This is a genomic window from Mesorhizobium sp. L-8-10 (assembly GCF_016756635.1).
Lineage (GTDB): Bacteria > Pseudomonadota > Alphaproteobacteria > Rhizobiales > Rhizobiaceae.
Genome location: NZ_AP023263.1, coordinates 4,666,834 through 4,778,626, shown reverse-complemented (window position 1 = coordinate 4,778,626; position 111,793 = coordinate 4,666,834). Strand labels below are relative to the sequence as shown.

At 64.8% G+C, this 111,793-nt stretch carries 107 protein-coding genes and 1 tRNA gene (2 of these 108 running past the window's edge); 48 read left to right on the top strand and 60 right to left on the bottom strand.

The features are described from left to right. A protein-coding gene (locus JN280_RS22025; RefSeq protein WP_202305219.1) for a pyridoxal phosphate-dependent aminotransferase crosses the window boundary here: on the bottom strand, window positions 1-782 show its 5' portion. It extends 370 nt beyond the left edge of the window; the window shows 782 of its 1,152 coding nt (coding positions 1-782); its start codon is at window positions 780-782; its stop codon lies beyond the left edge, outside the window. 132 nt (window positions 783-914) lie between these two features. Here JN280_RS22025 and JN280_RS22020 point away from each other — a divergent pair, with 132 nt between their 5' ends. From JN280_RS22020 to aat, 6 genes are all read left to right on the top strand, one after another. Next, entirely contained in the window at window positions 915-2,318 is a 1,404-nt protein-coding gene (locus JN280_RS22020; protein WP_202305217.1) for a M48 family metalloprotease, read from the top strand. Between the two features lie 49 nt (window positions 2,319-2,367). Then, the gene (locus tag JN280_RS22015; protein WP_202305215.1) at window positions 2,368-3,174 is read left to right on the top strand and encodes a DsbA family protein; all 807 of its coding nucleotides are present in this window, start codon (window positions 2,368-2,370) and stop codon (window positions 3,172-3,174) included. Between the two features lie 121 nt (window positions 3,175-3,295). After that, window positions 3,296-3,730: a type II 3-dehydroquinate dehydratase gene (aroQ, locus tag JN280_RS22010; protein WP_202305207.1), complete on the top strand. Its 435-nt coding sequence runs from the start codon at window positions 3,296-3,298 to the stop codon at window positions 3,728-3,730. A 34-nt stretch (window positions 3,731-3,764) separates the two neighbouring features. After that, window positions 3,765-4,235, top strand: a complete 471-nt coding sequence (gene accB / locus JN280_RS22005) for an acetyl-CoA carboxylase biotin carboxyl carrier protein (protein ID WP_202305206.1) — start codon at window positions 3,765-3,767, stop codon at window positions 4,233-4,235. Between the two features lie 19 nt (window positions 4,236-4,254). Continuing rightward, complete coding sequence (accC, locus tag JN280_RS22000) at window positions 4,255-5,607, top strand: acetyl-CoA carboxylase biotin carboxylase subunit (RefSeq protein ID WP_244741885.1); 1,353 nt, start codon at window positions 4,255-4,257, stop codon at window positions 5,605-5,607. A 281-nt stretch (window positions 5,608-5,888) separates the two neighbouring features. Continuing rightward, window positions 5,889-6,500: a leucyl/phenylalanyl-tRNA--protein transferase gene (gene aat, locus JN280_RS21995; protein WP_202305204.1), complete on the top strand. Its 612-nt coding sequence runs from the start codon at window positions 5,889-5,891 to the stop codon at window positions 6,498-6,500. Here the strand turns inward: aat and JN280_RS21990 are convergent. From JN280_RS21990 to JN280_RS21965, 6 genes are all read right to left on the bottom strand, one after another. Next, on the bottom strand, window positions 6,497-6,865 hold the full coding sequence (locus JN280_RS21990) for a hypothetical protein (RefSeq protein ID WP_244741882.1): 369 nt from the start codon (window positions 6,863-6,865) through the stop codon (window positions 6,497-6,499). The genes aat and JN280_RS21990 overlap by 4 nt on opposite strands. 188 nt (window positions 6,866-7,053) lie before the next feature. Beyond that, window positions 7,054-7,506 (bottom strand): DUF2155 domain-containing protein, encoded by a 453-nt coding sequence (locus tag JN280_RS21985; protein WP_202305203.1) that lies wholly within the window; start codon window positions 7,504-7,506, stop codon window positions 7,054-7,056. A gap of 164 nt (window positions 7,507-7,670) precedes the next feature. Then, window positions 7,671-8,069 carry an NADH:ubiquinone oxidoreductase subunit NDUFA12 gene (locus JN280_RS21980; RefSeq protein ID WP_202305202.1) on the bottom strand — a complete coding sequence of 133 codons (399 nt, stop codon included), beginning with the start codon at window positions 8,067-8,069 and terminating at the stop codon, window positions 7,671-7,673. 108 nt (window positions 8,070-8,177) lie between these two features. After that, entirely contained in the window at window positions 8,178-8,654 is a 477-nt protein-coding gene (locus JN280_RS21975) for a GNAT family N-acetyltransferase (RefSeq protein WP_202305200.1), read from the bottom strand. A gap of 127 nt (window positions 8,655-8,781) precedes the next feature. Further along, window positions 8,782-9,402 carry an urease accessory protein UreG gene (ureG, locus tag JN280_RS21970; protein WP_202305198.1) on the bottom strand — a complete coding sequence of 207 codons (621 nt, stop codon included), beginning with the start codon at window positions 9,400-9,402 and terminating at the stop codon, window positions 8,782-8,784. Window positions 9,403-9,415: 13 nt separating this feature from the next. After that, window positions 9,416-9,949, bottom strand: a complete 534-nt coding sequence (locus JN280_RS21965) for an urease accessory protein UreE (RefSeq protein WP_202305196.1) — start codon at window positions 9,947-9,949, stop codon at window positions 9,416-9,418. Window positions 9,950-10,196: 247 nt separating this feature from the next. On the opposite strand from JN280_RS21965, the gene JN280_RS21960 reads away from it, so the two are divergent. The 5 genes from JN280_RS21960 to ureC all read left to right on the top strand — a co-directional run bounded on the left by JN280_RS21960 (window position 10,197) and on the right by ureC (window position 14,303). Next, window positions 10,197-10,883 (top strand): urease accessory protein UreF, encoded by a 687-nt coding sequence (locus JN280_RS21960; protein WP_244741878.1) that lies wholly within the window; start codon window positions 10,197-10,199, stop codon window positions 10,881-10,883. 160 nt (window positions 10,884-11,043) lie between these two features. Next, window positions 11,044-11,949, top strand: a complete 906-nt coding sequence (locus JN280_RS21955; protein WP_202305192.1) for an urease accessory protein UreD — start codon at window positions 11,044-11,046, stop codon at window positions 11,947-11,949. Window positions 11,950-11,971: 22 nt separating this feature from the next. Next, window positions 11,972-12,274: an urease subunit gamma gene (ureA, locus tag JN280_RS21950; protein ID WP_202305189.1), complete on the top strand. Its 303-nt coding sequence runs from the start codon at window positions 11,972-11,974 to the stop codon at window positions 12,272-12,274. A 10-nt stretch (window positions 12,275-12,284) separates the two neighbouring features. Further along, window positions 12,285-12,596, top strand: coding sequence for an urease subunit beta (locus JN280_RS21945; protein WP_202305188.1), 312 nt, complete (start codon window positions 12,285-12,287; stop codon window positions 12,594-12,596). Between the two features lie 3 nt (window positions 12,597-12,599). Then, on the top strand, window positions 12,600-14,303 hold the full coding sequence (ureC, locus tag JN280_RS21940; protein ID WP_202305185.1) for an urease subunit alpha: 1,704 nt from the start codon (window positions 12,600-12,602) through the stop codon (window positions 14,301-14,303). 122 nt (window positions 14,304-14,425) lie between these two features. On the opposite strand, the gene JN280_RS21935 is transcribed toward ureC, so the two are convergent. Further along, complete coding sequence (locus tag JN280_RS21935) at window positions 14,426-15,031, bottom strand: HupE/UreJ family protein (RefSeq protein WP_202305184.1); 606 nt, start codon at window positions 15,029-15,031, stop codon at window positions 14,426-14,428. Window positions 15,032-15,480: 449 nt separating this feature from the next. Here JN280_RS21935 and JN280_RS21930 point away from each other — a divergent pair, with 449 nt between their 5' ends. Continuing rightward, a complete protein-coding gene (locus tag JN280_RS21930; RefSeq protein WP_202305182.1) occupies window positions 15,481-15,699 on the top strand; it encodes a dodecin in 219 nt (72 codons plus the stop codon). Window positions 15,700-15,835: 136 nt separating this feature from the next. On the opposite strand, the gene JN280_RS21925 is transcribed toward JN280_RS21930, so the two are convergent. Beyond that, a complete protein-coding gene (locus tag JN280_RS21925; RefSeq protein ID WP_202305180.1) occupies window positions 15,836-16,318 on the bottom strand; it encodes a GNAT family N-acetyltransferase in 483 nt (160 codons plus the stop codon). Between the two features lie 28 nt (window positions 16,319-16,346). Next, the gene (gene gatB, locus JN280_RS21920) at window positions 16,347-17,849 is read right to left on the bottom strand and encodes an Asp-tRNA(Asn)/Glu-tRNA(Gln) amidotransferase subunit GatB (RefSeq protein WP_202305178.1); all 1,503 of its coding nucleotides are present in this window, start codon (window positions 17,847-17,849) and stop codon (window positions 16,347-16,349) included. Between the two features lie 381 nt (window positions 17,850-18,230). Here gatB and JN280_RS21915 point away from each other — a divergent pair, with 381 nt between their 5' ends. Next, complete coding sequence (locus tag JN280_RS21915) at window positions 18,231-18,488, top strand: YjhX family toxin (RefSeq protein ID WP_202305176.1); 258 nt, start codon at window positions 18,231-18,233, stop codon at window positions 18,486-18,488. Between the two features lie 161 nt (window positions 18,489-18,649). Here the strand turns inward: JN280_RS21915 and JN280_RS21910 are convergent, their stop codons facing one another. Both JN280_RS21910 and JN280_RS21905 read right to left on the bottom strand, forming a co-directional pair. Continuing rightward, window positions 18,650-19,081, bottom strand: coding sequence for a CBS domain-containing protein (locus tag JN280_RS21910; RefSeq protein WP_202305174.1), 432 nt, complete (start codon window positions 19,079-19,081; stop codon window positions 18,650-18,652). A 149-nt stretch (window positions 19,082-19,230) separates the two neighbouring features. Next, complete coding sequence (locus JN280_RS21905; protein ID WP_202305172.1) at window positions 19,231-19,950, bottom strand: rhomboid family intramembrane serine protease; 720 nt, start codon at window positions 19,948-19,950, stop codon at window positions 19,231-19,233. A 585-nt stretch (window positions 19,951-20,535) separates the two neighbouring features. Between JN280_RS21905 and JN280_RS21900 the strand changes: the two genes are divergently transcribed. The 3 genes from JN280_RS21900 (at window position 20,536) to JN280_RS21890 (ending at window position 23,464) form a co-directional block, all read left to right on the top strand. Continuing rightward, window positions 20,536-21,174, top strand: a complete 639-nt coding sequence (locus tag JN280_RS21900; protein WP_202305171.1) for a PAS domain-containing protein — start codon at window positions 20,536-20,538, stop codon at window positions 21,172-21,174. A 115-nt stretch (window positions 21,175-21,289) separates the two neighbouring features. Further along, window positions 21,290-21,907: a PilZ domain-containing protein gene (locus tag JN280_RS21895; protein ID WP_202314970.1), complete on the top strand. Its 618-nt coding sequence runs from the start codon at window positions 21,290-21,292 to the stop codon at window positions 21,905-21,907. A gap of 957 nt (window positions 21,908-22,864) precedes the next feature. Next, on the top strand, window positions 22,865-23,464 hold the full coding sequence (locus tag JN280_RS21890; protein WP_202314968.1) for a transglutaminase-like cysteine peptidase: 600 nt from the start codon (window positions 22,865-22,867) through the stop codon (window positions 23,462-23,464). Between the two features lie 428 nt (window positions 23,465-23,892). Here the strand turns inward: JN280_RS21890 and JN280_RS21885 are convergent, their stop codons facing one another. After that, window positions 23,893-24,420, bottom strand: a complete 528-nt coding sequence (locus JN280_RS21885; RefSeq protein WP_202305170.1) for a gamma carbonic anhydrase family protein — start codon at window positions 24,418-24,420, stop codon at window positions 23,893-23,895. A 342-nt stretch (window positions 24,421-24,762) separates the two neighbouring features. On the opposite strand from JN280_RS21885, the gene JN280_RS21880 reads away from it, so the two are divergent. Further along, complete coding sequence (locus JN280_RS21880; protein WP_202305169.1) at window positions 24,763-25,494, top strand: hypothetical protein; 732 nt, start codon at window positions 24,763-24,765, stop codon at window positions 25,492-25,494. A 199-nt stretch (window positions 25,495-25,693) separates the two neighbouring features. Here JN280_RS21880 and JN280_RS21875 read toward each other — a convergent pair whose 3' ends face one another. Together JN280_RS21875 and cysE are read right to left on the bottom strand one after the other, a co-directional pair. Beyond that, window positions 25,694-25,897: a DUF3126 family protein gene (locus JN280_RS21875; protein WP_202305168.1), complete on the bottom strand. Its 204-nt coding sequence runs from the start codon at window positions 25,895-25,897 to the stop codon at window positions 25,694-25,696. Window positions 25,898-26,064: 167 nt separating this feature from the next. Next, a complete protein-coding gene (gene cysE / locus JN280_RS21870) occupies window positions 26,065-26,913 on the bottom strand; it encodes a serine O-acetyltransferase (protein WP_202305167.1) in 849 nt (282 codons plus the stop codon). A gap of 129 nt (window positions 26,914-27,042) precedes the next feature. Here cysE and JN280_RS21865 point away from each other — a divergent pair, with 129 nt between their 5' ends. The 3 genes from JN280_RS21865 to JN280_RS40130 are packed head-to-tail and all read left to right on the top strand — an operon-like array spanning window position 27,043 to window position 28,878. Further along, window positions 27,043-27,825 carry an enoyl-CoA hydratase-related protein gene (locus JN280_RS21865; protein WP_202305166.1) on the top strand — a complete coding sequence of 261 codons (783 nt, stop codon included), beginning with the start codon at window positions 27,043-27,045 and terminating at the stop codon, window positions 27,823-27,825. After that, window positions 27,822-28,430, top strand: coding sequence for an HD domain-containing protein (locus JN280_RS21860; protein WP_202305165.1), 609 nt, complete (start codon window positions 27,822-27,824; stop codon window positions 28,428-28,430). The genes JN280_RS21865 and JN280_RS21860 overlap by 4 nt, the downstream gene beginning before the upstream one ends. Further along, window positions 28,420-28,878, top strand: a complete 459-nt coding sequence (locus JN280_RS40130; protein WP_342216113.1) for a GNAT family N-acetyltransferase — start codon at window positions 28,420-28,422, stop codon at window positions 28,876-28,878. The genes JN280_RS21860 and JN280_RS40130 overlap by 11 nt, the downstream gene beginning before the upstream one ends. A 125-nt stretch (window positions 28,879-29,003) precedes the next feature. On the opposite strand, the gene JN280_RS21850 is transcribed toward JN280_RS40130, so the two are convergent. Further along, window positions 29,004-29,888, bottom strand: coding sequence for a DMT family transporter (locus JN280_RS21850; protein ID WP_202305162.1), 885 nt, complete (start codon window positions 29,886-29,888; stop codon window positions 29,004-29,006). Between the two features lie 99 nt (window positions 29,889-29,987). Here JN280_RS21850 and JN280_RS21845 point away from each other — a divergent pair, with 99 nt between their 5' ends. Next, window positions 29,988-30,863 carry a LysR family transcriptional regulator gene (locus JN280_RS21845; protein WP_202305161.1) on the top strand — a complete coding sequence of 292 codons (876 nt, stop codon included), beginning with the start codon at window positions 29,988-29,990 and terminating at the stop codon, window positions 30,861-30,863. 166 nt (window positions 30,864-31,029) lie between these two features. Further along, the gene (locus JN280_RS21840; protein WP_202305159.1) at window positions 31,030-31,419 is read left to right on the top strand and encodes an SPW repeat domain-containing protein; all 390 of its coding nucleotides are present in this window, start codon (window positions 31,030-31,032) and stop codon (window positions 31,417-31,419) included. A 153-nt stretch (window positions 31,420-31,572) separates the two neighbouring features. Here JN280_RS21840 and JN280_RS21835 read toward each other — a convergent pair whose 3' ends face one another. The 3 genes from JN280_RS21835 to JN280_RS21825 all read right to left on the bottom strand — a co-directional run bounded on the left by JN280_RS21835 (window position 31,573) and on the right by JN280_RS21825 (window position 33,702). After that, window positions 31,573-32,442 (bottom strand): alpha/beta fold hydrolase, encoded by an 870-nt coding sequence (locus JN280_RS21835; RefSeq protein WP_202305158.1) that lies wholly within the window; start codon window positions 32,440-32,442, stop codon window positions 31,573-31,575. 68 nt (window positions 32,443-32,510) lie between these two features. Further along, window positions 32,511-33,266 (bottom strand): alpha/beta fold hydrolase, encoded by a 756-nt coding sequence (locus JN280_RS21830; protein ID WP_202305156.1) that lies wholly within the window; start codon window positions 33,264-33,266, stop codon window positions 32,511-32,513. A gap of 22 nt (window positions 33,267-33,288) precedes the next feature. Next, window positions 33,289-33,702 (bottom strand): DUF192 domain-containing protein, encoded by a 414-nt coding sequence (locus JN280_RS21825; protein ID WP_446720785.1) that lies wholly within the window; start codon window positions 33,700-33,702, stop codon window positions 33,289-33,291. A 37-nt stretch (window positions 33,703-33,739) separates the two neighbouring features. Between JN280_RS21825 and JN280_RS21820 the strand changes: the two genes are divergently transcribed. Continuing rightward, window positions 33,740-34,036: a hypothetical protein gene (locus tag JN280_RS21820; RefSeq protein ID WP_202315342.1), complete on the top strand. Its 297-nt coding sequence runs from the start codon at window positions 33,740-33,742 to the stop codon at window positions 34,034-34,036. Window positions 34,037-34,081: 45 nt separating this feature from the next. On the opposite strand, the gene JN280_RS21815 is transcribed toward JN280_RS21820, so the two are convergent. Further along, window positions 34,082-34,675 (bottom strand): cold-shock protein, encoded by a 594-nt coding sequence (locus JN280_RS21815; RefSeq protein ID WP_202305152.1) that lies wholly within the window; start codon window positions 34,673-34,675, stop codon window positions 34,082-34,084. Window positions 34,676-34,915: 240 nt separating this feature from the next. Here JN280_RS21815 and JN280_RS21810 point away from each other — a divergent pair, with 240 nt between their 5' ends. The 3 genes from JN280_RS21810 (at window position 34,916) to JN280_RS21800 (ending at window position 37,666) form a co-directional block, all read left to right on the top strand. Further along, entirely contained in the window at window positions 34,916-35,356 is a 441-nt protein-coding gene (locus tag JN280_RS21810) for a VOC family protein (RefSeq protein WP_202305150.1), read from the top strand. A gap of 117 nt (window positions 35,357-35,473) precedes the next feature. Next, window positions 35,474-37,006, top strand: a complete 1,533-nt coding sequence (locus JN280_RS21805; RefSeq protein WP_202305148.1) for an acyl-CoA carboxylase subunit beta — start codon at window positions 35,474-35,476, stop codon at window positions 37,004-37,006. 222 nt (window positions 37,007-37,228) lie between these two features. Beyond that, on the top strand, window positions 37,229-37,666 hold the full coding sequence (locus tag JN280_RS21800) for a hypothetical protein (RefSeq protein ID WP_202305146.1): 438 nt from the start codon (window positions 37,229-37,231) through the stop codon (window positions 37,664-37,666). Between the two features lie 79 nt (window positions 37,667-37,745). Here JN280_RS21800 and JN280_RS21795 read toward each other — a convergent pair whose 3' ends face one another. From JN280_RS21795 to cckA, 8 genes are all read right to left on the bottom strand, one after another. Further along, a complete protein-coding gene (locus JN280_RS21795; RefSeq protein WP_202305144.1) occupies window positions 37,746-37,922 on the bottom strand; it encodes a hypothetical protein in 177 nt (58 codons plus the stop codon). Between the two features lie 245 nt (window positions 37,923-38,167). Continuing rightward, window positions 38,168-38,863: an urea ABC transporter ATP-binding subunit UrtE gene (gene urtE, locus JN280_RS21790; protein ID WP_202305142.1), complete on the bottom strand. Its 696-nt coding sequence runs from the start codon at window positions 38,861-38,863 to the stop codon at window positions 38,168-38,170. A 173-nt stretch (window positions 38,864-39,036) separates the two neighbouring features. Further along, entirely contained in the window at window positions 39,037-39,801 is a 765-nt protein-coding gene (urtD, locus tag JN280_RS21785; protein ID WP_202305140.1) for an urea ABC transporter ATP-binding protein UrtD, read from the bottom strand. A gap of 3 nt (window positions 39,802-39,804) precedes the next feature. Continuing rightward, a complete protein-coding gene (urtC, locus tag JN280_RS21780) occupies window positions 39,805-40,956 on the bottom strand; it encodes an urea ABC transporter permease subunit UrtC (protein WP_202305138.1) in 1,152 nt (383 codons plus the stop codon). Continuing rightward, a complete protein-coding gene (gene urtB, locus JN280_RS21775; protein ID WP_202305135.1) occupies window positions 40,953-42,566 on the bottom strand; it encodes an urea ABC transporter permease subunit UrtB in 1,614 nt (537 codons plus the stop codon). Before urtB ends, urtC begins: the two co-directional genes overlap by 4 nt. Before the next feature lie 79 nt (window positions 42,567-42,645). Then, complete coding sequence (gene urtA / locus JN280_RS21770) at window positions 42,646-43,950, bottom strand: urea ABC transporter substrate-binding protein (RefSeq protein ID WP_202305133.1); 1,305 nt, start codon at window positions 43,948-43,950, stop codon at window positions 42,646-42,648. A 333-nt stretch (window positions 43,951-44,283) separates the two neighbouring features. Continuing rightward, window positions 44,284-45,009 carry a purine-nucleoside phosphorylase gene (gene deoD / locus JN280_RS21765; RefSeq protein ID WP_202305131.1) on the bottom strand — a complete coding sequence of 242 codons (726 nt, stop codon included), beginning with the start codon at window positions 45,007-45,009 and terminating at the stop codon, window positions 44,284-44,286. Between the two features lie 111 nt (window positions 45,010-45,120). Continuing rightward, on the bottom strand, window positions 45,121-47,736 hold the full coding sequence (gene cckA / locus JN280_RS21760; RefSeq protein WP_202305129.1) for a cell cycle histidine kinase CckA: 2,616 nt from the start codon (window positions 47,734-47,736) through the stop codon (window positions 45,121-45,123). A gap of 322 nt (window positions 47,737-48,058) precedes the next feature. Between cckA and JN280_RS21755 the strand changes: the two genes are divergently transcribed. Next, on the top strand, window positions 48,059-48,856 hold the full coding sequence (locus tag JN280_RS21755) for a flagellar biosynthetic protein FliO (protein WP_202305128.1): 798 nt from the start codon (window positions 48,059-48,061) through the stop codon (window positions 48,854-48,856). Between the two features lie 2 nt (window positions 48,857-48,858). On the opposite strand, the gene JN280_RS21750 is transcribed toward JN280_RS21755, so the two are convergent. Beyond that, window positions 48,859-50,010, bottom strand: a complete 1,152-nt coding sequence (locus JN280_RS21750; RefSeq protein WP_202305127.1) for a citrate synthase — start codon at window positions 50,008-50,010, stop codon at window positions 48,859-48,861. A 75-nt stretch (window positions 50,011-50,085) separates the two neighbouring features. Between JN280_RS21750 and JN280_RS21745 the strand changes: the two genes are divergently transcribed. After that, window positions 50,086-51,171, top strand: a complete 1,086-nt coding sequence (locus tag JN280_RS21745; protein ID WP_202305126.1) for a citrate synthase/methylcitrate synthase — start codon at window positions 50,086-50,088, stop codon at window positions 51,169-51,171. A gap of 97 nt (window positions 51,172-51,268) precedes the next feature. Here JN280_RS21745 and dksA read toward each other — a convergent pair whose 3' ends face one another. Next, window positions 51,269-51,685, bottom strand: coding sequence for an RNA polymerase-binding protein DksA (dksA, locus tag JN280_RS21740; protein WP_202305125.1), 417 nt, complete (start codon window positions 51,683-51,685; stop codon window positions 51,269-51,271). Between the two features lie 292 nt (window positions 51,686-51,977). Here dksA and JN280_RS21735 point away from each other — a divergent pair, with 292 nt between their 5' ends. From JN280_RS21735 to JN280_RS21720, 4 genes are all read left to right on the top strand, one after another. Continuing rightward, on the top strand, window positions 51,978-52,481 hold the full coding sequence (locus tag JN280_RS21735; protein ID WP_202305119.1) for a SixA phosphatase family protein: 504 nt from the start codon (window positions 51,978-51,980) through the stop codon (window positions 52,479-52,481). A gap of 73 nt (window positions 52,482-52,554) precedes the next feature. Further along, window positions 52,555-54,033, top strand: coding sequence for a YcjX family protein (locus JN280_RS21730; protein ID WP_202305117.1), 1,479 nt, complete (start codon window positions 52,555-52,557; stop codon window positions 54,031-54,033). Next, window positions 54,030-55,109, top strand: coding sequence for a YcjF family protein (locus JN280_RS21725; RefSeq protein WP_202305105.1), 1,080 nt, complete (start codon window positions 54,030-54,032; stop codon window positions 55,107-55,109). The genes JN280_RS21730 and JN280_RS21725 overlap by 4 nt, the downstream gene beginning before the upstream one ends. A 144-nt stretch (window positions 55,110-55,253) precedes the next feature. Then, on the top strand, window positions 55,254-55,799 hold the full coding sequence (locus JN280_RS21720; RefSeq protein WP_202305103.1) for a hypothetical protein: 546 nt from the start codon (window positions 55,254-55,256) through the stop codon (window positions 55,797-55,799). 26 nt (window positions 55,800-55,825) lie between these two features. On the opposite strand, the gene JN280_RS21715 is transcribed toward JN280_RS21720, so the two are convergent. From JN280_RS21715 to JN280_RS21705, 3 genes are all read right to left on the bottom strand, one after another. Further along, entirely contained in the window at window positions 55,826-56,503 is a 678-nt protein-coding gene (locus JN280_RS21715) for a thioesterase domain-containing protein (RefSeq protein ID WP_244741872.1), read from the bottom strand. A gap of 93 nt (window positions 56,504-56,596) precedes the next feature. Next, window positions 56,597-57,181: a protein-S-isoprenylcysteine O-methyltransferase gene (locus JN280_RS21710; protein WP_202305100.1), complete on the bottom strand. Its 585-nt coding sequence runs from the start codon at window positions 57,179-57,181 to the stop codon at window positions 56,597-56,599. Continuing rightward, window positions 57,178-58,374 (bottom strand): alpha/beta hydrolase, encoded by a 1,197-nt coding sequence (locus tag JN280_RS21705; protein WP_202305099.1) that lies wholly within the window; start codon window positions 58,372-58,374, stop codon window positions 57,178-57,180. Before JN280_RS21705 ends, JN280_RS21710 begins: the two co-directional genes overlap by 4 nt. A gap of 231 nt (window positions 58,375-58,605) precedes the next feature. Between JN280_RS21705 and JN280_RS21700 the strand changes: the two genes are divergently transcribed. Next, complete coding sequence (locus JN280_RS21700) at window positions 58,606-60,459, top strand: monovalent cation:proton antiporter-2 (CPA2) family protein (protein WP_202305098.1); 1,854 nt, start codon at window positions 58,606-58,608, stop codon at window positions 60,457-60,459. Window positions 60,460-60,601: 142 nt separating this feature from the next. Here the strand turns inward: JN280_RS21700 and folK are convergent, their stop codons facing one another. The 3 genes from folK to folP are packed head-to-tail and all read right to left on the bottom strand — an operon-like array spanning window position 60,602 to window position 62,319. Further along, the gene (gene folK / locus JN280_RS21695) at window positions 60,602-61,117 is read right to left on the bottom strand and encodes a 2-amino-4-hydroxy-6-hydroxymethyldihydropteridine diphosphokinase (RefSeq protein ID WP_202305095.1); all 516 of its coding nucleotides are present in this window, start codon (window positions 61,115-61,117) and stop codon (window positions 60,602-60,604) included. Next, window positions 61,101-61,460 carry a dihydroneopterin aldolase gene (folB, locus tag JN280_RS21690; protein WP_202305094.1) on the bottom strand — a complete coding sequence of 120 codons (360 nt, stop codon included), beginning with the start codon at window positions 61,458-61,460 and terminating at the stop codon, window positions 61,101-61,103. The genes folK and folB overlap by 17 nt, the downstream gene beginning before the upstream one ends. A gap of 4 nt (window positions 61,461-61,464) precedes the next feature. After that, window positions 61,465-62,319 (bottom strand): dihydropteroate synthase, encoded by an 855-nt coding sequence (folP, locus tag JN280_RS21685; protein WP_202305093.1) that lies wholly within the window; start codon window positions 62,317-62,319, stop codon window positions 61,465-61,467. A 154-nt stretch (window positions 62,320-62,473) separates the two neighbouring features. Between folP and JN280_RS21680 the strand changes: the two genes are divergently transcribed. Next, window positions 62,474-63,091: a DUF922 domain-containing Zn-dependent protease gene (locus tag JN280_RS21680; protein WP_202305092.1), complete on the top strand. Its 618-nt coding sequence runs from the start codon at window positions 62,474-62,476 to the stop codon at window positions 63,089-63,091. Between the two features lie 47 nt (window positions 63,092-63,138). On the opposite strand, the gene JN280_RS21675 is transcribed toward JN280_RS21680, so the two are convergent. From JN280_RS21675 to JN280_RS21665, 3 genes are all read right to left on the bottom strand, one after another. Then, window positions 63,139-64,164: an NAD(P)/FAD-dependent oxidoreductase gene (locus tag JN280_RS21675; protein ID WP_202305091.1), complete on the bottom strand. Its 1,026-nt coding sequence runs from the start codon at window positions 64,162-64,164 to the stop codon at window positions 63,139-63,141. A 65-nt stretch (window positions 64,165-64,229) separates the two neighbouring features. Next, window positions 64,230-64,550, bottom strand: coding sequence for a 2Fe-2S iron-sulfur cluster-binding protein (locus tag JN280_RS21670; protein ID WP_202305090.1), 321 nt, complete (start codon window positions 64,548-64,550; stop codon window positions 64,230-64,232). Between the two features lie 162 nt (window positions 64,551-64,712). Next, on the bottom strand, window positions 64,713-65,087 hold the full coding sequence (locus JN280_RS21665) for an Hpt domain-containing protein (RefSeq protein ID WP_202305088.1): 375 nt from the start codon (window positions 65,085-65,087) through the stop codon (window positions 64,713-64,715). Window positions 65,088-65,376: 289 nt separating this feature from the next. Here JN280_RS21665 and JN280_RS21660 point away from each other — a divergent pair, with 289 nt between their 5' ends. Continuing rightward, the gene (locus tag JN280_RS21660) at window positions 65,377-72,963 is read left to right on the top strand and encodes a kinesin (RefSeq protein WP_202305086.1); all 7,587 of its coding nucleotides are present in this window, start codon (window positions 65,377-65,379) and stop codon (window positions 72,961-72,963) included. A 345-nt stretch (window positions 72,964-73,308) separates the two neighbouring features. On the opposite strand, the gene JN280_RS21655 is transcribed toward JN280_RS21660, so the two are convergent. The 4 genes from JN280_RS21655 to JN280_RS21640 all read right to left on the bottom strand — a co-directional run bounded on the left by JN280_RS21655 (window position 73,309) and on the right by JN280_RS21640 (window position 77,384). Beyond that, window positions 73,309-73,866 carry an ABC-type transport auxiliary lipoprotein family protein gene (locus JN280_RS21655; protein ID WP_244743591.1) on the bottom strand — a complete coding sequence of 186 codons (558 nt, stop codon included), beginning with the start codon at window positions 73,864-73,866 and terminating at the stop codon, window positions 73,309-73,311. 127 nt (window positions 73,867-73,993) lie between these two features. Further along, entirely contained in the window at window positions 73,994-75,367 is a 1,374-nt protein-coding gene (locus tag JN280_RS21650) for an MlaD family protein (RefSeq protein WP_202305084.1), read from the bottom strand. Then, window positions 75,368-76,183, bottom strand: coding sequence for an ABC transporter ATP-binding protein (locus tag JN280_RS21645; protein ID WP_202305083.1), 816 nt, complete (start codon window positions 76,181-76,183; stop codon window positions 75,368-75,370). It abuts the gene before it with no gap. A gap of 13 nt (window positions 76,184-76,196) precedes the next feature. Continuing rightward, the gene (locus JN280_RS21640) at window positions 76,197-77,384 is read right to left on the bottom strand and encodes an ABC transporter permease (RefSeq protein ID WP_202305081.1); all 1,188 of its coding nucleotides are present in this window, start codon (window positions 77,382-77,384) and stop codon (window positions 76,197-76,199) included. Window positions 77,385-77,552: 168 nt separating this feature from the next. On the opposite strand from JN280_RS21640, the gene dgcA reads away from it, so the two are divergent. Further along, window positions 77,553-78,536, top strand: coding sequence for an N-acetyl-D-Glu racemase DgcA (dgcA, locus tag JN280_RS21635; RefSeq protein WP_202305078.1), 984 nt, complete (start codon window positions 77,553-77,555; stop codon window positions 78,534-78,536). On the opposite strand, the gene JN280_RS21630 is transcribed toward dgcA, so the two are convergent. After that, a complete protein-coding gene (locus JN280_RS21630) occupies window positions 78,488-79,738 on the bottom strand; it encodes an MFS transporter (RefSeq protein ID WP_342215851.1) in 1,251 nt (416 codons plus the stop codon). The genes dgcA and JN280_RS21630 overlap by 49 nt on opposite strands. A 163-nt stretch (window positions 79,739-79,901) precedes the next feature. Next, the gene (locus tag JN280_RS21625; RefSeq protein ID WP_202305075.1) at window positions 79,902-80,714 is read right to left on the bottom strand and encodes a UDP-2,3-diacylglucosamine diphosphatase; all 813 of its coding nucleotides are present in this window, start codon (window positions 80,712-80,714) and stop codon (window positions 79,902-79,904) included. A gap of 119 nt (window positions 80,715-80,833) precedes the next feature. On the opposite strand from JN280_RS21625, the gene JN280_RS21620 reads away from it, so the two are divergent. The 3 genes from JN280_RS21620 to JN280_RS21610 all read left to right on the top strand — a co-directional run bounded on the left by JN280_RS21620 (window position 80,834) and on the right by JN280_RS21610 (window position 85,194). Next, on the top strand, window positions 80,834-81,598 hold the full coding sequence (locus tag JN280_RS21620) for an SDR family oxidoreductase (RefSeq protein WP_202305073.1): 765 nt from the start codon (window positions 80,834-80,836) through the stop codon (window positions 81,596-81,598). Between the two features lie 156 nt (window positions 81,599-81,754). Then, window positions 81,755-84,079, top strand: a complete 2,325-nt coding sequence (locus JN280_RS21615; RefSeq protein WP_202305072.1) for an NADP-dependent malic enzyme — start codon at window positions 81,755-81,757, stop codon at window positions 84,077-84,079. Window positions 84,080-84,141: 62 nt separating this feature from the next. Further along, window positions 84,142-85,194 (top strand): DUF2865 domain-containing protein, encoded by a 1,053-nt coding sequence (locus JN280_RS21610; protein WP_202305071.1) that lies wholly within the window; start codon window positions 84,142-84,144, stop codon window positions 85,192-85,194. Here the strand turns inward: JN280_RS21610 and gltX are convergent. Together gltX and JN280_RS21600 are read right to left on the bottom strand one after the other, a co-directional pair. Further along, window positions 85,112-86,485, bottom strand: a complete 1,374-nt coding sequence (gltX, locus tag JN280_RS21605; RefSeq protein ID WP_202314964.1) for a glutamate--tRNA ligase — start codon at window positions 86,483-86,485, stop codon at window positions 85,112-85,114. The two genes, JN280_RS21610 and gltX, sit on opposite strands and share 83 nt — an antisense overlap. A gap of 129 nt (window positions 86,486-86,614) precedes the next feature. Further along, entirely contained in the window at window positions 86,615-88,417 is a 1,803-nt protein-coding gene (locus JN280_RS21600) for an ABC transporter ATP-binding protein (RefSeq protein ID WP_202305070.1), read from the bottom strand. A gap of 463 nt (window positions 88,418-88,880) precedes the next feature. Between JN280_RS21600 and JN280_RS21595 the strand changes: the two genes are divergently transcribed. Beyond that, on the top strand, window positions 88,881-89,144 hold the full coding sequence (locus tag JN280_RS21595; protein WP_202305069.1) for a hypothetical protein: 264 nt from the start codon (window positions 88,881-88,883) through the stop codon (window positions 89,142-89,144). Window positions 89,145-89,423: 279 nt separating this feature from the next. Here JN280_RS21595 and JN280_RS21590 read toward each other — a convergent pair whose 3' ends face one another. After that, the gene (locus JN280_RS21590) at window positions 89,424-91,127 is read right to left on the bottom strand and encodes an NAD+ synthase (RefSeq protein ID WP_202305068.1); all 1,704 of its coding nucleotides are present in this window, start codon (window positions 91,125-91,127) and stop codon (window positions 89,424-89,426) included. 51 nt (window positions 91,128-91,178) lie between these two features. Continuing rightward, on the bottom strand, window positions 91,179-91,892 hold the full coding sequence (locus JN280_RS21585) for a DNA-3-methyladenine glycosylase I (protein WP_202305067.1): 714 nt from the start codon (window positions 91,890-91,892) through the stop codon (window positions 91,179-91,181). Between the two features lie 110 nt (window positions 91,893-92,002). Between JN280_RS21585 and JN280_RS21580 the strand changes: the two genes are divergently transcribed. Continuing rightward, window positions 92,003-92,566: a DUF1003 domain-containing protein gene (locus JN280_RS21580; RefSeq protein ID WP_202314962.1), complete on the top strand. Its 564-nt coding sequence runs from the start codon at window positions 92,003-92,005 to the stop codon at window positions 92,564-92,566. Then, window positions 92,563-93,141, top strand: a complete 579-nt coding sequence (locus JN280_RS21575) for a DedA family protein (protein WP_202305066.1) — start codon at window positions 92,563-92,565, stop codon at window positions 93,139-93,141. Before JN280_RS21580 ends, JN280_RS21575 begins: the two co-directional genes overlap by 4 nt. Window positions 93,142-93,356: 215 nt before the next feature. On the opposite strand, the gene JN280_RS21570 is transcribed toward JN280_RS21575, so the two are convergent. The 3 genes from JN280_RS21570 to JN280_RS21560 all read right to left on the bottom strand — a co-directional run bounded on the left by JN280_RS21570 (window position 93,357) and on the right by JN280_RS21560 (window position 95,121). Beyond that, window positions 93,357-93,716, bottom strand: coding sequence for a diacylglycerol kinase (locus JN280_RS21570; protein WP_202305065.1), 360 nt, complete (start codon window positions 93,714-93,716; stop codon window positions 93,357-93,359). Window positions 93,717-93,796: 80 nt separating this feature from the next. Then, window positions 93,797-94,597, bottom strand: coding sequence for a DODA-type extradiol aromatic ring-opening family dioxygenase (locus JN280_RS21565; protein WP_202305063.1), 801 nt, complete (start codon window positions 94,595-94,597; stop codon window positions 93,797-93,799). Window positions 94,598-94,701: 104 nt separating this feature from the next. After that, window positions 94,702-95,121, bottom strand: a complete 420-nt coding sequence (locus tag JN280_RS21560) for a GFA family protein (protein WP_202305061.1) — start codon at window positions 95,119-95,121, stop codon at window positions 94,702-94,704. Window positions 95,122-95,640: 519 nt separating this feature from the next. Here JN280_RS21560 and JN280_RS21555 point away from each other — a divergent pair. Beyond that, on the top strand, window positions 95,641-96,720 hold the full coding sequence (locus JN280_RS21555) for a GGDEF domain-containing protein (RefSeq protein WP_202305059.1): 1,080 nt from the start codon (window positions 95,641-95,643) through the stop codon (window positions 96,718-96,720). A 180-nt stretch (window positions 96,721-96,900) separates the two neighbouring features. On the opposite strand, the gene JN280_RS21550 is transcribed toward JN280_RS21555, so the two are convergent. Next, the gene (locus JN280_RS21550) at window positions 96,901-98,277 is read right to left on the bottom strand and encodes a class II 3-deoxy-7-phosphoheptulonate synthase (RefSeq protein ID WP_202305057.1); all 1,377 of its coding nucleotides are present in this window, start codon (window positions 98,275-98,277) and stop codon (window positions 96,901-96,903) included. Window positions 98,278-98,654: 377 nt separating this feature from the next. Here JN280_RS21550 and JN280_RS21545 point away from each other — a divergent pair, with 377 nt between their 5' ends. After that, window positions 98,655-99,536 (top strand): alpha/beta hydrolase family protein, encoded by an 882-nt coding sequence (locus JN280_RS21545; RefSeq protein WP_202314960.1) that lies wholly within the window; start codon window positions 98,655-98,657, stop codon window positions 99,534-99,536. Window positions 99,537-99,773: 237 nt separating this feature from the next. Here JN280_RS21545 and gor read toward each other — a convergent pair whose 3' ends face one another. The 3 genes from gor to rpiA form a co-directional block, all read right to left on the bottom strand. Next, on the bottom strand, window positions 99,774-101,165 hold the full coding sequence (gene gor / locus JN280_RS21540) for a glutathione-disulfide reductase (protein ID WP_202305055.1): 1,392 nt from the start codon (window positions 101,163-101,165) through the stop codon (window positions 99,774-99,776). A 216-nt stretch (window positions 101,166-101,381) separates the two neighbouring features. Continuing rightward, the gene (locus tag JN280_RS21535) at window positions 101,382-101,951 is read right to left on the bottom strand and encodes a DUF2059 domain-containing protein (protein WP_202305053.1); all 570 of its coding nucleotides are present in this window, start codon (window positions 101,949-101,951) and stop codon (window positions 101,382-101,384) included. A gap of 15 nt (window positions 101,952-101,966) precedes the next feature. After that, the gene (rpiA, locus tag JN280_RS21530) at window positions 101,967-102,668 is read right to left on the bottom strand and encodes a ribose-5-phosphate isomerase RpiA (protein ID WP_202305052.1); all 702 of its coding nucleotides are present in this window, start codon (window positions 102,666-102,668) and stop codon (window positions 101,967-101,969) included. Window positions 102,669-102,814: 146 nt separating this feature from the next. Here rpiA and JN280_RS21525 point away from each other — a divergent pair, with 146 nt between their 5' ends. The 3 genes from JN280_RS21525 (at window position 102,815) to JN280_RS21515 (ending at window position 106,919) form a co-directional block, all read left to right on the top strand. Further along, window positions 102,815-103,498: a phosphoglycolate phosphatase gene (locus JN280_RS21525; protein ID WP_202305051.1), complete on the top strand. Its 684-nt coding sequence runs from the start codon at window positions 102,815-102,817 to the stop codon at window positions 103,496-103,498. A 99-nt stretch (window positions 103,499-103,597) separates the two neighbouring features. After that, a tRNA-Val gene (locus JN280_RS21520) sits at window positions 103,598-103,672 on the top strand. A 706-nt stretch (window positions 103,673-104,378) separates the two neighbouring features. Beyond that, on the top strand, window positions 104,379-106,919 hold the full coding sequence (locus JN280_RS21515) for a M10 family metallopeptidase C-terminal domain-containing protein (RefSeq protein WP_202305050.1): 2,541 nt from the start codon (window positions 104,379-104,381) through the stop codon (window positions 106,917-106,919). Window positions 106,920-106,946: 27 nt separating this feature from the next. On the opposite strand, the gene JN280_RS21510 is transcribed toward JN280_RS21515, so the two are convergent. Then, the gene (locus JN280_RS21510) at window positions 106,947-108,809 is read right to left on the bottom strand and encodes a L,D-transpeptidase family protein (RefSeq protein ID WP_202305049.1); all 1,863 of its coding nucleotides are present in this window, start codon (window positions 108,807-108,809) and stop codon (window positions 106,947-106,949) included. 198 nt (window positions 108,810-109,007) lie between these two features. Then, entirely contained in the window at window positions 109,008-109,919 is a 912-nt protein-coding gene (locus JN280_RS21505; RefSeq protein WP_202305048.1) for an alpha/beta hydrolase, read from the bottom strand. A 47-nt stretch (window positions 109,920-109,966) separates the two neighbouring features. On the opposite strand from JN280_RS21505, the gene JN280_RS21500 reads away from it, so the two are divergent. Further along, window positions 109,967-110,422, top strand: a complete 456-nt coding sequence (locus JN280_RS21500) for a MarR family winged helix-turn-helix transcriptional regulator (RefSeq protein ID WP_202305047.1) — start codon at window positions 109,967-109,969, stop codon at window positions 110,420-110,422. A gap of 19 nt (window positions 110,423-110,441) precedes the next feature. On the opposite strand, the gene JN280_RS21495 is transcribed toward JN280_RS21500, so the two are convergent. Together JN280_RS21495 and JN280_RS21490 are read right to left on the bottom strand one after the other, a co-directional pair. Beyond that, a complete protein-coding gene (locus JN280_RS21495; RefSeq protein ID WP_202305046.1) occupies window positions 110,442-111,305 on the bottom strand; it encodes a sulfite oxidase heme-binding subunit YedZ in 864 nt (287 codons plus the stop codon). A gap of 111 nt (window positions 111,306-111,416) precedes the next feature. After that, window positions 111,417-111,793, bottom strand: the 3' portion of a protein-coding gene (locus JN280_RS21490) for a pyridoxamine 5'-phosphate oxidase family protein (protein WP_202305045.1). It continues 235 nt past the right edge of the window; the window shows 377 of its 612 coding nt (coding positions 236-612); its start codon lies beyond the right edge, outside the window — the gene reads right to left on this strand; the stop codon is at window positions 111,417-111,419.

The following is a 111,793-nucleotide window of genomic DNA, read 5'->3' as shown; positions in this document are numbered from 1 at the left end:
AGGCTCTGCTGGATGCGCTCGACCGGACGCACCAGGGCGTCCGGCAACACCATCCAGCCGACGCGCCACCCGGTCATGCAGTAATATTTCGAGAAGGAGTTGATCACGACGGCATCGGTCGAGAGTTCCAGCGCCGTGACGTCGGGCGCCGAATAGGCCAGCCGGTGATAGATCTCGTCCGAGATCACCGAAATACCGAGCCGCTCGGCCGTCTCGATCAGTTCGGCCAGGGCATCGTGCGGAATGATCGCGCCCGTCGGATTGGCGGGGCTTGCGAACAACACGCCCTTGACGGGCTTCTGCCGGTGCGCGGCCGCCAGATGGTCGGCCGTCAGATAGCCGGCGCCGCCGAGCTCGATCTCGACGATCTCCACGCCGAGGGCGGCCAGTATATTGCGATAGGCAGGGTAGCCCGGCGCAGCGACCGCCACCCGGTCGCCGACGTCGAACATGGCGAGGAAGGCCAGGTTGAAGGCTGCCGAAGAGCCCGTCGTCACGACCACGCGCTCGGGCGCGACGGTAACGCCATAGTGATCCAGATAATGCGCGGCGATCGCCTCGCGCAGGCCGGCGAGCCCGAGCGCATCCGTGTAGCCGATGCGGCCGTCCACCAGCGCCCGCCGCGCCGCCTCGCGCACCGGCTCCGGCACGGGGTCGGAGGGCTGGCCGACAGCCATGGAGATCACCGGATGTCCCAGGCTTTTCAGCCGGTTGGCCTCGGCCAGGACGTCCATGGCGTGAAACGGCTCGACGTCGCCGCGCCTCGATATCGATACAGCCATGGATGTAAAGCCTTCCCGCGCGAACCGGTCTCAACTGTGGCCGCACAAATGCCCGATTGCTGTGCGGATCACAAGTTCATGTTGCCTCCGCCTTTTCATTGCATCCATGGTGGGCTACCAGTGCGGCCAGCCATGCAGACACGATCGCCTCTTTCGGCAAAGCTCGCCCGCTGCGGACGCGGCCTGACGGCCGGCCTCGTGGCGTTGTGCCTCGCCGTCTCCACCGCCGGCCAGGCGCTCGCACAGAGCCTGCCCGTGGTGCGCGACGCGGAGATCGAGGCGCTGGTCCGCGACTATGCGCGCCCGATCCTGAAGGCGGCAGGGCTCGGCAGCTCCAACATCAACATCGTCCTGGTCAATGATCAGAGCTTCAACGCCTTCGTCGCCGGTCGCCGCATGTTCATCAACACCGGGGCGTTGGTGACCTCCGAGACGCCGAACGAGATCATCGGCGTCATCGCCCACGAAGCGGGCCACATCGCCGGCGGACATCAGGAGCGGCTGCGCCAGCAGCTCGCCCGCGCCCAGACCATGGCAATCGTCGCCACGCTGCTCGGCATGGGTGCAGCCGTGGCCGGCGCGGCCGGCGGCGTCGGCGGCGTCGCTCAGGCCGGCGGCGGCCTCGCCATGGGCGGCGCAGAAATGGCGCGGCGCGGGCTGCTGGGCTATCAGCGCACCGAGGAGGTCACGGCCGACCGTTCCGCGCTCGATTATCTCGAGGCGACCGGGCAGTCGGCCAGGGGCATGCTGATCACCTTCAAGCGTTTCGCCAGCGCGCTGTCCCTTTCGGGCGCGCGTGTCGATCCCTATCAGGTCAGCCATCCGATGCCGCGCGAGCGCATCGCCAACCTGCAGACACTGGCCGAGGCCAGCCCCTATTTCAACAAGACGGATCCCGAGGCGCTGCAGCTTCGCCACGACATGATGCGTGTGAAGATAGCCGTCTATACGCAGGGCCAGGGGGCGGCCGCGCGCATTTTCCGCAAGGGCAGCGGCGGGCTCGCCGCGCAATATGGCGACGCCATCGCGACCTATCTCTACGGAAATCCCAGGAGCGCGCTCCAGAAGGCGGACGCGCTGGTCAAGGCGAACCCGAAGAACCCCTATTTCCACGAGCTGCGCGGCGACATACTGGTCAAGGCGAACCGTCCGGCCGAAGCGGCGCAGGCCTATGCAAGCGCCGTCAAGCTCGACCCGGCGAAATCCGGCATCCTGCGGGTCGCCTATGGCCAGGCCCTGCTCGCCACCGGCAAGCAGGATTCCATCGAAAAGGCGGTCGACGAGATCAACAGGGGCCTCGAGCGCGACCGTGAGAACATCAGCGCCTATCGTTACCTCGCCCAGGCCTACGGCCAGCTCGGCCAGGTCGCGGAGGCGGAACTCGCCACGGCCGAAGGCTATTTCTACAGCGGCGTCTACAAGGAGGCGAAGGTTTTCGCCGCCCGCGCCCAGATGAAGATGAAGCGCGGATCGCCGGCCTGGGTGCGCGCGCAGGACATCATCAATTACAAGCAGCCCGGCAAGAAGAAAGGCTGACCGCGCGGACGCGGTCGCCATTCTCCGGCAGGAACAAGGACGAACTGACATGACAAGGGCGATAGTGTTGGGAGCGAGCGGCATCGCGCTCGCTTTCGCCATGCTGGCATCGGGCTACGTCGCCGGCCGGCCGCAACCTGCCTATGCCGAGGACAAGCCGCAGGCCACCGCCGGCGCGCTCGACCGCAAAGAGGTCGAGCTGATCGTGCGCAACTATCTGCTCGAGAACCCCGAGATCCTGCTCGAGGTGCAGCAGGCGCTCGAGACCAAGCAGCAGGAAGAGCAGCGCATCGCACAGCTCGGCATCATCAAGCAGTCGAAGGACGAGATCTTCAACTCCCCGCATGACGGCGTGGTCGGCAACCCGAACGGCAAGGTCACGATCGTCGAGTTCTACGACTACAATTGCGGCTTCTGCAAACGCGCCATCGAGGACATGCATGCGCTCACCGCGCAGGATCCCGAACTGCGCTTCGTGCTGAAGGAGTTCCCGATCCTCGGCCCGGATTCGCAGAAGGCGCATATGGTCTCGCAGGCCTTCCTGAAGCTGATGCCGGAGAAATACGGCGAGTTCCACGACAAGCTCCTTGGCAGCCCCGGCCGCGCCGACGAGGCGAGCGCCGTCAAGCTCGCCGTCTCGCTCGGCGCGGACGAGGCCAAGCTGCGCGACATGATGCAGGATCCGGCCATCGGGCAGGCCTTCGCCGGCACATACGAGCTGGCCAACAAGCTGGCGATTACGGGAACGCCGTCTTACGTCGTCGGCAACGAGGTGGTTTTCGGCGCGCTGGGCCAGGCTGTCCTCGCCGAGAAGATCGCCGCCGCCAAGGCCTGCCTGGGCGACGCAAGCTGCTGAAACCAGCCGAATCGAGACTTGTGGACGGTGGAAGAAGGCGCTTGCGCTCTTTGCGCGGTCGCCTATGCCCATTATAGAGGATTGCGCACGCCGGCCGGGCCGGCGTGGAAAGGCCTGCATCTTGAAGACAGTCTACGTTCTCAACGGTCCGAACCTCAACATGCTCGGCAAACGCGAGCCCGGCATCTATGGCGGCAAGGATCTCGCGGCGATCGAGGAAGACTGCAGGAAGGCCGGCGCATCACTCGGGCTGGAGGTCGTCTGCCGTCAGTCCAATCATGAAGGCGACCTGGTCGACTGGATCCAGGAGGCCGGCGAGAAAGCCGTCGGCATCGTGATCAACCCCGGCGCCTACAGCCACACCTCCATCGCCATTCACGACGCGATCCGCGCCGTTTCGCCGCTGCCCGTGGCGGAAGTCCATCTCTCCAACATCCACGCCCGCGAGGCGTTCCGGCACAAATCCATGATCTCCCCCGTCGCTGCGGGGATGATCTGCGGCTTCGGGCCGCTCGGATACACGCTGGCGCTGCAGGCGCTCGCAGCCCGGCTCTGAGCCGCGGCCCGAACCAACAAGGAACCTAGGCACGATGTCGCTCAAGAAATCCGGCGTTGACCAGCAGCTCATCCGCGATCTGGCAGGCATACTGAACGACACCAACCTGACCGAGATCGAGGTCGAGCTGGGCGATCTCAAGGTGAGGGTATCGCGCCAGGCGCAGGCCGTGAACGCGGTCGCCACCCCCGCGCCGGTCGTCGCCGCCGTGGCGCCGCAGGCCGCGCTGGCGGCTGGTGCCGCGCCGACGGTAGCTGCCGCCGACGCGGCCAAGAACGCCGTCACCTCGCCCATGGTCGGCACCGCCTACGCCGCGCCTTCGCCCGATGCCAAGCCCTTCATCGAGCTTGGCCAGAAGGTCAGGGAAGGACAGACGCTGCTGATCATCGAAGCGATGAAGACAATGAACCAGATCCCCTCGCCCCGTTCCGGCACCGTGACGGCCATCCTGTTCGAGGACGCGCAGCCGGTCGAATATGGCGAGCCGCTGGTCGTCATCGAATAAGCTTCGAGGTCCACGCCCCGTGTTCCAGAAAATCCTCATCGCCAATCGCGGCGAAATCGCCCTCAGGGTGCTGCGCGCCGCCAAGGAGCTCGGCATCCGGACGGTCGTGGTCCATTCCACGGCCGACGCCGACGCCATGCATGTGAGGCTGGCCGACGAAAGCGTCTGCATCGGCCCGCCGCCCTCGCGCGATTCGTATCTCAACATCCACCAGATCGTGGCCGCCTGCGAAATCACGGGGGCGGACGCCGTGCATCCCGGCTACGGCTTCCTGTCGGAAAATGCCAAATTCGCCGACATACTGGCCGCCCACAAGATCACCTTCATTGGACCTTCGGGTGACCATATCCGCATCATGGGCGACAAGATCGAGGCCAAGCGCACGGCCAAGCGCCTCGGCATCCCCGTGGTTCCGGGCTCGGACGGCGCGGTCAGTGACGACCGCGAGGCTTTCCGCATTGCCTCGGAGATCGGCTTTCCCGTCATCATCAAGGCCTCGGCCGGCGGCGGCGGGCGTGGCATGAAGGTCGCCCGTTCGGCCGAAGACCTGCCGGTCGCGTTGGCCACGGCACGTTCGGAGGCGGGTGCGGCCTTCGGCGACGACGCCGTCTACATCGAGAAGTATCTCGAGAAGCCGCGCCATATCGAGGTGCAGATCGTCGGCGACGGCGCGGGCAAGGCGATCCACCTCGGGGAGCGCGACTGCTCGCTGCAGCGTCGGCACCAGAAGGTCTGGGAAGAGGCGAACTCTCCGGCCCTCAATGCCGAGGAGCGTTCGCGCATCGGCGACATCTGCTCGAAGGCGATCGCCGATCTTGGCTACTCCGGCGCCGGCACGATCGAGTTCCTCTATGAGAACGGCGAGTTCTACTTCATCGAGATGAACACCCGCCTGCAGGTCGAACATCCGGTGACGGAAGCGATCACAGGCATCGATCTCGTCCACGAGCAGATCCGCGTCGCCTCGGGCGGCGGCCTTTCGACGCGGCAGGAGGACATCAAATTCGCCGGCCATGCCATCGAATGCCGCATCAACGCCGAGGATGCGCGCACCTTCACCCCCTCGCCCGGCACGATCACGCATTTCCACACCCCCGGCGGGCTCGGCATCCGCGTCGATTCCGGCGCCTATTCCGGCTATCGCATCCCGCCCTACTATGACAGCCTGATCGGCAAGCTGATCGTGCATGGCCGAAATCGCGTCGAATGCATGATGCGGCTGCGCCGAGCGCTCGACGAATTCGTGGTCGACGGCGTGAAGACCACGCTGCCGCTGTTCCGCGATCTCGTCGGCAATATCGACATCGCCAATGGCGACTACGACATTCATTGGCTTGAGAAGCATCTCGCGGAGACGGCCGCCGCAGCCTGAAGCATGTCTCCCGAAAGCGGGAACCGGTTTCGGGACAAAGAAATGCGTCGGTTCAAGAACCTGCCGCGTGTCGCGCGGATCCTTTTTCGCACGACAAGCGGCAGCAAAACGAGATTGACATTCGCTCCCGGGCAACCGTGGCGCGAATGTCCGGATTTGAAGCGCGAAATCATATAGTTTCCGGCGGTCCCTTGATTCCGACATTCGCTCGAACCGGCTGTATCGATGGGGTGCAAATGCTAGAATTGTTCCACTAGCTTGCTCTCCAAGGGTCGAGAGCCATGACACGCCCCTACGCGCCCGGATATCGCATCCCGCCGGACCTTCTCTTGAAGGCCTACGCGTCCGGCGTCTTCCCGATGGCGGAAAGCGCGGCTGATCCGGAAGTGTTCTGGGTCCGTCCCGAAACGCGTGGCATCATCCCGTTCGACGGCTTCCACGTGCCGAAGAGCCTCGCCAAAACCATGCGCAAGACGCCGTTCGAAGTCACGTTCGACTACGATTTCGAAGCCACGATAGACGGTTGCGCCGAACGGCGCGCGGAACGGCGCAGCACCTGGATCAACGCGCCGATCCGTGAAGCCTATGTGGAACTCCACCGGCGCGGACACTGCCATTCCGTGGAGGCCTGGCGAGACGGACATCTCGTCGGCGGTCTCTATGGCGTCAGGCTCGGGCGGGCCTTCTTCGGCGAAAGCATGTTCTCACGGGAGCGCGACGCCTCCAAAGTGTGCCTCGTGCGTCTTGTCGAGCATTTGCGTGCGCGAGGCTTCGCTTTGCTCGACACGCAATTCACCACCGAACATCTCAAGCGTTTCGGCGCCGTCGACGTGCCGCGCGCCAGATACGAGAAGATGCTGGCCGAAGCCCTCAAGGGCGAGGCTTTCTTCTAGCCGGACGGCGTTCCGAGCGGCGTCTGCTGGTGGAACATCATCCTCCAATTGCCGCCGCGACGGACATAGCCCGTGCTGACCAGCGCGGCATAGTCCTCACCATCTGCGCGCGTCGCCCTCGCCTGGTAGGTCAGCATGGCGACATCGTTGCACGGCTGAAGCATTCCCTTCAGGTCGATTTCCAGGACCTTCCAGCGATTGCCGTCCTTGGCGGTGTCGGCGAGAACCTTGTTGCCCATCACCCCTGCCATCTCGGGCGAGAAGGCAACGAGACATTCCGAATCGGTGTTCTCTTCGAAGAAAGCAGCGTCTCCGGTCCAGAAGGCTCTTTCGAGGACAAGCAGTTCGTCTATGTCGGCCGTCACCACGATCTCCTGCCGCAGGGAAAGGATGTCGGGGGACCGATGTGGCTCGAGAAATGTTCCGAGCGGCTCAGGCCAATGGTTGAAGGACCGGATGTTGCATACGATCGCGCGCCGCGCCTGCCGGCGCGAAAGCCAGGCGTTCCAAGGGTCGCGCGGCCTGGAGTGTCGACATCCAGGCCGACCGGCGATCAGTTCGTCTTCGCGGCTTCCGGCGGCGGAACGTCGGACTTCCGCTTGCAGGCCTTCAGCCACACGTCGTAGACGGCATGCTCCACCGCGTTGAGGCCAGGGCTCTCGGCGAACATCCAGCCCGTGAAGATGCGCCGGATCTTACGGTCGAGGGTGATCTCGTCGACTTCGACGAAGGAATCGGTCTTGGGTTCTTCGGCCTCGGGCCGCGAATAGCACACACGCGGCGTCACTTGAAGCGCGCCGAACTGAACCGTCTCGTCGATATAGACGTCGAAGGTGATGATACGGCCGGTGATCTTGTCGATGCCGGCGAACTCGGCCACGGGGTTCTTGACACGCTCCTCGGTCCGGGTTGCCGGGGCCGTGGGCTCGGCTGCGGGCTCCTCGGCCCGACCACCAGATACTGCCGCGAGCGTCGTTGCAAGCAACGCGATCGCAGCGGTTTTCATTCGGGAGCTCTTCGCTGTCGGTCTGGAGATCGTCATTCGGGAAACCGCTGCGCATCGGGAGCGCACGCGCCGGGAACCGGCACGGCACTGATCGTGAATCGGGTTACGCGGCAAATGTGGCGACAAAAGTCCATTGCCGCCGATGGTCCCGAAAGGCGCGCCACTCAGCTGCCGGGCGTCCAGGCATCGTAGTCGCCGGTCACCTGCGGCCTGTGCTGGTTGCCCAGCACCGACCCCTTGGGCCGGTAAGCCGCGGCGGTTCCGGTGAGGTTCGGCCGATGCGCCTTCTGCCACTCGCGCGGCTTGTAGTTTTCCTTCCACGGCGCCGTGTCGACACGATGATGGATCCAGCCGTGCCAGCCTGGCGGGATCGCGGAGGCTTCCGAATAGCCGTTATAGATGACCCAGCGCCGGGTCCGGCCTTCCGAATCCGTGCCGCCCTCGTAATAGACGTTACCGAACTCGTCTTCGCCCACGCGCTTGCCGTGGCGCCAGGTATGGAAACGCGTATTGAGCGTTTCGCCATTCCACCATGTGAACAACTGAAGCAGGAATTTCTTCATCGGGATCCTCGTCGCCGGTCGTCACCGGCTATGCGCCTTATGGCGTCAGCCGCGCCCGCTGGCAAGGGTGGAGGCCGAGATTGGCGCGGCCTCGTCACGATTATCGCGCTACGACAGCGTCATCTTGAAGCCGGCGTGGCTCTGGTCGAAACCGAGCCGCCTGTAGAAGCGATGAGCGGCCTCGCGCTTGTTGCTCGAGGTGAGTTGGACAAACCTGACGCCCGCTTCCCGGCCCCGCTCGATGGCGAAGGCGATCATTGCCGCGCCGATGCCCCGACCGCGCGAGTCGGCGCGCGTCTGGACCGCCTCGACGGTCAGATTGGTCGCGCCCCGCGCCGTCATGGTGGTGATCAGGGTCGTCTGGAAGGTGCCCACCACCTCGCCTTCGAGTTCCGCCACGTAAAGCGCATCGTTGGGGCTCTGCGAAATCTTGCGGAAAGCCGCTTCATAATCGGGCAACACTGCGGGGTCCGTGGTGTCGCCGTGCCCGCCAATGGCATCGCCGGCGAAAAGCGCCGCCAGCGCGGCAATGTCGCGCGCTTCCGCGTGCCGGATGACAAGACCTCCCACAAACTCTTCTGGCATGGCCTCCGCAGTCCTTGGCTGGAGTCTGTCTGTCACCGCCGGAACCGGCGACCAGCGGGCGCCGGAAATGCTGATCCGCGATCTCCCGGCTCCGGTGCTCGCTTTCGCCTCCCCGGCGCGCGTTCGCCTACGCGGCCGTCAAGCCCCCGGCGCGCTCGATGAAGGCGACGACGTCGTCCACCCCCTGCCGGCGCAGCATGTCGGTAAACACATAGGGCTTGTCGTTGCGCTGGATCCTGGTGTCGCGGTCCATCACGTCGAGATCGGCGCCGACATAGGGCGCAAGGTCCTTCTTGTTGATGATGAGAAGGTCGGAACGGGTTATGCCCGGCCCGCCTTTGCGCGGAATTTTTTCTCCCTGGCAGACCGAGATCACATAGATCGTCAGGTCGGCGAGATCGGGCGAGAATGTCGCCGCCAGATTATCGCCGCCGGATTCGATGAAGACGATGTCGAGGTCGGGATGGCGCCTCGTCATTTCGCTGATGGCCTGCAGATTGATCGTGGCATCCTCGCGGATGGCCGTATGCGGGCAACCGCCGGTTTCGACACCCATGATGCGGTCTTCCGACAAGGCCTGAAGCCGGTTGAGAATGAGCGCGTCTTCCTTGGTGTAGATGTCGTTGGTGACGACCGCGACCGAATAGCGGTCCCGCATCGCCTTGCACAGCATTTCGGTGACCGTCGTCTTGCCGGAGCCGACCGGTCCGCCGATGCCGACGCGAAGCGGCCCGTTGGGTGATGTCATGGACGAACTCCTGTCAGCCGTGGTGATGATGATCGGGCGCATTCGAATGGGAATGATCGTCATGGTGGCGATGGCCGCGGCCATGATCGTGCCCTTCGTTGCCGTGAGCGTGCGAATGGCCGTGATAGGCGCCCCGCACTGGCTGGAACGGCTCGACGATTTCCGTTACCCGGGCGCCCAGCCCCTCCAGCATCGCCTTGATGACATGGTCGCGCAGGATGACGACACGATATTCCTCGATCTGCGTCGGCAGGTGCCGGTTGCCGAGATGCCAGGCGAGTTCCATCAGATGCAACCGGCTGTCGCTCCTGATCTCGTAGAGCTGTTCTTCCGCCGCGAGGATCTCCACCATGCGCCCGTCGTCGAGCACAAGCACGTCGCCGTGGTGAAACGCAATCGCCTCGGGCAGATCGACCAGAATCTCCTGCCCGTCGCGGAGCGTCAACACCTTGCGACGCAGATGCCGCTCGTCATGCGCCAGTGTGACGGCATCGAAGGGCTCACCACCATGGCGGCCGGCATGATGATGGGAAACAACGCGAAGCATTATCAACTCCTGTGGAATCGACCGGCGGGCAAGTGCGCGCGTCGAAGGGGCCGACTATAGCCGGCCGGCTGCATCTTCCAAGGGACCCGTCGTTGCATCATACGGAATCTGCCTCCGCCTCGCGCTCGGCGTCGACGTCGTCCGCCCGCCTTCATGTCGCTGACTGCGTCGTCGCCAGGCAATGGCTTGACTGGCATGCGACGAGCGGACAATGCAGATGAGACACGCAATCGGGGCTGGAGACGCAATGGACACACAGGGCCCGGGCGACACGACGTTCCCGCTCCACCTGCTCCGCCTGGCGAGCCCAGGCCTCCCTGTGGGCGGTTTCTCCTATTCGCGCGGCCTGGAGGCCGCCGTGCGGCATGGCTGGGTGAATTCGGAAGCGAGCGCGCGGGAGTGGATTCACGGCACGCTCGAACACGCCTTTGCCGTGCTCGATGCGCCGCTGTTCCTTCGCATGATGGCGGCCCTGGCTGCGGACGATCGGGACGCCTTCCTGCGCAGCAACGCCTGGCTCGCGGCGAGTCGCGAAAGCCGCGAGATTCAGGCCGAGGACCGGCTGATGGGCGATGCCTTGCTCCGCCTGCTGAGCAGTCTGGAGATCGGAGCGGCGAACCGGTTCGGTGACTGCACGCTCTCTTATCCTGCCGCCTTCGCGATAGCGGCGCACCATTGGCGCATTGTCCCCCGGCAGGCGCTGAGGGGCCTTATGTGGGCCATGACCGAAGGCCAGGTTTCGGCTGCCATTCGGCTGGTTCCGCTCGGCCAGACGTCGGGTCAGCGGATCCTGATCGATGCCGTCGACCTGATCGAGCGTAGCGCCCGGCAGGCCGAACGGCTGGGAGACGACGAGATCGGCAACACGGCGATCGGCCTCGCCATGGCCAGCGCCTGGCATGAGGAGCAATACAGCAGGCTATTCCGATCCTGAGGGACATCCCTCCGGTCGCCCGCAATGCATCCCGAGATCATGCAAGGCACAACCGGCACGACAACCGAACTTGTCCCACACGACGGGCGCCTGTACAGTGAAAGCCTTCCAAATGCGTGGTTACTCAGCCTCGTTTCTACCGAACGGAGACCAAGTCGGCATGCAGGCGCCGTCGTTGACAAGACACCTGCAGCGCGAATTGGACGAGGACGCAGCGCAGCCCCTTTCCCTCGACGGCGGCTCGGAACGCCGCTGGCGGGCCGAACTCGAGCTGTGGTTCGCGCCGGCGGGCGGACAGACGCGGCTGCTTCGCCGGCGTCACTCCGGGCCGCTGATGGTGCAGCGGCCGTTCCATCCGGAAAGCGACGGGACCTGCCACGTCTATCTGCTGCATCCTCCTGGCGGCGTGGCGGGCGGAGACAGCCTGGAACTGACGTTCCATCTGGCCGAAGGCGCGCGCGTCGTGCTGACCACGCCGGGCGCGACCAAGTTCTACAGGAGCGTTGCCGGCAAGGGCTCCCAACGCAGCTTCATCGATGTCGAAGCCGGAGCCGTCTGCGAATATCTGCCGCAGGAAGCCATCATGTTCGACGGCGCAAGCGCCGACGTCGGCACTTGCGTCACGATCGCCGAGACGGGGACCTATGTCGGCTGGGACTTTACCTGCCTCGGCCGCCCCGCGGCCAGGGAGCGCTTCCGTTCGGGAGGAATCACGCAGCGTGTCGAGATCCGCCGGAACGGCAAGCCGATATGGATCGAGCGGTTCTGCCTGCCGGGCGACTCGCCTCTCCAGGGAGCGGCCTTTGCGCTTGCCGGGCATCCGGTGTTCGGCACCATGGTCTATGCCGGCCCGCTGAGGGACGGGCTGGCGGAACTGGCGCGGCGGGCCGCGGGAGATATGGCCGGTTGCCTCTTTTCCGCGAGCCAGCTCGACGATGTCGTCGTCTGCCGTTACCTCGGCCCGCATGCCGAGCAAGGCAAGATACTCTTCGCCCGCGTCTGGGATGCGCTGAGGACCGCGCTTCAGTCGAAACCTGCCTCGGCGCCCCGCATATGGGCGACATGACATTCTTTGAAGGGAACCTGCAATGGAACTTTTGCCACGCGAGAAGGACAAGCTTCTGCTTTTCACCGCGGCTTTGCTGGCCGAGCGCCGCAAGGCACGCGGCGTGAGGCTGAACTATCCCGAAGCGGTCGCCTACATTTCCGCGGCCATATTGGAGGGCGCGCGCGACGGAAAAAATGTCGCCGAACTCATGTCCTACGGGTCGACGCTGCTGACGCGCGAGGACGTGATGGATGGCGTCCCTGAAATGATCCACGACATTCAGGTGGAAGCGACCTTTCCCGACGGCACCAAGCTGGTGACTGTCCACAATCCGATACCGTAAGGAGGCTGACATGATTCCGGGTGAATTCTTCATAGAGGAAGGCACTATCGAGTTGAATGCCGGCCGCGACGTCCGCAAGATCGCCGTGTCGAATTCCGGCGACCGGCCCATCCAGGTCGGTTCCCACTATCATTTCTTCGAGACCAACGAAGCGCTGGTCTTCGACCGCGCGCAGGCGAAGGGCTATCGGCTGAATGTCCCGGCGGGCACCGCCGTCCGCTTCGAACCAGGCCAGCAGCGCACCGTCGAACTCGTCGCCTTGGCCGGCGAGCGCGCCGTCTACGGCTTCGCCGCGAAGGTCATGGGCAAACTGGAGGGCTGAGCGATGGCAACGATCACACGCAGGGCATACGCAGATCTCTACGGCCCGACCAAGGGCGACAGGATTCGGCTGGCCGACACCGAATTGCTGATCGAGATCGAGGACGATCGCACGACCTATGGCGACGAAGTCACCTTCGGCGGCGGCAAGGTCATCCGCGACGGCATGGGGCAGAGCCAGCGGCCGGCGTCCGAGGTCGTCGACCTGGTGATAACCAACGCCGTCATCCTCGACCATTGGGGCATCGTGAAGGCCGATGTCGGCATCAAGAACGGCCGCATCGCCGGCATCGGCAAATCAGGCAATCCCGACATCCAGCCGAATGTCGATATCGCCATCGGCCCGGCGACGGACGTGATTGCAGGCGAAGGCAAGATACTCACAGCCGGCGCCATCGACACCCACATCCATTTGATCTGCCCCCAGCAGGCAGAGGAGGCGCTGGCGAACGGGATAACGACACTGGTCGGCGGAGGAACCGGGCCGTCGGTCGGAACGCTGGCGACTACCGTCACGCCGGGGCCCTGGAACATCCATCGCATGCTCGAAGCGCTGGAGGACCTGCCCGTCAATGTCGGACTTCTGGGCAAGGGCAACGCCAGTCTGCCCGAGCCGCTGCACGAGCAGGTTCGCGCCGGCGTCATGGGCCTGAAGCTGCATGAGGACTGGGGCACGACGCCGGCGGCAATCGACAACTGCCTGACCGTCGCCGATATCGAGGACATCCAGGTCGCCATCCACACCGACACTCTCAACGAGAGCGGTTTCGTCAAGGACACGTTCGCGGCGATGAAAGGCCGGGCGATCCACAGCTTCCATACCGAGGGCGCCGGCGGCGGCCACGCTCCCGACATCATCACCGCCTGCGGCCAGGAGAACATCCTGCCGGCTTCGACCAATCCGACACGGCCCTATACTGTCAACACGATCGACGAGCATCTCGATATGCTCATGGTGTGCCATCACCTCAGCCCGCAGATTCCGGAGGACGTCGCCTTCGCCGAATCCCGCATCCGCCGGGAGACCATCGCCGCGGAGGACATCCTGCATGATCTCGGCGCCTTCAGCATCATGTCGTCGGATTCGCAGGCGATGGGCCGTATCGGCGAGACCACGCTGCGTTGCTGGCAAACCGCGCACAAGATGAAAGTGCAGCGCGGGCCGCTCGCCGAAGACAGCGAACGCAACGATAATTTCCGCGCCAAGCGCTACGTCGCGAAATACACGATCAACCCGGCGCTCGCCCATGGCTTCGCCCACGAGATCGGCTCGATCGCGGTGGGCAAGCGGGCCGACCTTGTCTTGTGGAAGCCGGCCTTCTTCGGCGTGAAGCCGTCCCTGGCCCTGCTCGGCGGCATGATCGCAATGGCCCCGATGGGCGATCCCAACGCCTCCATCTCGACGCCGCAGCCGGTTCACTACCGGCCGATGTTCGGAGTGCTCGGCAGGGCGCGGAAGTCCACCGGCGTGACCTTCGTCTCGCAGGCCGCGATCGACGACGGGATCGGCGAAAAGCTGCGGCTCGAAAAGGCGCTGGTGGCTGTCCGCGGCACCCGGTCGGTGCGCAAGAAAGACATGATCCACAACCATCTGACGCCGAAGATCGAAGTCGATCCCCAGAACTACCAGGTTAGGGTCGACGGACAGATCATAACCTGCGAGCCGGCAAAGGTCCTGCCGATGGCGCAGCGCTATTTCCTGTTCTGAGGGCTCGGTGGCACAGGAGCTTCCGGCTGCACCGCCGACGTGATCCGCGTCCGGGCCGGCTCATCGCCGGCACGGACGGCCGTTCACCAGGAAAAGATGCCCATCGGCCCGTCGAGCCTTCCTCAGGCAGCCATGGCCAGCCATAGCCCGCTGAGGGCGGCGACGCCACCGAGGGCGCGGGCGATCGCGCGGCCCTTCTCTCCGCCGAACAGACGTCCGAACTGCAGGCCGAACCCGATACCGATGGCATGAAGCAAGGCGGTCGACAGCGCAAAGCCCATGCCGAACGAAATCGCGCCGGCCGCACCCAGTTCACCGCCATGGGCGTGGCCATGAAAGAATGCGAAGAACCCTACCAGCACCATGCCGGCCAAGATCGGCACCTGCAGAGCAACGGCAGCGAGCAGGCCGATGACCACCACGGAGGCCAGGATCACAGGCTCGACGAAGGGCAGCGGCATTCCGGCGAGGGCTGCAGCGAAACCGACGATCATCGTGCCGACGAAGGCAGAGGGGATCGGCCACAGCGCCGGCTTCCGGCCTGTCTTTGAACCAAGCAGCGCCGCCCACAGGCCCACCGCAATCATGGCCAGTATATGATCAGGGCCGAAGAGCGGATGCGAGACGCCGGCCAGCAGCGAACCGTGCTCGTCCGGATTGAGATGGGCAAACGCGGGGGCAACCGATACGGTCAGCGTCAGCGCTGCAATTAGAAGTTTGTTCAGCATGTCAGTTGTCCCTCTACCAGAATTGTCGATACGCTCTCGGACGCCTCGCCGCCCAATCGAATGTACTGGAAGGCATGAACAATCGTCGCCGTCGGTCGGCGCGATGGCGCACTTCCGACGTTGCCCCGCGTGATGTCCGCCAGAAAGTATCGACCATGCATCTGGGCCGAACCTGGTCACAGCACGCTTGGCTGATCGAGCCAAAGCCTGTGGTTGCAATCGGGCTGTACCGTAACAAGCTTCGATTCGGCTGGGAAGGGCTGCTCCCCATAAAGCCCTGATTCGGCTTCATATAAATCGGCGGCGCCGAAGGCAGGGGCCGCCGATCGCCAATCGCCTGGGGCGCGACCCTCATCTATCTGGCTATGCTGCGCTGGATTTTCTCGCGGAAAGTTCGACACAGTGAAATACTGGACGATGCAACTACCCGTTTCTCGAGGAGCAGCGTCATGCAGGACCATGTTTACAAGTTGGTCGATCTCGTCGGCACATCGCCTGTCAGCATAGAGGAGGCCATCCAGAACGCGATTTCCAGGGCAAATGAGACGATCCGTGGCCTGCGATGGTTCGAGGTGGTCCAGACTCGCGGCCACGTCGAAGACGGAAAGATCGCCCACTATCAGGTTGTGCTAAGGGTCGCCTTCACCTTGGAAGCCGCCGACGCATAAGATGTGCCTTCCAATTCTGTCGGGGCCATAGTCTCAGGAGATCGGCCACGAAGGTAAGGGCCAGGAAGCGTTCGCCATTGACGGTGGCTTTCTGGATCAGCGCAGCCGCCGACCCGCCGGCAGCGGTCGGTCTCGGTCAGCCGAGCGGTCGTTCCATGACCACCGACGTTTCGCCTCCGCCGGGGCTTGGCGCGCTTCCCTTCTCGACAAAGCCGCAGGCCTTGTAAAATGCGACGGCGCGGTCGTTTTCCTGCTCCACCTCGAGGCGGATCAGGCGGGCTTCGGGAAAGCTGTCGATCACCTCATCGAGCAACAGGCCGCCGATGCCACGCCCCTGATGGCGCGGCAGGACATAGAGTTGCAGCAGCGTCACGATTGCGCCCTCGCCGTCGGCGGAGGCAAAGGCCATGCCGCCGATCTCGGTTCCGTCGTCGGCAACCAGGAATTCCGAGCGCGGCTTTGTCAACCGCACCTTCAGTGCGTCGATCGAATGCCAGCGATCGGTGATCTCGGCGACGCGCTCGGCCCCGTAGATCCGGTCATAGGTCGCATGCCATGTTTCGACCAGCAGGGCGCGGATCGATGCCAGATCACGCTCGCTTGCTGTACGGATGAACATCGGCATCCACGCGCGAAAAGCCGCGCCCCTATTCCTCTATGCCGAGCTTGGCCTTCACCAGCGCGTTGACTGCCTGCGGATTGGCCTTGCCGCCCGTCGCCTTCATCACCTGCCCTACGAACCAGCCGGCAAGCGTCGGCTTGGCGCGCGCCTGCTCGGCCTTGTCGGGGTTGGCGGCGATCGTCTCGTCCACCGCCTTTTCGATCGCCCCGGTATCGGTCACCTGCTTCATGCCACGGTGTTCGACGATCTGCCGGGGGTCGCCGCCCTCGTTCCAGACGATCTCGAACAGGTCCTTGGCGATCTTGCCCGAAATCGTTCCTTCCTTGATCAGATCGATCACCGCACCGATCTGATCTGGAGAAACTGGTGCGTTTTCAATATCCTTGCCGGCTTTGTTCAAGGCGCCGAGCAGATCGTTGATCACCCAGTTGGCCGCAGCCTTGCCGTCGCGGCCGGCAGCGACCTTTTCGAAATAGTCGGCAATCGCCTTCTCCGAAACGAGCACCGAGGCGTCGTAGGCCGACAGGCCGAGCGCGTTGCAGAACCGCGCCTTCTTGTCATCAGGCAGTTCGGGCAGATGTCCGGCGAGCGCGTCGACATAGGCCTGGTCGAATTCAAGCGGCAAGAGATCCGGATCCGGGAAATAGCGATAGTCATGCGCTTCCTCCTTCGAGCGCATGGACCGGGTTTCGCCCTTGTTAGGGTCGAACAGCCGCGTCTCCTGGTCGATTTTGCCGCCGTCCTCGAGCACGGCGATCTGGCGGCGCGCCTCGTATTCGATGGCCTGGCCGACGAAGCGTATCGAATTGACGTTCTTGATCTCGCAGCGCGTGCCGAAGGGCTCGCCCGGCCGGCGGACGGACACGTTGACGTCCGCGCGCATGGAGCCTTCGTCCATGTTTCCGTCGCAGGTCCCGAGATAGCGCACGATGGTCCGCAGCTTGGTGAGATAGGCCTTCGCCTCCTCCGAGGAGCGCATGTCGGGCTTCGACACGATCTCCATCAGGGCAACGCCCGAGCGGTTGAGGTCGACATAGGACAATGTCGGATGCTGGTCGTGCATCGACTTGCCGGCGTCCTGCTCCAGGTGAAGCCTTTCGATGCCGACCTCGATGTCCTCGAAATTGCCCTTGGAGTCGGGGCCGACGGAAACGGTGACCGTACCTTCGCCGACGATCGGCTGCTTGTACTGCGAGATCTGATAGCCCTGGGGCAGGTCCGGATAGAAATAGTTCTTCCGGTCGAAGACGGACTTCAGGTTGATCTGGGCCTTCAGTCCGAGGCCTGTGCGGATCGCCTGACGCACGCATTCCTCGTTGATGACGGGCAGCATGCCGGGCATGGCCGCGTCGACAAGGCTGACATTGGCATTGGGCGCTGCGCCGAACGAGGTCGAGGCGCCGGAGAACAGCTTGGCCTCCGAGGTCACCTGGGCATGGACCTCCATGCCGATGATGACCTCCCAGTCGCCGGTGGCGCCTGGGACCAGACGCTTGGGGTCGGGCATGCGGGTGTCGATGATGGTCATGAAAGCCCTGTCGTCGTTCGCTGGCGCCCGAGGGACGCCATGGGCGTCGGGAGCAGCCGGGATAGATTGGCCTTCGCTAGTGCAATCCGGCTGGTGAGGCAAGGGAGAAGGCCGCTTCCCGACGCAGGCACTTGCCGGTCCGGTGCGCGCCGATCGCAATCGCCCGCGTGCGATAGTGTCTGCCGTCTGGTCATTACCGTCCGGTTCGGATATGTGCTGCCGCGTCGCCGATGGAGTGTGAATGTCCAACTCGTCTGAGTCCCGCTGAGGCCCTGGCCCATTTCAGGCGCCAGGGCATGAAAACCGAAGCCGCCGCGCCGGACCGCCGGTCGCGGTCCTTTGCATTGGCCCCCGGGGCCAGGTTTTCACGGACTCCACGACATGGATATTTCGCGCAGCGAACAGCGCATCCTCCACCTGCTCGCGCAGGGTGGGCGCATCGAAATCGAAAAGACCGAAGACAAGGGTATCGCGGCCCTCAGATGCCTGACACGCGACGGCTGGGCCTTTGCCGGCCTTGACCTGGAATTGTTCAGGAAACTGAAGCGCAAGAAGGCCGTCGCCTCGTCGAATGGCGGACCCTACCGCATCACGCGACGCGGGCTCGAGCTCGTCCGCTCCGAACAGAGCAACCGCTGAAGCAGGTTCCGGAAAGGTGTTCCGCGATTTGCCGACAGAAATCTGCGGCGAAGAAGAAGCCAAGCAGGCCAAGAGTGGGCGGAGCCACGCAAGCCTGCTTGGTCATTGTCGCGCCTCGTCGGGCCTTACGCCCGGCGAGGCTCTCGCGGCGCTCCAACCGCTCATGCCGTCGCGATATAGGTTCGAATCTCCTCTGCCTCGCGCTCGACATCCTCGATACGCCGCTTCACCACGTCGCCGATCGATATGATGCCGTCGAGGCGCCCATCCTTTTCCACGGGCAGGTGTCTGAAGCGGCCACGCGTCATGATCTCCATGACCTCGTTCACCGTGTGATTCTCGTTGCAGATCTTCACCTTGGCCGTCATGCCGGAACGCACCGGGTGGTCTAGAGCCTCCGCGCCATCCTTGGCGATGACCCGCACGATATCGCGCTCGGAGAGGATGCCGACGATCTTTCCGTCGACATTGGTGATGACGAGAGCGCCGATACGGCGATCGGCCAGGATGCCGATGGCCTCCGAGAGTTTCGCATTGGGACCGATCGTGAGAACATCGTGGCCCTTCTGCTCCAGAATTGCCTTCACCGTCATGACTTCCTCCAAGCGTTCCTGCCGCGCGACACCCTTGCGGGATTTCCGATCCAAGCCCGATCCTATGGTGCGCTTGACCTTGCGGCATTTCAAGACCGCCGTTCCGCGCACTGCGTCGCGAGCTTTGCAATGTAGGCGCACGCGAGGCGTCAGAAGCGTCGGCCTGCGCCGACGAAGAAGCCGATCCCGAAGAAGCCGGCCGCGAAACCGCCTATATGCGCTTCCCAGGCGATGCGATCGTCCACGCCGGGTGCGAAGCCGATGAGCCCGGTCGCCAGGTTCATGACCATCCACACCGCAAGGAAGGTCACGACGGTGCGCGAGCGAAACACGTCGGCGATCGGCAGCAGGGGCCCGTCGAAAGACGATCTGCCCGTCGCCCTGCTGGCCCGGAAGCCGAACCGCGCGGCCGCGCCCATCATGCCCGAGATCGCGCCCGAAGCTCCGACCAAAGGCGCCTGGTCGAGCGGGTGCAGCACATAATGCAGCCCCACCGCCGCGAACCCGGTCACGATCCAGAACAGGAGGAAGCTCGGATTGCCGAGCCGATTCGCCAGCGGCGTGCCGAAAGCTGCGAGCCAGATCATGTTGACGGCCAGATGGGCGAACGAACCGTGCAGGAACGCATAGGTGACTGGCGAGGTGAAAGCATAGACCTCGAGTGCGTACCTGCCCGAATAGCGGATCGGAATGAAGGCGCCGCGCACCAGCAGCTCGAAATATTGCCTGTCCGTCAGAACGTAGGTCTGTACGAGAAAGACGGCAGTGCACGTGGCGATCAACAGCACGATGATCCCAGGCATGTTGAACACCGGCTCGCGCGGCGCGTTGCCAGTGAAGCCGCTAGGGTGTTCCGTCTCTTGGTTCATCAACCCCCGCTCGGTCGCATCGCAGCTTTAGAGCATGTCTTGTCCCGAAAGGGAGAACGGGCTTCGGGACAAGACATGCGAAAGACCAAAGACCTAAAGCGCGCAAAGCGAATCTGAAAGATCGCGACGCGCTTTAGACCATTTCACGTCGCTGTAGAACCGTTCGGTGCAGCGGCGAATCGCGCAGGATGGAAAGGCCGCCCGAGATCTCCCTCGAGCGGCCTGGCCGAGCCCCCATGCTCACCCCTGAGCAGCCTGGTCACCTGATCGGCCCGAACCTTGCGTAGCGCGCAAGTAGGCGCCGGCAACCTTTTTGTATCCGAGCCGCTTTTCCACCTTTGCGCAATCTTGCGAGGCACCTCGGTTGCGGCTCGGAACGACCGTCCCTTGTGGCGATCGGACCATCTCACGGCCCAGCCACATCGGCAACGGAAACCAATTGTTAACCCTAACGACCCCGCCCCGTGAATAAAGGTTAACGGGCAGTGGCATGCAACCTGCTGTGCAACGCATGAAGGTTGTCGGAGGGCGCGAATCTGTTCGCCGATGGCACAACAAGACGGCAGGACACGGGGAGCACCAGGCATGAGGCAGGACGGATCCATCGAGTTGTTCCATTACTGGAACGCGTTGCGCAGCGGCCGCCCGGCGCCGAAGCGCACCGAGATCGAGCCGTCCGACATCCGGTCGCTGCTCGCCGACACGTTCATCCTCGAGAAGGACACTCGCGGCGAGGCGATCTTCCGCCTCGCCGGCACCAGGCTCTGCGCCATCTATGGGCGCGAGCTCAAGGGGTTCGCCTTCTCCTCGCTGTGGAAGGAGAAAGACCAGCGGCTGATCGCCCGCCTCGCCTTCAGTGCGTTCAACATGAAGTCGGTGGTCGTCATCACCTTTTCGGGCGTAAGCCGCGGCCGGCGGACCAATCCGTTCGAGCTTCTGCTTCTGCCTCTCGACGGCGGCTCCGAAAGCCCACGCTGCATGGGCATCATCTCGGCTGCGGCCCGGCCCTTCTGGCTGGGCGCCGACCCGGTGCGGGAGGCACAGATCGAGGCGGTACGCGTCGTCGACCCCGACCGCGAGCCGGTCTTCCTGCGCAACCGGTCGCCGATCTCGGTTCCGGGCCTCGTCCCCAGCGTTTCGTCCCTTCGGCAGAGCGGCATCGCGCCCGGCTCCGGGCGGAGGATCCGCCATCTCGTGGTGCTCGACGGCGGGCGCGAAGGCTGAAGATATCCTTGCCCGAGGCGTCTCGGGCTTACGGCTTGTTAACTCGTTTTCACGTAGTTTTTTCCTGCACTTGCGCGTCTTCGCGCGAGGCGGAATGAACAGGTCGAGGCATGTGATGAGGGCAGCGGCGGTGGATCAGACGCCGTCCAGGATGGAACGACGCAATTTTCAGCGCGTGCGCGTGAAGATCTACGGACGTTTCATGCTGGAGGACCGCAGCGAACATCCATGCCAGGTGATCGACATGTCGCCCGGCAATGCCGCTTTGCGCGCCGATCGGCGGGGCGAACCCGGCGAGAAGGTGATCGCCTATCTAGACCATATCGGCCGCATCGAAGGCGTGGTCACCCGTGTCCTAGACGACGGCTTCGCCATGACCGTCATCGCCTCAGACCGCAAGAGGGACAAGCTCGCGGCGCAACTCACCTGGCTTGCCAACAAGCATGAGCTCGACCTGCCCGAGGACCGCCGCCACGAGCGCGTGGCGCCACGCAACCCGCTGAGCACGCTTCAGCTTTCCGATGGACGCCGGTATCCGTGCCGCATCATCGACCTGTCGCTATCCGGCGCTGCGGTGGAAATCGAGGTCAAGCCGGCGCTCGGGGTGCAGGTCACGCTCGGAACGATGCGCGGCCGCGTGGTACGCCATTTCGAGGACGGTGTCGCGATCGAGTTCGCAATCATACAGCGCCCGGAAACGCTCGATTCGGAATTCAACGGACGCGGCGGCTGACGGCTCGAACTTCCGGAGGTCGGCCCGTCGCGCCTTCGGCGATCGGCCGCGCTCCATCGAAACCAGAGCTCGATACGGTCGGCCCACATCGCGTGGATTGCCGACACGCAGGCTCCTCACCTCAACCGTCATTCTCGGGCCTGGGCGCGGAGCGAAGCGACGTGCCAAATGACCCCAAATCCGTGCCGTTACTGCGATGCAGGCGCTCGCCATTCTTAGGCCTGAGCACGGCGCAGCGCCGTGCGAGGAGACCCGAGAATGACGATTGGAGGGCGCGCGCTCCGGCTAGGCGTAAGCGTCGGAGATACGGAGCTCGCTGGACGCCGGCCTCCCCACCATCGTCATTCTCGGGCCAGCAGGCGAGCGGAGCGAGCCGAAGGTGACCCGAGAATCCATGCCGTGAGATCACGGCCGGGCGCTGCGGTGCAGGACAAAGGCCCTTCAAACATGCCTTGTCCGAATCGTTGGCGGCCTCATCGCCGTTACGGCATGGATTCTCGGGGCGCCTCGCACGTCGCTGCGCGCCGTGCTCAGGCCCGAGAATGACGATGGAGGGTGCGCGCTCCGGCTAGCCGTAAGCGTCGGAGATACGCTGAACGGCGACCTCCCCACCATCGTCATTCTCGGGTCCGCAGGCGAGCGCAGCGAAGCCGGAGGTGACCCGAGAATCCATGCCGTGACGGCGATGCAGGCTGCAACGGCACAAGGTCGACATTGCACCGGGCCCGGGAAACCTCGAGAGCTGCCAACCGTCGCCAACCCCGAGCTATGGTTAACGGTTCCCTGGAAATCTAGTAACGATTTTATACTTGAATAACACAAACAATTCGCAAGTTCGTTTCAAAATAGTTTCGAGCTAAAGGCTCAATTTATTCAATATCTGCTTCCGCATTTTGCGTCAAATAAATCCGCTCCTGTCATTGTGCTCTCAAACGGGGAGACGCCGAAATGACAGGGATTGCGAAGAAGATGTGGCTGCTTGCTGTCGCCCTGCCTCTGGCGGGATGGTCGGCGACGGCCTCGGCAGGCAACTCCATGCCCACAGGCGGGCGCGCGACGCAGCCCGTCGGCCACTACGAATTCTGCCAGCGCGAACCGCAGCAATGCCGGCAGGTCACTGCCAGGCATGCGCCGGTCGAGTTGAGCAGGAAGCTCTGGGCGGCCATGGTCGAGGTCAACGACCAGGTCAATGCGCAGGTTTCCCCACGCACCGATATGGAAATGTGGGGGCGCGAGGAGTTCTGGTCCTATCCGGACGGTTTCGGCGACTGCGAGGACTATGTGCTGGAGAAGCGGCGCGAGTTGATGAAGCTCGGCATCCCCGCCGGGGACCTCCTGATCACAGTGGTGCGCCAGCCCAATGGCGACGGCCACGCGGTGCTCACGGTCCGCACCGGCCAGGGCGATTATGTGCTCGACAATCTCGAGCCTCGGGTACTCGCCTGGAGCGACACGGAATACACCTATCTGAAGCGCCAGTCGGATCGAAACTCGGGTGCCTGGGTCACGATCAATGACGGCCGCGCCATCGCGGTCGGCAGCGTGGCGTCGCGATAAAGCATGTCTCCCGAAAGTGGGTACCGGTTTCGGGATAAAGACATGCGTCAAATCAGAGACCTAGAGCGTGTTGCGTAGATCCGTTTTCACGCAACGCGCTTTAGGAAGAGACAACCCGGTCGAGTCCCCACCCTCCCCGTCCCCAAAGACCGGGTTCAGGAGCCGGCCCAAGTCCCTGGGCCGGCTCCGCCTATACAGGGCCGTGGCGGCACGCTCGGCTGAATCAAATCTTGCTGACCCACCGGGTCGACAATTGACTCCCGCGTGGAGATCGCTGATTTCTTGACAACTATCTTCACTTTGCCGGGACTATGCCTGCCGACGATGGCGACACGTCGGGCCGAACGGTGGATTCGGTCCCCTCGGATTCGGCCTCGTCCTGCAAAATTCCTGCTTTTAACAGGACGAAGCGGAATGCGACCTCGGTTTCAGAGCACCTTCAAACCTTTGCGGAAGCGTCGGGCGTTGGCGACATAGCCCTCGGCCGAGGCGCGCAGCCCGGCCATCGCCCCATCGTCGAGCGTGCGCGCCACCTTGGCCGGCACGCCCATGATCAACGAATTGTCAGGAAACACCTTGCCCTCGGTGACCAGCGCGCCGGCGCCCACCAGCGAGTTCTTTCCGATCCTGGCGCCGTTGAGCACGATCGCGCCCATGCCGATCAGGCTGTTGTCGCCGATGGTGCAGCCATGCAGCATCGCACGATGGCCGATCGTGCAGCCGCTGCCGATCGTCAGCGGGTAGCCGAGATCCGTATGCATGACGGTATGTTCCTGGACGTTGCTGCCCGAGCCGATGGCGATGCGTTCGTTGTCGCCGCGGATCACGACGCCGAACCAGATGCCCACGTCCCGTCCGATCTCAACGTTTCCGATGACCGTGGCGTCTGGGGCGATCCAGTTGCTGGCCTCGTCGTCGAAAACGGGGCGCACCCCGTCCAGTTCATAAAGAGGCATGTCTTCTCCCTGGCGCCGCGGCGCCCGCTGTTTCCCATTCCGATGAAGGCCGGCCTGTCGGCTCGCGATCCCGACCCGCCTTACCTTAAGCATGTCTCCCGAAACTGTGCAGCGGTTTCGGGAAAAAGACTGCGTCTACCAGGAACCTGAGGCGTGTCGCGTGAGAGGACGAGCGTTTGCGATCCCGTTCCCGCTTCCGAGACGCGGTCCCCGAATGACAAGACCTTTGGCCGCAGACCATGGAAGCCGATCTTTACCGGCCATTTACCATACCGGCCCAATGTCACTGGACGGGAAATGATGGGCAGCCTGCCTCGTCCCTGCGTGACTGGAAACTATCGGATGAGACCAACCGCAACCCTCGACCAAGCGGAAGTGAAACTGCTCGATTCGGCCTTCATGTTGCGCATCTTCTACGGCTTCGCCGTGCTGGCCTTGCTGTCGCTCGCCATAAGTGTCGGCGGCAAATGGTTCGGCCAGTCGATCGCCATGGCCGGTCACACAGACGACGTGACGGTCCATGAGATCGTGATCGGCAACGACGTGATCGCGGCGCCGGCCAATGCCATCCGCTTCGAGCGCGCCCGCCGCGACGGTGTGACAGAGCGTCTCGACCTCTATCTCCACTGGCCCGACATGCGCGGCTATTCTCCGAAGCTGCGCGACGATTTCAACCATGCCGGCGGAGCCCGGCGCATCCTGTTTCTCACCTTCGAACAGCGGATGATGTCGCGGGACATGAGCGGCCGCTTCGAGCCGATCTACCGATCGCTCATCGAGCCGACCGGCGAAGCCGCGCAGGGCGGCGTCATGCTCTATGAGTTCAAGCAGGATTCCGGCTATCTGAACGAAGTCCTGGCGGTGGCGCCCTCGTCGGGTGCCGCTCCCTTCGTCGCCCGCTGCCTCGTTGGCCCAAGCGCCGAAGAATCGCTGGCGCCCTGCGAACGCGACATCCATATCGGCGGCAATCTTAGCCTTACCTACCGTTTTCCGCGGGAACTCCTGCAAGGCTGGCGGGCGCTGGATGCCGCCGTGCTTGCCACGGCCAGGAACTTAATCAGGACCAGCCGTTAGAGCATGTCTCCCGAAAGCGGGAATCCGTTTCGGGACAAAGACATGCGTACGAACAATCACCTAACGCGCGTAAAGCGAGTCTGAAGATCGCGACGCGCTTTAACGCCGCCGCCGCGGCAGCCTCGCGCATCGGCCCGACGATCGTGTCCGATCCTCGGAAAGCACGATGCGCGGATCGGGCGCATTTGCGCCGGCAGGATCATCCGAGGTCGATGTCGAGGATCGCCATCGAGAAATTGTAGTCGCCGTCGTCCTCGTCCTTGAAGACGATGCCCAGGAACTCGTCGCCGATATAGACCTCCGCCGAATCGTCCTTGCGGGGGCGCGCCTTAACCTGGAGCTTGGGGTTGTGGAAAGTGCTCTTGAAATAGGCGTCGAGCTTCTTGATTTCTTCCGGCTTCACGATGGTTCTCCGGTCACGGATACGGGTTCGCTTGGAAGCCGCTTCTGGCATGGCATGCGTGGCGATGTAAAGGCAATGATCGCGGCAGCGATATGCCGCAAAGCGCCCTCTCCCGCCGGAATGCGCCCGGATCCACCCGGAGCGTGGCGGGACAAGGCCGACCGCAGTCAGATGTCGAAGCTGACGACGTGGTCCATGGTCTGCGCCGGCAGGAGTTGGTCCATCTGGCGCGACGGCTGGTCGCAGCCGGTTTCGCCGACGACCCTGGCCGGCACACCGGCCACCGTCTTGTTGTGCGGTACCGGCGAGAGCACCACGGAGCCAGCCGCGATCTTGGCGCAATGGCCGACCTCGATATTGCCGAGGATCTTGGCGCCCGCGCCGATCAGCACCCCGTAGCGGATCTTCGGATGGCGGTCGCCGCCGGACTTGCCCGTGCCGCCGAGCGTCACGCCGTGGAGGATCGAAACGTTGTCCTCGATGACCGCGGTCTCGCCGACGACCAGTCCGGTCGCATGGTCGATGAAGATGCCCTTTCCCATCCTGGAGGCAGGGTTGATGTCGGTCTGGAAGACTGCCGATGAGCGGCTCTGCAGATAGAGCGCGAAATCCCTGCGGCCCTGGTTCCAGAGCCAATGCGCCAGCCGGTGGGTCTGGATCGCATGGAAGCCCTTGAAGTAGAGCACCGGCATCAGGAACCGGTCGCAGGCGGGGTCGCGGTCGTAGTAGGCCTGGATGTCGACGCGCACGATCGAGCTCCAGTCCGGATTGTCCTTGAGCATCGACTTGAAGGTGTGCTGGATCAGATCGGCGCTGATGTCCTGGTGATCGAGCCGCTGCGCGATGCGATGGATGACGGCGTCCTCGAGCGTATCGTGATTGAGAATGGTCGCGTAGAGGAAGGCCGCCAGGAGCGGGTCCCGTTCGACCGCTTCCTGCGCCTCGTCGCGAATCGAGCGCCAGATGGGGTCGACCGGCTGCACATGTCCGCCGCGTGCGATGCTGATCGAATTCATGATGCGCTCTCCATAGAGGCGGTTCCTGTCAGCTTTCCCGCCGATCATAGGCCAGGACGCGAGGCTATTGAATTCTATTTTCCTTGATGCTGTGTCAAATGGTTTTGGTTCGTCAGAATTCAAGCCAGCATGGAAGCCGAAGCCTTGATCACCGAATTCGCCTCAGGCGTCGCCACCCTCACCTTCGATCGCCCCGAAAAGAAGAACGCCATCACCTATGCGATGTGGCAGGACCTGGCGCGCCACGTGAGCGCGATCGGCGCGGACCACGCAACGCGGGCCATCGTGCTTCGCGGCCAGGGAAGCGATTTCTCGGCCGGCGCCGATATCGGCGAGTTCGCGACGTTGCGGGCCGGCGGCGCGGGCGCCCGCGCCTATGAGGCGGCGAATTCTGCCGCCTTCGCCGCCATACGCGAGGCGCGGGTGCCCGTCATCGCGGCGATCCGCGGCATCTGCTTCGGTGGCGGCTTCGGCATTGCGGCCGCTTGCGACATCAGGCTCGCCGCTCCCGACGCGCAATTCTCAGTCCCCGCCGGGCGACTGGGCCTTGCCTATCCGCATGACGCCATGGCCGATATCGTTAACGCGGTCGGCCCGCAGATGGCGAAATATCTGACATTCTCCGCCGCACGCATCGATGCCGAGGCGGCCCTGGCGACCGGCTTCCTGCTGGAGATCGTCAGCGCCGGCCGTCTCGATGCTCGCGTCGCCGAACTCGCGGAGGCCATCGCCGCAAACGCGCCGCTTTCGGTGCGGGCCTCCAAGGCGGCCATCGCCGCCGCGCTTTCCGGCAGGCCGGAGGACACCGAACTGGCGCGACGCATGGGTGACGCCACGTTCGAAAGCAGCGACTATGCCGAAGGTCGCGCGGCCTTCGCCGAGCGGCGGCGCCCCGTGTTCAGGGGAGAATGATGGCCGTGCCGCTGATGGACGAGGCACTGAAGGCGGAACTTCGCGCGCTCTACCGCCGCGCCGATCGTCACTACCATGGGCTTGGCCATATAGATGAGCTGCTGCGATTGGCCGGCGACCATCGCGCCGCGCTCGCCGATCCCGAGGCCGTGGAAGCCGCCATATGGTTCCACGACGCGATCTATGACAGCCGCCGCAACGACAATGAAGAGAAGAGCGCCGCGCTGGCCGCCGACCGCCTGGCCGACAGGACCGATGCGCAACGGCTGCGGCGCATCACCGACATGATCGAGGCCACGGCCAGGCACGTGGTCCCGGATATCGCCGACGAGGCAGCGCGCGGGGACGCTGCTCTTTTCCTCGATATGGACCTGGCGATCCTCGGTGCTCAAGCCGAAATCTTCGATGCTTATGAGCGCGCGATCCGGCTCGAATATGCCTGGGTCGACGACACAGCCTGGCGGGCAGGACGCGGCGCCGTGCTGAGGTCCTTCCTGTCGCGGCCCCGCATCTTCCACACCGAGCTGTTCCGCCAAAGCCACGAGGCGCGGGCGCGCGATAACCTGTCGCGCTCGTTGGCAGCACTGGCGATCCGTGAAGCGTGACCCAGATGCTGGTCGAGGTCCATCAGGATCCAAACCCGTCCGGAGCCGACGACGTCACCGCGGGGCTGTTGGCGCATCCGATCGAGAACGCCGGAGACTGGCCGCGCGGGCCCCTGACTCTCTTGTTGAGGGATGGCCCCTGACTCTCTTGTTGAGGGATGATGCAGGAGTGGTCCGCGGCGGCATCAGGGCCATGATCGCTTTGTGCTGGCTTCAGGTGGACCATTTCTGGATCGAAGAAGCCCTCCGCGGCCAGGGACATGGCAGCAGGCTCCTGGCGCGCGCCGAGATCGAGGCGCGAGCCCATGGCGCCATCGGCTCCCATCTCACGACGTCGACGTTCCAGGCGATCGGCTTCTATGAAAAGCACGGCTACCGGGAGATCGGGCGTCTTCGCGATCGTCCGCCGGGGCAGGATCGGGTGTGGATAGCGAAACGGTGGGGTTGACGGCGTGAGCGTCGTCCAGGACGGGAAACGTCGCGCCGAGGCAGGTTTCGGAAAATGTCCCACAGTCTTCCGGCAAAACCTGCGGCAGGAAAAGTGCCCAAGTGGGCGAAGCAGCGCGAGCCTGCTTAGGCAGCCTTTGCCGACTTCAGCAGCGCCAGCACCACGCCACCGGCGGCAATGACCGCCGAGCCGATCACGCTGCCCATTGTCGGCACCTCCTGGAAGAAGGCGAAGCCGATCAGCCCGGCGAAGATCAGCCACGTATAGTCGACCGGACCGAGCACCGACACATCCGCCATGCGATAGCCGCGGATGATGAAATATTGCGCCGTGATGCCGACCGGGCCGAGCAGCAGCAAGGGCAGGTTGTCCGCGAAATCAGTTGATCGCCAACTGAGCACCGCGGGAACGGCCAGAAGCAGAATGCCGAAGAAGTTGACGTGCAGCAGCACGGTCAAGGGCTGGTCGGAGCGGCTGAGCGTCTTGATCAATATGCCTTCGAGCGCCAGCAGGATCGCGCCTGCGAATGCGATGGCGGCCGGCCACAGATAGGCGACATCGAAGGTGCGGAAAGCGCCGCGCGAGCCCATCACGACCGCCGCACCCGCCGTGCACAGCACGATGCCGGCCCAGTGCTGCGCAGTGATGCGCTCGCCGAGGAACCACACGCCGAGCCCGACCATGAAGATCACGTAAAGCAGCCCGATCGCCGTGGCGTCGACGATCGGCATGTTGGCGGAAGCGTGGATGAGCGCCACGCCGCCATAGGCCCCGACCAGGGCGCGCAGGAAATGCGAAGCGGGCCGCGCGCTCCGGAACTGTGAGAGCCCACCACCGGTCGCCGCCATCGCGGCGAGCAGTGTCGCAGAGCCGCCGATGTAGCGCAGGAACAGGATTTGCAGCGTCGACGCTGCATCGCCCGCGAATTTTCCCGAGGCGAAGATCAGCGAAAAAACCGCCGTGCCGGCCGTCACCCAGAGGATTGCCTCAAGATTTTGCGAGCGGGACATGGAGGCCACCAGACTTTCCAAGTGAGAGCAGCGATATCCATTCTCCGTTTCACCCCTTATGATCAAACCAGAAATATTAGTCGTGCATGAGGAATATTGATGCAGGAACGGCGACCCTCCCTTAATGCCGTGCGCGTGTTCGCTGTCGCGGCGCGGCGCCGGAGCATCGCTGCCGCCGCGGCCGATCTCGGCGTCACACCGGGCGCCGTCAGCCATCAGATAAAGGCGCTCGAGGCGGATCTGGGCGTTGCTCTCTTCGAGCGTCGGAATAACGCGATTGTTCCGACCGAGGCCGGAAGGCGCTTCTTCGACGAGGTCGAGCCGGCGCTCGCCATCATCGCCCGCGCCGCGCAATCCCTCACCCGGGACGCTGACGAAGTGGTGGTCAGGGCATCGGTCTCGCTGGCGGTGCGCTGGTTGATCCCGGCGCTCGAAGCCTTCAAGCAGCGCAACCCAATGGCCCGCATCCACGTCGAGACCAGCCATGAAGGGCGGTTGCGCGCCGGTGCCGGCGCCGACATCACGATCACCTATTGTCGGTCGGGCGACGGCGAAACCCCGGGCGAATTCCTGATGGCCGACTTGAGCCGGCCCCTTCTTTCTCCGGCGCTGCTGGCCACCTGCGGCTATGAAAGCCTTGCCGATATTGCCAGGGTGCCGGCCCTCAAGGCCACCACCGACAATTGGGACTGGAGTTTGTGGGCTCTCGCTTTCGGCATCCAACGCGGCGCGATCCGTATCGCGCATGCCTTCGACACGGACGACGCGGCGATCCACGCGGCGACCGCCGGCCTCGGCATGACGCTTGCGCCACCATTGCTGACCGCCAAGGAGCTTGCTGCGGGCTCGCTGGTCGAACTGCCGGGTGCGCAGCAACTTCAGTTCGGCGAGTTCAGGCTGCTCCGCTCCGGCCAGGGTCGGGCGCTCGCCGAACGCCTGGCGAACTGGCTTGTCGAGGAAGCCGCGGCGGCGTGAGGAACGCCTGCATGAGGCGATTTCGGAACGTCATTGATACGGAGCGCATTTCTTGAGATAATATTCCCAGTGCGTCCGGAATCCCGGTGAGGAGTTCGGCGCGAACGCACCAGTCCTCACGGGATATTCGAGTTACGCTCGAATGTAGCCTGAGAGGAGTTTCGTCATGGCAACAACACCCCCCAACAGAATGAGCCCCGGTGCGCTCATGGAACATCGGCGATGGGAAGACATAGTGTCGATGGTCCTCGGCCTAGTCATCATGGTGTCCCCCCTGTTCAGCTTTTTCGGCGACACGGGAGGCAACGCGACGGTGACCGGCATGACGGCTTTGGTGGGCGCGGCGATCATCGTGCTCAGCGGCCTCGAGCAGTTGTGGCTGCGCCGCTGGGAGGAAATCCTGCTGTTCATCGCCGGTATATGGATGGTGATCCAGCCCTTCGTGCTGAATTACGGCGGAACGCTTCGCACCTGGCATATCGTGCTGGGCGGCGTTGTCGCGCTGCTGGCGCTGCTGGAGATATGGCAGGACCGCAACCGCGCACTTGAAGCGTGATCACGGACGGGGGCACGCATTGCGGCGTGTCGCGTGAAGGGTTTCATGCGACACGCTGTAGGCCTTGATCCGGCACATGTCCCTTTCCCGAAACCGCTGCATGCTTTCGGGAGACGCGTTTGGGAACACCGCCATGAGGCGGCGTTCCGTCGCTCAAGCAGCTTCGCGGTCTGTCAGGAACTCCAGGACCGCGTGCGAAAAGATGTCGTTCTTGTCGCCCGCCACCATATGCCCGGCCCCGCCGACATCGACATAGGATGCAGTGGGAGCAAGACTGACGAACTCCTGCGCATGGGCCTCCTGTACCAGTTCGGACTGCACGCCGCGCACTAGAAGAACCGGCAAGGTGAGCTTCGGCAGGGCGGCGGTCAACTCCGCCATCAACTCGCGTGAATTGCGGTTGATGTTCTGCTCGCTGGTCATGAAACCCGGATCCCAGTGCCAGAAGTAGCGGCCGTCCGCGGTTCGGCGAAGGTTCTTCTTCAACCCGTCGAGGGATGTCGGCTTCTCACGGTGCGGCAGGTAACGCGCGATCGCGTCGGCAGCCTCCTCGAGCGAGGCGAACCCCTCGTCGCGGCGCTCGCCCATGAAGCCCTGGATCTTTGCGACGCCGTCGGGGTCCATCCGTGGGATCACGTCGACCAGCACGAGCGAGTCGAGCATCGGCCCCTGCCTCACCTCTGCCGCGAGCGCCGAAAGACCCCCGAGCGACGCGCCTACCACCGAGGGTGCGGCATGGAACCGTTTGGCCATCTGGCGAACCACGGCTGCCGCATCCTCGGCAAAATGCTGGAAGGTGTAGTTGCCGCTCCCTACCCAGTCACTTTCACCGTGGCCGCGCTGGTCGACCGTGACCGCCCGCATGCCGGCGGCGGCGACCCGCTTGGCCGTCTTGTCCCAGGCCCGGCGCGTCTGGCCGCCGCCGTGGAAGAAAAGCACCGGATGGCCGCGCCCGTCCCAGAAATCGCCTCTCAGCCTGTTGCCTTCGGCACCAATGAAGTCGATCGCGTGCGGTCCGGTCAAGGCGGCCTCCGGAAGTTGGTTTGCTATATTTATTTATGGATCGTCGCCGCTGGCAAGGCGAAGCCTTCCTACAGCGGATGTTCCTGCAGGAACTCCAGGACGCGTTTCTTGAAGACGCGGTCGCCGACCGACAGCATGTGGTCGCGGCCTTCGATCGAAAAGGCGACGGCATTGGGCATCAGCGCCGCCAGATCTTCGGGCGAGCCGCCGATGTCGTCCGTAGTACCGACGGCGACCAGGGTCGGCTGGGTGATGCGGGCCATGTCCGCCTCGCTCAACAGTTCGCGCGACGTGGCGATGCAGGCGGCCAGCGCCTGGCGATCGCTTCTGGTCTGGTCGGCGAAGGCACGGAACATTCTTCCGCGTTGATGTGTGATCTCGGCCGGGGTCGCAGCCATCAGCGCATCGGCGATGGGGTCCCAGTCCCCGACGCCGTCCACCATGCCGATGCCCAGGCCGCCGAACACAAGCGTGGCGACCATGGCCGGTTCGCGCAAAGCCAGGAAGGCGGCGATGCGTGCGCCCATCGAATAACCCATCACATGAGCACGGCTCAATCCGAGATGACCCAGCAAGGCCGCGGCGTCGCTCGCCATCCTGCCTGGATAGTAGGCGTCGGGGTCGTAGCTCTTGGACGAGGCGCCATGGCCTCGATTGTCGAAGGCGATTGCCCGATAGCCGGCTTCGGTCAGGGTCTTGATCCAGCCCGGTGACACCCAGTTCACGATATGGCTGGATGCGAAACCGTGAATGAGGAGGACAGGATCGCCTGTCCCCTGGTCGATATAGGCGAGGTCGAATCCATCGTGGGTGAAGAGTTGCATGTTGTCGCCCTCCCCTCCGGCGTCAGCCGGGATTGCCCCGATTGGCGACCGCGTCGATCGCGGGGTGACGGAGCCGGTCGCCGTCCCTGATCCCCGCCTTGTCGGCGATGCCTGCCTTGACTTCAAGCACGAAGCGGACCGGTGTGCCGGGCGAGATCACCGCGGTCGAAAACGGCTCTCCGCGCATGACGGCGCGTACTCGCCCGTCCTGGCCGATAAAGATGAGGTCGAGGGGCATCGGCGTGTTCTTCATCCAGAAGCCGACCTCCCTCGTGTCCTCGAACACGAACAGCATGCCGTGATCATCGTCCATCCGCTGACGGAACATCAGGCCCTGCTCGCGCTCGCCCATATCGTCGGCGATCTCGATGTCGAAGCGCCGCTCGCCGGCGCTCGTCTCGGCTATCAGGGGCGTGGGGTCGACAGGCAGGGTCATCGCCTGCCCTTCGGCCGCGGCCGGCGAGTGCGACGCGATGCAAAGCGTCGATGCCGCGATCACGGCAACCAGAGCAGCACCGATAAGCCAGGACAAACGAAACATGCGGCCCCCTTGCGGTATGGCGCTGCCGATATCGTCCTCGACCACGCGCCGTCAAGTCCGCGACCAGCCGCGCCTGGCCGAAACCGATATCGGTTTCGGCGAGGCGCGATGTATCGATTTCAAGGTTTTGACCTGTCCTTGCATACGCAAAGGACGGGTGGCGCCCTACCGCATCAACCGGAAGACCTTACTCGATTTTCCGAAAGCACGACGCGTGGATTCAAAGTGACAGGGCATCCTTTGCGCGTCCGAATGGACGCGCGGCGCCCTAAATTTAGTGGGAGATGGAGAGCGTGCCCATGTCGGGGTGAACTTCGGCGGCCATGAGACCCTTGTCACCTCGTCCGAAACGAACCAGCACTACCTGGCCGGGTCGCAACTCGGTGATGCCGTAACGCCGTAACGTCTCCATATGGACGAAGATGTCCTCGGTTCCCTCGCCCCTGGTCAGAAAACCGAAGCCCTTGGTGCGGTTGAACCACTTGACGAGTGCGCGCTCCAGCCCGCTCTCGGGCGCAACCGCCACATGGGTGCGCACCTGCTGCTCGGCTGGGTGGACCGCGGTCGAGCTGTCCATGGAGATGACACGGAAGGCCTGCATGCCACGGTCGCCGCGGCGCACGAGGCAGACCACGCGGGCACCTTCGAGCGCCGTCTGGAAACCGTCGCGGCGCAGGCAGGTGACATGGAGAAGCACGTCACCCATGCCCGGCTGGTCCGGCAGGATGAAGCCGAATCCCTTGGCGACGTCGAACCACTTGATGGCGCCGGAGATCTCGATCAGCCCGGCGGACTCGCCGCCTTCGTCGCGGGTCAGCGCGTCCGCCTTGGCCGCACCGAGCCCCGTGAAAGAGGCTTTTTCCCCCATCCGAACGCACCCTTTCCTAGTTGACGCTGTCGCTGATTCCTGATTGCGAGAATAGCACTGCGTATTCGGCCGAGTGCAAGGGCCACAACGGCTTTTTTCACCTTTTCAAACCGGAGATTCCAGCCTCGGATAACCTTCGCGACCATCAAGCCGCAGGAACGCGATCATGAGCGGTTGCCGCTCGCCGCTTTCGCGCCCTATGTTCGAATGATCTCGAATCCAAACCCGCAGGAAAGACTCATGCGTTATCTGCACACGATGGTCCGCGTAACGGATGTCGATGCCTCGCTCGACTTCTATTGCAACAAGCTCGGCCTGGAGGAAGTCCGCCGCATGGATAATGAGCGTGGACGCTTCACGCTGATCTTCCTCGCTGCGCCCAAGGACAAGGGCGCATCGGCCGCCAACCGGGCGCCCGAACTCGAGCTCACCTATAACTGGGATCCGGAGGCCTATACGGGCGGGCGCAATTTCGGCCACCTCGCCTACAAGGTCGACAACATCTATGAGACCTGCCAGCGCCTGATGGATCTCGGCGTCACCATCAATCGGCCGCCGCGCGACGGCCACATGGCCTTCGTCAAGTCGCCCGACAACATCTCGATCGAGCTGCTGCAGGAAGGCGAGGCCCTGCCCGTCCAGGAGCCTTGGGCGTCGATGGCCAATACGGGGACCTGGTAACCGGCCCTCGCGGCCGCCGGACGCGGGCATCGGGTGAGCCCGTCCCGCATCCTTGCCGGCTTGCGCTTCCCCGGAGGCGTGTTAACAGACTTTGCCGGGCTGACGGAGGAGACACCCATGAAGGACGTGCTGAAGGAATTGGAACGCCGTCGGGAGGTCGCCCGCTCCGGCGGCGGCGAGGCGCGGATCGACGCGCAGCATGGTCGCGGCAAGCTTACAGCCCGGGAACGCATCGAGATCTTTCTCGACGAAGGGTCGTTCGAGGAGTTCGACATGTATGTCGAGCACCGGTCCACCGATTTCGGCATGGAGAAGTCCAAGGTCGCCGGCGACGGCATCGTCACCGGCTGGGGCACGGTCAACGGCCGTCCCGTCTTCCTCTTCGCCAAGGATTTCACCGTGTTCGGCGGGTCTCTTTCGGAAGCCCATGCCGAGAAGGTGATGAAAGTGCAGGACATGGCGCTGCGCAACCGGGCGCCGATCATCGGCCTCTACGACGCAGGCGGCGCCCGTATCCAGGAAGGCGTCGCCGCGCTGGGCGGCTACGCCGAGATATTCCAGCGCAATGTGCTCGCCTCGGGCGTCATTCCGCAGATTTCGGTGATCATGGGGCCCTGCGCCGGCGGTGACGTCTATTCGCCTGCGATGACCGACTTCATCTTCATGGTGCGCGACACCTCCTATATGTTCGTCACCGGGCCCGACGTGGTGAAGACGGTCACCAACGAGACGGTGACGGCCGAGCAGCTCGGCGGCGCTTCGGTCCACACGACCAAGTCCTCCATCGCCGACGGCGCCTATGACAACGATGTCGAAGCGCTGCTGCAGATGCGTCTGCTCGTCGACTTCCTGCCGGCGTCGAACACGTCGGAACTGCCGGAGATCGAGTGCTACCAGTCCGTCACCGAGCCCGACATGTCGCTCGACCGGCTTATTCCCGACAATGCCAACAAGCCTTACGATATCAAGGAACTGATCCTGAAGACCGTCGACGAAGGCGATTTCTTCGAGATCCAGCCCTCCTTCGCGAAGAACATCGTCACCGGTTTCGGCCGCGTTGAAGGCCGTACGGTCGGCTTCGTCGCCAACCAGCCCATGGTGCTGGCCGGTGTGCTGGATTCCGACGCCTCGCGGAAGGCGGCGCGCTTCGTGCGCTTCTGCGATTGCTTCAGCATTCCGATCGTCACCTTCGTCGACGTGCCCGGTTTCCTGCCCGGCACGGCGCAGGAATATGGCGGGCTGATCAAGCACGGCGCGAAACTGCTCTTCGCCTACGCCGAAGCGACCGTCCCGAAGGTCACGGTGATCACCCGCAAGGCCTTCGGCGGCGCCTATGACGTCATGGCCTCGAAGCATCTGCGCGGCGACATCAACTACGCCTGGCCGACGGCGCAGATCGCCGTGATGGGCGCCAAGGGTGCGGTTGAGATCATCTACCGCAAGGACATCGGCGACGCCGAGAAGATCGCCAGGCACACCAAGGCCTATGAGGACCGTTTCCTGTCGCCTTTCGTGGCCGCCGAGCGCGGTTATGTCGACGAGGTGATCATGCCGCACTCGACCCGCCGCCGCGTGGCGCGCGCACTGCGGCTGCTGCGGAACAAGAACCTCGAAAACCCCTGGAAGAAGCACGACAACATCCCGCTTTAGTTGGGCACGCTCCCCCTGCCTCGCCGGCAAGCGGAGCATCGTCGCCGTCGCCCGAACATGTCGCTCGGGCGACGGCGACCAAGTGCGACCGAAGGCGCCCCGCCACCAATTTGTGAATTGCCTCCTCCGGAAAAAAGCTGGACTTCTCCTGATCTTGGAGTAACGCTTTCCTAACCAAGAAAGGGGGCTGGGCCACGATCCTGAAGAGGAATGGAGGCCATCATGAAGCACCAGAGCCTAGAGCAGCTCAGAACCATCGCCGAAGTAAGCCCCGACGATCTTCGCCCCGCGCTCACGCGGAGCGAGCGTCTGCAACGCTGGGCCGAACTGCTCGAGAGACAAAGGGACCGGCGTCTTGCCACGCTTCACGGCACCGAATATCAGCCGCCGGACAGACGCGCGGAAATGCGCAGCGCCGACTCGCCGCTCACCATTGCCTTCGAGGACCCGATCCTCAGGGCCGACGGCCTCGGCAACGACACCTATGGCGAAGCCAAGCGCTATTTCGAGCTCTCTGACTGGCAGTTGCACGAGATCGTCTGCTATTGCCATCTCGGCGAGACGATGAGCGCCGGAAGCGCGGCAAAGCGCGTCCGTTCCGCGATGAACGCTGGACGCGGCGGGCTCTTTGCACGCCTGCGCGAGGCCTTCGGGGGCTAGGCCCCGACGCCCGTTATCTCGCTTTGCGGTCCGCCGAGGCCGGCGGACCGAAGGAATTCCGTCATGACCCGCCGAACGGTCAGGACAATCTCAGCACACGGTTGAACTCATCGAGATCGACATAGAAGACTTTCGTGATCTCGGTGAGGAGATCGTCGCGGCGCACACCGCGCGATTCCAATATGTCCACCGCTGTCTGGATGTCGACACGTTCGGTCAGGCGACGCTTTTCGCAGTCGTCCAGCACTGCATGCATCGGGCAACCTCACCGTTGCGGGTGGGACTCGAGGATTAACGATCATCGGGTACATTGGCCTGCGCAGCATCCATGCTGCGGTCGACGCGCCGGCACGACCGGCCCCGCATAGGAGCCCCCACACGAGACGCCCCCGATCCGATTTCGAAAGCGTCGCGATACACATCGCAACGCCTGATCGGAGTGGCGACTCGAACCTCTATCCAAATGATATCATTGTGATGCAGGGTTGCACGGCGAAACTGTCACACAGTCAGCATTTTCCTGACCTCGGGACTGTCGAGATCCCGCGCCGGTCCCCTGTGGACGACGACACCGCGATCCATGATGTAGATCTCGTCGGCCAGCTCGCGACAGAAATCGAGATACTGCTCCACGAGCAGGACTGCGATGCCGGCCTTGTCGCGCAGATAGCGGATCGCCCTGCCGATATCCTTGATGATCGAGGGCTGGATGCCTTCGGTCGGCTCGTCAAGAATGAGCAGCTTCGGCCGCATGACCAGCGCCCGCCCGATCGCCAGTTGCTGCTGTTGTCCGCCCGACAGGTCCCCGCCGCGCCGCGCCAGCATCTGCTCCAGCACGGGAAAGAGCTCGAACACTTCGCCGGGTATGGTTCGATCGGCACGTTTGAGCGGCGCGAAGCCGGTCTCGAGGTTCTCCCGGACGCTCAGCAGCGGAAAGATCTCGCGCCCCTGCGGCACGAATGCGATGCCCGACCGGGCGCGATCGTACGCCGCGCTCCGGTCGAGCGCCTTCCCCTCGAAGGCTACCCTTCCCGATGTCAGCCGGTGATGGCCGACGATCGATCTCATCAAACTCGTCTTTCCGACCCCGTTGCGGCCGAGCACGCAGGTGATCCTGCCCGCGCCGGCGGTCAGCGAGACGCCCCGCAATGCCTGGGCCGCGCCATAGTGAAGCGTGGCGTCCACGACCTCCAGCATGGTCAGCGCCCCCGCCCGACGATCCGCGGGCGGCCCGCCATCCTGTCACCGAACGGCCGCGGCATGGAGGACCGCGTATTCGGCGGCAGGAGGCGGGCCGTCCCCAGCGCTGTGCGGCTTGCCGCTCCTCCCGGGCCGCCGAAGCACGTCGAAGCCATTCGCCGGATCATCCGTTATCTCCCCAGATAGACTTCGACGACGCGTTCGTCGGCCGAGACGAAGTCGAGCGAGCCTTCCGACAGCACCGCTCCCTCATGCAGGCATGTGACCTTCACGCCGAGCTCGCGCACGAAATGCATGTCGTGCTCGACGACGATCACCGAATGGGTCCTGGCGATGTCCCTCAAGAGGCGCGCCGTCTCCTCGGTCTCGGCATCGGTCATGCCGGCCACGGGCTCGTCGACCAGGAGGAGTTTCGGATCCTGGGCGAGCAGCATGCCGATCTCCAGCCACTGCTTCTGCCCATGCGAGAGGCTCGCCGCCATTTCGTGCCGCTTCGGCTCCAGCCGGATCGTCGCAAGGATCTCGTCGATCCGACGATCCTCCGCCCCGGAGCGTCGATGGAACAGCGCCCGAAGGATCGAGCGCTGCCCTTTCAGGGCAAGCAGCAGATTGTCTTCGACCGTATGGCTCTCGAAGACCGTCGGCTTCTGGAACTTCCGGCCGATACCCATCATGGCGATGTCGGCCTCGTCGTGTTGCGTAAGGTCGACGTCGCCGTTGAAGAAGACCTCGCCCTCATCAGGGCGCGTCTTGCCCGTGACGATATCCATCATCGTCGTCTTGCCGGCGCCGTTGGGTCCGATGATGGCGCGCATCTCTCCCTTGTCGAGAACGAGCGACAGGTTGTTGATGGCGCGAAAACCGTCGAAGGAGACGGAGACGCCGTCGAGATAGAGGATGGTGTTCCCTTTGTCCTGCGTCACCTGCTGTGTCATCTGTCACTCCGCCGGCTGCGCTTCGGCCGCTTCGTCGGCCAGCGGTTTCGTCCCGCGTCGGGAGATGCCGGCCCGCCACGCGTCCCACAGGCCGAGAACACCCTTCGGCAGGAAAAGCGTAACGGCGATGAAGAGGCCGCCCAGGGCGAAAAGCCAGAACTCGGGCAGAGCACTGGTGAAATAGGACTTGCCCGAATTGACCAGAAGCGCGCCGACGATCGGGCCGACGATCGTTCCGCGCCCCCCGACGGCGGTCCAGATCACCACCTCGATCGAATTGGCGGGGTCGAACTCGCCGGGATTGATGATCCCGACCTGCGGCACGTAGAGCGCGCCGGCGATCCCGGCCATGGCTGCCGAGACGGTGAAGGCGAACAGCTTCACATTCTCCGCCCTCCAGCCGAGGAACCGGGTGCGGCTCTCCGCGTCGCGCACGGCGACCAGCAGCTTGCCGTATTTCGAACGGACGATCAGCCAGGTGACGGCCACACCCAGCGCCAAAGCCAGAGCGCTGGCCGCGAACAACGCGGAACGCGTCGTATCTGCCTGAACGCTGTAGCCGAGTATGTCCTTGAAATCGGTCAACCCGTTGTTGCCGCCGAACCCCATGTCGTTCCGGAAGAAGGCAAGCAGCAGCGCATAGGTCATCGCCTGGGTGATGATCGACAGGTAGACGCCGGTGACCCGGCTGCGGAAGGCGAACCATCCGAATATGAAGGCGAGCAGTCCGGGCACCGCAACGGCCATTGCCGCCGCAAACCAGAACTGATCGAAGCCATGCCAGTACCAGGGCAGTTCCTTCCAATTGAGGAACACCATGAAATCGGGCAGGTCCGGATTTCCGTAGACGCCGCGGCTGCCGATCTGGCGCATCAGATACATGCCCATCGCGTAGCCGCCGAGCGCGAAGAAGGCGCCATGGCCAAGCGACAGGATGCCGGCATATCCCCATACCAGATCGAGCGAGAGGGCCAGCAGGGCATAGCAGAGATACTTGCCCGTCAATGCCACGAAGTAGCTGGAAACGTGCAACGGATTGTCCGGCGGCACGGCGGTGTTGAGCACCGGGACGACAACGGCGGCGGCGACCAGCAGCGCGATCGTGACCGCGATGCGGCGGTCGGCGCCCGATGAGAAGAAACCGGCCGTGATCATGCCTCCACCGCCCTGCCCTTCAGCGCGAACAGGCCGCGCGGGCGTTTCTGAATGAACAGGATGATGAGCACCAGGACGAGGATCTTGCCCAATACGGCGCCGGCGAACGGCTCGAGGAACTTGTTGAGGATGCCGAGCGACATCGCCCCGACAAGCGTGCCCCAAAGATTGCCGACGCCGCCGAAGACGACGACCATGAAACTGTCGATGATGTAGCCCTGGCCGAGATTGGGCGAGACGTTGTCGATCTGGCTGAGCGCCACGCCGGCAATGCCGGCAATGCCGGATCCGAGCGCGAAGGTCAGCGCGTCGATCAGGGGGGTGCGGATGCCCATGGACGCGGCCATGCGGCGGTTGGCCGTCACGGCGCGCATCTGCAGCCCCCATCGTGTGCGCTTCATCAGGTAAAGCAGGACCGCGAACACGGCGAGCGCAAAGATCACTATCCAGAAGCGGTTCCAGGTAATCGACATCTGCCCGATGTCGAAGCCGCCCGACATCCAGGACGGGTTGCCGACCTCCCGGTTGGTCGGTCCGAAAAGGGAACGCACCGCCTGCTGGAGGATCAGCGATACGCCCCAGGTCGCCAGCAGGGTTTCGAGGGGACGACCGTAAAGGAAACGGATGATGCCGCGTTCGATAGCCAGCCCGACGCCGCCGGCGACGAGGAAGGCAAGCGGCAGCGCGATCGCCAGCGACCAGTCGAAGAGGCCGGGAAAGGAGGTGCGGATGACATTCTGCACGACGAAGGTCGTGTAGGCGCCGAGCATCACCATCTCGCCATGCGCCATGTTGATGACGCCCATGACGCCGAAGGTGATTGCGAGCCCGATCGCGGCGAGCAGCAGCACCGAACCGAGCGCGATTCCGTACCAGACATTCTGCAGCGCCGCCCACAAGGCCAGCCGGCTCTCTATGCCGCGGATCGCCGAGGCGGCGGTTTCGCGCAACGAGCCCTCGGTCGCGGCCTCAAAAGCGGTGAGAAGGGACAGGGCGTCCCGGTCGCCACGCGCACCGATCCGGGCAACGGCGGCGAACTTGTCGGCGTCGGGCAGCGTGGAGACGAGCACGGCGGCCGCGCGTGCCTGTTCCAGGGCGGTCCTGACGCTCGCGACCTGTTCTGCCGCTATCGCCGCGTCGAGGGACGGGATCGCGGCAGGATCGGGGCTCCTGAACATGGTTGCGGCGGCAGCCAGTCGCCGTGCGGGATCGGCCGAGCCCAGCGTGAGAGCGCCGAGTGCGTCGCGGATCGTACGGCGAAGAGCGTTGTTGATCTTGATTTTGGCGACCTCCGCCTTGCCGGCCTCGCCGACCGTCTCCCCGGTCAACGGATCGAGCAGTTCGACAGCCGCCCCCTTCTCCTTGCCGATGAACACGCCGCCATCCGCCTTGCGAAAGTAAAGGGCGCCATCGGCAAGCGATGCCAGGGAGCGCTCGACCTTCGCGTCGCCCGTCGCGGCGAGTTCCAGCACGACCGCCTCGGTCGCCTGGAAGTTCCGGACGCCGGCGAATTTTGAGATGGCGGTCCGGAGTTCGGCCTCGCCGGCATTGGCCGGAACGAAGGCCGAGGCGAGGACGAACGCGACGAGGCCGAGAAGGCGCAGGATCATCGGTCGAAAACCATTGGGTTCAGGTCGCTTCGTCGGGTCTGCGGGCAGGAAACGCCCGAAGACCCGGATGATGGTTGCGTCAGTTCACGCCCTTTCCGCCGCATTTGCCGGTGGCGACGTTGAAGTTTCCGCACGACAGCGGTGCCCGCCAGTCGGCGATGAGGCTCTTGGAGTCGGGCAGATAGTCGGACCATTCGTCGCCGACGACGAGGCCGGCCGTTTCCCAGACCGTCTGGAACTGGCCGTCCGCCTGGATCTCGCCGATCAGAACCGGCTTGGTGATGTGATGGTTCGGCATCATGGTCGAATAGCCGCCGGAGAGGTTCGGCACCGAAACGCCGACGATGGAGTCGATGACGGCATCCGGATCCGTCGAGCCCGCCTTTTCGACGGCCTTCACCCACATGTTGAAGCCGATGAGATGAGCTTCCATCGGGTCATTGGTTACGCGTTTGTCGTTCTTGGTGAAGGCTTTCCAGGCCTCGATGAAGGCCTCGTTTTCGGTCGTATCGACCGACTGGAAATAGTTCCAGGCTGCGAGATGGCCGACGAGCGGCGCCGTGTCCAGGCCGGCGAGTTCCTCCTCGCCGACCGAAAAGGCCACGACCGGAATGTCCTCGGCCTTGATGCCCTGATTGGCGAGTTCCTTGTAGAACGGCACATTGGCGTCGCCGTTGATGGTCGAGACCACCGCGGTCTTCTTGCCGGCCGAGCCGAAATTCTTGATGTCGGTGACGATGGTCTGCCAGTCCGAATGGCCGAACGGCGTGTAGTTCACCATGATGTCCTCGGGCTTCACACCCTTGGACTGGAGATAGGCTTCCAGGATCTTGTTGGTGGTCTGCGGATAGACATAGTCCGTTCCCGCCAGCACCCAGCGTTCGACGCCTTCCTCGTTCATCAGATAATCGACGGCCGGAATGGCCTGCTGGTTCGGCGCAGCGCCCGTGTAGAAGACGTTCCGCTGGCTCTCCTCCCCTTCATACTGCACAGGATAGAAGAGCAGGCTGTTCAGTTCCTCGAAAACCGGCAGCACCGATTTGCGCGAGACCGAGGTCCAGCAGCCGAACACCGCGGCAACCTTGTCGTTCTCGATCAATCCGCGGGCCTTTTCCGCGAAGAGCGGCCAATCGGACGCAGGATCCACCACGACCGCCTCGAGCTTCTTGCCGAGCACCCCTCCCTTCTTGTTCTGCTCGTCGATGAGGAACAGCATCGTGTCCTTGAGCGTGGTCTCCGAGATCGCCATCGTGCCCGACAGCGAGTGGAGTATGCCCACCTTGATCGTGTCTTCCTGCGCCAAGGCAGGCACGGAAACAAGCATGCCTGCGCCGAACACGGCGGCCGACAGCATCTTTGTGGCCGACAGGAACTTACCCCTCATTATGACACCTCCTGATGATTGTTGTTTGGGTCGCAATAGGCAAAGCAACCGTCGTGCCAGTCCGCGACGCAGCGCTAAAATCACAGGGGAATGCTTGGGAACCCAAGCGGTTACGCCACGCGCCCTCGGGAGGCGGACGCGGGATGTCTGCCCCGCCACGCCAGGCACTGAGGAATATTTACGCAACGCAACACAAGGTGGCGAATTTTTAGGCAAAAGTTGCAGGAGCCAACAAAACAGGCAGAACTGCACACCCCTCCGGCAAGTCAGGCGTTCGACAGGGCGGAGAATTTCCCGGTGTCGGCCTCACGCCCGGACGGCTCTTTGCCAGCCTCACGCTTTCAGCGCGGGCGCGGTCGCAACAACGTCGAGCGCCAGTCTGGCCATGCCGGCAAACAGAGCCTGGCGTTCCGAAAGAAGCGTCTCTTCGCCGGTCGCCATATTGTCGACGACAGTGCAGATCGACAGCGCTCTCGCGCCGAACTGGGCGGCCAGCGTATAGAGGGAGCTCGTTTCCATGTCGACGGCGAGAACGCCGTGCCGCCGCAGCGTCGCAAAACGTTCCATGCCGTCCGGATGATAAAAGACATCGCTGGAAACCGTGGGCCCCACCGTATGGGCCAGCCCCTTCGCGCGGGCGATCTCCGAGGCGAGGCTCAGCAATCCGACGTCTGCGGCAGGCGCGTAGTCGAACCGTCCGAAAATCTGCCGGTTGATGCCGCCGTCGCTGCTGGCCGATTGCGAAAGGACAATGCTGCGCACGGGAAGTCGGGCATCAAGGCCGCCACAGGTGCCTACCCGGATCAGGGTCCTGGCGCCATAGACGCTCAGGAGTTCATGGACATAGATCGAGAGCGACGGATGCCCCATGCCGGTCGTCTGCAGGCTCACCCGGATGCCCTGATAGACGCCCGTAAAACCGAGCGCGCCGCGAATGCGGTTCACGCAACGCACGTCAGACAGAAAGGTCGAGGCGATCCACTCGGCTCGATCGGGGTCGCCGGGCAACAGCACCGCCTCGGCATAGTCGCCCTTTTCGGCACTGTTGTGTGGCGTCATCGCGCACCCTCAAGGCAGCCCCCACCGTCTCGACATCCATCGAAGAGCATATTGTGGACGAATGCAACGACGTACCGAGCTTCCGTCCCGCGGGAAGAGCGCGACAGCGGATCAGTTGCCGTCGATCATGTCCTTCACCACGGTGGCGAGCTGCTTCAGGGAGAACGGCTTTGGCAGGAAGCCGAAATGTGCGTCCTGGGGCAGGTTCTTGGCGAAAGCGTCTTCGGCATAGCCCGAGACGAAGACGAACTTGATGCCCGGCTGGATCTTTCGCAATTCGCCGAGCAATGTCGGCCCGTCCATTTCGGGCATGACCACATCGGAGACCACGATGTCGACCTTGCCGTCGAGCTCCTTGAAGATCTCCAGCGCCTCCACGCCCGACGACGCCTCGTGCACCGTGTAGCCACGCGACGTGAGCGCCCGCACCCCGCCCATGCGCACCGCGTCCTCGTCTTCGACCAGCAGCACAGTGGCCGAACCGGAAAGATCCTTGGGCGCATCCGACGGCCGCGGGGTCTGCTGGGCGGGCTCGGCCGAAGGCGGACTTTTCTGTTCGGTGATCCTGAAGTCCTGGATCGCCGGCACCGGCTTCTGCTCCACGACGTGCCGCGGCAGGAAGATGCGGAACACCGTGCCCTTACCCACCTCGCTATCGCAGTAGATGAAGCCGCCGGTCTGCTTGATGATGCCATAGACCATAGAAAGGCCGAGACCGGTCCCCTTGCCGACCTCCTTGGTCGTGAAGAACGGCTCGAAGATCTTCTTGAGCACCGCCGGCTCGATGCCGGTGCCGCTGTCCTCGACCTCGACCAGCACATATTCCGCAGGCGTCAGCTCGCGATAGCTGTAGGCCCGGGTGTCTTCGAGCTTCAGGTTCTTGGTACGGATCGACAGTTCGCCGCCCGTCGGCATGGCGTCACGCGCATTGACGACCAGATTGACGATGACCTGCTCGAACTGGCCGATATCGGCTTTCACCGGCCAGAGGTCGCGGCCATGGTCGACCTTCAGCCGGATCTCGTTGCCGACGAGCCGCGCCAGCAGCATGCGCAGATCCGCCAGCACGTCGGTGAGGTTGAGCACCTCCGGACGCAGCGTCTGCTTGCGCGAGAATGCCAGCAGCTGGCGCACCAGCGAGGCGGCGCGGTTGGCATTCTGCTTGATGTTCATGATATCGGGGAAGGACGGGTCCGACGGTCGGTGGTTGGCCAGAAGCAGATCGGACGCCATGATGATGGCGGTCAGCACATTGTTGAAGTCATGGGCGATGCCGCCGGCGAGCTGCCCCACGGCCTGCATCTTCTGGCTCTGCGCCATCTGGCTCTCGAGCGCCTTCTGCTCGGTCGTCTCCACCGCATAGACGATTGCCGCTTCCTCAGCCCCCTCGCCGCCGGTCCCGTCGGCCACCGCATTGACGTAGAAGCGCATGTGACGCTCCTCATTGTCGGGCAGCACGGTGTCGATCGGGGCGATGTCGGCCTGCCGCTGTCTGGCGCGTTCGATCGCCGCGGCGAACATCTCGCGGTCGCGCTCGTGGATCACCGTGTCGAGGCGCACCCGGCGGTCGACCGCGTCGCGGTCGACGACGCTCGAGAACAGCGACAGGAACGGCGCGTTGGTGCGCAGGATGCGGCCCTGTGCGTCGACGCCGGCGATCGCCATCGGCGTGGAGTTGAAGAAACGGGTGAAGCGGACCTCGGACGCACGCAGATCCGCCGAGGAATCCTCGCCCTGGGTGCGGTTGAGCACGATCGTACGCGTAGGGCCGGGCGACCCGTCGCGTGTCGCGGTCACGCGATGCATGAAACGAACCGGAAGCGCCTCGCCGGTCGAGGTCGCGAGGTCGAGGTCGACCACGGCGTTGCGTGTAGTCCCGGGATCGGCCTTGACCGACCGGACCAGCGCCATGCCGTCGCCGGCAATGATCTCGTGCAACGTCATCGCGCCGGGCGTGAAAGAGGCGAGATCGATGCCCAGCCATTCGGCGAGCGTCGCATTGAGATAGGTGATGCGGCCCTCCTGATCGGCGGCGAAGAAGCCGGCGGGCGCGTGGTCGAGATGGTCGATCGCCTTCTGCAGGTCGAGGAAGAAGCGTTCCTGCTCGGCGCGTTCCTTCGAGACGTCGGCGAGTTGCCAGGCCATCAGCGGCTGGCGCTGGCCCGGCACGCTGAAGGTGCGCGCCCGCACCCTGTACCAGCGCGCGCCGGGTTCGGCACCCGGGCGGATCGCCTGGCGCAGTCGGAACTCGCCGTCGCCGGTCTGCCCGTCGCGCAGGCCGGAAGCGATCGAGTAGATGGTGGCCGACGCCTCGGGAACATCCGACAACAGGCCTTCGACCGTCTTGACGTCGGCAGCCGACGTGGCGCCGGTCATGTCGGCATAGGCCCGGTTGGCATAGATGATGCGACCCTTCGTGTCGGTGACGATGAGTCCCTGCGCCATGGAGTCGACAAAAGCCTTGGACAGCTCGTCCGTTGTCGAGCGCGGCGCGATCTGGACGAAGCCGATCGCAGTGGCGAAAAGGTAGCCGACGCCGATCATGGCCAGCACGCCCAGAAGGCCGAGCAGGAAAGGATCGCCAAGGCGCTCGCGGAAGATAGCGAAGACGAAAGCCGCGCCGGTAAGCACGATGATGAAAACGATCAGCCTGGTTATCGCGCCGGGGCGCATGTTCTGGTCGACGATCGGGACCGGATAGAACTCGTTTCGGGTTTCCCTGGTCATTCGTCCCTTGCCCGTGATGGCGACGGCGGCGATCTTCCCCTGATTCCAGCCGCTCTCCGCCCTTCCGCTTGGATCATATTCTCCCGGCCCGGAAAAGGCCCAGCGGGTTTTTCTCACACGATCGGGGCCGGCCGAAAGGCGCAGCGGCCGGTTGCTCGTCGCTTTCGCCCAAAACGGACTTGCAATGCCAGCCCCGCATTTCCCATACTTCCGATATCAGCGTCGGATCGACCGAACCGGGAATGCACGAACCAACTTGCGGTCGGCAGCGTGCGCGGTCTAGTGTCGCGCGCTTCAACGATCCTTGGCGGGAGGTAGAGCGATGCCGGAATGGCTGCAGAGCATTGCGGGCCCAGATTATGCTGCGGCCGTGCTGTGGACGATCGGTGCACTCATCTTGCTCGTCGTGGTGCTGGTCATCATCCGGCTGATCCGCAGCATGACTTTCGGAACTTTCGTGGCGGGCGGCCGCAACCGCAAGACGCGGCTGGCGGTCATGGACGCGACGGCGGTCGACAGCCACAGGCGACTGGTGCTGGTGCGCCGCGACGACGTCGAGCATCTGATCCTGATTGGCGGGCCGACCGATGTCGTGGTCGAGCAGAACATCAGGCTTGGCCAGACGAGACGACCGGCCCTCACCGGCGAGGCGGTGCAGCAGGATTCCGCACCGCGGCCCCAACGCCCCGGCGAACAATCCCGGCCAGCCGAGCCGCAGCGCATGCAACAGGCCCAGCAGCGCATACCGGTGCCGCCGCTTCGCGAACAGCGGCCGCAGCCTCGTCCGCCGGAGCGCGAGGCTGCCCCCCAGCAGCCTCAGCGGGCTGCGCAGCCTCAGCCTGCGCCGCAACCGGCCGTTCAGCCGCAACGCATGGCGCAGCCCATGCGAACGAACCCGTCTGCGCCACCACCCGCCGGCCGCGACGACCATCTGCCGCGCGACCTGCAGGGCTCGGCGCCTCCGCGGGCCAACCCGGCAGACGACATCGACAGGGCGCTTCTGGACGAACTCTCGTCGTCCCTGGACGACGAGCCGCAGCCTTCCGGCAAGGCTGGGCCCGTGTCGCTCGAAGACGAGATGAACAAGCTGCTCGGCGAGTTGTCGAACGGCAAACGCTGACCTCAGGAGCGATCGAGCGCCGGCCCGACATAGCGGGCGCGCGGACGGATGAGCCGCCCTGTCGAGGCCTGCTCCATGGCATGGGCGAGCCAGCCCGCCATACGCGCGGCGGCGAACATCTGGATCGGGGCATCCCTCGGAAGATCGTAGGTGCAGGCGACCGCCACCGTCGCGAAATCGATGTCCGGCCGGATGCCGGTCGCATCGACGGCTTCGCTCGACAACTCCTCCAGCAGGTCGGGCAAGGGCAATTGCGCAAGCAGCGCCGCCGCGCGCGGATCGATATCCGGATAAAGCGGATGACCGAATCCCGGCAACGCATCGCCACGCGCCAGCCTTTCGCGCACGGCCCGGCGGGGCCCCTTGAAGGCGGCCTCGTCGACAAGCGCGCGGACACGACGCGTCGCGCCGCCATGCGAGGGCCCGAGAAGCGCGGCGAAACCCGACAACGCGGCCGCGGCGAGCGGCGCGCCAGTGGACGCTGCAACGCGCGCGGCAAATGCCGACGCATTGAGCTCGTGATCGGCCATGAGCACCAGCGCCATCCTCATGGCCCTCTCGGCAGCCGGATCCCGGTTCCATCTGCGGGCAAAGCCGGCGGCGATATCGGCCCCGGCCGAAAGCTCGGCCCCGAGCGCCGCAGCGACGGAGCGGAGCAGTTTCGCCGATTCCTCCAGCAACGAAACCGCCGCCCTGCCGCGGGTGGGATCCGACCGGCAGGCGGCTGCGGCCAGCATTGACATGGCGGCCTCGATCGGCGGCAGGTCGACGTCGAAGCCCAACGGCTCGCCGACCTCGGGCAGTTCCGCGACATCCCACAACAGCGCCGCCGCTGCCTCCAGTGTCGCCGTGCGGGCGAGCACGACCGCATCGCGCCCGCGATAGTAGAGGCGTCCGCCCGCGACCGATGAGATCGAAGTGGGCAGGATGGCGTCGCCCCATGAGATGGCGCCTTCGGCAACCTCGGCAGCTCCCCTGCCGCGCCGCCTGTGCTTCACCAGCCCTTCGACCTCGGACCGCGAATAGAGGCTGCGCCGCGGATCCGCGGGATCCGGCAAAGCGGTCAGCAGCTTGCGGCTGACATAGGCGTAAAGCGTCTGCGGCTTGACCCCGAGCAGCCGCAGCGTCTCGTCGCGATCTATCCAGGCAGACATATTGATTATCTTGATCAAGATTGACTGGAGATGATTGACATATCACATCGAGTGAAACTGCGAAGGAGAAAGTTCATGCAGGGTCTCGATGAAGTGATCGCCGCCGAAACCGTTCTCTCGGATGTCGACGGCCTGAACGGACGATTGACCATACGCGGCAGACCCGTGGAGCAACTCGCCCGAAGCGCTGGCGCGGAAGAGGCGGCGCATCTTCTGCTGGACGGTTTCTTTCCGGACCTTTCCGATGTGGAAACGCTCTCCCGCTCGATCGGCGACGCCCGTGTCGAGGTCTTCGACCGACTCGCGCCGCAACTGGCCGCCCTTGCGGCGCTGCCGCCGGTCGATGCGTTGCGCGCCGGCCTCTCGTTTGTCGCGGACGGCGATGATCTCATTACCGCGCATCGGCTTCTGGCCACGCCTGTCGTGCTGACGCCAGCCATCATAAGGCTGCGCCGCGGTCTCGCGCCGATCGGGCCGACTGCCGACGCCGGTCAGGCGGCCGACATGTTGCGCATGCTTTCCGGCGAGGAAACATCGGATGAGGCAAGGCGCGCGCTCGACGCGTATCTGGTGACGGTCTGCGATCACGGCCTCAACGCATCGACTTTCACCGCGCGTATCGTCGCCTCCACCCGTGTGGGGCTGGTCTCGGCCGCGGTCGCGGCGCTCAGCGCTTTGAAGGGTCCGCTTCATGGCGGCGCTCCGGGGCCGGTGCTCGACATGCTGGAGGCAATCGGCGAACCCGATGCCGCCGAAGCCTGGCTCGGTGAGGCGCTGGCGCGCGGAGAAAGACTGATGGGTTTCGGCCACCGCATCTACAAAGTGCGTGATCCGCGCGCCGACGCGCTCAAGGCCGCCCTACGGGCGCTCGGCCGCGCCCGCTCCGGAGCGAGCCGACTCGCGCTCGCCGAAGCCGTCGAGCAGGCGGCGCTCAATATCCTGCGCCGCGAGAAGCCGGGCCGTTCGCTGGAAACAAATGTGGAGTTCTATACGGCGGTCCTGCTCGACGCGCTGGGTTTTCCCGCCGACAGCTTCACCTGCATCTTCGCCGCCGGCCGTATGCCCGGCTGGATCGCCCATTCCCGCGAGCAGGAACTGACGGGACGCCTGATCCGCCCCCAGTCGCGCTATGTCGGCCCAGCGCCGAAACAGGCAGCCTGAAAGACGGCCTGAAAAAACCGGAGTGGGTGGCCGATGGCCGCCCCTTCACTTCCAATACGACGATCTTCACGGCGTCCGCTTGCGCCGAATCTGCCGATCAGTCGTCGCGATAGACCTTCTCGCGCCGCTCATGGCGTTCCTGGGCCTCGATGGACAAGGTCGCGATCGGCCTTGCGTCGAGCCGCTTCAGCGCAATCGGTTCCCCGGTCTCCTCGCAATAGCCGTAAGTGCCCTCGTCGATACGCTGCAGCGCGGCATCGATCTTGGCAATCAGCTTGCGTTGCCTGTCCCTGGCGCGCAGTTCAATGGCGCGATCCGTCTCGGATGACGCCCTGTCAGCCAGATCGGGATGGTTGGCATTTTCCTGCTGCAGGATTTCGAGGGTTTCCCGCGCCTCGCGGAGGATATCGTTCTTCCAGGAAACGAGCTTGGCTCTGAAGTAGGACTTTTGCCGTTCGTTCATGAACGGCTCGTCTTCTGAGGGTACGTAATCGGCATCAACGAGTTCGTTCATTTCGACTCACCCACAACCCTTTGATGGGCGCCTATATATTCGGCGACCACAGACGGCACAAGATCAAACGGCCACACCTTCGTGCAAATGTCCGCGAGCGCGGAAGACCATATCGCGGTGGCTCGTACATCGTCTGCACGGCGAGCGATACCCCTGGGGTGATCGACATCTAGGACGTTCTGCCTATCCTCTCCCCGCCAGTTGCGCGCGCCGCGCGGCCGGACTACATCCTTCGCATTGCCTTCTGGACATTCCGTCCACCGTCCACGGCAAAATGAGAGGACCCATCCGGATGAGCCGGCTTTTCCTGCTGCGACATGCGAAGGCCGGCTGGGCGGAACCGGGAATGCGCGACTTCGACCGCCCCCTTGACGCCGCGGGACAGGGTCACGCGGAGGCCACCGGGATTGCCATGCGCAACGGCGGCTATGTGCCTGAACTGGTGATCTGCTCCACCGCGCGCCGGGCTCGCCAGACGCTGGAAGGGGTCATCAAGAGCCTGCGGACCGGGCGCATCGTCTACACTGACGGCCTCTACAACACCGACGCCGCAGGCTATGTCGACATCATCCGTGACGCGCCTGCAGTCGGCTCGATCCTCGTCGTCGGCCACAACCCGATGACGGAAGACGTGGCCCTCGCCCTTTCCGGCGACGGCGTCGAAGAGGCAAGGCACGCGATGGTTGCCGGCTTTCCGACATCGGCGCTGGCCGTCATCCGTTTTCCCGGCGCTTTTGCCCAGGCAGCGCCGGGCAGAGGCTATCTCGAGACCTTCCTGACGCCGGCCGACCTCTGAGCGCGGCCGCCGGTTCCAAAGCCGGGCCGGGTCGCCTATATCGGGGGCGTTTGCGGGGCAAGAGACGACCGATTTGGCGACATCGCTGACGACAATCACCGACGAGGCGATGATCGCACTCGATACGTTGTCCGGGCGCGCGGCCGGCCTGTTCTCGCCGTCGCTGCGGCTCGGCGTAACCGGCCTTTCCCGGGCAGGAAAGACGGTGTTCATCACCGCGTTCGTCCACAACCTCATCCATGGCGGGCGCCTGCCGCTCTTCGAGGCGCAAAAATCCGGGCGCATCGCACGCGCCTTTCTGGAGCAGCAGCCCGACGACGCCGTGCCGCGCTTCCAGTACGAGGACCATGTCGACGCGCTGGTTTCGAGCCGGGTCTGGCCGGATTCGACGCGCGCCATTTCCGAGCTTCGGCTGACCATCGAGTATGAATCCGCTTCCGGCTGGGGCCGGCTCTTCTCGCGCGGCAGACTATCGGTCGACATCGTCGACTATCCCGGAGAATGGCTGCTCGACCTGCCGCTTCTCGGCAAGGACTATGCCGAGTTCTCCGCCGACGCGTTCCATCTCGCCAGCCTCCCAGTCCGCGCCGACCTCTCGGAGGAATGGCGTGCGCTCGCGGCCGCGGCCGACCCTCGCGCCGACGCCGACGAAATGACTGCGCGCCGGCTGGCCGAGAGCTTCGCCAGCTACCTCAGGGCCTGCAAGGGCGACAGCCGGGCCTTGTCGACCCTGCCGCCCGGCCGGTTCCTGATGCCCGGCGATCTGGACGGCTCGCCGGCGCTCACCTTCGCTCCGCTGCCCGATCTCGGCGAAAAGCGGGCCAAGCCCGGCTCGCTGCATGCGATGATGGAACGCCGCTACGAGGCCTACAAGACGCATGTGGTGAAGCCGTTCTTCCGCGAGCACATCACCAGGCTTGACCGGCAGATCGTTCTGATCGACGCCATGCAGGCCCTGAATGCCGGATCGGCTGCGGTAACCGATCTCGAGCGCGCCGTCACCGAAATCCTCTCCTGCTTCCGGCCCGGGCGCGGCAGCCTCTTCACCGACCTCTTCTCACGGCGCATCGACAGGATCCTGATCGCCGCCACCAAGGCCGACCACATCCATCACGAAAGCCACGATCGCCTGCAGGCGATCGTGCGGCGTCTGGCCGACCGCGCTGTGGCACGCGCGGACCTTACCGGCGCCGAGGTCGATGTCCTGGCCATGGCGGCGGTGCGCGCCACGCGCGAAGGCACCGTCAGGCAGGGCCGCGAAACACTGCCCGTCATCATCGGGACGCCTCTGGCAGGCGAGACGATCAACGGCGAATCCTTCGACGGCACGACGGAGACCGCGATCTTCCCCGGCGACCTTCCGGACAAGCCGGGTTCCGTGTTTGCGGCGGCCGCGTCCGGCGGGTCGCACGACGCCGAGCATCCGACAATCCGGTTCGTCCGCTTCCGGCCGCCCAAGCTCGAACGCACCACAGATGGCGTAACGCTTTCCTTGCCGCACATCCGGCTCGACCGCGCGCTGCAGTTCCTAATCGGAGACCGACTGTCATGAAGGAGCCAAGACGACCGGCCGCCTTCCGGCTCGATCCGGAACCCCGGCATGGCGAGAAGGACGACGCGACGACCAAGCCCCATTCGGCGCCGCGCAAGCCGCGCGCAGTGAAGGATGTCGCTGTCGTGCTGCCGGCCGAAACCGACATCTTCGACGAACCCGATCTGGTGGCGAGCACGCCGCCGCCGGCCACGGCGCCGAAACGGCGCTCGCGTATCGGCGCCATTTTCCTGGGCGCGGCCGGCGTTCTGGTGACGCTGGCCATCGGACTTTGGACTGATCGCCTGATCCGCGACCTTTTCATGCGCGCGGACTGGCTGGGCTGGCTGGCGGTCGGCACGGCAGCGGTCGCGGGAGCGGCTCTGCTGATCATCCTGATGCGCGAAATACTGGGACTGGCGCGTCTCGCCTCGGTGGAGAAGCTGCGCAGCCGCGCCGCCGACGCCGCCGCCCGCAACGATCCCAAACTGGCGAGAAGCGTCGTTTCCGAACTCGCGACGCTGGTCTCGGCGAAACCCGAGACCGCGGCGGGGCGGCGTGCGGTGGCAGACCTCGGGGACGAAATCATCGACGGCAGCGACCTCATCCGCATTGCCGAAGCCGAGATCCTGGCGCCGCTCGATGCGCAGGCCAAGATCCTCGTGCTCGACGCCGCCAAGCGTGTTTCCCTGGTCACCGCCATCAGCCCCCGGGCCCTTGTCGATGTCGCCTATGTCGTGTTCGAGGCCGGCCGGCTGATCCGGCGGCTTGCCGAGCTCTACGGCGGACGTCCCGGGACCCTGGGTTTCTTCCGGTTGACGCGCAGCGTGCTAGCCCATCTGGCGGTGACCGGCTCGATGGCGGTCGGCGACAGCTTCGTCCAGCAGATCGTCGGGCACGGCCTCGCCGCCAAGCTGTCGGCCAAGCTCGGCGAAGGCGTGGTCAACGGCATGATGACGGCGCGCATCGGCCTGGCAGCCATGGAAACGGCACGGCCGCTGCCCTTCCTGGGTGTCGCTCGGCCCGGCCTCGGCGACTTCCTGGCCGCCCTGGCCTCATTCTCCAAACGCAAGGAGGAAACGGGCGGGCAGAGCTGATCCGCTCGGTGCCCGGCCGACCCCGCATGCACGTTGTGGATTGAATCGGCGGCCGGAGACAGGTAGACGAAGCGTTAACCAATCATGTTCATGGTTCAGTCAGGTAATTGTTCCCCCCGTCCCGACGTAGCCAGGTGTTCCTTGATGAAACGCGCTATCCTGCCCGCCTTCCTGCCGCTCGCGACTGCTTCGGCCGTTGTCGGCCTTACCGCGCCCGCCGAGGCCAATGAGCGCGACAAGAAGTTCTTCCAGCAGGTTGAAGGCGAGTGGGTCGGTCCCGGCGAGATCGTCGCGGGCAAATACAAGGGCACCAAATTCACCTGTTCGTTCACCGGCTCCACGCCCGAGGCATCGGTCGGCATGACGCTGGACGGAAGCTGCCGGGTGGGCGTGTTCACCCAGAAGATGTCGGCGACGGTGGAGCGCAAGGGCAGTGGCTATCGCGGAACCTTCATGGACGGCGCCGCCGGCAAGGGGCTGGACGTCGTCTCCGGCAATGTCGACGGCCGCCGGGTGGTGCTCGGCCTCAACCGTGCCGCGCTGAAGGGCGCCATGATCGCCAGGCTCTCCGACGACGATGCCATGACGGTGACCGTCTCGGTTCGTGTCGAGAAGCAGATGGTGCCCGTCATCGGCATGAATCTGAAGCGCGTCGACGGCGCGGCGGTTGGCTCCGTCGCCCAGAAATAGCCGCCCCTGGCGTCCATCCGCCCCGGTCAGGACTTTGCCTTGCCCGTGCCCATGCCGGGCCGGATGATACGAACCACGTTACGGATCACTTCCTCGTGGATGTCGGCCTGTTTCTCGATGTTGAAATGACCGATGTTCTGCGCCTCTGAGTAGTCCTTATTGTCGAGAGCCCCGTGGAAACCGGCGGCGCCGACGAGTTTCTCGCCCCAGCCGTGGGTGGCGAAATAATAGTTGGCCACCTTCTCCACATTGCCGGGAACCGGCTCGGGTGCGGTCGCCGCAAAGGTGACCAGGTACTGGACCTCGATGTTGCGCGCGCGAAGCCGTTCTGCGATCAGTATGGCAGCGTTGGCGCCCAGCGAATGGCCGATAAGGACGACGGGCTTGCGGCCATGACGCTTCTGGTTCGCGATGATGGTCGACGCCGCCGATTCCCAGGCGCCATGGCCGATAACCTTCACGTCGATGCCATGCTCGACGAGCTTCGCTCCAAGCTCGTCGAGGCCACGCGAGAATATGTCGGCGAAGCCGCGCAGCAGATAGATATCGCCCGCATGAACCTGCTTCGCCGCGGCGCCCGCATACGCGGCCGGTCTGTTGACCTGCGCCGGCCTGCCTTCGGCATCGGCGCCGGCGGCGACAGCCACTGCGGCCAGCACGCCCAATACCAGCCTCACGGAAACCCGAAAGGGTATCGCTGTCACGATCGATCAAGCCCCGCCCAAGAATCTGGGGCGCTTACTGCATAAACATTGCTGCGAAGTCGAGCAGCCCGCCTGCAACCCACGCGATCGTGATCAGAAGACCCGTGGTATAACGCGTCCGGTCCGTGCCGCGTACTTGTCATAATCCGCGCCGAACGTTCGTCGCATAAGCTCCTCCTCGCGGCCGACGCGATAGAAATAGAGGAGTCCGACTCCCACGAGACCGGCAAACCCGGCAGCGAAGTTCGGGATCAGGAAAGCCTGCGCGATCGCCCAAAGCCAGAACGACGAATACATGGGGTGGCGGACATATCTGTAGAGCCCGTCGGTGACCAACTGGTGCCTTTCGCGGATTTCGAGCGTCACCGACCAGTTCTTGCCGAGCTGCCGATGGCTGACATGGAACATCACGAGGCAAAGAACCAGCAGCGCCGTGCCGATCCAGCCCATCCAGGGACGGAAGGTATAGTCCGCGGCAGCAGGGAAGCCTGTGGCCATATAGATCACCGGGATAAGCGCGAGGCCGACGCCGGCGGCCACCAGCACGATCCGGTCTCCCAGGGAGCGGCCGTCGCTGACAACGGCGATCCTGCGCGATCGCCGCTGATGAGGCCACCGTATGGCGAACCAGGCGATCAGGCCGGCAATCCAGACCGCGTGGGCGAAAGTCTGCGTCATATCGTGCCCTCCTCGGAGAGACCCGCGCCGACGATGCTCTTCTCGGCACGGACCCGCAGGGACACCGGGCCGCAACAGACCATGAAGAAGTCGTAGAAATAGCGCTTGGTGTTGCCGAAAATGTACTGGTAATGCACGCGGAAGAAATTGCGCTTGATGCGCTTGTAGGTCGCGTCCTCCAGCATGTCACGCATACGAACCTGCCGCACGAGCGGAAACGGCAGGTTCTCGCCGGCCCGGCGCGGGCTGAGCTCCATCAATGCTACCGGATCGGTCTTGTAGAAATTGATGACGTCCGTGAGGCACTGGATCTCGACCCAGTCGATCCGACCGTCGTCGACCAGCGTCTGCACCTTCCGTCGGAAGGCGCCAGCCGCCGGATGAAGTCCGATCTTGAGAGCCGTCGAGCCTAGTGTCAGCACGCACACGCGCGCCTTGCGACGTGCCAGAAGCCGGTCGGCGGCAAGCGCGTGGCCAGCCACGTCCAGGATCAGAGCGCCGCCGGTGCTGTGGCCGACCAGCAGGATCTCGTCATAGTCGAACTGCACGGCCTGTGCCGCGATCAAGTCGCCGCAACGCCGGAGCTGCGCATCGGCGTCCGGCCGCCGACCGCGCAGATAGTCGCGCGAGAAGGACCACAGATCCATGAGGTGCGTGATCGACCAGCGCCTGCCCAGCGTGGCGAGCAGACCGAAGAAAACGATGAGCCCGGCGGCCGCGCCGAGCGGCAACGCGCCCGGCATTCCGTTCCGTACCAGCCACCGGCCGACAAACGTCCCGGCGGCCGCGAAGACGACGAGCATGAAGAAGGGGTAGAGCATGTAGAGGCCGAAGCGCCAGCTCGCCGCGAAGAGCCGAAACAGCGTGCCGCTCGCGACATAGTCGGCGAACATCACCAGATATTTCCACAGGCGCTTCGGCAGCGGCGTGGCGAAGTCTCCCAGCACGATCCTGTCGAGCACGAAAAAACTGAAGTCCGTCTCGGTCGCCCAGTTGCCGGCGCTGGTCCGGATTGCAACGCGGCCAACTTCGCCGTCCGGAGATAGTTCGACGGGGGAGATGGAGGTCGACACGCCCCAGATCCTGTTGGAGCGCGCGATCTCCTTGTCGAGCCGGCCGAAGAAGGATTCAGCCGTCTTCGGGTCGTATCCGCCGATGAAGAAGACGGCACGCCGGGTAATCCTGTCAGTCATGGCAATTCGGGATCATCGACTTCGCGATCGCGCGAGGAGCGGAGCTCGACGCAGCGCCGCCGCTTCTACCCGGGCCGCTCACCGGCTTGCAAGCATCGAACGGCGCCCGTTGAAGGATTGCGGTCATGGGAACACTGGCAGGGTAGTCAGGTTGCCTTTGCTCATTCCGCTGCTCATAGTCTATGACGAAGCGCCCGCACACGGCGTATCATAGATGGAGATTACCTGAGCATGGCAGCCGAAGCGACCGGAAACGATCTGGTTCATGTTGTCGCGCTGCTCGGCGCCGCGGTCGTCGTCGTGCCGATCTTCAGGCGCCTTGGCCTGGGCTCTATCCTCGGCTACCTCGCCGCCGGACTGCTGATCGGCCCGTTCGGCCTCAAGATCTTCTCCGATCCCGCGGCGATCCTCCATGTCGCGGAGCTGGGCGTGGTCATGTTCCTGTTCATCATAGGGCTCGAAATGCGGCCTTCGCGGCTATGGAGCCTGCGTGCCGAGATCTTTGGCCTCGGTGCGTTCCAGGTCGGCCTGTGTGCCGCGATGCTTACCCTGCTCGGACTCGCCGGCGGTTTTCCGGCAGCCGTGTCCTTCGTCGCCGGCGCCGGCTTCGTGCTGACCTCCACGGCGATCGTCATGCAGTCGCTCGAGGAGCGCGGCGACATGTCTTCGCCGCGCGGTCAGCGCATGGTTGCGATCCTGTTGCTGGAAGATCTGGCGATCGTGCCCCTGCTGGCCGCGGTCGCGTTCCTTGCTCCAGCCACCGGCGGGGAAGAAACCGGTCTTGCGGCGCGCTTCACCTCGATCGCAATTGGAGTCGGCTCCATCGTCGGCCTCGTCGTCGCCGGCCGCTACCTGCTCAATCCCCTTTTCCGGGTCCTCGCCGATTCGCGCGCCCGCGAGGTGATGACGGCTGCCGCCCTGCTGGTGGTGCTCGGCTCCGCGCTCGCCCTCCAGCTCGGCGGCCTGTCGATGGCAATGGGCGCCTTCCTCGCTGGCGTGCTGCTCTCCGAGTCGACCTTCCGCCACCAGCTCGAGGCCGACATCGAGCCGTTCCGCGGCATCCTGCTCGGCCTCTTCTTCCTGGCGGTGGGCATGTCGCTCGACCTCAGCGTCGTCGCCAGCAACTGGCAGCTCGTTGCGGTCTATGTCGTGGCCTACATGGTCGTGAAGGCGCTTGGCATCTATGCGGTGGCGCGCATCCTGCGGTCGAACCATCGCGAGGCGCTCGAACGCGCGGTGATGATGGCACAAGGCGGAGAATTCGCCTTCGTGCTCTACTCCTCCGCCATGAGCGCCGGCATCATCGACGGCGAGGCGAATGCCGTGCTCACCGCGATCATCATCATTTCGATGGTGCTGACGCCGCTGGCGCTGCTCATGCTTCGACTGCTGACACCGGCCGAAAAAGTGTCGCTCGACGGCGTCGACATGGTCGAGGAACTGAACGGCTCCGTGCTCGTCATCGGCTTCGGCCGTTTCGGCCAGATCGCCAGCCAGCCGCTGCTTCTCAACGGCGTCGATGTCTCGATCATCGACAACGATGTCGAGATGATCCAGGCAGCGGCGAATTTCGGCTTCAAGGTCTATTATGGCGACGGCACGCGCCTCGACATCCTGCATGCCGCCGGCGCCGGGCGGGCGCGCGCCGTGCTCGTCTGCGTCGACAAGGGCGACATCGCCGTCCGCATCACCGAACTGATCAAATCTGAATATCCGCTCGTGCCGGTCCTCGTCCGCGCCTTCGACCGAGGCATCGCACTGCAGCTCGTCAGCGCCGGAGCGGACTATCAGCTCCGCGAGACCTTTGAATCCGCCCTCGTCTTCGGCCAGCGGACGCTCGAAACGCTGGGGGTCGACACCGAAGAGGCGGCCGATCTCATCGCCGACGTGCGCCGCCGCGACGAGGGGCGTTTCGAGGCGCAGCTCACCGGCGGGCTGCAGGCGGGCCGCGGCTTCATGAAGGGCAATATGCCGGTGCCGGTGCCCACCCCGCTGACCCCGCCGCGCCAGACCGGCCGTGCGATGAACGAGGAGACCGCCGCCGTGCTGGACGAGGCGGCGAAGGCCGGCGCCTCATCGGTGTGATGCCAACGGCAATGCCGTTGGCATCGGGCGCGCACCTACGGCCTGCAGTCTCGCGTGTAGAAGGATTCACGCGACACGCTGCAGGTTTGATTTTGGGCATGTCTTTTCCCCGAAACCGCTACACACTTTCGGGAGACATGCTTTATGCCTTCCACCAGTCGTTTCCGGCTAGCAGCCTTTCGATGCCGGTCCGGTCGATGGTCGCGGCCCGTTCGGCGGCCTGGCTTCCGGCAATCATCAGACCTGGTGCGATCTCGGCCAGCGGCACCAGCACGAAGGCGCGCTCGCCCATGCGCGGATGGGGGAGCTCCAGCCCGGGCTCATGCAGTTCGACCTCACCGAAGACCAGGAGATCGATATCGACGATGCGCGGCCCCCAGCGCTCCTTGCGGACCCGCTTCAACGCCCGCTCTGCGGCCAGGCAGAGATCGAGCAAACCGTGCGGCGTCCGGCGCGTCGCGATCTCGGCGGCGCTGTTGAGGAAGTCGGGCTGGTCGAGCTTGCCCCAGGGTGGCGTGCGGTAAAGGGAGGAGACGGTGACCACGCGGGTCAGCGGATCCTCGTCCAGCATGCGCAAGGCAGCCCCCATCGACTTCGCGGGATCGCCAAGATTGCCGCCGAGACTGAGAAAGGCGCGCTGCTCACTCGGGCCAGGCAACGGTCACCTCGACATGGTCGAGCACGCCCGGGACCGGCGCGTTCGGCTTGCGCACGGTGATCTCCGCGCGCTTGATCTGTGGGAAGCGATCGACCAGGGCCTTGGCGACATCAAGCGCCAGTGCCTCGATCAGGAAGCGGCGTTCGCCGGTGACGATCTTCTCGATCACACCGAAGGCCACGCCATAATCCACGGTGCCGGCGATCAGATCCTCCTCCAGCGCGCGTCCGGGATCCACCGCCAGCACAGCGTCGACATAAAAACGCTGCCCCAGCTTTTCTTCCTCGTCATGCAGGCCATGGCGGGCAAAGAACGCGCAGTTCTTCATGCGGATCACATACATGGCTTCAGCATTCCGTCGGGTTCGAGGTGTCCTGGGCGGCGAGGATAGCATCCGCGACAGCGAGAGCGTCCACATTGGTTGCGACATCGTGGACGCGGAAAAGCGCAGCGCCCTTCAGCCGCAATATGGCGCTGGTCGCCGCCGTGCCGACGTCGCGGCGCTCCGCCTCGCGGCCGGTAATGGCACCGACGAAGCGCTTGCGCGAGGTTCCCGCCAGGAGAGGAAAGCCGAGCGCGTGGAGTTCCTCGAAGCGGGCTATCAGCGCGACGTTCTCCTCGGTTGTCTCCTTGCCGAAGCCGAAGCCCGGGTCGAGCACGATCCTGTCGTGGGCGACGCCGGCAGCGCCGGCGATCTCGAGCGACCTTCGCAGGAAGTGGAACTGGTCAGCGATGACATCGGCGCATCTCTCGCGGTTGCGCGACGTGTGCATGATCACCAGGCCGGCGCCGGTCTCGACAGCGACCCTGGCGATGCCGGGCTCACGCTGCAGGCCCCAGACGTCGTTCACGATATGCGCACCGGCCGCGACGGCGCGACGAGCGGTCTCTTCGCGATATGTATCGACGGAAACCAGCATGCCACTCCCGGCGAGAGCTTCGATCACGGGAAGGATACGCGCCTGTTCTTCGGCCGCCGAAACGGCCGCGGCGCCTGGCCGCGTCGATTCTCCGCCGACATCGACGATCGCCGCGCCCTCCGCCGCCATGCGTTCAGCCTGCGCCAGCGCTGCCTCGGCCGCAACGAAACGCCCCCCGTCGGAGAAGCTGTCCGGCGTCACGTTCAATATCCCCATGACCAGCGCCTTTGCGCCGATGTCGATGTGGCGTCCATGCGCCAGATGCCAACGTATCGTCTTCATGGGCCGATCCGGTTTCGGCGCCTTGTGCGGTCGGCGTATCCGAAATGCAACGGCCTTTTCATATTCGGGCGCAATATTGCGCATCCGTCCCATATTGGCGCATTTGCCGTTGCGCGTCATGGCCGGGTCGAGCAAGGTGGAGTTCGAGGTGTCCATGAAAACAGCTTTTCTCGCCGCCGGCTTCCTGGGCCTGGCCCTTTTTCCGGCGCAGGGCGCTTCCATCGCAAAGAGCTACAGCTACTTCACGATCGGCGGCAGCACGCTGGAAGAGATCGAGAACGAGCTGAGCGTACGCGGTCCACAGGTCAAGAGCACCGGCCGTCGCCATCCGGGCGCCACCCAGATGGAGTTCACCTCGCGCATCACCTATGCCACCGACCAGAAGGGCCGCTGTTCGGTGAACGACGCCAAGGTGACCGTCCGCGCCAAGATGATCTTGCCGCGCTGGAAGCAGCGCGGCAAGGCGGAGCGCGATGTACGCCTCATCTGGGACACGTTGTCGTCCGACATCAAGCGGCACGAGGAAAGCCATGTCGTCATCGCCAAGAACCATGCGCGCGACATGGAGGAGCAATTGAAGCAGATCGGGCGGCAGAAGGACTGCGCAACCGCCCAAGCGAAGGCGCAGGCCGTGTCGAGCAGGGTGCTGGCCAAACACGACGCCGCCCAGGACCGCTTCGACAGGATCGAAGGCATGAATTTCGAGAACCGGATCCTGTCTCTGCTGAAGTACCGGATGGAGCAGATCCGCGCGAGCCAGAAACGGCAATAGCGCCGCGAAGGAGCTTGCCCCGCAGGCGGGGTCCTGTGACGTTGGGTTCAGGCCACTCCCAGCTTCTTCTGCAGGCTGGTCGACGACGTCGTGTATTGGAAGACGATCCGCTCGCCGGGGCTGACGATCCGCTTCGCCGCCTGCGCCATCAGCGCCGCTTCGTGGAAGCCCGACAGGATCAGCTTCAGCTTGCCCGGATACCAGTTGATGTCGCCGATGGCGAAGATGCCGGGCACCGAGGTCTGGAACTTCTCGGTATCGACCGGGATCTGGTTCTCGTGCAGGTTCAAGCCCCAATCCGCGATCGGCCCCAGTTTCATGGTGAGGCCGAAGAACGGAAGCAGCCGCGTGCACGGGACTTCGACATCGCCGCCCGGTCCCTTGACCGTCGCGGAGCGCAGCAGCCCGTCATTGCCGGCAAGGGCCGTCACCTGCCCCACCTGGAAATCGAGCTGCTTCATCTCCTGCAGCGCGTACATCTTGTTGACGCTGTCGGGCGCAGCGCGGAATTCCGGCCGCCTGTGGACGAGCGTCACGCTCCTTGCGACCGGCTGCAGGTTGAGCGTCCAGTCCAAAGCGGAATCGCCGCCGCCGACGATGACAAGGTCGTGTCCGCGGAACTCCTCCATGCGGCGCACCGAATAGAAGACGCTCCTGCCCTCATAGGCCTCGATGCCGGGTATGGGCGGCCGCTTCGGCTGGAACGAGCCGCCGCCGGCGGCGATCACCACCACCTTCGCCTCGAACACCTCGTCCTCGTCGGTGGTGACGCGAAAGCTGCCGTCGTCGAGTTGCGCCAGCCCGGAGACCATGCGGTTGAAGGTGAACTCCGGGTGGAACGGAGCGATCTGTTCCATGAGCTTGTCGACCAGCCCCTGGGCCGAGATCGAGGGATAGCCCGGGATGTCGTAGATGGGCTTTTCCGGATAGAGCTCCGCGCACTGTCCGCCGGGCCGGTCGAGAATGTCGATGAGATGACATTTCATGTCGAACAGGCCGAGTTCGAACACGGCGAACAGGGCCACCGGTCCCGCACCGATGATCAGGATGTCGGTCTTCTTGGGCGAGCTCATGCGTCCTCCAGGAGGCTCCGGAAGCCGGCCCGGAGCGTGCAGGCCGGGTCACCCGGCGCGAGGTGCTAACCTTGCCGTTCGGGAATGCGCACGACAAGACCGTCGAGCTCGTCGCGCACCTTGATCTGACACGACAGCCGCGAATTCGGCCGAACGTCGTAGGCGAAATCGAGCATGTCCTCTTCCATCGCCTCGGGTTCGCCGACGACCTCGGACCAGGCTTCGTCGACATAGACGTGGCAGGTCGCGCAGGCACAGGCGCCGCCGCATTCGGCCTCGATCCCCGGGACGGCGTTGCGGATGGCGTTTTCCATGACCGTCGACCCGTTCTCCGCCTCGACCTCGAACTGCGTGCCGTCAAAGGCGATATAGGTAAGCTTGGTCATCAGCCGGTCCCGCATGGAAGAAACCATGCCGAGATAATGACTCCCGCACGCATGTCAACTGCGGCCAAAAAGCGGCATCGAAGCGCCATGCGCCTCGCTTGGACGTACAACGAATGCTCGCCGCTATCCAGTCGTGGATCGTCGATCCCCAGGGAAGGTCCGTCAGCGGCTGATGGAGGCGATGAAGTCGCGCGCTTCCTCGATCAAGGCGGAGAGATGTCTGACCGCACCGCTATCGTCGGGCTGCGTCTCGATCCTGCCCACACAGTCGGCGATTGCGAAGGCGCCGACGCCTCGCGCCGCGCCCTTCAAGGCATGCGCCAGGCGGAGCCGCTCCACGGGGCTCGCCGCTCCCAGTTGATCGCAAACGGAGACCGCCTGCTGGACGAAGAGATCGAGGACCTCGCGCTCGATCTCGCGATCCCCCAGCGTCTGCCGTGAAAGGTGTGCCAAATCGATCGGACGCGTACAGGCCTTGCGGGACGACTCGCCGCCCGGCCGGCCGAACGCCGCCGTTCCGTCTCCACCGAGAGTCATCGGGGCACCCCCCAATCAATGGTTGATATCATTGCTCAAACTAGGGCGTTCTTGTGGACAACGGGTTAATGTTTGTCGGTTATTGAAAGCGCCAGAAAGCGGCGAAAAAGCGCCGGTTCCTACGGGGCCGTTAACCTTATGTTTAAACTTTTAAGCATGTGGTGGTTTGCGTGTTCCCTTTACCGGCCTGTGCCACTACGATACGGCAGGACCATAGTGAGCCACATGTGCGGACCGAAAACAGCCGGAAAACGGCGGCTGCGCACAGCGAGTACAGGGTAACGGCGGCATGGCGCAGAAACCGACGACCACGAAGAACCTCGATCAGGAGGTCGCCAGGGAACTCGAGAAGGCTCTGGATCTCGATCTATCCGAGGACAGCGGCGACCTCGACATAGCCGCCTCCATGGAAGACCTCGAGGCGCAAATTTCAGCCGCCGCCGACGAACTCGCCCGCGAGAGCCGCAACGGCAAGCAGACCGTCTCCGCAGCTTCCGGGCAGACCTCCGCTCCCGCCGCGCAGCAGAGCGCGGCGAAGGCTCCCACGGCGAAGGCCGGGGCGAAGCCGGCTGAGCAATCCACGATGCCGAAGGCCGCGCCGCTTCCGCAGAGCCAGCCGACATCCGCCCAGGCGGCCCCGACACAGTCGGCGATCGCACAGCCGGCGGGCCTGGCCCCGGCCAATGACGACCGCCAGAAGGACTATCGCACGCTGCTGCACGGCATGAACCGTCGTGCCTCGCGCACTGTCTACTGGATCGTCGCCCTGCTCACCGCCGGCTGGCTCGGCCTCGGCGCCGCGATCGGCCACAAGCTGCTCGGCCCCGAGATCTGGCAGATCCGTTCGATCGAGCAGGTCGCGGACCGCCCCTATCTCATCGTGCTGCTCGTGGCCATGCTGGTGCCGCTGATCGTGTTCTGGGCCTTCGCCCTGATGATCCGCCGCGCCCAGGAAATGCGCCTTGCCGCGCAGTCGATGACGGAAGTGGCCTTCCGCCTCGCCGAACCGGAAAGCATGGCGCAGGACCGCATCATGACGGTCGGCCAGGCCGTGCGCCGTGAGGTCGCCGCCATGGGCGAAGGCATTGAGCGCACCATTGCGCGCGCCGTCGAGCTGGAGACGCTCGTCCACACCGAGGTCAACGAGCTCGAACGCGCCTATTCCCAGAACGAGGTTCGCATCCGCTCGCTCGTCGACGGGCTCGGCTCCGAGCGCGACGCCGTCGTAAGCCACGCCGAGCGCGTCCGTTCGTCGATCAGCGGCGCGCACGAGACGCTGCGCGAGGAGATCAGCTCCGCGAGCGAAACCATTCGCGACAGCATCCTTTCCGCTTCGACCAAACTGTCGATGACGATCACCAATTCCGGCGACACGCTGATCGACCGGATCAACGAAAGCGGCGCGTCGCTCTATGAATCGATCGACACGCGCATGGACACGATCGCGAACCGCATCAGCACATCAGGCGAGGCATTCGCCAGCCTGCTCGATACGCGGATCGCACGCCTGACCCAGACCACCGACGACGCCACGCGCTCGCTTTCCGACATGCTCGACGAACGCACCAGCGGCATGGTGTCCCTGCTCGGCGGGGCGACCAAGTCGCTGAATTCCGAGTTCGAGGCGCGGCTGCAGGGCATCGAGCGCACGCTGGCCGAACGCGGTCAGGCGCTGATCACCGAGTTCCAGACCCGCGCCGAGGCGCTCGATACCGGAACGCAGAAGCTGAACGCAGCGCTCGAAGCGCGCGCGCGGCAGATCAACGAGACGCTCGTGGAGCGCGCTCGCGAGATTTCCGACGTCTACTCCAACAGCAAGCAGACGCTGTTCTCGATGATCGACGAAGGCAAGGCCCGCATCGGCGCCGAGATGGCCGATATCGTCATGTCGACGTCGACCATGTTGGAGGCGCGGGCCACCGACTTCACCGGCCGCCTCGAAGCGGCCCGTCAGGGAGTATCGAAGGCTTTCGACGCCGACATCCAGAAGCTGGCCGAGGCTCGCTCCGGTCTCGGCGAGGCGATCGAGGAGCAGACGCGCCGGATCGGCGAGAGCCGCGAGCGCATGGCCGCCGCCCTGCAGGCCGACCTTCAGAAATTCGCCGATGGCCGCGCCACGATCGACGCCGCTGTGGGCTTCCAGATCCAGAAGCTGTCGGAGGGGCGCAACCTCCTTACCCGGGCGCTGGAAGACGACTTGCGCAAGATCAACGAGCAGCGCTCTGCCATCGACGCATCCCTCGGCGAGCAGCTCGAACGCCTGGAACAGGGCCGCGGCAACCTCGCCCGGGTGCTGCAGGACGACTTGAACAAACTGTCGCAATCTCGTGCCCACCTTGACGAAATGGTCGCCGGTCATGTCGGCAAGCTGACCGAGGGGCGCAACATGCTGGCCAGCGCCCTCGAAGCCGATCTCGAGAAGCTCGCCGAGAGCCGCTCCGGCATCGACGGTATCGTCGCCGGCCAGGTCGAGAAGCTCGCCGAGGGTCGCGACATCCTGAAACGCGCCCTCGAAGCGGACCTGAACAAGCTCGCAGACACCCGCGCCGAGATCGACGGCATCGTCACGGCCCAGGTCGGCAAGCTGGCCGAGGGCCGCAACATGCTGAAGCAGGCGCTGGAGGAGGATCTCCACAAGATCGCCGAAAGCCGCGCCGGCATCGACGGGCTGGTCACCGGCCAGGTCGAGAAGCTGGCGCAGGGGCGCGACATCCTCACCCGCGCGCTTGAAGCCGACCTCGTCAAGCTCGCCGACGCCCGCGGCGAGATCGACGGCCTCGTCACCGCCCAGGTCGCCAAGATCGCCGAGGGCCGCGACCTTCTCAAGCGCGCATTGGAGGACGATCTCGGCAAGATCGCCGAAAGCCGCGCCAGCATCGACGGAATCGTCGCCGGGCAGGTCGAGAAGCTGGCGCAGGGGCGCGACATCCTCACACGCGCCCTCGAGGCCGACCTGGCGAAGCTCGCCGACACCCGCACCGAGATCGATGGTCTGGTCGCCGCCCAGGTCGGCAAGATCGCCGAGGGCCGTGACGTGCTGAGGCAGGCGCTGGAGGAAGATCTCCGCAAGATCGCCGAGAGCCGCGCCGGCATCGACGACGTCGTCACCGGCCAGGTCGAGAAGCTGGCCGAGGGCCGGGACATCCTGCGCCGCGCACTCGAGGCCGATCTCGCCAAGCTCGCCGACACGCGCGCCGAGATCGACGGCATCGTCGCCGCGCAGGTCGGCAAGCTTGCCGAAGGCCGCGAGGTGCTCACCCGCGCGCTGCAGGATGACCTGCGGCAGATCGCCGAGAGCCGCACCAGCATCGACGACATCGTGACGGGGGAACTCGAAAGGCTGAACCAGGGTCGCGATATCCTCAAGCAGGCGCTCGAGGAGGACCTCCAGAAGATCGCCGAGAGCCGCGCCGGCATCGACGGCATCGTCGCCGGCCAGGTCGAGAAGCTTGCCGAGGGCCGCGACATCCTGCGCCGCGCGCTTGAGGTCGACCTCAACAAGCTCGCCGACGTCCGCACCGAGATCGACGGCCTCGTCGCCGCCCAGGTCGGCAGGATCGCCGAGGGACGGAACGTACTGAGCCGTGCGCTGGCAGACGATCTGCAGAAGATCGCCGACACCCGCACCGACCTCGACGACCTCGTCACCGCCCAGCTCGGCAAGATCGCTGAGGGGCGCGACGTGCTCACCCGTGCGCTGCAGGACGACCTGCGACAGATCGCCGAGAGCCGCACCAGCATCGACGACATCGTCACCGGGCAGCTCGAGCGGCTGAACGAAGGCCGCGATTTGCTCAAGCGAGCGCTGGAAGAAGATCTCCAGAAGATCGCCGAGACGCGGGCCGGCATCGACGGCATCGTCTCGGGCCAGGTCGAGAAGCTCGCGGAAGGCCGTGACATCCTGCGTCGCGCGCTCGAGGCGGACCTCAACAAGCTCGCAGGCGTCCGCGCCGAGATCGACGGTCTTGTCGCCTCCCAGGTCGGCAAGATCGCCGAGGGACGCGACGTTCTCAGCCGCGCGCTGGAGGACGATCTGCAGAAGATCGCCGAGAGTCGCGCGAGCATCGACGACATCGTCGCCGGCCAGGTCGAAAAACTCGCCGAAGGCCGCGATCTCCTCACAAGGGCGCTCGAGGCGGACCTGCGCAAGCTCTCCGACAGCCGCTCCGAGATCGACGGCCTTGTCGCCGCCCAGGTCGAGAGGCTGGCGGAAGGCCGCGACATTCTCACCAGGGCCCTGGAGGACGATCTCGGCAAGATCGCCGAGAGCCGCGCCGGCATCGACGGACTTGTCACAGGCCAGGTGGAGAAGCTGGCCGAAGGCCGCGACATCCTTCGCCGCGCGCTGGAAGCGGATCTGCAGAAGATCGCCGGGGCCCGCTCCGAGATCGACGAGGTCATCGCCGGCCATGTCGGGAAGCTGGCCGAGGGCCGCAGCCTTCTCGCCAGGGCGCTGGACGAAGATCTCGGCCGGCTGGCCGAGACCCGCCGGGACATGGACGCCACCCTGTCGCAGCATATCGAGACGATCGCCGACAGGCGCAGCCTGATCACCGACGCGATCGCCGCCGATGTCGACAAGATCGAGGAGGCGTTCCGTCGCCAGACGGGCGTCATCGAGGAGCGCACCGGCACGATGGAACGTGCGCTTGCCACGGGCATAGACAATGTTCGCGGCGTCCTGGAACGCAGCGCGGTGGTGGTTGCCGGAGCACTGCGCGAGAAGGTCCTGGAAGTGACTGCGGCCCTCAACGAAGAAGCGGGCAAGGCCTTCACCGACGCCGATCGCCGGATCGCCGAGCGTGCCGCCCAGACCTCCGAGGAACTGCTCGAAAGGGCCGGCGACATTGCCCGGGCCTTCGAGGATGCGGATCGGCGCCTCGCGGCTCGCGCCACCGAGACATCGGACAACCTGATCGCCCGCGTCGAGGAGACCGCGGGTCTGCTGTCGATGCGCGCCGGGGACATGGCCCGCGTCTTCGACGATGCCGACCAGAAGCTCGTGGCCCGCACCGCCGAATCCGCTTCGGCTCTCGCGGCCCGCGCCGGCGACATACTGCGCAACTTCGACGAGGCCGACCAGAAGCTCGGCCTGCGCATCGGCGAGTCCGCCGAGGCCCTGGCCGCCCGCGCGGCCGAGCTCGGCCGCATCTTCGACGCGGCCGACGAGCGGCTCGCGGCCCGCGTCGCCGAAAGCGCCTCGACCCTCAGCAGCCAGGCCGGCGACGTCGTCCGGCGCTTCGAGGAAGCCGACCAGAGGCTTGGAGAGCGTGCCGCGGCCACCGCCGACGCGCTCGCCGGTCGTGCCGGCGAAATCGGCCGCCTCTTCGACAATGCAGACCAGCAGATCGCCGCCCGCGTCGAGCAGACTGCGGAAGCCCTCTCCGGTCGCGCCGCCGAGATCAGCCGTGTCTTCGAGAGCGCGGACGAGCGCATCGCCGCCCGCATCAACGAGACGGCGGCATCGCTCGGCGGACGCGCCGTCGAGATCGGTCGTGTCTTCGCCGCCGCCGACGACAAGATCGCAGCGCGCGTCGAGCAGACGGCCGAGGCGCTCTCCGGCCGTGCCGCGGAATTCGGCAAGGTCTTCGAGCAGGCCGACGAGAGGCTGGCGGCGCGGGTCGCGGCCTCCGCCGAGAGTCTGGTCGCTCGCGCCGACGATGTCGGCCAGGTGTTCGACAGGGCCGATCGTCAGATCGCCTCGCGTGTCGAGCAGACGGCCGCAGCACTCTCCGGTCGTGCAGCCGAGATCGGACAGGTCTTCGAGCAGGCCGACGAGCGCATCGCGGCACGCGTCAACGAGACGGCGGCTTCGCTTGCCGGCCGTGCGATCGAGATCGGCCGGGTCTTCGAGACGGCCGACCGCGAGCTCGCGGCGCGCGTCAGCGAGAGTGCCGCCACGATCGGCGCCCACGCCGCTGACGTCGCCAATGTCTTCGCCGACAACGAGCAGCGTATCGCCACTCACGCAAGGCAGGCCGCGGCGGATCTCGATGCGCGTGCCCAGTCGATCGAGGACGCTCTCGCCGGAGCCGGCGAACGGCTCGCCGCGAGCGCCGATGCCACGGCCGCCCGCGTTGGCCAGCGCATGGCGGCAGCGGAAGAGCGGCTCGCCCAGGGCGCCTCGCTGGTCGGGCAGAAGCTCGGCGAGCAGGTCTCGGCCGCCGAGACCCAGCTCATGGCGCGCGCCGACGTGATCGCCGAAACCTTCACCAAGGTCGGCCAGCACATCGGCCAGAGCACCAACGAGGCCGCGCGCACCATCGGCGCCAACACCCGCGAGCTCAATGCCATGCTGGCGGCACGCTCGGCCGAGATCACCAAGATCCTCGACGAGACGGCCCGCCCGCTGGTCGACCGCTTCGCCCAGAGCGGCGGCGAACTCCAGCGCAGCATGGAGGAGGTCACCGACAAGGCGACCGAGCGACTGAGGGCGGAGAATGCCACGCTGGTCAACGCGCTCGCCAACCGCACGGCCGAGACACTGTCGGCCGTCGATGGCGCCCGCTCGGGCCTGGCCAAGGGCGTATCCGACCTCATCGACCGCCTCAGCGCGTCCAGCCGCCAGCTGAGCGAGCTGATCGAGCTGGCCTCCGAGAACCTCACCGGTATCGACGAGCGTCTCACCACCAGCACGCGCAGCTTCGCAACAACCACGGAGCGGGCGGCGCAAACCTTCGCGAGCTCGGCACGGCTGGTCGATTCCAACACGCAGCGCCTCACGGAGCTGTCGTCGAACACGCTCAAGGAAGTGGCTTCCATCGCAACGCGCTTCGACGAGCACAGCCGCCTCCTTGCGAGCGCCTCTGATCTTCTGACCTCGGCGCAGTCCAATCTTGAGCACACCCTCGAGCGCCAGACGACGCTGGAGGATCTGGCCGTGGGGCTGGTCAAGAAGTCGGAGGACCTGGAGAAGGTGATGAAGTCGTTCGAAGGCCTCGTCGGCCAGGCGCTGGACAAGGCCGAGGGGCGGACCGTGGCGTCGGCCGACAAGATCCGGGCTACCATCGCCGAAGTCGTCGAAGCCGCCACGCAGCGCTTCGCCGATGCGACCGAGGACATGCGTAGGACCGCCGGCACGATCCGCACCGAGCTCGAACAGACCCGCGCGGAACTCAAGCGCGGCGTCATCGACATGCCGGTCGAGGCCAAGGAGTCGACCACCGCGATCCGCCGCGCCGTGACCGAGCAGATCAATGCTCTCAAGGAACTGTCCGATATCGTCGCGCGCTCCGGCCGCACGACCGATGTCGGCGATCGCAGCCTCAGCCGCGCTGCGCCTGCTCCCACGGCTCCGGCGGCTCGCGCGCCCGAGCCGCCGCGGCGTGCCCAGCCGGCTCCGGCGGCGGCACCCGAGCGGCGCACGCTCGACCCGGACCGTTCCGCAGCCCGACCGCGTGAGGGCGCGCAGCAGAGCGGCTGGGTGAGCGACCTGCTGCGCGGCGCTTCCCGCGACGAAAGCGGGGCTGCCGCGGCGACGACCGTGGCCGAGACGACGCCCCGCGCCGCGCCGGCGCAGCGCTCGCCGCTCCATGTGGTGGAATCGCTGAACTCTCTGTCTGTCGACATCGCCCGCGCGATCGATCACGAAGCCTCGATTGAACTGTGGGATCGCTACCGCCGCGGCGAGCGCGACGTCTTCACCCGTCGCCTCTACACGCTGAAGGGCCAGCAGACCTTCGACGACATCCGCCGCAAGTACCAGTCGGAGGCGGAGTTCCGCGCCGCCGTGGACCGCTATTGCGACGATTTCGAGAAGCTCCTGCGTGACGTCGCCCGCAACGATCGCGACAACATCATGACGCAGACCTATCTCACCTCCGACACGGGCAAGGTCTATACCATGCTCGCGCATGCGAGCGGGCGGCTTCGGTAGCCGGCAGCGAACGGATCGCGAAGCGAACGGCGGACAGGCTCCCTGTCCGCCGTTCGCTTTTCAGCAATGAGAATTGACGATGGTCGCGGCCTGAGGATTGCGGTGCCGGCCGCAGCCCACACCAGAACTCAAGCGCCCTGCGACCAGACAGGTCGGCTCGCAAAGCACCTGAAGATGGCAGGACTTTCTTATGCGGGATTGTTCGCCATCAGGGTGTTCCAGCCGGCTCGTGCCCAGGGCGCCGCGCGTACCTTGGAAACGCAAGGGACCCCTCTGATATCTTGACGTCGCGCACCGGAGTGAAGTGACACACCGGCAGTACAAGCTGTGGACAGTCACCCGGTCCTACATCACCGTAACCGACCAGCTCACGATCTCGGACGCCGCCTTGCCAAAGGCACGGTCGAGCGCAGCGATATAGGCATCGTTGCCTGTGCCGGAGACGGGCGAACTTGCCTTGAAGGTCCTGGCCGCCCGGACCACGCCGTTGCGGTCGTTGAGGATCTTCACGAAGAGCTCGACGGTGGCAGTGTCGCCGCCGCCGAGACGTATCTCGAACTCGCGAATCTCGACCAGCACCTGGAAGTCGATCGCCAGCCCCTCGCCCGGCCGACCGACGCCGGCGAACGCGCCTGACCGCTGAACCGATTCGGCGAGCCGCGCCTGCACGATCTTCGGCAGGCGGTCCGCCCACTGCGCACCCTTGAGATACTGGATGACACCAGGCCCGGATCTGATGACGATGTTCTGTCCGTCGATCGCCTTGAGCGCCGATGGCTCGGCGATGAGCACCTGCGTGCGGCGCTTGGCATGGTGGGCTTCGGCAGACGGAGAAGTCAACTCATAGGTGTCGAGCGGTGCCGGCCCGCCTCCGGGCAGCAGCGCGCAGCCCGGCAGCAGCATCGCCAGGACGAAGACACTCGAAACGAGAGCTGTTGGCTGCTTCACCCGCCGCCCCGCCACCCCCTTCGCGGCAGGTCCCTGTTGAATTCGTTCGATAATGCGTGTTTGGGGCGTGAGCACGCCAATGTCAACGCCGGGCTCGCCCGTCATACTGGCGTACCGTCCCATCGCCGCCAGTCAGGATACGCTGCGGGTTGCGCTCCAGGTCGCTGATCGCCTGCTCGATGCGGCCGACGGCGCGGCGGCTGTCGACAACAAGCGCCTCGACGTCGCGCAATCCCTGGCCCGAAAACCGCGCCAAGCCTTCCGTTATCGTGCCGAGTCGGGCGTTGAGCGTCTCGGCAACCTTGCGGAATTCCTTCAGCGTGGCGCTCGCATCGGCCATGACGCCTTGCGCCTCGCCCGAGCCGAGCAGCGAATCGACCTTGGCCAGCACGCCGTCGACACGCACGGAAGCCTGGTTGAGGCGTTGCGCCAGTTCGCCCGCATCGGTGATGATTCGATCGATGTCGTCCGCCCGGTCGCCGAATTTGCTCGTGACCTTGGCCACGTCCTCGACCACCTTGCGGGCGTTCTGGCTGGCATTGCCGATGTCGGCCAGCGCGGTTTTCACCGTCTCACGGTCGACCTCATCGAGGATGCCGTTGACCTTGGCGATGGTCTCGTTGGCGCCCTGGGTGAATTCGTTGACCGATTTCACGGTCGTTTGAACCCCTCGCATCAGGTCGTCGAGGTCGTCGCCGGTAGACTTGAGTCGCTTGGTGAAGTCGTCGACATTGGCGACGATCGACGCCACCTTGTCGCGATCGACCGATTTCAGCAGATCCTCGGCAGCCTTCAGCGTGCCGTCGAGCTTGCCCGATACACCGGACAGCTCACCCGAGAGTTTCGACACGCTGTCGAGGAAAGCGCCGACCCCGTCCGAATTGCGGGCAAGCGCCTCGGAGAACTTCTGGGCGTTGTCGATGGTCGCCGTCAGCGGGCCGCGGGCATCCCGCACGAAGCCTTCGAGGCCGGAGAGCACGTTGTCGGCACGGGTAAAGATATCCTGGGCGGTTTCCAGCAGATTCGTCACGGCGGAGGGATTTGCGGTGATCTCGGCAATCTCCCCGCGCGCTTCTGCTTCGGCCAGCAGATTCGGCTCATCCGGACTCGCGCCCTTCAGGTCGACATTTGCCTGGCCGGTGAGGCCGGCAATGCCGATGTCGGCACGGGTCGACCTGGTGATCGGCGTCAGCCGGTCGATCTCGGCGTCGGCGACCGCCTCCGTCGGCTTGTTGACGTCGAGATAGACCCGCTGGATGTCGCCCACCTTCACGCCGTTGAAGAGCACGGCACTGCCGCGTCCCAGGCCGGACGCCGAACCGGGGATACGAATGCGCAAGGTCGCAGTCTCACCGCGTTCACCGATGCCCTGCTGCCAATAGACGAAAGCAAAGGCGGCAAGCACGGCCAGGATCGTGAAGATGCCGACGATGACGTAGTTCGCTCTCGTTTCCATCTAGCCTCGTGCCTCGCGATCGATCTGCCGCGCGCGCTTTCCGCGGAAGTAGGATTTCACCCAGGGCTCCTCGCTGGCCAGCATGTCGTCGATCGTTCCCTCGACGAGCACCTTCTTCTTGCCGAGCACCGCGATTCGGTCGCAGACCGAGAACAGGCTGTCGAGATCGTGCGTCACCATATAGACAGTCAGCCCCATCGTGTCCCGCAGTTTCGCCACCAGCTCGTCGAAATCGGCTGCGCCGATCGGGTCCAGGCCCGACGTCGGCTCGTCCAGGAACACGATGTCGGGATCGAGCGCCAGCGCGCGGGCCAGCGCCGCTCGCTTGACCATCCCGCCTGACAATTGTGATGGAAACTTTGCGCCGGAATCGCGCGGCAGGCCGACGAGTTCGAGCTTCAGCAAGGCGAGTTCGTCCATCAGTTTCTGCGACAGGTCGAGATATTCGCGCATCGGCACCTGGATGTTCTCCAGCACGGTGAGCGACGAGAACAGCGCGCCCTGCTGGAAGAGCACGCCCAGCCGCATGTCGATACGCAGCCGCTCGGCATCGTCGGCCTTGTCGACATCGACACCGAAAAGCCGGATCGAGCCCGACCGCTTCTTCATCAGGCCGAGAACGGTGCGCAGCAGCACCGATTTTCCCGCGCCGGAGGCACCGACGAAGCCAAGGATCTCGCCGCGATAGACGTCGAGGCACAGCCTCTCAAGCACCAGATTATCGCCGAAGCCGACGGTGACGTCGCGTGCCGAGAGGATCACTTCGGGCTCTTCGGCATTCGCCGCCCCCTGGCCGTTCGAAGTCTTTGATGCCACTCGCCCGCCCCGCTCAGAGATTGACCGCCGCGTAGAACATGGCGAACAGGCCGTCGACGACGATCACCACGAAGATAGCCTTCACCACCGAGGCGGTCACCCGCCGGCCGAGTGACTCGGCGCTGCCGCCCACCTTGAGGCCTTCGACCGAGGCTATGATGCCGATGATCATGGCCATGAACGGCGCCTTGATGAGACCGGCCGATATGGTGCCGAGGTCGATGCCGACGCGCAGCCGGTCGATGAAGGCGCCAGGGGTGATCCCCGAATAGATCCACGCGATCCAGATGGCGCCTGCCAGAGCCGCGAAATTGGCGAGAACCGTCAGGCAAGGCAACGCCACGACCAGCGCAACCAGCCGTGGAAACACGAGCACGCCGATCGGATTGAGCCCGATCACCTTCAGTGCGTCGACCTCTTCGCGCATCTTCATCGACCCGATCTCGGCCGTGATCGCGCTGCCCGACCGGCCGGCAATCATGATCGCCGTCATCAGCACGCCGAGTTCGCGCAACACCAGAATGCCGACCAGGTCGACGACGAAAATCTCGGCACCGAAATAGCGGAGCTGGAAGGCGCCCTGCTGCGCAACGATCGCGCCGACGATGAAGGACATCAGGAAGACGACCGGGATCGCGCCGACGCCCATGCGATCGATCTGATTGAAGATGGCGGCCATGTTGACGGCGTGGCCGCGGCCGAGCTTCATCTGGGCGCCGTGGATGGTGGCGCCGAGAATGTTCATGGAGGCAAGGAAGTCGTCGCGGAATTCGTAGACGCCGCGGCCGATCGCCTCGGGCAGGCGCAGCAGGAACGGCGCTCCCGCCTCGCCGATCGGCTTGTCACGATTGTCGCCTGTCTCGCCAACGGCTTCGAGCAGTATGCGCGCCGACGCGCTCTGCCCCGAAAGCGTCACCTTGGCGCCCCTCGCGGAATGGGCGGTCGCCATGCGGTCGATCAGCCACGCCCCCGCTGTGTCGATCCTGCCGACATCGGAGAGGTCAAGCGTCACCGACTGCAGATTGTCCCGCTCTTCCAGCGTCCGCATCTGCTCGTCGATCTCGCTCACCCGTCGCGTGGTCCAGTTGCCTGAGAGCCGACAGATGAGAACGCCGCCCTCCTCGCTCGCAGAGATCGCGGGGCGGACCCCACGTTCCTGTTCCGCCCTGCTGCTTGCTTCCTTGTCGCCGTTGGTCAACATGGCGTCTGTCTTAGACGTTCGTTTCCAGCCTGTCACTTTGCGTGACGCAGCTAAGCAGGTTTCGGAAAGGTGTCCTACGGTTTTCCCACGAAAGACCTGCGACAAGAAGAGGCCAGGCAGGTGAAGCGTGGGCGAAGCCACTCAAGCCTGCAAATACGAGGAAGAACGATGGCACGCAGCCTCTCCGTCGAGCCCGAACGCTTTCCCATTGCCGGAAGCTTCACCATCTCACGCGGCTCGAAGACGGAAGCCGAGGTGCTAACCTGCACCATCGGCGAGGCAGGTGTAACCGGCCGGGGCGAATGCGTGCCCTACCGGCGCTACGGCGAGACCATGGAGAGCGTGCGTGAGGCGATCGAGGCCCAGCGCAGCGCCATCGAAGGCGGGATCGACCGGGTCGGGCTCCGCGAAGCGCTCGCGCCGGGAGCCGCGCGCAACGCGATCGACTGCGCGCTTTGGGACCTGGAGGCCAAGCTCTCCGGCGAGCCGGCCTGGAAGACCGTCTGCCCGACGACACCCAGGCCGCTGGTCACCGCCTACACCCTGTCTCTCGCGGAGCCCGCAGCCATGGCCGCGCAGGCCAGCGCCAATGCCGGGCGGCCATTGCTGAAGGTCAAGATCGGCGGCGACGGCGACATCGAGCGCATCCGCGCGATCGTGGAAGCAGCGCCGCGCAGCAGGATCATTCTCGACGCCAATGAAGGCTGGACCGCAAAGAACATCGAGCGCAACCTCGCGGCGTCCGCGGAACTGGGTGTCGCCCTGATCGAGCAACCCCTGCCGGCCGGCGAGGACGCGATCCTGGCATCCATCCCCCACCCGGTGCCGCTCTGCGCCGACGAGAGCGTGCATGCGGCGAAGGACCTCGCGGCGTTGCGCGGCCGCTACGAGGCGGTCAACATCGAGCTCGACAAGGCCGGCGGCCTGACCGAGGCGCTGGCGCTGCGCGACCAGGCCCGCAGGCTCGGCTTCTCGATCATGGTCGGCTGCATGGTCGGCACCTCGCTCGCCATGGCACCGGCCGTGCTGCTCGCGCAGGATGCCGACTTCGTCGATCTCGACGGCCCCTTGCTGCTCGCCCGGGACCGTGCGCCCGGCCTGGTCTATCGGGGATCCCTCGTCTCGCCGCCCGAGGCCGAACTTTGGGGATGACCTGACGCCGCCGACAGGCGCGCCAGCAGGACGAGGCCGGCGCCGCCCGCTGCCACAACGGCCATGACAAAAAAACCGCCGGCGCCGAAGCGGTCATAGAGCGGCCCTGAAAGCAGCGTGAACAGCGCCATGAAGATGCCGTTGGCGAAGTAGGCAATGCCCTGCGCAGCTCCCGTTCGTTCCTCCGGCACGGCCTCGGCAATCAGCTTCTGCACGCCGATGATGACGATGCCCGTCGAGAAGGCATGCATTGCCTGCACGACGAAAAAGCCGAGAACTCCCGCTCCCACGGGCCAGACAACGGGAAAGACCAGCCAACGCAGGATCGCGAAGAGGCCGGCAATCATCAGCAGGGCCGCGGCCGAGCGCCGGCCGAAAACCCGTGTGAAGGTGGCGAAGATGAACACCTCGGCGATCACGCCCGACGCCCAAAGCAGGCCGATCAGCGTATCGGAAAGACCAAGCGACTTCCAATAGATGGAGACGAAGCCGTAGAAGAAGGCGTGGCTTGCGACGATCAGCCCAGCTCCGCCGGCGAGCAAGAGGAATCGCCGGTCGAGAAGCGCCGAGCCGGCGCCGCGCATGCCGCTCGCCGAAAGCGGCGAAGCGAGTCGGGGCCGGCCGAGACGGGGCGCGAAGAGGCTCGCGGCAAGCCCGATGGCGAGACTGACGGCCATTAGCAGCGGCACGATCGCCGCTCCGCTCCAGCCAAGGACGACGCCGCCGGCAAGATTGGCGCAAAGGAAGGAAATCGAGCCCCACACCCGCATGCTCGTGTAGTTCGATCCGAAACGACGAACTCCCGACAGAGCGAGCGAATCGGCGAGCGGCGAGTGCGGCGTCCAGACCACCGAAAGCGCCAGCGAGATACCGAGAACGAGGACGTAGCTCGGTTCGAGGAAGTAGCCGCAGCTGAGCGTCAGCGTCGCGGCGGCGAGCACAATGAGCACATTGGCCCTGTCCTTGGCCCTGTCGGCGAAAGCGGTGATCAGTGGTGTGGTGAAGACACGCAGGAACATCGGCGCCGACAGGATCACCGCGATCTGCTCGGGACCGAAGTCCTTCAATTCGAGCCAGAGCGGGAAGTAGGGCAGATGCAACCCTTGCGGGATGAACAGGAAGGCGAAGATGGCCGCGATCCGCAGCTCGAAATGGCGCGGCTTGACGAGTTGTTCGGGCGAAAGTGGCGGGAGCGATGACAACAAGGCGGTCCGGGAGATGGCCGGCCGAAGGGCGAGTCGCCAGCACGACATCGTCGATACCACGCCGGCTGCCGGAGCGGAACGTCTGGCCCAATCGGATCGCCGCGCTGATTTCGCCTCGGGAGGCTCGCATGGATGCCTGCGCAAGCGCCGGCGGCTGGGCTCAGGCGGCAGCCGCCTTGGCGTCGATCACGACGGGCACGAAGCGGCCGGCGGCAGGCTGTGCAGCCGTCTCCGTCCAGCGCAGGATCTCCATCGTCCCGTCGAAATGTTCGACGACGGCCGTGCAACTCTCCACCCAGTCGCCGGTGTTGATGTAGCGGATGCCGGCGATGTCCTCCATTGCGGCGTGGTGGATATGCCCGCAGATGACGCCGTCGACCTCGGCGTTCTTCGCCTGCTCGGCGACGATGGTCTGGAAGGCGCTGATGAAATTGACAGCCCGCTTGACCGTCACCTTCGCCCAGGAAGAGAAGGACCAGTAGGGCATGCCGAACAGGCGGCGGAAACGGCCGACGATGCGGTTGACGATGATGGCGAGGTCATAGGCCTTGTCGCCGAGATAGGCGAGCCAGCGGACATTGTGGACGATGGTATCGAACTGGTCGCCATGGATCACGAGGTAGCGGCGTCCGTCCGCCGCGACATGTATCGCCTGGTCGGCAACCTCGATGCCGCCGAAATGCACGCCCTGGAAGTCGCGCAGGAACTCGTCGTGATTGCCGGCGATGTAGACCATCCTGGCGCCCTTGCGCGCCTTGCGCAGCAGCTTCTGCACGACATCGTTGTGCGATTGCGGCCAGTGCCAGGAACGGCGCAGGCGCCAGCCGTCCACGATGTCGCCGACCAGATAGATCGTCTCCGCCTCATGATCGCGCAGAAAGTCGAGGAGGAAATCGGCCTTGGCGATTTTCGATCCGAGATGGAGGTCGGAAATGAAGAGCGTGCGCACCTTGCGCGGGGTTTCGCCGTGCATTGGCTGATCCGAACCGTTGTTTCAGTGTGGCTATGCCCCGATTCATGCAACAGGCGTATGACGGTTGCGGTTCGGTGAGCCCGCAGGATAGGTTCCGCTTTTTTGGGAAAGGACACGCCATGGATCTTGGTATCAAGGGCAAGAAGGCCATCGTCTGCGCTTCGAGCAAGGGCCTCGGCCGCGGCTGCGCGGCCGCACTCGCCGAGGCGGGCTGCGACCTCGTCGTCAACGGCCGTGACGCCGGCAGGCTCGCGGCCACGGCCGCCGACTTGCGCGGCCGCTACGGCGTTATCGTGACGGAGGTCGTCGGCGACGTCGCCCTGCCTGAGGTGCAGAACGCCCTGCTCGCCGCCTGTCCGTCGCCGGATATCCTCGTCAACAACAATGGCGGCCCGCCGCGTCGCGATTTCCACGATCTGGACCGCCAGGCGATTCTCGACGGCGTCGTCAAGAACATGGTCACCCCCATCGAACTGATCCAGGCCGTCATCGACGGCATGGTGCAGCGCGGCTTCGGGCGCATCGTCAACATCACCTCGCTGTCGGTCTATGTGCCGATCCCGGGCCTCGACGTCTCCTCTGGCGCGCGCGCTGGCCTCACCTCGTTTCTGGCGGGTATCGCCCGCACGGTTGCGGCAAGCAATGTAACGATCAACAATCTCCTGCCCGGCAAGCTCGACACTGACCGCCTGCGCGGCGCCTTCGGTTCCGAAATGCCACAAGGGGAGCGCATCGCGCGACTGAGCGCCGACATTCCCGCGAAACGCTTGGGAACGCCGGAGGAATTCGGCCAGATCTGCGCCTTCTTCTGCTCGGTCCATGCCGGTTATCTGACGGGGCAGAACATTCCCGTCGACGGAGGCTCCTATGTGAGCGCTTTCTGACCGCGCCGACCGGCAGGATCCGCGGCGGGCACGCCAGCGCGCCGGCGCGAAGCCGGCGCGGGATGTGTGCTCGTGTCGCCCCCTTCGCGAAGCGCTCGCGAATCCGGCGGTGTATGGCTAATACTGACAAGGACAAGAACGGGACGGGTGGCCGCGATGAACGACGACGCCAAGAAACAGCAACGGTCGGACCTCGACGAGGCCGCGCTCTACTTCCACAAATATCCCATCCCCGGAAAGCTGGAGATCCAGGCGACGAAGCCGCTCGGCAACCAGCGCGACCTTGCGCTCGCCTATTCGCCGGGAGTCGCCGCCCCATGCCTGGAAATCCGCGACGATCCCGCACGTGCGGCCGATTATACCGGACGCGCCAATCTGGTCGCCGTGATCTCCAACGGCTCCGCCGTGCTGGGGCTGGGCAATATCGGTCCGCTGGCCTCCAAGCCCGTCATGGAAGGCAAGGCCGTGCTGTTCAAGAAGTTCGCCGGCATCGATGTGTTCGACATTGAAATCGACGCGCCCGAGATCGGCCGCATGGTCGAGACGGTGGCAGCCCTGGAACCCACCTTCGGCGGCATCAATCTGGAGGACATCAAGGCGCCCGAGTGCTTCGAGGTCGAGGAACAGCTCAAGGCCCGCATGGGCATTCCCGTCTTCCACGACGACCAGCACGGCACCGCGATCATCGTCGCGGCCGCTGTGCTGAATGCGCTCGAACTGGCCGGCAAGAAGATCGACAGCGTCAAGATCGTGACATCGGGGGCAGGTGCTGCCGCGCTTGCCTGCCTCAACCTGCTGGTCTCGCTCGGCGCAAGACACGAGAACATCTGGGTCACCGACCGCTTCGGCGTCGCCTGGAAGGGACGCGTCGAGGAGATGGACCGGTGGAAGGAGCCCTACGTCAAGGACACCGATGCCCGCACTCTGGCCGACGTCATCGGGGGCGCGGACGTCTTCCTCGGGCTTTCCGCCGCCGGCGTCCTCAAGCCCGAACTTCTGCAGCACATGGCAGAAAAGCCGTTGATCCTGGCGCTGGCCAATCCCGTTCCCGAGATCATGCCGGAGGAGGCGCGCGCGGCGCGGCCCGACGCTATGATCTGTACCGGCCGTTCGGACTTCCCGAATCAGGTCAACAACGTGCTGTGCTTCCCCTACATCTTCCGCGGCGCTCTCGACTGCGGCGCGAGCGCCATCAACGAGGAGATGAAGATGGCCGCCGTCCGCGCCATCGCCGCCCTCGCCCGTGAGGAACCGTCCGACGTCGCCGCCCGCGCCTACACGGCCGAGACGCCGACCTTCGGTCCCAATTTCCTGATCCCCTCGCCTTTCGATCCGCGTCTCATCCTCAGGATCGCCCCCGCCGTGGCGAGGGCAGCCTGCGAAAGCGGCGTGGCGACCCGGCCGATCGAGGATTGGCCGGCCTATCTCGACCGTCTCAACAGATTCGTTTTCCGCTCCGGCCTGGTCATGAAGCCCGTCTTCTCGACGGCCAAGGCGGCAAGCGCCAAGCGCGTCATTTATGCCGACGGCGAGGACGAGCGTGTGCTGCGCGCCGCGCAGGTGGTGCTCGAGGAAGGCATCGCCGAGCCGATCCTGATCGGCCGTCCGCATGTCATCGAGGTGCGACTGAAGCGCTACGGGCTCAAGATCCGGCCCGGCATCGATTTCAGCCTGATCAACCCCGAGGACGATCCGCGCTATCGCGACTATGTCGACCTTCTTATCCACCAGGCGGGCCGGCGCGGCGTCACGCTGGAAGCGGCCCGCACGCAGGTCCGCACCGACACCGGCGTGATCGCGGCGATCGCGGTGAAGCGCGGCGACGCCGATGCCATGATCTGCGGCCTGGAGGGCCGCTTCGAGCGACATCTCAGGAACGTCACGCTGATCATCGGCCCGCGGCCGGGCATCAGCGACCGCGACCTGTCCACCTTGTCCATGCTGATCTCCCAGCGCGGCGTGATCTTCCTGACCGACACCTACGTGACGGTCGACCCGACCGCCGAGGAGATCGCTGAGATGACCGTCCTGGCCGCCGAGGAGATCAGCCGTTTCGGCATAGAACCGAAGGCTGCGCTGTTGTCGCATTCGAATTTCGGGTCGCGCGACACATCGAGCGCCAAGAAGATGCGCGAGGCCTCCGAGATCCTGAAACGCATCGCGCCGGGTCTCCAGGGCGATGGCGAGATGCATGGAGACGCGGCCCTGTCCGAGACGCTGCGCCATCGCGCATATCCGCATTCGACCCTGAAAGGGGAAGCCAACCTGCTCGTCTTCCCCAATCTCGACGCCGCCAACATCACCTTGACGACCGTGAAGAGCATGATGGACGCGCTTCATGTCGGACCGATCCTGCTCGGCACCGACAAGCCGGCGCATATTCTGACGCCGTCGGTCACCTCCCGCGGCATCGTCAACATGACGGCGCTTGCGGTCGTGGAAGCGTCCCACAAGGCGCAGGCTCTGCTCAAGGCCGATTGAACGTGGCGCGGTCGCGCAAAGGCAGGATGCGCGACCTGGTGATTGTCTCGACCGGAGGGCGAATGTCGGCGGCTTGGACAGCAGCGGGGCGGATCGGCGCGGTGCTATGCGCATCGCTGCTGCTGATAGCGCCGCAGCTCGAACCCGCAGCAGCGGCAAGCCGCGTCTGTCGTCAGCTCGAAGCCGAACTGGCCGCGGCCCGCGGCGGTATCAAACAGGGCCTCCATCGAAAATACGACCGCGCCGTCGCAGCGCAGGCGGAGCAGATCGCGATAGCAAGGCGTCAGGCGCGCGCCGCCGGCTGCGGCTTTCGCATCCTCGGCGCCAGCGCTGCCTGCAACGCTCTCGACGACAGGATCGGCCGGATGGAGAGCAATCTCTCCACCTTGCGGCGCAAGCGGGCGCAACTGGCCCCGGGGACGCCTCGGCGCACCCGGCTGCGCATCCTGGCGGAGCTCGACGCCAACGGTTGCCGCCGGCCCAGGCCGATGGCAAGGTCAGCCCCACCGGCCGAGGAACGGCCTGGCGAGAGCACCGCGCCACCCGACGCCAATGAGGGAACAGACAGTGTCGCTGCCGGTCCCGAAGGCGAATTCCGCACGGTCTGCGTCAGGACCTGCGACGGTTATTTCTTCCCGATGTCGAACGCGTCGAGGTGGTCCGACTTCCAGCGCGACCAGAAGAATTGCGAAGCCGCCTGCCCCGGCGCTGAAATGCGGCTTTACCGGCAAGGCGCGGGTGCCGAAGGCATGATGTCGACCGTCACCGGCGAAGCCTACACGGCTCTGCCGAATGCCTTTCTCTACAAGGTCGAAGGCATGCCGCGCCCGGCAGGATGCGGCTGCGGCGCGGCGAATGATCCCTCTACTACCGCCGGTGGGCCGGCGGCGGCGGAAAAGACCGGCGGCTCCATAATAACGCTCGGGACCGAGAGCCCTCCGGAAAGCGAAGAGAAAGAACCTGCCGTGCCGGTCCAATCAACGCCGGCGGCCCCGCCGCAAGCCGAGGCCCGGCCGATGGACGACCGCAAGGTCAGGCTCGTCGGGCCAACGTTCCTTCCCGCCCCAGAAGCGGCAATAGATCTGCGAGCTCCGGCCCCGAGGCAAGCCCGGTAAGCGCGAGCCGGAGCGGCATGAACAGCGCCTTGCCCTTGCGTCCGGTCGCCTCACGCACCGCGTCGGTCCAGGTCTTCCACGTCGTCCGGTCCCAGGGCTCGTCGGGCAGCAGGTCGAAAGCCTGGCGGACGAAGGTGCGATCCGCTTCCGACAGGTCGGGCTGGTGGATGAGCCCTTCCTTCACGATTCGCCACCAGACCACCCCCTCGGCCAGCGTGTCGAGATTGCCTCGTACGGTGGTCCAGAAGGGCTCGGCGTCGTCGCCGGAGATGCCGAGCGCTGCGAGCCGCTCGCGCACGGCCTCGAAAGCCATGTGGTGCAGCAGCGCCTTGTTGAGAAGCTGGAGCTCGGCGGGATCGAATTTCGCCGCCGATTTCGACGTCTTGGCCGGATCGAAGCGATCGGCGAGTTCCGCCATCGTCGGCACGGCCGCGACATTCTCGGAGGTACCGACCAGCACCGCGAGCGACGCCAGCGCCATCGGTTCGATGCCCGACTCCCGCAGGCTTGCCACCGAGAGCGCGCCGCTGCGCTTCGACAGGCCCTCGCCCGTCGTGGTCGTCAGCAGGTTGTGATGGCCGAACACGGGCGGCTCGGACCCAAGCGCCCTGGACAGCGCGATCTGGACACCCGTATTGGTCACGTGGTCGTCGCCCCGGATGACATGGGTGACACCGAAATCGATGTCGTCGACGACGGACGGCAAGGTGTAGAGGTAGGTGCCGTCCTCGCGCCGCAGCACCGGATCGGAGAGCGATGCGAGGTCCACGGTTTCCTCGCCCCGGATCAGGTCGTTCCAATGCACCTCGGTGCGCCGGGTCTCGAACGGGTCGGTGTCGAAATTGGGCAGCAGGAAGCGCCAATACGGCCTGCGTCCATCGCGCTCGAAAGCTTCCTTCTCCTCCGTGGTCAGATTGAGCGCCTCACGCCCGTAGACCGGCGGCAGGCCGCGCGTGCGCCTTATCTTGCGGCGCAGGTCGAGTTCCTCGGCCGTCTCGTAGCAGGGATAAAGCACTCCCGCCGCCTTCAGCCGCTCGATGGCGGCATCGTAGATATCGAAGCGTCGGGATTGATATTCGATGACATCGGGGAAGATGCCCAGCCAATGCAGGTCGTAGAGGATCGCATTGGCATATTCCTGCTTCGACCTTTCGACGTCGGTGTCGTCGAAACGCTGGATGAAGCGGCCGCGATGTTTCATCGCGAAGAGCCAGTTGAACAGAGCCGTGCGGCTGTTGCCGATATGGATGTGACCCGTCGGCGACGGGGCGAAACGGACGGTGACTGTCATGAACGGGGCGTAGCGAATGGCTCCCCTCTTGGCAAGGTGGTGCGCCCCCGCACCAATCGACAGATAGCCGATTACCGTGGCCATGAGAAGGCGGCCGGGCCAGGGGCGACCCGGCCTTGCCCGGCGGCGTCACGCCAGGCCCTTGGTCAGTTCCAGCGCCTGCCGTTCGAACAGCCGCCGATAGATGCCGTCGGGAATGCGGATCAGCGCCTGATGGTCGCCTTCCTCGGCGATCCTGCCGCGATCGAACACCAGCAGCCGGTCGAGCGCCCGCACGGTGGACAGGCGGTGCGCGATGACCAGCGTGGTGCGTCCAACCATCAGGCGCTCCATCGCCTTCTGGATCAACACCTCCGATTCCGAATCGAGACTCGATGTCGCCTCGTCGAGAATCAGGATCGGCGCATCGGCCAGGAAAGCACGGGCGATGGCCACACGCTGGCGCTCGCCGCCGGAGAGCTTCACGCCGCGCTCGCCGACGAGCGTCCCGTAACCCTTCGGCAGTCTGGCGATGAAGTCGTGTGCGCTCGCCAGGCGGGCCGCCCGCTCGATATCCGCCTGGGTCGCATCCGGCCGGGCATAGGCGATGTTCTCGGCAAGCGAGCGGTGAAACAGGATCGGCTCCTGCTGGACGATGGCGATCTGCCGGCGCAGAGACGACTGTGCGACGGCGGCAATGTCCTGTCCGTCGATCAGGATGCGCCCGCCGCTGACATCGTAGAGCCGCTGGATGAGCTTCACGAAGGTCGTTTTCCCGGATCCCGAATGCCCGACCAGGCCTACCCGCTCGCCCGCCTTGATGGTGACGGAGAAATCCTCGTAGAGCGGCGCGAGATGGTTGCCGTAGTGGAAGGTGACGTTGCTGAACTCGATGTGTCCGTGGCCGATGGCGATCGGTCCGGCACCGGGCCTGTCCTCGATGCCCAGATCCTGCCCCTGGATATCGACGAGTTCCTCCATGTCGTTCACCGAACGCTGGAGGTTGCGCACATGCATGCCGACATCGCGCAGATAGCCTTGCAGCACGAAGAACGACGTCAAGACGAAGGCGATGTCGCCGGCGCTCGCCTCTCCCCTCGACCACAGGAGCAGGGCGAAGCCTATCACGGCGATACGCAGGACGAGCAGGGTCGCGCCCTGCACCGTTCCGTTGATGGTGCCGCGCCGCCAGGTGCGCCGGGTGCGGTCGCTCCACTTGTCGACGACCGCCGCCAGGCGTTCATCCTCGCGTTGCTCGGCACCGAACGCCTTCACCACGGCGTTGCAGCTCACGGCATCGGCAAGGGCGCCGCCGAGCCGCGTGTCCCAGCGATTGGCGAGGCTCGCGGCGGGCGCCACATAGGCGAGCGACAGGGCCACGGTGAGGACGATGTAGACGAGCGAGCCGGCAGCGACGATGACGCCCATCATCGGCCAGTACCAGCCGAGCAGCAGGGTCGAGCCCACCAGCATCACCAGCGACGGAAACAGGGCGATCAGCAGGGTATCGTTGAGGAGATCCAATGCCCACATGCCCCGCGTCACCTTGCGCACGGTCGAGCCGGCGAAGGCATTGGCATGCCAGTCGGTCGAGAAGCGCTGGACGCGGTGGAACGCGTCGGCGGCAATGTCGGACATCATCTTCAGCGTCAGGTCGATGATAAGCTGGAAGGAGATGTAGCGCATGACGATCGCCCCGAGTGCGAGCGCGACGAGCATGACGAAGGCGGCGAGCGCCGCATTCCAGGCGGCCGCGTCGCTCGCCGCGCCGCCAGCCACGGCGTCGACCAGCCGGCCCGAATAGAGCGGCGTCAGCACGTCGGCCAGTGTCGCCAGGAGCACGGCGAGCGCGATCACCACGAGGCGACCGGGCTGGCCGCGCCAATGCGCCGCGGTGAAACCAAAAACATTCCGGAATGCGCCACCGCGCATGTCGATACGAAAACGAGCCATGATTTTTGCGGGTGCGGCAAAGCACCCGATCCCACTATGATGTCTGAATGAAATGCCGCGCAGAGGACCTGATCGTCACTCGAATGGCGGAAGGCGAACGAGGATGGCGCCAGGCCGAGACCTGGCGGTGACCGGGGGAGGCAAAAGCCTAGTTCATGGCGCGTCCTTGCCCGACGCGGTCGATGACCGGTCGGTACGGCGCCGAGGAACTACGCTTCGCGGCCTCGTGTAGAGATGTCAAATCCTGGCATTCGTGCCCTCCCGTAAGGGATTCGCGGGAGGCTGCTTATAGGCGAGACGATCCGCCTCGCCAAGCCGACGCGAAGAGAAAAGCGTCGTTGGACCAATGATGCGGCCAGGTTGCAACATTCGGGAGCGACCTGAGAGCGACCTGCGCCGGTTGTTGCGCCGGGAACCGGCTATGCTAGGCTCGAACCGGCGCCGACAACGAACGGGGCTGCTCATGCGCCAGGATGGCTTCGACCGATTTTACTACGAGAAGGTAGGGCTTGGCGAAGGCTGCGGCTGCGCCGAACACGTGACACGCATCCGAGATCTGGATGCGCTTGCGGCAAAAGCCAACGCCTTCGCCAGCCGGCAACAGGCACGTCCGCGCCTGCTGCCGTGGTTGGGCCGGCTGCTGTTCCGCAGCCGGAACATGCTGAAGGGACGGTCCCCGGCTGAGCACAAGGAACCCGTGGAACGGGTTCCCCCAGAGCTCTCTTGAAGTCCCGCAACGCGGGTTTTCTTGTCTTGCGGCCGACCTGGCTCAGCGCGGACCACACAACGGGAAATCCGCAGACGTCGCCGTTCCCCACCCGCAGCGTCGCGAACCGGATCTGCGCCCCCTCGCCGTTGCCGCCAGCATCACAGAACAGAGCACCGGCGGCCGCGCCAGCCATGACCGATGCAAGGCTGTTCCCGGGGGCGACGCCATTTCACGAACGAATGAAACGAGCACAGGCAGGCCCGCACGAACCCGGTTCCCGGAACGGCGACTGCAAGCTCACCCGCCGTCGCGGAACCGGTTCGTGATGGGATACCTTCGATCGCGGCCGAAGTTCTTCTTGGTGATCTTCACGCCCGGCGCCGCCTGACGTCGTTTGTATTCGGCGACATAAAGCAGGTGCTCGACACGCGATACCGTCGCCTTGTCGTGACCGCGCCTGACGATGTCCTCGACCCCCATCTCGTGCTCGACCAGGCATTCGAGGATGTCGTCGAGAACCGGATAGGGCGGAAGCGAATCCTGGTCGGTCTGGTTCGGCCGAAGCTCCGCCGACGGCGCCTTGTCGATGATGTTCCGCGGGATCACCTCGCCGGACGGCCCCAGCGCCCCGGGGGGAACGTGGGTGTTGCGCCAGCGCGCCAGTCCGTAGACCTGCATCTTGTAGAGGTCCTTGATCGGATTGAAGCCGCCGTTCATGTCGCCGTAGAGCGTGGCGTAGCCGACCGACATCTCGCTCTTGTTGCCCGTGGTCACAACCATGGAACCGAACTTGTTGGAGATCGCCATCAGGATCGTGCCGCGGACGCGGCTCTGCAGGTTCTCCTCGGTGATGCCTTCCTTGGTTCCTTCGAAGAGCTGCGTCAGCGCATGCGCAAATCCGTCGACCGGTTCGAAGATGGGGACGATGTCGTAGCGGCAGCCGAGGGCGCGGGCGCAATCCTCGGCATCCCTGAAAGAATCGGCCGACGTATAGCGGTAGGGCATCATCACGGCGCGCACCCGCTCCTCGCCGAGCGCATCGACGGCGATGGCGGCGCAGAGTGCGGAATCAATGCCGCCGGACATGCCGAGCACGACGTTCTTGAAGCCGTTCTTGTTGACGTAGTCGCGGAAGCCCAGCATGCAGGCGCGGTAGTCGGCCTCCTCCGTGTCGGGGATCTTCGACATCGGCCCGTCGGTGCACACCCAGCCGTCCTCGCCGTTCGGGACACCGGCCGCGTCCCTTCCCCGCTTCCACGTCGTCAAGACGACGGCCGCCTCGAACTGGCTCATCTGGAAGGCAAGCGACTTGTCCGCTCCGATGGCGAAGGACGCTCCGTCGAACACGAGCTCGTCCTGGCCACCGAGTTGATTAGCGTAGAGCATGGGCAGGCCGCTCTCGATCACCTGGCGGATGACGATCTGATGGCGGATGTCGACCTTGTTCCTGTAGTAGGGCGAACCGTTTGGAACGAGCAGGATTTCCGCCCCGCTCTCGGCAAGGGTTTCGCAGACGCCGAGCTCGCCCCAGATATCCTCGCAGATCGGAATGCCGAGCCGGACTCCGCGATAATTCACCGGTCCAGGCATGTCCGGCCCTGCCTGGAAGACACGCTTCTCGTCGAACTCGCCGTAGTTCGGCAGATCGACCTTGAGACGCTCGGCAATGATCTTGCCGCCATCGGCAACGATGACGGCGTTATGAATGCCGCTCTTGCGCTTCAGCGGCGTCCCGATGATGACGCCGGGGCCACCGTCCGCTGTATCGTCCGCGAACTCCTGCGCAGCCGTCTCGCAAGCTGCGAGGAAGGCGGGCTTCAGCACCAGATCCTCCGGCGGGTATCCGGCGATGAAGAGCTCCGTGTAGAGCACGAGGTCGGCGCCCTGCCGGGCAGCGTCGGCGCGAGCCTCGCGCGCCTTGGCGAGATTGCCGGCGACGTCGCCGACGATTGGGTTCAGCTGGGCGACGGCAATGCGGAGGATGTCGGGCTTCTTGGTCATGCAACCCGTGTAGCGTGCCGACAAGCGAGCGGCAATGCCGATCGATCAGGCCTATTCGCCCATATATTGGCGAAGCGACTCGGCCGAATGGTTCTCGCCGATCGACATGGCCAGGATGCGCGACAGATGCGCGTATGGCAGCCCGGTCTCCGCCTTCCAGGCATTCATCTGCTCCTGGACGCGCGCAAGGTCACGCTTCGAGCTTGGACTTTCGGCGATGTCGAGGCCGGAATCGCGCAACGCCGCGGCCATGTCGGCGGACAGGATGAACGTATCCCACCCCACCCAGCGCAGGAAATATTGCCCGGTATTGCCGCCGAGGCGGCTGCCGTGCTTGCCGAGATAGTCCATCAGTCCGACCTGGTCGCCGGCCGGCCATGACGCCAGAAACCTGCCGAAGCCGCCATGCTCCCGCGAGACGCGCTCGACGAAGGCGGCATTCTCCTTCACGGATTTGATCTTCTGCGGATTGCGCACGATGCGGCTGTCGCCGGTAAGCTCGTGCCAGAAATCGTCGGGCTGGAACAGCAGCCGTTTGGGCTCGAAGCCGAGGAAGGCCTCTTCGAAACCCGGCCATTTCTGCTCGATCACCCGCCAGACGAATCCGGCGGCGAAAACACGCTCCGCCATGGTCGATAGAATGCGATCGTCGGACACAGCCGCAACCTTGGCATTGTCGAACTTTGGCCCGAGCAACGACGCCAACACCTTCTCTCCGCCCTTGCGGTCCGCCGCGCGGGCGCGAATCCTGGCAAAACCGGACATGACGACGCTCCTTCCCCACCTTTCCCCGCGCCGCCCTTGTCGCGGCGCCGATCTCATTTTCCTATAAGGAATCGCGGCTGCCAAGCAGGCACGGCGAGAAGGAGGCGATGATGAAAGTAAGCGTGGCCGATCTGGCGAAGCGTTGGCTGAGCCGCACACCCGAAGCGCTCAACGAGAGCGAGCAGCGCGTGCTCCGGAGCGCCGTCGAACGAAAACCCGTGTCACGCAACGTCAATGAAAGTCTGGCCGAAGCCAGAAGCCACGGCGAGCGCGTCGCCGACTGGATCGCCCGGTTCGGCGGCTCATGGAACTTCATCCTCGGCTTCATGGCCTTCCTGATCGCGTGGACGGCAGCCAATGCCTGGCTTCTCGGGCAGGATCGGTTCGATCCCTACCCGTTCGTTTTCCTCAACCTCGTCCTGTCGATGATCGCCGCGTTTCAAGCGCCTGTCATCATGATGTCGCAGAACCGCCAGGCCGAGCGGGATCGCCTCGACGCCGCCCACGACTACGAGGTCAACCTCAAGGCCGAGATCGAAATCATGGCGCTGCATGAGAAGCTCGACGCCCTGCACCATAGCGAGTTGATTGCCATGCGCGAGGACGTCGACCGGATCGCGGCCTGCGTTGCCCGTATCGAAGCGCGGCTGGGCTCCGGACCGACCGCCGCATGACCGACACGATCCACTTGCTGGTCGAGAGATACGGGCTCATCGCCATCTTCCTCGGTTGCCTGGCGGAGGGCGAGAGCGCGGCGATCCTTGGCGGCTTCTTCGCCCATCAGCATGTCTTCGCGGCATCGAACGCTTTCGGCGCGGCCTTCCTCGGCGCCTTTATCGGCGACACGCTGTTCTTCCTCGCCGGGCGGCGTTTCTCGGATCATGCCTGGGTGGTCCGGCTGCGCGGCAAGCCAGGTTTCAGCCATGCCTATGCCCTGGTGCGCGCGCACCCGGCGCTCTATGTCCTGGGCAACCGCTTCGTCTACGGTTTCCGCTTGGTCGGCGGCGTCGCAGCCGGTCTCTCGGGCATTGCGGTGTCGAAATTCGTGCTCCTCAACGCTCTGTCGGCGCTGGTCTGGGCAGCCGCCTTCACCGGCTTGGGATATGTTTTCGGCTTGGGCGCCGAGCAGATTTTCGGCGCGGCCCTTGCCAAGCACGAAAAACTGCTGGCGGGGCTCGGCATCGGCCTCGCGTCAAGCTTTGCCGGGTGGTATCTGGCGCACCGCCTCGTCAGGCGACATCGCGACTGAACGGGCTGTCTCAGAGCGGCGGCCGCACCGCCAAGATCGGTGCTGCCGCTCTATCCGTCTGTTGTCGCATCGGGTTCATCCGAAACCGAGACTACAGCGTGTTGCGTGCAAACGGATTCACGCAACGCTGTAGGTCTTTGATTTGACGTATGTCTTTCTCCCGAAAACCGGTACCCGCTTTCGGGAGACATGCTTTGGCTTTCGCATGCCCTTGTCTAGACTGACAGCCCGACGAAACGCTCGACCAGGGCGATGCCCCAGACCCCGAGCGCGATCACGATCGAGATCAGCACCGCCAGCGAGCCGCAGTCCTTGGCAAGCTGGATATCGATGTTGAACTCGCGGCTGATGGCATCGCAGGTCGCCTCTATGCCGGTGTTCAGCACTTCGACCATGATCAGCAGCAGGATCGATCCGATCAGCAGAGCGAAGCCGCGCCAGCTGTCGGCGATGAACCAGCCGAGCGGCAGCGCAAGGACCAGCAGGGCGATCTCCTGCTGGAACGCCTTCTCGGTGCGGATCAGCTTGCCGAATGCCCGCACCGAGTTCTGAAATGCCTTGATCAGCCGCTCCATGAAGACAGGATCCCTTGCCGCGCAGTCGGAAGGCGATCCGTTTACCGCAAATGCTGCCCAGTGGAACAGATGGTAATCGCCTAACGGAACAGATAGGAATCGAAGGCGAAGAAACCCATCTGCTTCGAGGCGTGCACGCGCTCCGCCTTGCCACCGTCACCCGCCGCGCCATAAGCGAAGAAGATCGGCATCAGGTGTTCGTCGGTGGGGTGGTTCTCCGCAGGGAACGGCGCCAGTTCCTTCCAACGCAGGATCGCATCCTTGTCGCCGGCGGCGAATTTCCCGGCGAACCAGCCGGTGAAGGCGTCGACCTTGCCGGCGAGCACCGGATCGACCGCAGCGCCGTTGCGCATTATCGAGAAGAAAGCGCGCAGATTGTGCGTGATGTGTCCCGAGCCGACGAGCAATATGCCTTCGTCGCGCAAGCCAGCCAGCGCCGTGCCGAGAGCGTAGTGCCAGGCGGCATCGCGTTTCGGATCGATGGAAACCTGTACGACAGGAATGTCGGCATCGGGAAAGGCGAGAAGCAACGGCGTCCAGGTGCCGTGGTCATAGCCGCGCTTCTCATAGGTGTGCGGTGAAAGGCCTGCCTTCTCCAGCCTCTTGAACACCCGCTCGGCGAGAGCGGGATCGCCCTTGGCCGGATAGATCATCTTGTAAAGTTCCGGCGCGAAACCACCGAAATCGTAGATCATGCAGGGATTAGGATCAGTGACGACGGCGACGCCGTCCGTCTCGAAATGCGCCGAGACGATGACGATGGCCTTCGGCTTCGCCGGCAGCAACTCGGACAAGGTCCGAAGGTATTCACGCGCCGGACTGTCGTCGGTGACGATGTTCGGGCCGCCATGGGAAATGAAGAGCGTCGGCATCGCGGTCATGGGCTTTCTCCTTGACCATGATATAGCGCCGGCGCGCAGTGTCCGGCAGGCAAGGTTTTCTCGACGCAGCGTTCAACAGGGGAGAACGCGCCCGAGAGACACGTTCAATCTCCGGCGACTGTGATTGCAGGTGTCGAGCGCTCGAATTGCGGCAGGTTGTCGTCGATCGAATAATAGTCGCCCCTGTCGGCGACGAAGATGTGGTAGCCGGGCGTCAGGCCGGAAGGCTGGTCGAACGAGCCAGCAAGAATCGACACATGGTCCCGCTCATCGTGCTTCCAGAAAAGTGCCGATCCGCACGTCCGGCAGAAACCCCGCCTCGCATCGTTGGAAGCGGCATACCAGGTCAGGTTGTCTTCGCCGGTGATGTCGATGTCGGCGTCGGCCACATCGGTGGCCGCATAATAGAGGCCACTCTGCCTGCGGCATTGCGAGCAGTGGCAATAGACGACTTCGCGCAAGGCGCCCTTCGTCTCGTAACGCACCGCGCCGCACAGGCAGCCGCCCGAATGGGTCTTGGTCATCGTCGTCTCCTCCGGCTTGTCGCACCGGCCAGCAAACCAGAGTTTCAAGACGGATGGTCGCGAGATCGCGACCGGACGGAACTGCGATTGCGACCGCAGCTTGATGAACAGGCGCGTCCCCCATATCCCTGACGCGAGAAACGCCTCTCAATCTATGAGAGCGGAAACGCTCCGCGTGGTTGCCGGACGCGGGACCGATGAAGATTTGCCGACCAATGAAATCGGCCTGCGCCCTCTGTATTAGGGGGTTCTCGGTAGCGCTGCCGAAGCAAGCTCTTTGCAACCGATATTTACGGAAACTTCAACCAACTGTGCCAAAGATGCACACAGAGAGATACGATACGCATGGCCGCTCATCCTGAAGTGGATGCACGGTCCTACTGTATCGGCTCGAGAATCGGCATCGGTTTTCTGAAGGCACGATGCGTGGATCAAGAGCGACAGGGCATCCCTGCGCTTCCACAGGGCTGCGCGGTGTTCCAGTGCGGTATGCACGTCGGAGGGAGTTGGAACGGCACGATGCAACCGACGACTGTCCAGGACAACGGTCAAGCGGCGACCGACATAGCTACCACCATCGCCACCACGATGCGGCAAATGGGTGTTGTCGGCTTACCCCGGAACTACGAAATCTTCTACGAGGCGATGACCGGCTCCAATCCGGAGCTCGCACTGGAATTCGTGTCACTCGCCAAGCGCCCGTCGCAGGCGGATCTCGATCGCATCGGACGCAGATATTTCGCCCAGAGCCACGGCCAGGGCATCGTGGAGAACGCCCGTGAGGTGATCGCCCGCGAACTCGAGGAGGTCGCGAGCCTGTTGCGCAGCGAGCAGAACCAGATCCGGAAATATGGCAGCATCCTCGGCGAGACATCGAGCGGGCTGGACAATCGCAGTGCGCTGAGCCGCGAGCTCCTACAGAAGATCGTCGGCGTGATGGCGACCGCCACCAGCTCGACGATCGAGCATGGGAGGCAAGTCGCCGCGACCCTCGGCGAAAAGACGAGCGAGCTCGAGAACGTCAAGTCCAAGCTCGAAGAATACAAACGCCTGGCCGATACCGATCCGCTCACCCATATCTGGAACCGGCGTGCCTTCGACAAGGAGATCGCCCGCGTCTACGACGACAAGAAGAGCATCGCCTTCAGCGCGCTGATCCTGGCCGATATCGACCGATTCAAGGAGATCAACGATCGCTATGGCCATCCCGTCGGCGACAGGATCATACAGAAGGTCGCCGGCATCTTCCGGTCGGGCATCCGCGACGACATGTTCGTGGCGCGCACCGGCGGCGAGGAGTTCGCGCTGATCGTCACCGGCAGCGGCGAGGAGACTATGGCCCAGATCGCCGACCGGATCCGTATCGCGATCGAACAGGCGACCTTTGCCAACCCCCAGACCGGCGTGAACTACGGCCGGATCACCATTTCGATGGGCGTTTGCATGGCGAGCGATGCCGATGGTGCCGACGACCTCTACGCCAAGGCCGACCGCGCGCTCTATGCCTCGAAGATCGCCGGCCGCAACCGCGTGACGAAGTTCTCCGCCATTCCGGACACCCGCCCCGGAAAGAGCTGGCTGCTTTACCGGAAGGACTGAAGCCGTCGGCGGACGCCCCAAAGTGCGCCACGATCTTTCAGATTCGTTTTGCGCGCTTCAGGACTCGATTTCTTGCGCATGTCTTTGTCCCGAAACCGGTTCCCGCTTCCGGGAGACATGCTTCAAGCAAAGGGCCGCGGTTTTGCCGCGACCCGTGGTGTTTGGCGACTGCCTGTTCCCTTAATTGTTGACGGCCTGCTTGTGCGGCACGCCGGCATGGCTCTTGCGGAGCAGATCGGAAACCAGGAAAGCGAGTTCGATCGCCTGGTCGGCATTGAGGCGCGGGTCGCAATGCGTGTGGTAGCGATCCTGAAGCTCCTCGGCCGTGATGGCGCGGGCGCCGCCGGTACATTCTGTGACGTTCTTGCCGGTCATTTCGACATGGATGCCGCCGGGATGCGTGCCCTCTGCGCGATGGATGTCGAAGAAGGACTGCACTTCCTTGAGGATGCGCTCGAAGGGACGCGTCTTGTAGCCGGCCGCCGTGATGGTGTTGCCATGCATCGGATCGCAGGACCACACGACCTTGCGGCCTTCGCGCTTCACCGCCCGGATAAGCTTCGGCAGGTGGTCTTCGACCTTGTCGTAGCCGAAACGTGCGATCAGCGTGAGGCGACCCGGCTCGTTCTCCGGATTGAGCAGGTCGATCAGCTGCAGCAGGCCTTCGGCGGTCATCGACGGGCCACACTTCAGGCCGAGCGGGTTCTTGATGCCGCGGCAGTATTCGACATGCGCGTGATCGGGCTGGCGCGTCCGGTCGCCGATCCAGATCATGTGGCCCGACGTCGCATACCAGTCGCCCGAGGTGGAATCGACGCGGGTGAGCGCCTCCTCATAGCCGAGCAGCAACGCTTCATGGCTGGTGTAGAAATCCGTCTCGCGCAGCGCGAAGTTGGTCTCGGACGTGATGCCGACCGCACGCATGAAATCAATCGTCTCGGTGATGCGGTTGGCGAGCGCCTCGTAGCGGTCGCCCTGCGGGCTGTCGGCGACGAAGCCCAGCATCCAGCGATGGACGTTCTCGAGGCTCGCATAGCCGCCCTGGGCGAAAGCGCGCAGCAGGTTCAACGTGGCGGCCGACTGCCGATACGCCATTTCCTGGCGCGCCGGATCGGGCACCCGCGACTTCTCGTCGAACTCGATGCCGTTGATGATGTCGCCGCGATAGGACGGCAGCGTGACGTCACCCTTGGTCTCGGAGCCCGAGGAACGCGGCTTGGCGAACTGCCCGGCGACACGGCCGACCTTCACCACCGGCTGCGAGCCGGCGAAGGTGAGCACGACGGCCATCTGCAGGAACACGCGGAAGAAGTCGCGAATATTGTCGGCACCGTGCTCGGCGAAGCTCTCGGCGCAGTCGCCGCCCTGCAACAGGAAAGACTCGCCTTCCGCGACGCTCGCCAGTTGCTTCTTCAGCTTGCGCGCCTCGCCTGCAAAAACCAGCGGCGGAAAGGTCGCCAGACGAGCCTCGGCCTCGGCCAGAGCGACCGGATCCGGATAGGCCGGCACCTGCTGGATAGGCTTTGCTCTCCAGGAATTCGGCGACCATTTCGTCATGACAGCACCCAAAGCTCTTCTTTCCGGGCATCTATTGCCGGCCAGACCCGTTCTACGGAAACGCGGCTCCTTACACGAAGCCGGCCACCTATTCTAGCCCGCATTTGAGTGTGAGGCGAATGGCGCATGCGCGCCCGCAGCGGTCGACAAGAGCGCTCGAACAACGGCGGATGTCTGTGCCGCAGACAATTTTTCTTACGATAAGGTCAAGATTTCAGGACGATTCCGTATGGCTTCGCTCTTGACTTTGACGCTAACGTCAATGGTAGCTTTTCTCGGCTCCCTAACGAAAGGTGCAGCCGATGTCAGACGAAGCCACCATTTCTTCCCGGAATGCCGCCAGATCCGCAGTCTCGGCCCATGCGCCCGGCAGCGACATGAGCCGCTGCGACCTCTCGTTCCTCGCCGACGATGGATTTCCGCTCAAGGGCACGCTGTTCGAGGGCAGCGGCACCAGGCCGCTCGTGCTGATCTCATCGGCGACCGCGGTCCCCCGCGGTCTCTATGCCGGCTTTGCCGAAGCGGTCGTCAGGGCCGGCGCACGCGCCGCGCTCATCTACGACTATCGCGGCACGGGAGGCTCGCCGCGCCCTGCCGGCTGGAAGAAGCGTATCGGCATGAAGGACTGGGCGCTGCTCGATCTGCCGGCCGCCGCGCGGGCACTGGATGCCGTGTCGCCCGACCACCCGATGGTCGGGGTCGGCCAGTCCTATGGCGGCCAGGCCCTGGGCCTGTCGGGGATTCCAGGGCGCTTCCTGCGCTACGGCATGGTGGCCACCATGTCCGGCTACTGGCGCGGCCTGGACGACCGCCTCGCCGGGCCGCGCATGTTCCTGGTCGGCGTGCCGGCCTCGCTGCTCTTTCGCGACATGCCGCGCCGGCTGGGCGTCGGCGAGCCGATCCCCGGTTCGGTCTTCCGCGACTGGGCGCGCTGGTGCCGCATGCCGGACTATTTCTTCGACGACCCGAGCCTACCCGAGACGGCGCGCTATCGCGACGTCAGGACGCCGATCCTGGCTATCGGCCTCACCGACGACCCCTGGGGCACGAGACGCGCCGTCCGGGCGCTGATGCGGCACTACGAAAACGCGCATGTCGAGGAGCGCTGGCTGTCGCCGAGCGACGGCGGCGGACAGAAGATCGGCCATCTCGGCTTCTTCCGCTCCCGCTTCGCCGAAACGCTATGGCCGCAGTTCGCCGCCTGGCTGCTGGACGGCACACCCATGACGATAGGGACGACATCGGACGCTCAGGCATAGATCGCATCGCCCAAGGCGTCGGGGAACGAGCCCGACATTCCCGCCGTGGCTGTGTTCGCAAAGGCGGCCATGGTCAACCCGGCCGCCCGCCGACAAACCAGGAATGACCGTAGGTGCCGCCCCGAAGCCACTTCCCTGCCGATTGAAGGGCGTCGCTGCGACCGGGTCTCGCAGAAAAACCGGGAGCCCGGGCGCCGTCTCGCTCACCGACGACGTTGCCGGTGAGCAGGGACGCCCCTACCCCACGCGCTCACCGTTGCGGATGCTGTGGCTCGGTTTGTACATGGTCACCAACTCTTCCGCAGCCGTTGGGTGAAGCGCCATCGTGCGGTCGAAATCCTGCTTGCCGAGGCGCGCCTTGACGGCGATGCCGAGCAACTGGGCCATCTCCCCGGCGTCGGGGCCGAGCACATGGGCACCAAGCACGCGGTCCGTTGCGCGATCGACCACGAGCTTCATCATCATCCTTTCGTCGCGGCCGGCCAGGATATTGCGCATTGGCCTGAACGCAGCGCGGTAGATGTCGATCTCCTCGAAACGGGTACTCGCCTCGTCTTCGGAAAGCCCGACGGTGCCGATCTCCGGCTGCGAGAAAACGGCCGTGGCGATCGTGTCGTGGTCGGGCCTGGTCGGATTGTTCTTGAATGCCGTCTCCACGAAGCACATCGCCTCGTGAATGGCGACCGGCGTGAGTTGAACCCTGTTGGTGACGTCGCCAATGGCCCAGATGTTCTCGACGTTGGTCCGCGAAAAGTCGTCGACGACGATCTCTCCCATCTTGCCGGTTTCGACGCCGGCCTTTTCCAGACCGACATTTTCAGTGTTGGGGATGCGGCCGAGCGCCAGCATCGCCTGGTCCACCACCAGGCGCTCGCCATTGGACAAGTGCACGTCGAGGCGCCCGTCGTCGCGCCGGTCGACTGCCTCGCCGACGGTATGGCACAAAATGCGGATGCCCTTCTTCTCCATGGTCTCGTGAAGGCCACGCCTGAGATCCATGTCGAAGCGGCTGAGGATCTCCCGGCCTCGATAGACCAGCGTGGTCTCGACGCCGAGACCGTGGAAGATGTTCGCGAACTCCACGGCAATGTAACCGCCGCCGGCAATCATGATGGCCCCGGGCAGTTCCGGCAGGTCGAAGGCCTCGTTGGAGAAGATGCAGTGCTCATGGCCGGGAAGGGCGAGATGTGGATTGGGACGCCCGCCGGTGGTGATCATGATCTGATCGGCCGTCACGGTGCGGTCCTCCGCCTCGATGCGGATCGTATGCGCATCGACCAGCGTGGCGCGCGACTGGAAGACCTGCCCGCCGGATCCTTCCACGCCCTTTCTGTAGAGGCCCTCAAGCCTGGCGATCTCCTTGTCCTTGTTGGCGACCAGCGTCTGCCAGTCGAACCGCGCCTCCGGTACGGTCCAGCCATAGCCTGCCGCATCGGCGAAATGCTCCGGGAACTGCGAGGCGTAGACATAGAGCTTCTTCGGCACGCATCCGCGGATCACGCAGGTGCCGCCAAAACGGAACTCCTCGGCGATCGCGACACGCTTGCCGAGGCCGGCGGAAATACGTGCGGCGCGCACGCCGCCCGAACCGCCGCCGATGACGAAGAGATCGTAGTCGTAGCTGCCCATCGATGCGGTCCCTCTATTCTGCGCGAACAGACAGGTAGAGGTGACGACGCCAAAAGAAAAGCCCGGCTGCGAACCGGGCTCGTTTCTGCCGGGGTTTTCGCCTGCCGCATGGGCCCAGGGGAATCGTATCCGACCTTCGGAAGGCCGATGCGCCGATAGCAGCGCTGGAGCGTCCTTTGGCGCGTGGAGGCGGACGCGATGCGCTCCAGGCCGAAGTCAGTTGGCGTTGTTCTGCGCCGGTGCGGCCTGGGCCTCAGGGGCGGGAGAAAGCGGCTGTGCCTGCGCGCCCGGAGCCTTGCTCAGGACCTCGCCGACGGACTGGGCGAGATCGCGGGCAACGCCGCGCTGCCAGATTTCCGCGGCCTGCATGACCTGGCGCATCACGATCGCGCCGTCGGCCAGGAGCTTCTTGCCGGCGCCCGAATTGTAGAACGTCGAGATCGTATTGAGATCCTCCTCCGAGAAAGTGCGAGCATAGGCCATGGCCGCCTCCTTCTCGAGATCGGCGCGGCGTCCGGCCAGCCACAGCGTCTTTTCGTCCACCGTCTGCAGGATGAGCTGCTGCCGATCCGGGTTCTTCTGGATCAGCTCCGCCTTCAGCGCGGCCGCGGCCTGCGGCAGGATCGAGTCGAACTGATCCGTGACATTGATCGAATCAACCGCGGCGCGGGCCGCCTTGAGGTGCGATTCGGAGATGTCCTGTGCGGCGGCGGGAAGAGCGCACGCCAGGACCGCGGCGGAAACAAAGGCAACGGAAAGACAGCGGGCACGATCGGCCAAGGTCATGACGAATAAAACTCCCTATTGGCGGGTGGCTTGCAGGGTCTCGATGCCGCTCTTTCCCGCGACGATCGCCGCAGTCGCCATCCCGAGAAACAATCCGTGTTCGACCACGCCGGGGATGGCGTGAAGCGCGAATGACAGGGCTCTTGTATCCGGAATGCGGCCAAAAGATGCATCGAGGATCAAATGTCCGCCGTCAGTAACAAAAGGCGCGCCATCCGTCATGCGCAATGTGAGCGAGCCGGCAAGACCGAGGCCGTTGGCGGATTTGGCGATGGCGATGGTCGTGGCCTTCAGGCCAAACTTGTTGACCTCGATCGGTAGCGGAAACGCGCCCAACGCGTCGACAAGCTTGGAGCGGTCGGCGATGACGATCATCCTGGCAGAGGCAGCCGCCACGATCTTCTCGCGCAGCAGCGCGCCGCCGCCGCCCTTGATGAGCGACAAGGCCGGGTCGATCTCGTCGGCGCCGTCAACCGTCAGGTCGAGTTCGGGCGTCTCATCGAGAGTCGACAGAGTGATGCCGAGTTCGCCGCAGAGCTTCGCGGTGCGCTCCGATGTCGGCACGCCTGATATCGTCATGCCGCCGGCGACCTTCTCGGCGAGCAGCCTGACGAACTCTTCGGCGGTCGAGCCGGTGCCGATGCCGAGCTTCATGCCGTCGCTCACATGCTCAAGCGCCGCGCGTGCGGCTTCTATCTTCAGCGCCTTCGCATCCATCGAATTGACCGCATGCCCCTGTTCCCGCTGCGGCTCCTATCACTTTTGTCCGGAAGGGCAAAGGTTTTATAGGCAGGAGCGCGCCGCGCTCTTGCGGGCGGGCGAGCAACCACGCTATCGGCGGTCCCGACAGCAAGGAAGATCGCATGACCCGGCCAATCATCGTTTTCGATCTCGACGGCACGCTCGTCGACACCGCACCCGACCTGCTCGACAGCCTCAACCACAGCCTTGTTGCAGGCGGGCTCGCCGCAGCGGAGGCCGCCGCCCTCTACGGCTTCGTCGGCCATGGCGGCAAGGTGATGATCGAGAAGGCGTTTGCCGCGCAGAACCGGCCGCTCGCGGGCGCCGAGCACGACCGTCTCTACGATCTTTTCGTCGAGCACTACAGCAACAACATGCCGGGCAAGTCGCAGCCCTACCGCGGCGCCGTCGCCGCGCTCGACCGCTTCGCCGATGCCGGCTACCTGCTCGCCGTCTGCACCAACAAGTTCGAGATGATGGCGGTGCGGCTGCTGACGGAACTGGGCATCGCGCACCGCTTCGCCTTCATCGCCGGCCAGGATACCTTCCCGTTCCGCAAGCCGGATCCGCGCCATCTCATCGAGACAATCGCGCGTGCGGACGGCGACTGCGACCATGCTCTGATGGTCGGCGATTCGCGCACCGACATCGACACGGCAAAGGCGGCCGGCATTCCTGTCGTCGCCGTCGATTTCGGCTATACCGACCGCCATGTTCGCGAATTCGAGCCGTCGACGATCATCTCCAGTTTCGACGAGCTCACGCTGCAGCTTGCCGAAAAGCTGATCGCCGTAAGCCGGGGATAGACCCTATCGGACCTGGGGAAAAATGACGGCAAGTCGTCCTTGACTTGCCCCGGCATGACCCCTTATATCGCGGCTCGCTTGGCCCCTCTGGCCATTGGCGGGCGATTAGCTCAGCGGGAGAGCACACCCTTCACACGGGTGGGGTCGCAGGTTCAATCCCTGCATCGCCCACCATCCAAGCCAGCGAGGCCAGGGCTTGGGTGGAAAGCGCCGAGCAGGCGCAGAGGAATGTTTCCTGAGCCAGGCGCTTCCGGTTCCGGATTGTAGACCGGCTTCGACGCGATTGCCTTTCGATCCCGGCCGAGCCGCCGGTACCATCGGACTCGGCCATGACGAACTTGGCAACATCGGCGACATCTTGGTGAATGGCCTCCCCTGGGCCAGCCCGCAGCTTTGCGCTCCGACCCCATGCGGATTCGAGCCGCACGAATTGCCTGGCCGGCAACCCCCCTAACGCCTCGAGACGCCCGCGCCCCCGGTGAAGGGACCGAGGACGCGGGACAATGCGGGGAAGCCCCGGATCACCGGGTTGGGGAAAGCGGAGATGTGAGGGCTTCCACTCTTCAGATACGATTGCTCAACCCGCGATGTTTCATACAACTTGAAAGAAAAGACCAAGATCCATCCTCGCGGAACGTCGCATGAGGGCGGATCGCCCTACGCCTTGCTCCCTGCAGGGTGCTCATGGCCAAAAGCAGCCCTGCCCTCCTCCGAAAGACGTATCAGGCGCTCCTTCGACCGTTGTAGGCCAGCCCACCATCAGCGCCCGTTTCGCTCCCTATTGGGCCGGACCGTATGCGGTGCGGCCCGTGCTAGCCTTTCCAACGGGCCGAGCCGTCAGTGTCGGTCAGCATGTTGAATTCACTTGGCAGCTTGGCGCATGTCGGCCGGAGATTACGCCACCACAGTGACGGGCAACCAGAACGTCGACGCCCTGCTTTTCGGAACGCGCTGGAGCAGCACCAGCCTCACCTATACCTTTCCAATCTCGGCCTCCTACTACCCCGCCTCCTATGAGTGCGAGCCCGGCCATTTCGACACGCGAACGGCGCACTTCCTGCCCGTCACGCCACAGCTCGCGGACGCCTTTCGCGCGGCCACCCGCCAGTATGAGGCGGTTTCCCGCCTGACTTTCACCGAAGTCGGGAGCAGCGTTCAGGCCGACCTGACCGCGGCCAGGGCGGCGATCGACTTCACGGCCGACGCGCGTTTCCCGACCTGGGCGAACGAGGGCGACATCTGGTTCAACGCGACGGACTACGACCGCCCCACCCGCAGCAATTTCGCCTGGGTGACGGTCCTTCACGAGATCGGCCACACGCTCGGCCTCAAGCACGGTCATCAGAACAATCACGGCCTGACCCACCAGGCCCTGACACCGGACCGGGATTCGATGGAATTCTCCGTCATGACCTACCGTTCTCACGTCGAGGGCGGCACGGGCAGCTACACCAACGAGTCCTCCGGCTATGCGCAGACGCTGATGATGTACGACATAGCGGCCATCCAGCATCTCTACGGCGCGAACTTCATCACCCGCGCAGGCAACGATGTCTATCGCTTTTCGCCGAACACGGGCGAGATGTTCATCAACGGCGTTGGCCAGGGCGGACCTGGTTCCAACCGGATCTTCCGGACGATCTGGGACGGCAACGGCATCGACACCTATGACTTCTCGAACTATTCGGCCGGCATGCGGATCAGCCTCACGCCCGGCGGCTGGTCGCTGTTCTCCGCATGGCAGCGCGCAGATCTCGGCGACGGCAGTTTCGCACGGGCCAATATCTACAACGCGCTTCAATTCGGCACCGACCAACGATCGCTGATCGAGAATGCCATCGGCGGCGCCGGCAGCGATACGATATCGGGCAATCAGGCCGCCAATACTCTGCAAGGCAACGCCGGCAACGATGCGCTGATCGGCCAGGGAGGCAACGACAGGCTCTACGGAGGCAACGGCAACGACGTGCTGCGCGGCGATTTCCTGCCGTCCAAACTCGGCTTCGGGACGGGGTATGTGACGCTGGCGGCAGGAACAGCGAACAACAGCCTGCAGACCGCAAGAGACCTGACCGGCAATTTCACGCTGACGCCCGATCCCGACATCGCCGACGCCACCAATGTGCCGCACACAAGCGTCAACGCGACCGGCAACGGCCGCGCGGCATTCTATCGGATCGAGCTGACGGAGGGCATGACGGTCACCCTCGACATAGACCACGCCGTGGGTTTCGACAGCTACGTCCAGATGAGGAACGCCGCCGGTGTTCCGCTCAGCGGCAATGACGACAATGGCGTGAGCGATCCCGGCTCGAAACCGTATGCGGGCCGCACCCAGGACTCCCGGCTTGCCTTCACCGTTCCCGGCACCGGCACCTACTACGTCGCCGTGGGGACCTTCGACGGCGCCACCGGCGGCTTCGCCGCCTCTGTCCCGGCCGGGGCCACCTACGCGCTGAACATCTCCGTGGCAATGCTCGGCCATGTCGGCAACGACCTTCTTTTCGGCGGCGCGGGCAACGACCAGCTCCATGGCGACGCAGGCAACGACCTGTTGGTGGGCGGCGCCGGGGCAGATCGCCTCTATGGCGGCACCGGCATCGACACGGCCTCCTATTACGCCGCGGCGGGCGGCGTGACCGTCAGCCTGGCCAGCCCGGCGACGAACGCGGGCGAAGCCAAGGGTGACCTCAACTCCTCGATCGAGAATCTGTCGGGCTCGGCCTATGGCGACCGGCTTTTCGGTAATGCCGCAGCCAATGCGCTCGACGGCTCGGGCGGCAACGACCTGCTGACCGGAGGCGCCGGGGCCGACCGTCTGGTTGGCGGGGCAGGCCGCGACACCGCGAGCTATGCGACTTCGGCTTCGGGTGTCTGGGTGAGCCTGACGACGCGTCTCGGCTCGACCGGGGACGCGAAGGGCGACACGCTGGCCGGCATTGAAAACCTGATCGGCTCCGGCCACGCCGACCGGCTGGCCGGCGACGCCGGAAACAATGTCCTGCGCAGCTACCGCGGCGCCGACCACCTTTGGGGAGGAAGCGGCAACGACGTTCTTTTTGGCGGCGCCGACAACGATACGCTCAGCGGTGGCTCCGGGGCGGATCAATTCGTCTTCGACACCTTTCCGAACGCCCTGAGCAACACGGACAGGATCACCGATTTCTATGTGCCAAGCGACACGATCCGGCTGGAGAACGCAGTCTTCCCCGCGTTGAGGACGACGGGGCTTCTACCGGCGGCGCAGTTCTTCAAGAGCAATGCCGGAGTGGCGCATGACGCAGACGACCGCATCATCTACGATATCGACAGCGGCGCGCTGTTCTACGACGCCAATGGTTCGGCCGCGGGCGGCGCGATCCTGTTCGCCAGGGTCGGCACCCATCTCGCCCTCACCCATGCGGATTTCTTCGTGATCTGAGAGCGGTCGCGGAGAGCCGCGTCGCGCTCAGGTACTCGGCCGGCGCACCGCGTCGGTCTTGTCGATCGCGGTCTGGAGACGCGCGTCACGGTCATAGATGTCGGCGAAATACTCGACGTTCCCGGATGGATCAGGCCAGGCCGTGAAATAGGCGACATAGACCGGAATCTTGCGCATGACCTTCTCGGTTGAATGGCCTTGTCCCAGCTTCTGCACCACGTGATCGACCGTGGTGCCGAGCACGGCGGCGGCCATCCCGCGCGGATCCTGAAGCCTGACGCAGCCATGGCTGAACGCCCTGACGTCGCGGCGGAAGAGATCCTTCGACGGCGTGTCGTGCATGTAGATCGCGTGCTTGTTGGGGAAGAGGATCTTCAGTTCGCCCAGCGCATTCGCCTCGCTCGGCGCCTGGCGCACGTTGAACGGCACCCGTGCCCCGTAGGCGCCCCAATTGATCGACGACGACGGGATTCGGCGTCCCTTGGAATCCGTCACTTCATAACCGGCCCGGTCAAGATAACCCGGATCGCGGCGCAAGCGGGGCAGCATCTCGTTGACGATGATCGATTGCGGCACGCCCCAATAGGGATTGTAGTCCACCTGCTCGATCTCGTCGAAGAAGAAGCTGGTCTGGTTGGTCGGCTTGCCGATGACGGTGCGCGTCAGCAGCTTCGTTTCCCCGCCTTCGACATAGCTCGCCGTGAAGGCCGGCTGGTTGATGAAGACGCGCGGGCTGCCGAGATCCGAAGGCAGCCAGCGCAGCCGCTCCAGCGCGATGAGCACCTTGTCCATGCGGTCCGCCTTCGAGGTCCCGACCAGCGCCGCGACGGTGCGCGGGCCGATCACCCCGTCGGGCTTCAGCCCGACCTTCTCCTGCGCGGCCCGGATCACCGGAACCAGTTCCTCGGAATAGGTTTCGCTGCCGCCCAGCCTTGCGAGCACTTCGCCGAAGTCGGCGCCGGTTTCGTCGTCGAGTCCGCGCGCGATCACGCCGAGCAGCTTCGGCAGGTCGAGGCTGGACCCGCCGGGTTTCAGCAGCAGCTTGGGGTCGACGACCACCTCGTTCTCGGCACTGGCGCGCAAGGCTTCGAGCTCGACCCGCAATGCCTGGTATTCGGCGTTCTGCGGATGCCGGGATTCCAGATAGGTGCGCACCTCGGAGGTGCGGGACAGCGTCTTCAGCACACCGGCCGGATCGAACGGTTTGGCGGGAAAGTCGTGATATCCGGACAACCGGTTCGGATCGATGCGGCCGCCTTGCGCGTCGCGCGCATAGCGAAGCACGCGCGCAGACAGAGCCATCTCGAAACGGATCAGCTCGGCCAGCCGCGCACCCTGGTTCTCCAGGGACATGTTGGCGGGCGGGACAACGATCGAATATTCGTCCGCCGCCAGACCGAAACTGCCGGCATCGCTCAAGGTACGAACGGCCTCGACGGCACGCGCGTTCAGATCGAGCCCCGACACCCAGATGAAGTCGGGATTTTGCGCGTAGTAGGCGACCAGCGCCCCGGCGATGTCCTTCTCGGCGGCCAGGTCGAATCCCTCGAGGCCGGCGACCGCCTCACGAAACGAGGCGCCGACTAGGATCGGCTCGAGGCCGGCCGGCTGCGGTGCGGCGAGCAGCGGCGAGAAGTCGACCTTCACAAGCGGATCGACCTTGTAGTCGTAATACGAAGGACCCGAGATCTTCGGAACCGCACGCCGCGCCGTCGGCCTGGGCTTGGAGGGCGCCGGCGGCAACCCGCCCTGGCGCGGGCGCTCCCGCAGACCGCCCCCAAACAGCCTTTCGAAGAAGTTCTGGGCGCTCGCCTGTGGAACGCCGGCGACGAGCACCGCCGAAAGCGCCACGAAAGGAAGCAGGGCTGCTTTCCTGCCGAAGAGTCTCATCGATCACCCCATCCAGCCGGGAAATCCGCTGCCTTGGCCGCATTACGGAGATGATTCCGCTGTGCGGCGAGACGTGATCATACCGATACAACTTGGCATCGTTAAGATTGTGTGAATTTGGACCCTGCCAGCCGGGCGCACACAGGTTTGTGACCGCCGCGCCGACATGCGGCGCGGTCGGCCCTTGCATCCCACCGCTCAGTTCACGAGCGCGAGCTTCTGCTTTCGTTCCACGAAGCCGACCGCCTGCGTCACGACCTCGGGATCGTAGAGAATGCGGCGATGACCGAGCCCGCGCGCCCAGTAGAGCTTCACATGGTCGCCCGCCGCGGCCAATGCCTTGGCGTCGTCGGCCGGTACTTCACGATCATCGGGCGCATGGATCACCAAGGTGGGGATCGGCATCGACGCGAGTTGCGCGGCGCCGACGAAATCCTCGAGCGGCCGGCCGGCGACGCGCTCGACCTGGGCCGCGACCGCGACCTGCGAGCGCGGCCCGAGATTGAGGAAGCGTCCGAAATCCTCGAACAGCGCAGGCATCGAACTCGGCGCCGATATCAGCACCAGCCGGGACGCCGGGATCGGTTCGATGCCAGCGACCGAACCCACCGCTGAATTGAGGGCAACGGCCCCGCCGAAAGAGTGACCGACGACGCCCGCGAATGGTCCGAACCATTCGGCGGCGACGCGCACCGCATCGACGGCGATGGCCATGTTGAGCCGGCGTCCCGACGAGTGCCCGTGCCCCGGCAGGTCGAGCGCGATGACGCGATAGCCGGCGTCGCGGAACCCTTCGATCAGCGACTTCATATGTTCCGTGCGCGAACGCCACCCATGGACGACCAGCACGGTGCCCACGGGGCGACTTCCCGTCGCCGGCTTGAACTCGAACGCCATGACCATGCCGCTCCTGGCGGTGAGGCGGTGGCGCCTGGCATCGGCCATGAAGCGCACCGCCTGGTCGACGGCGCGCCGCTCGCCCGCCGAGAGCGATTTCGGGTTGGGCGTGCGGCAGAAAAGCTCGAAGGCGGCGCGCCCGGTGAGGCCTGGTGCAACGTGCTCCGCGACCCCAAATGCACTGCGGATGACCTTCACGGCGAATGATGGCATAGTGAGAATCCACAAAATGGTTCAAACATGAACATATTAGTTCAATCATGAACAATAAGCAAGACCTGCCCTGGGACAATCCGCGATTCCGCAACTGGATCGCGCTGGTGCGCGCCGAAAAGGCGGTGGTGCGCGCCCTGACGAAGGCCCTGGCCCCGCTCGACCTGAAGATCGGCCAGCTCGACGTGCTCATGAATCTCTACCGACACCCGGGCATGTCGCAGCACGACGTCGCCCGCCGTCTGCTGGTCGGCCGCTCGAACATCACCATGTTGCTGCCGCAGCTCGAAACCCAGGGCCTGCTGCGCCGCGAGAGCGACCCCAAGGACAAGCGCATCATGCGCCTCTATCTGACCGACACCGGTGAGACGCTGCTGATGAAGGCGCTGAGGATCTATTCGACGCTGATCGAACGGGTGATGGCGCAATCGAGCCCGAGCGAATGCGACACGATGGGCGAGCAGATGCGGCGCATCGAGGAGATGCTGAAGGCGGACGACTGATCCATTCGTGGATATCCGATCAGGCGGCCGCTCCAGCGGCCTGCCGCCTGCCGCGGGGCGCCCTGCCCGCGCCGGTCCGGCGCCGCGCGAAGGCGAGCACGCACACGCCCAGCCCGATGGCCAGCACCCACCAGCTCGGCCGGATCTGGAAGGCGAAGTGCAGATTGGCCTCGAGCACCCGAAGCGGCGGCACGCCCGTCGCCAGGCCATACCAGGCGAATTCCGCAGCGGCGGTGCCGACGGCGGCCAGCGCGGCGACGGCGGCGAGCACCAGCGGATTGGCCATCGGGAAACCCCGCCAATGGGCGATGCGATAGAGCATCAGCAGGATGAAGATGCCCGACATCAGGGTCGCCTGGTAGACGTCGGCCTTGGTCTGCATGAAGAAATGGACAGCGCCCAGTACACCGATCGCATAGACGGCGCTGTGCAGCCGATTCCAGTTGCGGCCAAGCCGCTTGATCATTGCGTCGGTCGAAGTGAGGCCGAGAGCCACCAGTCCGAGCAGCGCGACGAAACCGATCGTCAGATAGAGCCTGAGCGCAATCTCGCCGGCAACACGCCAGAGGTCCCATTTCTGGTCGATCACATAGAGCAGCAGGTGTGCAAGAATATAGAACAGGGCCGCAAGGCCCAACATGCGCCGCACCACGATCAGCTTCGGCCAGTCGGCGATGCGCCGCAGCGGCGTGACGGCCAGCGACAGAAGCAGGAAGCGGATCGCCCAGTCGCCGGTTTCGTGAATGGCGACGGTGAGCGGTCGCGGCCCGAGCAGCCGCGCTTCCCAGGACCACCATATCATAGCGGCCGGCACCAGCGTCCCCACGAAGACGACGGCCTTCAGCGGCGAGAACCGCCCTGCGCGGTCGGTCCAGGGCATCATGGAAGAGTGCTTAGCGAGCATAATGCGATGATATACGCCCGCAACCCGGCGATGTTGCAGCCCCTCCCGATCACGTGTCGGTGAGTTGACGTGCCCTCGAACGTGATGTGTTCACCACATCGAGTTCTTTGCCCGCTCCGGCCATTCCTTGTCGTAAGTCTCTCCGTCGATGCGATGACGGCTGGTGACGGCGAGGATCTCTCCCGGCGTCGGCAGGCTCGCGGGATCGACATGGCGCTCGTGGTTCCACAGTTCGGAGCGATGGATGGCGCGGGCGCATTGAAAGTAGACGGTCTCGACCGCGATGACGGTGACGGACCGCGCCGGCTTTCCCTCAACCGTGAAGGAAGCGCAAAGTTCGGGATCGATCGAAATCTCCGCGCGGCCGTTGACACGCAACGTCGTGCCCGAACCCGGAACCAGGAACAGCAGCCCGACGCGCGGATCGCGGAGGATGTTCCTCAGCGAATCGGCCCGGTTGTTGCCGC

What these genes read in the sequence shown, in the direction of transcription:
- JN280_RS22020 (WP_202305217.1), top strand. Translation starts at nt 915, where the DNA reads ATGCAGACACGATCGCCTCTTTCGGCAAAGCTCGCCCGCTGCGGACGC.
- JN280_RS22015 (WP_202305215.1), top strand. Translation starts at nt 2,368, where the DNA reads ATGACAAGGGCGATAGTGTTGGGAGCGAGCGGCATCGCGCTCGCTTTC.
- accB (WP_202305206.1), top strand. Translation starts at nt 3,765, where the DNA reads ATGTCGCTCAAGAAATCCGGCGTTGACCAGCAGCTCATCCGCGATCTG.
- aat (WP_202305204.1), top strand. Translation starts at nt 5,889, where the DNA reads ATGACACGCCCCTACGCGCCCGGATATCGCATCCCGCCGGACCTTCTC.
- JN280_RS21985 (WP_202305203.1), bottom strand. Translation starts at nt 7,506, where the DNA reads ATGAAAACCGCTGCGATCGCGTTGCTTGCAACGACGCTCGCGGCAGTA.
- JN280_RS21980 (WP_202305202.1), bottom strand. Translation starts at nt 8,069, where the DNA reads ATGAAGAAATTCCTGCTTCAGTTGTTCACATGGTGGAATGGCGAAACG.
- JN280_RS21975 (WP_202305200.1), bottom strand. Translation starts at nt 8,654, where the DNA reads ATGCCAGAAGAGTTTGTGGGAGGTCTTGTCATCCGGCACGCGGAAGCG.
- ureG (WP_202305198.1), bottom strand. Translation starts at nt 9,402, where the DNA reads ATGACATCACCCAACGGGCCGCTTCGCGTCGGCATCGGCGGACCGGTC.
- JN280_RS21965 (WP_202305196.1), bottom strand. Translation starts at nt 9,949, where the DNA reads ATGCTTCGCGTTGTTTCCCATCATCATGCCGGCCGCCATGGTGGTGAG.
- JN280_RS21960 (WP_244741878.1), top strand. Translation starts at nt 10,197, where the DNA reads ATGGACACACAGGGCCCGGGCGACACGACGTTCCCGCTCCACCTGCTC.
- JN280_RS21955 (WP_202305192.1), top strand. Translation starts at nt 11,044, where the DNA reads ATGCAGGCGCCGTCGTTGACAAGACACCTGCAGCGCGAATTGGACGAG.
- ureA (WP_202305189.1), top strand. Translation starts at nt 11,972, where the DNA reads ATGGAACTTTTGCCACGCGAGAAGGACAAGCTTCTGCTTTTCACCGCG.
- JN280_RS21945 (WP_202305188.1), top strand. Translation starts at nt 12,285, where the DNA reads ATGATTCCGGGTGAATTCTTCATAGAGGAAGGCACTATCGAGTTGAAT.
- ureC (WP_202305185.1), top strand. Translation starts at nt 12,600, where the DNA reads ATGGCAACGATCACACGCAGGGCATACGCAGATCTCTACGGCCCGACC.
- JN280_RS21935 (WP_202305184.1), bottom strand. Translation starts at nt 15,031, where the DNA reads ATGCTGAACAAACTTCTAATTGCAGCGCTGACGCTGACCGTATCGGTT.
- JN280_RS21930 (WP_202305182.1), top strand. Translation starts at nt 15,481, where the DNA reads ATGCAGGACCATGTTTACAAGTTGGTCGATCTCGTCGGCACATCGCCT.
- JN280_RS21925 (WP_202305180.1), bottom strand. Translation starts at nt 16,318, where the DNA reads ATGTTCATCCGTACAGCAAGCGAGCGTGATCTGGCATCGATCCGCGCC.
- gatB (WP_202305178.1), bottom strand. Translation starts at nt 17,849, where the DNA reads ATGACCATCATCGACACCCGCATGCCCGACCCCAAGCGTCTGGTCCCA.
- JN280_RS21915 (WP_202305176.1), top strand. Translation starts at nt 18,231, where the DNA reads ATGGATATTTCGCGCAGCGAACAGCGCATCCTCCACCTGCTCGCGCAG.
- JN280_RS21910 (WP_202305174.1), bottom strand. Translation starts at nt 19,081, where the DNA reads ATGACGGTGAAGGCAATTCTGGAGCAGAAGGGCCACGATGTTCTCACG.
- JN280_RS21905 (WP_202305172.1), bottom strand. Translation starts at nt 19,950, where the DNA reads ATGAACCAAGAGACGGAACACCCTAGCGGCTTCACTGGCAACGCGCCG.
- JN280_RS21900 (WP_202305171.1), top strand. Translation starts at nt 20,536, where the DNA reads ATGAGGCAGGACGGATCCATCGAGTTGTTCCATTACTGGAACGCGTTG.
- JN280_RS21895 (WP_202314970.1), top strand. Translation starts at nt 21,290, where the DNA reads ATGAGGGCAGCGGCGGTGGATCAGACGCCGTCCAGGATGGAACGACGC.
- JN280_RS21885 (WP_202305170.1), bottom strand. Translation starts at nt 24,420, where the DNA reads ATGCCTCTTTATGAACTGGACGGGGTGCGCCCCGTTTTCGACGACGAG.
- JN280_RS21880 (WP_202305169.1), top strand. Translation starts at nt 24,763, where the DNA reads ATGAGACCAACCGCAACCCTCGACCAAGCGGAAGTGAAACTGCTCGAT.
- cysE (WP_202305167.1), bottom strand. Translation starts at nt 26,913, where the DNA reads ATGAATTCGATCAGCATCGCACGCGGCGGACATGTGCAGCCGGTCGAC.
- JN280_RS21865 (WP_202305166.1), top strand. Translation starts at nt 27,043, where the DNA reads ATGGAAGCCGAAGCCTTGATCACCGAATTCGCCTCAGGCGTCGCCACC.
- JN280_RS21860 (WP_202305165.1), top strand. Translation starts at nt 27,822, where the DNA reads ATGATGGCCGTGCCGCTGATGGACGAGGCACTGAAGGCGGAACTTCGC.
- JN280_RS21850 (WP_202305162.1), bottom strand. Translation starts at nt 29,888, where the DNA reads ATGTCCCGCTCGCAAAATCTTGAGGCAATCCTCTGGGTGACGGCCGGC.
- JN280_RS21845 (WP_202305161.1), top strand. Translation starts at nt 29,988, where the DNA reads ATGCAGGAACGGCGACCCTCCCTTAATGCCGTGCGCGTGTTCGCTGTC.
- JN280_RS21840 (WP_202305159.1), top strand. Translation starts at nt 31,030, where the DNA reads ATGGCAACAACACCCCCCAACAGAATGAGCCCCGGTGCGCTCATGGAA.
- JN280_RS21830 (WP_202305156.1), bottom strand. Translation starts at nt 33,266, where the DNA reads ATGCAACTCTTCACCCACGATGGATTCGACCTCGCCTATATCGACCAG.
- JN280_RS21825 (WP_446720785.1), bottom strand. Translation starts at nt 33,702, where the DNA reads ATGACCCTGCCTGTCGACCCCACGCCCCTGATAGCCGAGACGAGCGCC.
- JN280_RS21820 (WP_202315342.1), top strand. Translation starts at nt 33,740, where the DNA reads ATGCAAAGCGTCGATGCCGCGATCACGGCAACCAGAGCAGCACCGATA.
- JN280_RS21815 (WP_202305152.1), bottom strand. Translation starts at nt 34,675, where the DNA reads ATGGGGGAAAAAGCCTCTTTCACGGGGCTCGGTGCGGCCAAGGCGGAC.
- JN280_RS21810 (WP_202305150.1), top strand. Translation starts at nt 34,916, where the DNA reads ATGCGTTATCTGCACACGATGGTCCGCGTAACGGATGTCGATGCCTCG.
- JN280_RS21805 (WP_202305148.1), top strand. Translation starts at nt 35,474, where the DNA reads ATGAAGGACGTGCTGAAGGAATTGGAACGCCGTCGGGAGGTCGCCCGC.
- JN280_RS21800 (WP_202305146.1), top strand. Translation starts at nt 37,229, where the DNA reads ATGAAGCACCAGAGCCTAGAGCAGCTCAGAACCATCGCCGAAGTAAGC.
- JN280_RS21795 (WP_202305144.1), bottom strand. Translation starts at nt 37,922, where the DNA reads ATGCATGCAGTGCTGGACGACTGCGAAAAGCGTCGCCTGACCGAACGT.
- urtE (WP_202305142.1), bottom strand. Translation starts at nt 38,863, where the DNA reads ATGCTGGAGGTCGTGGACGCCACGCTTCACTATGGCGCGGCCCAGGCA.
- urtD (WP_202305140.1), bottom strand. Translation starts at nt 39,801, where the DNA reads ATGACACAGCAGGTGACGCAGGACAAAGGGAACACCATCCTCTATCTC.
- urtC (WP_202305138.1), bottom strand. Translation starts at nt 40,956, where the DNA reads ATGATCACGGCCGGTTTCTTCTCATCGGGCGCCGACCGCCGCATCGCG.
- urtB (WP_202305135.1), bottom strand. Translation starts at nt 42,566, where the DNA reads ATGATCCTGCGCCTTCTCGGCCTCGTCGCGTTCGTCCTCGCCTCGGCC.
- urtA (WP_202305133.1), bottom strand. Translation starts at nt 43,950, where the DNA reads ATGAGGGGTAAGTTCCTGTCGGCCACAAAGATGCTGTCGGCCGCCGTG.
- deoD (WP_202305131.1), bottom strand. Translation starts at nt 45,009, where the DNA reads ATGACGCCACACAACAGTGCCGAAAAGGGCGACTATGCCGAGGCGGTG.
- cckA (WP_202305129.1), bottom strand. Translation starts at nt 47,736, where the DNA reads ATGACCAGGGAAACCCGAAACGAGTTCTATCCGGTCCCGATCGTCGAC.
- JN280_RS21755 (WP_202305128.1), top strand. Translation starts at nt 48,059, where the DNA reads ATGCCGGAATGGCTGCAGAGCATTGCGGGCCCAGATTATGCTGCGGCC.
- JN280_RS21750 (WP_202305127.1), bottom strand. Translation starts at nt 50,010, where the DNA reads ATGTCTGCCTGGATAGATCGCGACGAGACGCTGCGGCTGCTCGGGGTC.
- JN280_RS21745 (WP_202305126.1), top strand. Translation starts at nt 50,086, where the DNA reads ATGCAGGGTCTCGATGAAGTGATCGCCGCCGAAACCGTTCTCTCGGAT.
- dksA (WP_202305125.1), bottom strand. Translation starts at nt 51,685, where the DNA reads ATGAACGAACTCGTTGATGCCGATTACGTACCCTCAGAAGACGAGCCG.
- JN280_RS21735 (WP_202305119.1), top strand. Translation starts at nt 51,978, where the DNA reads ATGAGCCGGCTTTTCCTGCTGCGACATGCGAAGGCCGGCTGGGCGGAA.
- JN280_RS21725 (WP_202305105.1), top strand. Translation starts at nt 54,030, where the DNA reads ATGAAGGAGCCAAGACGACCGGCCGCCTTCCGGCTCGATCCGGAACCC.
- JN280_RS21720 (WP_202305103.1), top strand. Translation starts at nt 55,254, where the DNA reads ATGAAACGCGCTATCCTGCCCGCCTTCCTGCCGCTCGCGACTGCTTCG.
- JN280_RS21710 (WP_202305100.1), bottom strand. Translation starts at nt 57,181, where the DNA reads ATGACGCAGACTTTCGCCCACGCGGTCTGGATTGCCGGCCTGATCGCC.
- JN280_RS21705 (WP_202305099.1), bottom strand. Translation starts at nt 58,374, where the DNA reads ATGACTGACAGGATTACCCGGCGTGCCGTCTTCTTCATCGGCGGATAC.
- JN280_RS21700 (WP_202305098.1), top strand. Translation starts at nt 58,606, where the DNA reads ATGGCAGCCGAAGCGACCGGAAACGATCTGGTTCATGTTGTCGCGCTG.
- folB (WP_202305094.1), bottom strand. Translation starts at nt 61,460, where the DNA reads ATGTATGTGATCCGCATGAAGAACTGCGCGTTCTTTGCCCGCCATGGC.
- folP (WP_202305093.1), bottom strand. Translation starts at nt 62,319, where the DNA reads ATGAAGACGATACGTTGGCATCTGGCGCATGGACGCCACATCGACATC.
- JN280_RS21680 (WP_202305092.1), top strand. Translation starts at nt 62,474, where the DNA reads ATGAAAACAGCTTTTCTCGCCGCCGGCTTCCTGGGCCTGGCCCTTTTT.
- JN280_RS21675 (WP_202305091.1), bottom strand. Translation starts at nt 64,164, where the DNA reads ATGAGCTCGCCCAAGAAGACCGACATCCTGATCATCGGTGCGGGACCG.
- JN280_RS21670 (WP_202305090.1), bottom strand. Translation starts at nt 64,550, where the DNA reads ATGACCAAGCTTACCTATATCGCCTTTGACGGCACGCAGTTCGAGGTC.
- JN280_RS21665 (WP_202305088.1), bottom strand. Translation starts at nt 65,087, where the DNA reads ATGACTCTCGGTGGAGACGGAACGGCGGCGTTCGGCCGGCCGGGCGGC.
- JN280_RS21660 (WP_202305086.1), top strand. Translation starts at nt 65,377, where the DNA reads ATGGCGCAGAAACCGACGACCACGAAGAACCTCGATCAGGAGGTCGCC.
- JN280_RS21655 (WP_244743591.1), bottom strand. Translation starts at nt 73,866, where the DNA reads ATGCTGCTGCCGGGCTGCGCGCTGCTGCCCGGAGGCGGGCCGGCACCG.
- JN280_RS21650 (WP_202305084.1), bottom strand. Translation starts at nt 75,367, where the DNA reads ATGGAAACGAGAGCGAACTACGTCATCGTCGGCATCTTCACGATCCTG.
- JN280_RS21640 (WP_202305081.1), bottom strand. Translation starts at nt 77,384, where the DNA reads ATGTTGACCAACGGCGACAAGGAAGCAAGCAGCAGGGCGGAACAGGAA.
- dgcA (WP_202305078.1), top strand. Translation starts at nt 77,553, where the DNA reads ATGGCACGCAGCCTCTCCGTCGAGCCCGAACGCTTTCCCATTGCCGGA.
- JN280_RS21625 (WP_202305075.1), bottom strand. Translation starts at nt 80,714, where the DNA reads ATGCACGGCGAAACCCCGCGCAAGGTGCGCACGCTCTTCATTTCCGAC.
- JN280_RS21620 (WP_202305073.1), top strand. Translation starts at nt 80,834, where the DNA reads ATGGATCTTGGTATCAAGGGCAAGAAGGCCATCGTCTGCGCTTCGAGC.
- JN280_RS21615 (WP_202305072.1), top strand. Translation starts at nt 81,755, where the DNA reads ATGAACGACGACGCCAAGAAACAGCAACGGTCGGACCTCGACGAGGCC.
- JN280_RS21610 (WP_202305071.1), top strand. Translation starts at nt 84,142, where the DNA reads ATGTCGGCGGCTTGGACAGCAGCGGGGCGGATCGGCGCGGTGCTATGC.
- gltX (WP_202314964.1), bottom strand. Translation starts at nt 86,485, where the DNA reads ATGACAGTCACCGTCCGTTTCGCCCCGTCGCCGACGGGTCACATCCAT.
- JN280_RS21600 (WP_202305070.1), bottom strand. Translation starts at nt 88,417, where the DNA reads ATGGCTCGTTTTCGTATCGACATGCGCGGTGGCGCATTCCGGAATGTT.
- JN280_RS21595 (WP_202305069.1), top strand. Translation starts at nt 88,881, where the DNA reads ATGCGCCAGGATGGCTTCGACCGATTTTACTACGAGAAGGTAGGGCTT.
- JN280_RS21590 (WP_202305068.1), bottom strand. Translation starts at nt 91,127, where the DNA reads ATGACCAAGAAGCCCGACATCCTCCGCATTGCCGTCGCCCAGCTGAAC.
- JN280_RS21585 (WP_202305067.1), bottom strand. Translation starts at nt 91,892, where the DNA reads ATGTCCGGTTTTGCCAGGATTCGCGCCCGCGCGGCGGACCGCAAGGGC.
- JN280_RS21580 (WP_202314962.1), top strand. Translation starts at nt 92,003, where the DNA reads ATGAAAGTAAGCGTGGCCGATCTGGCGAAGCGTTGGCTGAGCCGCACA.
- JN280_RS21575 (WP_202305066.1), top strand. Translation starts at nt 92,563, where the DNA reads ATGACCGACACGATCCACTTGCTGGTCGAGAGATACGGGCTCATCGCC.
- JN280_RS21570 (WP_202305065.1), bottom strand. Translation starts at nt 93,716, where the DNA reads ATGGAGCGGCTGATCAAGGCATTTCAGAACTCGGTGCGGGCATTCGGC.
- JN280_RS21565 (WP_202305063.1), bottom strand. Translation starts at nt 94,597, where the DNA reads ATGACCGCGATGCCGACGCTCTTCATTTCCCATGGCGGCCCGAACATC.
- JN280_RS21560 (WP_202305061.1), bottom strand. Translation starts at nt 95,121, where the DNA reads ATGACCAAGACCCATTCGGGCGGCTGCCTGTGCGGCGCGGTGCGTTAC.
- JN280_RS21555 (WP_202305059.1), top strand. Translation starts at nt 95,641, where the DNA reads ATGCAACCGACGACTGTCCAGGACAACGGTCAAGCGGCGACCGACATA.
- JN280_RS21550 (WP_202305057.1), bottom strand. Translation starts at nt 98,277, where the DNA reads ATGACGAAATGGTCGCCGAATTCCTGGAGAGCAAAGCCTATCCAGCAG.
- JN280_RS21545 (WP_202314960.1), top strand. Translation starts at nt 98,655, where the DNA reads ATGAGCCGCTGCGACCTCTCGTTCCTCGCCGACGATGGATTTCCGCTC.
- gor (WP_202305055.1), bottom strand. Translation starts at nt 101,165, where the DNA reads ATGGGCAGCTACGACTACGATCTCTTCGTCATCGGCGGCGGTTCGGGC.
- JN280_RS21535 (WP_202305053.1), bottom strand. Translation starts at nt 101,951, where the DNA reads ATGACCTTGGCCGATCGTGCCCGCTGTCTTTCCGTTGCCTTTGTTTCC.
- rpiA (WP_202305052.1), bottom strand. Translation starts at nt 102,668, where the DNA reads ATGGATGCGAAGGCGCTGAAGATAGAAGCCGCACGCGCGGCGCTTGAG.
- JN280_RS21525 (WP_202305051.1), top strand. Translation starts at nt 102,815, where the DNA reads ATGACCCGGCCAATCATCGTTTTCGATCTCGACGGCACGCTCGTCGAC.
- JN280_RS21515 (WP_202305050.1), top strand. Translation starts at nt 104,379, where the DNA reads ATGTCGGCCGGAGATTACGCCACCACAGTGACGGGCAACCAGAACGTC.
- JN280_RS21510 (WP_202305049.1), bottom strand. Translation starts at nt 108,809, where the DNA reads ATGAGACTCTTCGGCAGGAAAGCAGCCCTGCTTCCTTTCGTGGCGCTT.
- JN280_RS21505 (WP_202305048.1), bottom strand. Translation starts at nt 109,919, where the DNA reads ATGCCATCATTCGCCGTGAAGGTCATCCGCAGTGCATTTGGGGTCGCG.
- JN280_RS21500 (WP_202305047.1), top strand. Translation starts at nt 109,967, where the DNA reads ATGAACAATAAGCAAGACCTGCCCTGGGACAATCCGCGATTCCGCAAC.
- JN280_RS21495 (WP_202305046.1), bottom strand. Translation starts at nt 111,305, where the DNA reads ATGATGCCCTGGACCGACCGCGCAGGGCGGTTCTCGCCGCTGAAGGCC.